The organism is Gammaproteobacteria bacterium (assembly GCA_029881255.1).
In the GTDB taxonomy this organism is placed as follows: Bacteria; Pseudomonadota; Gammaproteobacteria; order S012-40; family S012-40; genus JAOUMY01.
In genome coordinates, this window is the sequence record JAOUMY010000012.1 from 57,672 (window position 1) to 155,737 (window position 98,066).

Sequence of the window (98,066 nt, forward strand, 5' to 3'; positions counted from 1 at the left end):
ATAATTACCCAGGCGTGTACTCAGTGCCATAACTCTCAGCTAGACCAAACCATCACGCGTGCAAGATTCAATGTGGATTTAAACGCCATGAGTGATACCTTGGGCGGCGTGTTAACTGGCGCTGCTCGCGATGCTGAACTTGGTCTGGCAATCGCGCGGTTACAGTTGCCAGAAAACGACGTTCGACGTATGCCACCGGCATTATTTAAAACCCTGGATGCGACAGAAATCGCCGCAGCCACATCTTATTTGTGCAGCCAAATGACTACCCCTGGCGCGCAATGCGTGAATGCTCAGGCGTTTACGCCTAACCCTGCGCCGTTACCTGCGGCTGGTCCTCCTCCGGGAGGCGGCGGTGGAGGCGGCGGTGGATTCCGTGGAGGCGGCGACTAAGCCATCTCATTGTTGTTTCTTCTAACTTATCCTTTGCCCGTGCCGGGAAACCGGCATTGACTTTGCCTCTTACTATGCTTAAATCTTAGCGAGCGCTCTAGAAAAGCGCATGTGTTTGAAAAGCTTAGGAAGAGAGTGTGGGTAGAAAACGCCAGGTTAGCGACGAACAGATACTGACGACAGCACGTGAGTTGTTCATAGATCAGGGTTACGAAGTCTCTACACGCAGTATTGCGCGAGAAATTGGGATATCGGAGTCCGTGCTTTTCCAGCGTTTTGGCTGCAAAAAGGATTTATTCTTTCAGGCCATGGTTCCCCCTGAGCTTACTGTCGATGACCTGGATCAGGCTGGGCAAAGCCCACGAGAAAAGCTCGAAAATGTCTTCGTCGCATTGTTAAAACACTATCGCAAAGTGCTTCCCGTATTGCTGCCACTCATGTCACATCCCGATTTTGATTTAAAGGAATTCTTTGCCAAACAGGGAGAACTGAGTGATCGACGTGTTCAGTCCAAGCTTATTGACTATCTAAAAGACGAACACAACAAACGACACCTGCGAGTCTATAATCCCGAGGCCGTAACCGGATTATTCTTCTCTGCGATCTATGGCCTGGTGCTATTTGAACGTCTCGGTGCTCGGCATGAAGGGAACCATGAGCTGGCTTTGCGCGCGATGTTTAACGCCTGCTGGAATGGAATGTCTCCAACACCCACGACATAAGCCGAATGCAACCTCGCTTAGGTAATGTCTGTGAGTTGCATAAGGTGGACGACATTGAACGCGTCATGCCTATATTTTCATAACTTCTCCATTGCCTAGCCAGAATGCGTAAATTTATATCGGGTTGTGAATACTTTCTTGTCGCTGATACCACTGCTATTATTTCTTCCTCCTACAATTTCCAAAAAAGAAAGGATAGGTATGACGGGTCACAATGAATTGTTGTTTCCTTTGCTGGGGATGGTCTTTCTCGTTTTTCTGGTGTGGGTGTGGATGTATGTTACACGGATATTGTCGGTAACAGTTGGCTCCCTCAGAGTGCAGGACTACGCTATTCATGATACTGCGAAACCGCGCATGGTGATGTTAGCGGGAGATTGCTTCGAAAATCAATTCGAACTGCCGACACTATTCTATTGCGTGGTGGTGTTAGTACTTGTATTAGGCATCGATACTAGTCCTTATTTATTCGCAGCCTGGGGATTTGTTTTGTTTCGCTGGGTACATGCGGCTATTCACCTTTCCTATAATCGAGTTTTTCATCGGCTGCTTGCCTATTGGGCTGGCGCCATCTTTTTATGGTATCTATGGTTGCGTTTCTTCTTTGATCTGGTTTGATTAAGATTGATTATTTGCTTGCCCATAACGTCACTAGGATCGGCTTTTTTCGATACGCATTTTCAACTGTCGTGGACCCGTTATGATACGGGCTGGTATGTTTGCCGAGTGAAAATATGTTGCCTGGCTAGTAGGCAGAATTAGCATCGAGAGTCAAAGTTCTTTCACCATAGTAACGTCCATTGCTCGTAATGAATTCCCATACATCCGGTTTATTCTGAAATATTCCATGCAATAAATCATCTATTATGGCAATACACGGTTGTCTTAAACCACAGTAATTAAAAATAGGTCCCACTGCATTAAACTGGATACCGTAGCGGGATAACATGCGGATCAATTTCGGTTCCATCATGGCGTACCAATGAGTTAAATTCTTTTCGTGACTCATTGTTACTATCGCTTTGAATAAACCTAGAGTAAGATCACCATAATTACGTCTTTCATTGCTATATTCCTTAAAAGTTTCATTGGTTATTCCGTGTTCCAGGCCTTTTTCCTGCGGTCGACGACGGAAGTTGCTCGCGATAGAGAATCGCGAAATTTCCCCCAGATTAATTCTGTTAATGCGCCACATTTGATCTCGTTCGAGTCTTCTGAGGACTTCAAAATGTTCAATAGGAAATAGGTTGTTTAGGTTCTCTACGTCAGCGAGTACTAATCGAACTGTCGCTGCGGGTATTTTAGTGTTTCTATGCGTGATAAGGCAGTGTACGGAGCGAGCGTCGTATTCATCCGACTCGACTTTTCTATTTAGATTGTAATCTAAAAAATAGCCTTTTTCCTCGCAAAAAACATGATAACGAAGTTGCTGGCATTGTTGTATTGTCGTTTCTGACCGACAATAATCGAGTAAAAAAAATTGATCGAAGTGCGTTGTGATATTCATGACTATCCAAATTGAAATTTAGAGGAGTTTTGAAGCAAGTCTATTCATAGACGTTATTCACAGTGAATTGCAAGCTATTAAGAATGTTTTTCTTGAATGTTTTATAACTTGGTTTATAAATAGTAAGAGGAACTCATTCATTTGGCATGAATTTCGGTAGTAAAAAATATTTTCAACTGGAAAGGTAAGGATGCTGCACCCAGGTAAATGCGATAGGAGAGCGAAAATATTTTGGAGTGCTCCGGCAATTCTTCTTCAACTATTTTTTCTTTTCTGTACTTCAGGCACGGTCGTTGCGCAAACGCTTGTCGCCAATACCGACGTGCCGGTTGTAAAACTTGATCGAAACTTCGTACGTTCCATATTTCTAATGCGTATTAGGGAATGGAGTGACGGAAAGCCCATTACAGTGTTTGTTCTGGAAGGTAAGGAAGCAATCCATAGAGAATTCTGCAGTGAAGTGTTGGAGATGTTTCCTTATCAGCTGCAACAACGCTGGGACAGACTTGTGTTTTCAGGGACTGGGCAAGCACCTTTTTTCGTTAAAGATGAGGCGGAACTGCTAAAAAAGATTAGAAATACTAGTGGTTCCATCGGGTATATCGCCAGGGAAATGGTAGATGAAAAAATCAAAGTTATATCCGTCGACAGTGAATCGTTGTAATACGACGATAGCTGTTTTAGTTTGGCTGCTGCTTTTTTGTAATACCCATAGTTCTGCGTCGTTTGATAACGGTGTGCAGTATCACGCGTTTGCTACTCAAGCCTATATCAAAACGTCAGGTAATGATTTCTTTGGCAACAGTAGTGATTATGGTAGTGTAAATTTCAGGGAAATTGGGCTTAATGGATCAGTAAGGCCATTTAACAGTCTGCAAATGTCTGCACAAGTGCTCTACCGACAGGCGGGGAATCACGAACATATTGCAGAGTTCTCAGGGTTAACACTTCCGGGGCAATTAAATATCGATTTTGCCTTAGTCGACTACGAAATTTTGCAAAGAGAAAATTATTCCGGCGGAATTCGAGCCGGCAGAATAAAAAACCCTTTTGGACTATATAATGAAACTCGCGATGTGGCCTTTACTCGTCCGGGTGTCATACTGCCGCAATCGATCTACTTTGACAGAGTAAGAGACTTTGCATTGTCGTCAGACGGTGTTCAAGCCTATGGTTCATATAACGCGCCGTTATTCGATTTTACCTTGCAAGCAGCAGTTGCGCGCCCTCGAACAAGTACAAACCTTGAGATTACACTGTTTTCTTCCGATTTTCCGGGCGAGTTTGAAGCGCAAGCATCCACAATTGCGCGTGCAACGCTGGAGCTTTTTGGAAGGACGCTCAAATTGGCATACAGCGATGTTCGCCTTCAACTCTCCTATAGTGCTCTAGCGGTTGAGCCAGTCAGTGACGCAAGTTTTCAATTTAAGCCTAAGTTCTATTCACTGCAATATAGTTCTGAGCAATTCATTTTTACTGCCGAGTATGCGCGACGCACACTTGAATTCAAAAATCTTCTCGCCTATGTGCCGGTAAAAGTGCAAACAGGTGAAAGTTTTTATGCGCAAATACACTATTTAGTAAGACATGATTTGGGAATGTTTACTCGCTATGACGTCGCATTTCTCAATAAGGATGATAGAGACGGTTTAACAATGGAATCAATTACCTCGGGAGCGAGGCCGGCGCACACGCAATATGCGTATGATCTTACCATAGGTATGCATTGGATATACTCAAGGCGATGGTTGTTAATGGCCGAACAGCATTTAATTAGAGGCACGGCATGGTTGCCGGTACAGGATAATCCAATAGCTGCTTCGACCACTAAAAACTGGTGGATGTTTAATTTTCTTGTCTCCTACCGTTTCTAGTTTTACAGGAGATAAAAATTGAAAAAACTAAAACGATTGCTTGAACAAAAACGATTTGTGAGTTTGAAATGGCAGCTGTTCTTCGTTATAAGCCTGATAATAATATCCGTCAATAGCATCTATTTTTACTATCAGAACAACAAAATCGAGATGAAATATGAACAGGAAAGAATGGATAATCGTCGTCAGGATTTGGGTATGCTTGATGCGATTATTCGCCAAAACTCGAGCGAACTACAGAATCTTGGATCGATACTTCCCAGTATGTACGGGTTAAAGCACCATTTTGATACCAATCAGTGGGACAAGGTAGGAGCCGTCATTGAAGATATCTGGCCAAATTTTCAGGTCACTTATGAAATAGAAGGCATAGGATTATTTGATCGCGAAGGAAATATGCTGTATTCATCGGAACCTGACTCTCTTTATCGTATGGATACATCGACGGTTAAAGAGACGGTTTCATACGTTGTGTCCTCCTTGCAGCCGAAATCGGTTGTAGCATGTATGGATGATTGCGCTCAAGTCTCTGTTGTTCCGTATTTGTCAAGAACAAGTAAACTTGGGGCAATCGCTATCTACGCGCCGGTCACAGACATTGTGCTTCGTTTTTCTGATCTTGCCTCCTCAGAGGTCGGTATTCTCGGTGAAGCAGGTTTAAGTCCTACGCGTTTGCCGCGTCTGGATGAATGGCATATGCAGATAGCGGCGCTAACCAATTTCGGCAATGTTTTTAAAGTTCTGGAGACTTTGTCACTGAGCGAAAATTTTTCCGATCTTATAGATAGAAAGGAACTAGTTCAGCTGGAAGACAAAATCTACGATATATTTGCCGTTCCTCTGGACAGAATTGCGGTAAGCAGCCGCGGTTTTCTATTCTTTATTAAAGACGTATCAGAAGATCAGGCAGAACTGGAACGTATTGCGAAAGATAGTTTTCTATTATCACTATTTGGGTTGATCTCTTCAGAGATGGCTATACTCTTATTGCTTTGGCGCCCACTCTCACGCCTTATTTCGACCTCTCATACCTTGCCTATGCTGGCCAGAGGAGAGTTTGCTCGCGCACGTACATTCTTAAGCCGCGCCAATGAAAATGCCTATATCGTCGAAGATGAGATAGATATGGTTAATGCCAGCGCGATTGCTTTGTCTGATCAATTGGAAAAGCTCAATCGAGAGGTTGAGGAATCAACATTGTCACTAAAACGAAATATGGAAAAACTCCGCAGAGAAAAGGATTTCAGTTCCTATTTGTTAGATACTGCACAGGTAATTATTGTTGCGACGAATTCCAGAGGAAAAATTGAGTTAGTTAACAAATATGGCCAGATGCTGTTAGAGATGCAGCCTCAGGAATTGGTTAACAAATCGTTTGATGAGGTTTTTACCAATGGTCGTGAAAGAGATGCGGTCAGAAAGAATATTGAGGAGATCAACAAAGAGAAGAAGCGACATTTCAGCCAGGAAACCAGTTTCATTACGTCAAGCCAGAAACATCGCAGTATTGCATGGATACATTCATTTTTGGGGGATGTAGGCGAGCAGAATGTCACAACACTTTCAGTCGGAACAGATATTACGGAGCGAAAGGAGGCGGAACGTCGTATCACCTGGCTTGCCAATCATGATCCATTGACTGGATTGTTCAACCGGCGGCACTTTAACGAATTGTTTGAAAACTATCTTAATCAAGCCACACGCTATGGAAAATCTGGTGCCTTGTTGTTTTTAGATCTTGATAATTTTAAGTATATAAACGATACAAAAGGTCATCAGACTGGAGACAGGCTTATAAAAGAAGTGGCATCTGCTCTTCGTCGTATAACAAGAAATTCTGATATCGTTTCGCGTATCGGCGGTGATGAGTTTGCGATTGTTATTCCGGATATCGATAAGAATGGCGTTATAGAGTTTTGTAACAATCTGAATGTCAGAATTAATACTGTCATAAAACCCATAGTTTCGGTTCAACAAAAGGTTACAACTAGTATCGGCGTCGCCTTGTTTCCCACTCATGGCAGCAACGTTACGCAATTGCTGGCCAATGCTGATATTGCCATGTATCAGGCGAAGGAGCGTGGGCGAAGCCGCTGGCATGTGTATTCTGAAAGTGAACAGGCAATGGAAAAGATTCAGTTACATGTAAACTGGAAGGAACGCATCGAAAATGCGCTTAAATATGATCGTTTTATTTTATTCTTCCAGCCTATTATGAAAATCGACACCGGTGAGATTACCCATTTTGAAGTCCTTTTACGGATGCTTGGGGAAAGCGGGGCGATTATCGCTCCTTATCCTTTTATAAAAGTTGCCGAGAATACCGGCCTGATTAACGATATTGACCGCATGGTCTTGCTCAAAACACTCGATTTTATGAAGGCTAATCATCATACAACAAAAAACACGAATTTTTCTGTCAACCTGTCGGCTCGTACATTTTCAGACAAACGCAGCATCCCAATGATTAAGGAATTGTTGCTCAAATCTAATATTGATACTCGAAATCTCATATTCGAAATAACGGAAACGGCAGCGTTGCAGGATATCACCGCAGCATCTGCCTTGGTCGATGAATTGCGTAGCATGGGTTGTCGCATCGCCATAGACGATTTTGGCGTAGGTTTTTCGTCATTCTATTATCTACGGGAACTTGCGGTCGATTACGTTAAGATTGACGGTTCCTTCATACAACAGCTATCCAGTAATCGGGATGATCAATTAATTGTGCGTGCCATGTCGGAAATCGTTCGCGGTTTTGGCAAAAAGACAATAGCTGAGTATGTAGAGGACGAAAAAACACTGGAACTCTTGAAAGGATTTAACGTCGATTATGCGCAAGGCTATTATATCGGGACGCCTGAGCAAATGAAAAATGAAGAAGAAGTCGCCTGAGTAGGCGATCAGTAGGTTTAACAAAACGGTAACTTTTTTGCATTGACTAGACCATATACTATCGCAGTGAGAATTCGGCAGTTTTGTTCCGTCTATGCAAATCTTCATCGAGTTGAGCGGTTTGAACTCTTCTGTTGTAAGGCGTAAAGCTGGATCGCTCGGTTGTCTGGGAATCGCCGGGCTAGCCCTCACCAGTCGCTTGGTGACAGTGGTTGGAGGATCGTTTCCCTCTAGGCCCACACCCAAAAAACTGTCTTTTGGCCGATTCATGCGCCAACACATTGGTGATAGTTCTTACATCCGTACATTCTCCTTATCGCACCTGCTGGATTCCGCAATTGCTCGTTTTTCAAGCATTCCCAAAGCCACTGAGCAGGAGAAAATGACCCTACTTGGGTTCATCCTAGACGAATTGTCCACCGTTGAGACAAACATGACACCAAAATTAGGTTCGATAGGCTTTTCATACGGTAGTGTTACATGATGAAATAGGCGCGTAAAAAACAGGAAGGAAAACAAAATGACACTTGGGCCAGTAATGATCGACCTGGAAGGTACCTCGTTGAGCGCGGAAGAAAAAGAGATGATCGCGCATCCGATGGTTGGTGGACTTATATTCTTTACTCGAAATTTTGAGAGTCGGCAGCAAATTCACCAGCTAACCCGGGAGATCAAGAAAATACGCAATATTCTGGTATGCGTTGATCATGAAGGCGGGAGAGTCCAAAGATTTCGAGAAGGTTTTACACGACTACCACCTTGCGCTGTCCTCGGTGAAACCTACGATAAGAATCCTCAGAAGGCGATGAGTGACGCCCACGCCTTGGGGTGGTTGATGGCTGCTGAGTTAATTGCGGTACAGATAGATTTCAGTTTCGCACCAGTGCTGGATGTGGATTATCGGCTTTGTGATGTTATCGGTAATCGTGCGTTTCACTCTGATCCAGAGATAATCGGTAAATTGGCATCATCATACGTTAAAGGCATGGCAGACGCCGGGATGAGTAGTACCGGCAAACACTTCCCTGGTCATGGGGCGGTGAAGGAAGATTCCCACCTTGAACTGCCAGTTGACGGCCGGTCTCTGAAGGAAATCATGAATAATGACGTTATACCGTTCCGACGTCTGAATGAAAGCAATTTGCTCGACGCCGTTATGCCGGCCCATGTGATTTACGATCAAATAGACAAAATGCCTGCAGGATTCTCCTCGGTGTGGATTAAACAGATCTTGCGCGAGCAGTTACACTTTAACGGCGTCGTTTTCAGTGACGATTTGAATATGGCTGCTGCCGGAATGGCGGGTAGCTTTACTGATCGAGCAGAGGCGGCGATGAAGGCGGGATGTGATATGATTCTCGTCTGCAACAATCGCGCAGGGGCAATTGAGGTGCTGGAACATTTCAATTGGCAAACTGAGAGGCTATCGATAGAACGTCTGGAAGGCATGTTTGCCAAGAAAATAACCAACGAAATTGATCTCAAAACCTCTGACAAATGGCAAGATGCCGTGGCGATTGCGGAGTCGTATATGTAGTCGGGGAGTCAGCGTATTTCATGGATATTAATCGATATCTTCAGGAGAGTTTTGCCTTCCTGAGTCTAAGCCAGGACTGGCTGCTTCAAGTCTTTTTGGTCATAGTTGCAGTACTGTTTTTTAATTTTTTTCAACGACGCTTTTTACGACGTTTGCGCGTTCAATTGGAAAAGACGCAAAACAGCTGGGATGATGCCTTTGTTGTTGCCCTGGGCCCACCGCTTACGTTATTAATCTGGATTATTGGGCTGGCTTTTGCTGCCCATATTGTTCAGACCGCTACCGGGGCTGAGATATTTACAGCCTTTTCCACTGCTCGAGATGTGGGCGTTATCGGCTGTCTATCCTGGTTTTTAGTACGATTCACCAACAAAGTCGAAAGTAATATTCTCGCACTGGCAGAACGTCGCGGCAGAAAAATCGATCCAACCACTGCCGATGCAATCACCAAGCTGTTACGTATATCCATTATTATTACAGCGACGCTGGTGGTATTGCAGACCATGGGATTTAGCGTCTCAGGGGTAATGGCATTCGGTGGAATAGGGGGAATTGCGGTAGGTTTCGCGGCTAAGGATTTATTAGCTAATTTCTTCGGCGGACTCATGATATATCTCGATCGACCTTTCGCCACAGGCGATTGGATACGTTCGCCTGATCGTGAGATCGAGGGCACCGTAGAGAACATAGGCTGGCGATTGACCACGGTGCGCACCTTTGACAAACGTCCTATCTATATCCCGAATTCCATATTCGCCAACATAACGGTTGAGAATCCATCGCGCATGACCCATCGACGCATATATGAAACCATCGGTATCCGCTACGAAGATGCGTCAAAAATGCAAACAATTATTGATGATATTAAAGCAATGCTGCTTGCCCATGATGAAATAGACACCACGCAGACAATGATTGTGAATTTTAACGATTATGGTGCGTCGTCATTGGACTTTTTCGTCTATACATTCACCAAAACAACGAATTGGGTAAAGTTTCATGAAATCAAACAAGATGTGTTGCTGAAAATTTATGAGGTCATCTGCAGTCATGGCGCCGACATTGCGTTCCCTACAACGACGATAAATACATCAGAAAGTGCTCCATTAGGGTTAAATACCATAGAAAGAGAAAAGGTATGATGACTAAAGCTCCGAGGCATGATTTCCGCTAAAGAACAAGAATTGGTTCTAGTCAATATTAGAATATTGGCATATGATGCGGGCTCATAGTGAGCGTGTGAAGATTGCGCAGGCTGCCCGAATTTAATTTAAACTGGAGAAGATAAATGGCTGATAAGCTGTTGATTATTATGGTAAACACGGACCCTAGTAATCCGTCGGAACTAGGTGCGCCTTTTTTCCAGGCTACTGTCGCAGCGGCGATGGAGTTTGAAGTAGAGGTCATTTTAACCGGTCGGGCAGGCGAATTAGCGAAAAAGGGTGTAGCGGAAAACCTTTATGTACAGGAAGGTAGCCCGAAGAGTGTTTATGAGTTCATCAAAGATGCCCATGAAGCCGGAGCGGTATTCAAGGTCTGTACTCCGACGCTGGACCTTTGGGGTGACGATTTGATTCCAGAGGTTGAAGAGACCGTTGGTGGCGCCTATGTTATCAGTGAAGCCATGGACGACGATACGGTGACCTTCACCTACTAAGTTAGAATTAGAAATCCAGACCCCGTTTGCACACAAAGGCAAACGGGGTTTTTTTATTGTCTATGTCTGACAGTACACTAAGTCTGACGACTTCGGTATACTTCGATTTTTGTTTGTTAACGAGAGAATCATAAAAATGGGGACTAATGCCGAACAAGCGTGGAGTGTCTATCAGCGCGCCGAATTGATTTATTCGCGAGACGAAATCAATCTCGCACTGGATTTGATCGCGAAAGACATTAGTCAAACCTTGAGCGAAAGTGACCCTCTTGTATTATGCGTCATGACAGGCGGGCTAATGACGGCATCTGAGATTTTACTGCGTATGGATTTTCCACTGGAAGTGGATTACATTCACGCCACTCGCTACGGTCTTGAAACTCAGGGTCAAAAATTGAAGTGGATTGCCAGTCCACGAAAGCCGCTTGTGAACAGAAATATCTTAGTTATTGACGATATTCTGGATGAAGGACATACGCTTGAGGCAATATTGAATTTTTGCCGCGAGGAAGGCGCAAGCTCTGTATATTCAGCTGTGCTGGTACAAAAAGAGCATGATAGAAATACGGGTTTGAAAAAGGCAGATTTTACTGCGATGAGTGTACCCGATCGTTATGTATTCGGGTTCGGTATGGATTACAAAGGGTATTTACGAAACATACCCGTAATAATGGCGGCACATAGAGACGATGAGTAATTTAGCAATTATAGGCGGGACGGGTTTAACTACATTGGAAAATCTGGAGATAGTTAGCCGCCAGATCATGCAAACCCCATATGGCGAGCCTTCTGCGCCGTTGAGTATCGGAAACCTGGCAGGTCGTGAAGTTATGTTCTTGCCTCGTCACGGTTATGGTCACACTATACCCCCACATAAAGTAAACTACCGTGCAAATATTTGGGCATTAAAGGAAGCTGGGGCGACCAATATTATTGCTGTCGCAGCAGTGGGCGGTATACGCAACGACCTGGTTCCAAAAAGTATCATGGTGCCGGATCAAATTATCGATTACACCTGGTCAAGAATTACAACGTATTTTGAGGAAGGATTGAATCAGGTCACCCATATCGATTTTACGGAACCCTATAGTCCTCGACTGCGGGACATAATTATCAATGCGTGTAAGGAAATGGGTATAGCTATTTTTGAAAAAGGTACTTACGCGGCGACACAAGGGCCACGACTCGAAACAACGGCAGAAATTAATCGCCTTGAGCGAGATGGGTGCGATATTGTGGGCATGACCGGGATGCCCGAAGCGGCATTGGCCCGTGAGTTAGATTTGGAATATGCAACGATTGCGGTTGTTGCGAACGCTGCTGCCGGTCGCGGTAATGAACCACTAACTATGGATAAGATTCAGGAAAACCTATCATCAGGCATTGAGAATGTAAAAAATATCATTGCCGGCGTCATTAAGGCGAATGCTTTGTAAATCGTAGTTCGGTGATTTCCGATCAACGGTTTTTTGCAAATTCTTCAATTTCTGGTAAGTCGACAGGTGTAACCATAGCGATCACCCCGAACAAGGGGTGATCGAAGTAGTAAATCTTCTTGGTCTTGATACGTTGTGATTCGCTCAAACGAAAATCGACAGGTTCAAGTTCCAGGCTGGAAAGAAATGGGTTGGTAACAGTTTTCTTCTCAGCTGCGGCAATTGTTTCAGTTGTTGAATTTTCCATTGGAAAAGCAGCAACTGCGGCGACTGCACTCATAGGTTCTTCCGGTTTCTTTGTGCGAAAGTACATATCGATTCCAAGGTGTAGGAACCGCGTCCACTTCAATGTAACAGTGCCGTAAACACGCAATTCCTCAGGTCCAATAGGCTGTTGTAACGCAAAACCCAGGTTTTCTTCTGAGACTAAAGGTTCGCCAGTTAACGGATCAACAGCTGTCGTTTCTGCCGAATTTTCCGGTTCATTATTGGTCACAGACAAATTATCGATGGCAACCATTTCAACTGCGGAATCGTCTACAGGGGTTGCCATTGCAGCGCCGCCAAGCTCCTGATAGGCATTGTCAGAGTCCTCGTCATCAATTAGTACCGGGGTCCCGTTTTGGCCTTGATACACGGGTTGACGCCAGGCCTTATGAAGCAGCATCTGAAAGCCATCAGTAGAAGAAAATTTTTCGCGGATCTTCTGAAATTGGTATTGTTCCATAGCGATGTCTTCAAAGGCCACGGGCACTTGCTGTCTATCGGAAGCGCCAATACCACTTTGATTGGCAATTCCTTTTGTCAGACCAATCGAATCGACGGGAAGGTTCGGTTGTAAATCGATAGGCCATTTTTCCGACGCATAGGCCTCAGGTGTGACTTGGGAAAAGATCAATACTTCAACTTCGTACCATCTCTCGTCCTGCGCATATGCAGTACTGCAATAAATGCATGTCAGGATGATGACGAAATTGAGGAGTTTACGACTAAAAATCACTAGCTTATCCTATCAAATTCGGATGGCTGCCTATTGTAGAATATGTACACGGGCATGGCGAATTTATTCATTTAGGTATCCAATATTCTATGACAACGCAAAAAATACTACGCATTGGCAATCCATTACTGAGGCAAAAATCACGCCCTGTTGATGATCCAAGTTCTCATGAGAGTCAGCAATTGCTTGAAGATATGTTGCACAGCATGCGACATGCCAGCGGCGCGGGGCTGGCTGCGCCACAAATTGGCCAACTAAAAAGAGTCATAGTATTCGGTATTGAGCATAATCCGCGCTACCCAGACGCGCCGCCCGTCCCCCTGACGGTGTTGTTTAATCCCGACTATGAAGTTCTTGATTACAATCTTGAGTCTGCCTGGGAAGGGTGTTTAAGTGTTCCCGGTATGCGTGGGCGTGTAAACAGGCCAAGAAAAATTCGCTATCACGGAGTTGATGGGAGAGGGAAGTTGTTGACACGAGATGCTGAAGGATTTCATGCCAGAGTATTTATGCACGAATTTGATCATCTTGAAGGAATACTTTACGTTGATAAGCTCGCGGATCCGGCAGATTTTGGCCTTATTGAAGAATTGGAACAGGCCGGTCGAATACCGAAAATTTCTGCAGATGACTAGAAACAGATGAGTTTGAATCTGGAATCGAAACTACGATTCCTGCAACAAGCATTCGTCGAGAGATTTTGGGTGTCCAATCGAATAGCCTTGTAAATAGTCTATCCCCATGGCTGTTAGTGTTTGTGCGATTTCCTCTGTTTCCACAAATTCGGCAATAGTTTTTAATCCCATGACGTGACCTATTTGGTTAATAGCATTTACCATTTCCTTGTCGACTGGGTCTTTAGTGATATCGCGTACGAAGTGTCCATCGATCTTTACATAATCCACGGGCAAACTTTTCAGGTATCCAAAAGAAGACATACCGCTACCAAAATCATCTAATGCGAAACGACAGCCCAGCTGTTTCAGTTCGGTCATAAAATGCAGAGCGCTGGATAGATTACTAATAGCCGCTGTTTCAGTCAGCTCAAAACAAAACTTTTCAGCTTCTATACTACAGTTGCGCACATGTTGAACCAAGAACTCCAGAAACGATTTTTGGCATATGGAATTGGCAGAGATATTGATTGTAAAAAATTCGATTTTATCCATGCGCAGTCGATTTTTATTCTTTTCCAGCCAGCTGAACATTAATTCAATGACAGTTCTATCCAGTAATGGCATTAAATCATAACGTTCTGCAACACTGATAAAGGCACCGGGAACAACCTGTCCTTGTTGGTCATCAATGCGCATTAAAACTTCCACGGCACTCATGTTATCGTCTCGGCTACCGGCTGGAATTATACGTTGACAGTGTAGTTGAATGTTTTTGTTTTCCAACGCTTGCTTGAGTCGCGTCACCCATTGAAATTCCCTATACCGCTTGACTTGCGCCTGATCATCTACCTGATAAACGTGAATTCGGTTGCGTCCTCCTTCCTTCGCCAGGTAGCACGCTGAGTCGGCCGCTGAAAGAACTTGCGCCAGAGAGGTAGAAGTGTTGTCGATTTGAACTACACCAACACTCATTCCAATAGAGAACACTTTTTCTTCAGTGGTAAAACGAAAATCTTTTATGATATTAAATAGACGGTCAAGTTGTACAAGTGCGTCATCAAGAGTGATATCGGTGTATAACACACCAAATTCGTCGCCACCTAGACGCGCAAGCGTATCTGTTTTTCTCATAGAGCGATGTAATACACTGCTAAGTTGTTTTAGCAAGGCATCACCGGCAACGTGGCCACAGGTATCATTAACAATCTTGAACTGATCAAGATCTATATAGCTTAATACATGAGTTTGACCACTTCGATGGGTATCTCTTATCAATTTTGACAAGCGTTGCTCGAATTCCATCCGATTGTACAGACCGGTCAGATAGTCATGATGGGCGAGATATTCCATTTGCTGTACCATGGCACGCGTTGCGCTGACGTTGCGAAAAACTACAACGGCGCCAGATATGGCTTTCTTTACCATGATGGGGTTAGAGCGATACTGAACTGGAAAACAGTTATTGTCCTTATCCCACAAAACATCGTCATCTGACCAATGTGACGAACCGTCTATCGTCGTTTGAAAAAAAAGACATTGTTCTTTCGGATAGGCTCGTTGATCTTCATAAGAGTGATGAACAAGATCGAACATGTTTTTTCCAAGCAATTCGTCCCGTTCATAACCTAACATTTCCGCGGCTGCACGATTTACGAAGGTGCATCTAAGTTGCGTATCAATGCCAAAAATTCCTTCGCCGGTAGAATCCATCAATAGACTGATATGTTCGTTTAGGCGTTGCAGTTCACCTTCTACCTTGCGTGTTCGCGTCAAGTCACGGTTTCCCATTAATGTTCCTATGGGATTTCCCTCGAAGTCTTTAATAGTGCGTATCATAACTTCGAAGGGAGTACCACGCGCATTGTTAGGGTGATTGGCTTCCATCACGATATAGGTGTCTTCATGACGCGCACGTGCCGCGCAGACTGGGCACGGAGAATCTTCGCCCTCCGGATGCATAATAGTTGTTATTTTTTTGCCAATGGCTATGTGCGGTGGCATTTTTATGAGGTTATAAAATGCACTGTTGCCGCATTGAATGCGTTCATCTAAGTCGAGAATATAGAGGGGATCTTCAAATGCATTAAGCACATGTATCCAATGTGCATAGGAATCCGCTTGATTGTTGTTCATAGAATTCGCGCCCCAGGCCCACGTTCGAGAAGTTTCCGCCATTTTTAACGTATGATCAAGAGGACATACATCCTCTTGATCATACATAATTTTTATTAGTACTTAGCGCTTTTTGAATTGTGTCTGCGCGTAATCAAGAACGTTAACACCGTGAATCGTTGAGTGATTCTTACTTGGATCAAGAAAGGCCGGCATTGGAGCATTTGGTTGACCAAACCGTACTTTATGCAGGAATTCCCATGGGTTTTCTGCTGCGAGTGAAAAGATGTCCACCCCATAAGTAGCAGTGCCTATGATACCCATACCATCGTCACCGTGACACGAGGCGCAGTTTATTGCTGAATCGATGGAGCCGAAATATAAACCTTCGCCAGTTGGCAGATCACGATAAGCGCCTTTAACCGTTTTAAAGACCTGGGAGATATAGGTATTAGTATCGACCATACCTTCTAACAAAAACTTAACCAAATCCCAGATGTCTCGATCAGACAACGATGTATGCAGCAGCGTATTCTTTGCGCTAAAAGCATGTAGATCGCTATTTGCGCCTTCCTTTATCCAGAGGAACAAGAAATCTTGAAGCGCCTGAGTTGTGAGCTGTGACTTCTGCAAATTGATTTGGTATAGCAAATTGTCAGGACCAGTTGCAGACGGAGTTCCACCAGCGAATCCAATGCCTTGATAGTCCCACGAATGACAGGATATACAACGCCAGGAATCTGAGGCCTTTTTGAAGGCTGGCAGGTCAGCTACACCAGGGTTCCGACGATCCCACAACGGATTGGTGACAGATGGTGGTGTGGATTCTCCGCCAGACGCTGCTTTTTCTTCCCACCATTTGTCGAAGAGTCTTCCGCCGCGTACCAAACTAGCGGTTTCATAACTTCCGGTTCCGGTTTCAGATCCGCCACTCATTGTCTGTACGAATGCCATAACATCTACAGCGTCCTTTGGTGACAATCCTTCGAATCCGCCGGCCGTAGGAATCATCAAGCTACCAGGATGTCCGAAACGTACCTTGTGTAAAAATTCCGGTTCGTTGTTTCTTGCGATTTCGTCTATCGGTGCCGCTTGTAGTTTGCCGTCTGCGCCGTGGCAGGTTATGCAATTGCCCGGTGATGGTTCTTCATAAACAAGTCTGCCATTTTCAGCATTGGCGAACGGACGTTCGTTCTCAAATGTTCTTACTCCGCTGCCATCTAGCGCGGTAATAAATTCGACTAACTGCTGAATGCTTCCGTCATCAAGATACGCACCAAAGGCGTGTTCAGGCCAACTGGCGTCACCATTTTTAATAAAGTTAAACATTGTTGTTGGATCGAGAACACTGCCGAGTACGCCTTTTATATTGGTTTGATATTCACCTGTCGCATATGCACCATTTTTACCCAGGTAATCCCAGCCATGACATGATTTACAACGCCAGGTTGTTTCTCCGGTTTTAACGGTATTGCCGCTGGCTTCCCAAATCGGATGCGTCGTGTTTGGTACCCCTACAGCATCGGCTTCAACTATCCAATTGTCGTATAGACGGCCTGCTTTAGGCATAGATGAAACAAAGTTTTCCTGTACATAGGCAAGTATGTCGATAGCTGCCTTCGATTCTCGCAAGGTTGGGTCTTGAATGTTGTCGACTAAACCCGGCATGCTATTACCAGACTCATTTTTTGCACCAAAGCGCGTTTTGTGCACAAACTCCCATGGGTTATCAGCCGCTACTTCACCCAGAAATTCATTGTTTCCGAAGTCAATCTGTTTTCCATCCAATCCGTGACACAAAGAACATTTTGCATTGCCGTGGTACAGCGCATTTCCCTCTTCAGGATTTGAACGATCTTTAAGTACCGTCTTTTTGGCGTCATCAATAAATTGATAGTGACCGGCGCCTTGAGATGCCTCTTCACGCATCGTCATGATAAACAAGGTCAAATCATAGTACTCAGCTTCATCAAATAGCTGATTGAAGGCATGATCAACATTGGTTGAAATATAGTTATAGACTTCTCCCGCATTTGAGAAGAGTGTAGGGGTATTAGTCGTACCGATTACACCTTTAATGTCAGAGAAATTGAGACCATCTTTGTAGGCGCCGTCTTTGCCGCGATAATCCCAACCATGACACTGTTTACAACGCCAAGTGCGTGAGCCAGTGACCTTAGTATTCGTCTCTGTGGGCCAAAGTGGATGCGTGCCTTCTGGTGCTGCAGTGGTTTTTACAGAAGCATCCCACCATTTATCGTAGAGCAAACCACCATTGGACAGACTTGCTGCTTGTAGTTTTACTTCGCTGAAATTTCCCGTTTGTGGTTCTTCTGACGCGCCATTTTTTAAGTACGCCAAGATATCTCGTGCGTCGAGTATGTCGACTCCGCCGGGCATGGGGCCGCCAGGCTGGCCAAAGCGAACCTTGTGCAGAAAAAACTCTGGATCTTCTTCAGCTTTGCTAATGATACGCTGGCGCATATCAGGGGTGCTATGGCAATCGGCGTCAATACATGAGCGCTGTGTTGTTGGATTGGGCATCAGGAACTTGGTTTGGCCTTGTTGAGAGTTACCTCCAGCCAATGGGCTGCCCATTGTTTTAAATCCAACGTCTATAACGAAACGCGTTAAGTCGTGAAGATCTTTGTTATTCAGTTCTTTAAATTCATGTGGAGTGTTGTCGTAGTGTAGAGCCTCACCAGATTTAATGAAGTTGAAAACTTCCTCCGCTTCGCGCGGCATACCAGATTCGGGGTCAGTGGCGAGCTGCAATAAGCCGGGGAAGCCTGTGTATGACTCTGGGTCGTTGAATTGAGATGCGGCACCTTCAAATCCTTTGTAATCCCATCCGTGGCAGGTCACACAACGAAATGAAGATTTGTCTATTTGTTGTACTTCTTCAGAAGTGCGTTTTTCCCAAAGTTCAAAGACTTCTTCTTTGGGCGGGGCTTCGCCTTTTTCTTTCCACCAATTGTCATAGAGGCGTGCTCCGCGTTCCTGGTCTGCATCCTCAAATTTGGTTTGACTGAATTTGCCGCTACCACGACCGCCACCACCACTAGTTGGCGGTTCGGCGCAAGCACCTATTACGAGTGCAAGCAGGCCGACGAACGTCAAGCGTGCAACAGAATGAAAGACAACCTCTAACAAATACATCTACCAAACTCCCCACGAGTTATATTCCAGCATCAAAAACAAGTGATACAGAATTCTGCTGGATAGTCTATTTGTAAGACCTTAAACACGAATTAAACTATTGATTTTGCATTTAAAAGCGTGAAATGGAGGGGGATTTTAGCGATCTTTGCTGAAAAACATATTATGGTGGTAGGTGTGCCAGAATGGGCACAGAAACCGAGAGTGGATTTTTCCTGGTTACATATTGAATTAACAAGACTTTTGCTTTAGAATTCGCGTAATTTTTAGAATCGCTAGCTTGGTGAGGCAAGGTTCTTTGTAGTTTGCCTTTGGATATCAAAAGCTTAGCGGTCTTTGATATAAGAGTTTTTAGAGTGGGCCGCTGGCCCATTTTTTATTTTTCAGGTTCAGAATAATTGGCGCGTAGCATAGCACTGGAGAATTTACTGGCACCAACAATCGATGGCATGGGCTATGAGTTGTTGGGTGTTGAGCACGTGTCGCAGGGTCGGCATTCCGTGCTACGGCTATTCATCGACAAAATCGATGGCATAAACATCGAGGATTGCGAACGGGTGAGCCGTCAGGTCAGCGGTGTGCTTGACGTAGAGGATCCAATTCGTGGTGAGTACAGCCTGGAAGTGTCTTCGCCAGGCTTGGATAGGCCCTTGTTCAAAATGGCGCATTTTGAACGCTTTGTGGGTGAAAAGTGCGCCGTACGCTTAAAACAAGCAAAGGATGGCAGAAGAAAATTGTCTGGCGTGATCAGGAGTACCAGCGGGGATGGTGTCGTCATTGAGCTGGAAGAAAATAATTGCATTACTCTGTCGCTCGACGAAATTGAAAAAGCGAATTTAGTTCCACAATTTTAGTTTTTTGGCCGTGGAGGCTGTGTAGATGAGCAAGGAAATTTTATTAGTCGTAGATGCCGTATCCCATGAAAAAGGCGTGGAAAAAGAGATAATTTTCCAGGCTATTGAAAGCGCATTAGCGACAGCAACGCGTAAACGTCATGGGGAAGACATCGATTGCCGGGTCGAGATCGATCGGGTAAGTGGTGACTATGAAACCTATAGACGTTGGCTGGTTGTGGACGATGAAGACCCAAGTTTTGAATCACCCTTGCGACAAAAACTATTAGCGGCTGCTCAGAATATAGATCCGTCGCTTCAACCCGGCGATTATATTGAAGAAAAAATTGAGTCTGTTGAATTTGGTCGTATAGCGGCTCAGACAGCCAAGCAGGTAATTGTCCAAAAGGTTCGTGAAGCGGAGCGTGCCCAGATTGTTGATGCCTTTCGTGATAAAGAAGGACATCTCGTTAGCGGTATCGTCAAACGCGTTGAAAAAGGTAATATTTACGTGGACTTGGGCAATAATGCCGAGGCCGTCATCCTACGTGAACACATGATTCCCCGTGAGAGTATGCGTCCGGGTGATCGAATTCGTGGGTATCTGCAGGAAGTTCGTCCAGATGCCAGGGGGCCACAGCTGTTCATCTCCCGTGTCGCTCCAGAATTAATCATTGAATTGTTCAAACTTGAAGTGCCTGAGATCGGCGAAGGTTTGATAGATGTAATCAGCGCAGCCCGTGATGCAGGTCAACGTGCAAAGATAGCGGTTCGTGCAAATGATCCACGCATCGATCCAGTTGGCGCTTGCGTCGGTATGCGTGGTTCACGTGTTCAGGCCGTGTCAAACGAGCTGGCTGGTGAGCGAGTTGATATAGTGATTTACGACGAAAATCCTGCACAATTTGTTGTCAACGCTATGGCGCCGGCAGAGGTAGTATCGATAGTCGTTGATGAAGATGCAGGTAGTATGGACGTTGCGGTAGAAGAGGAACAATTGTCCCAGGCAATTGGCCGTAGCGGGCAAAACGTACGTCTGGCGAGCGAGTTGACCGGTTGGGAATTAAACGTCATGACCGTGGCGGATGCCGAAGAAAAAAGTGCCAAAGAGACTAATGATATACGTGATCTGTTCATATCTCAGCTTGATGTCGATGAGGATATTGCCACCATACTGGTTGAAGAAGGTTATACCAGTATCGAGGAAGTAGCCTATGTTCCCGTTCAGGAAATGCTTGAGATTGAAGATTTTGACGAGGACATCGTTGAAGAGCTGCGCCAACGTGCGCGTGATGTGATCATTGCAAAGGCCATTGTGCAGGAAGATCAGTCTGGTGAAGGTCCTGCACAAGACCTGTTAGACATGGAAGGCATTACAACAGAATTTGCCAATAAACTGGCGAGCGCGGGTGTGTGCACAATGGATGATCTCGCGGAGCAATCCGTAGATGAAGTCGTGGAAATTTTAGGTATAGAAGAGAAGCTTGCTGGTGATCTTATCATGAAGGCGCGTGAGCCTTGGTTTGCGGACCAGGCTGAATAGTTGTCCTCGAGAATTAAAGGCGGGAGCTAGAGTTGATGTCGGAAGTTACAGTAAAACAGTTCGCGGAAACAGTGGGCATTCCTGTTGACCGTCTGCTTGCGCAACTGGGTGAGGCAGGTTTGTCTGAGAAAAGCGCGGACGAATCGATCACTGAAAATGAAAAAATGCAACTGCTGGCGTATCTCCAAAAACGCCAGGGCGTCGATGAAAGGAAAGGCGACAGCCCTAAAAAGATTACTCTGAAACGTAAGACAGTCAGTGAGCTTAAGCAGCCAACTAGCGGCGGACGTGGCCCCGGTGGTCGAGGTAGTAGCGCCGGTTCGAGCCGCACGATAAGCGTGGAAGTACGAAAGAAGCGTACTTACATCAAACGTAGTGAAGTTCAACCGACTGTTGAAAACGATATCTTAGAAAAAGCGAAGGAGATTCAAAAACGCCAGGCCGAGCAACTTGAACTCGAAGATCGCCAGCGGAAAGAAGAGGAGCTACGACGGGAGGAATCCAACCGTGTAGAAGAAACTCCACAAGCGGCTGCCGTTGAGGCACCTGCGGTCGTTGAACCAGTAATTGAGCCCGTCGTGGCAGTCGCAGCCGCAGCCGCAGCCGTTGAGACAGATAAAGAGAAAAAAACCGCAAAGGATAAGAAACACAAAAAGGCTTCGCCAAAAGACGACTCGAGAGAAGAGCGTGCTGGCAAAGGGAAAAAACGTCGTGCGCGTTCACGTGACGATGATTTTTTTGTCGGCGATGGTGATGATTCTGACTTTGGTGGTGCGGCGAGAGGCAGACGACGCAAAGGTAAGGCCAAGGAAAAGACCAATGTCCATGCATTCGAAAAACCTACAGGCCCAGTTGTAAAGGAAATTCCCGTTCCTGAGTCGATTACTGTTGCAGACTTAGCCCAAAAGATGTCGGTTAAGGCAACTGAAGTTATCAAGATCATGATGAGGTCATTTAATGTCATGGCCACGATAAATCAAATTATCGATCAGGATACTGCGATACTGGTGGTTGAAGAAATGGGACACAAGCCGGTAGCCCATGTTGAGTATTCTGTAGAAGACAATCTTGTATTTGACGAGGCGCAAGGCGAACTCGTATCGCGTCCACCTGTTATTACCGTTATGGGTCATGTCGACCATGGTAAGACCTCATTGCTCGACTATATTCGTCGTACCAAAGTAGCTTCTGGGGAAGCTGGCGGTATCACACAGCATATTGGTGCATACCACGTAGACACGGAAAAGGGCACGATTACCTTTCTTGACACACCTGGACACTCGGCGTTTACCGCTATGCGTGCCCGCGGTGCTCAGGTGACGGATATCGTAATTCTGGTAGTTGCCGCAGACGATGGTGTTATGCCGCAAACTAAGGAGGCTGTCCAGCATGCGAAAGCTGCGGGTGTACCCCTGGTTGTTGCGGTTAATAAGATAGATAAACCTGATGCCGATCCGGACCGTGTCCGTAGTGAGTTGGCTCAGGAAGATGTTATTCCGGAAGACTGGGGCGGAGATACACAATTCGTGCATGTTTCAGCCAAGACAGGAGAGGGTGTCGATACGTTGTTGGATTCCGTCTTGTTGCAGGCTGAAGTGCTGGAACTGAAGGCGGTGGCCGATGGTCGAGCCAAAGGTGTGGTTGTAGAATCACGCCTGGATAAGGGACGTGGTCCTGTAGCAACCATACTGGTGCAGCGTGGAACTTTGCGTCGGGGTGACATCGTGGTTGCTGGCCACGAGTTCGGACGCGTACGTGCGATGCTGAACGAAGCCGGAGAGCAGATAGAAAAGGCGGGTCCATCCATGCCTGTCGAAATTCTTGGTTTGTCGGCTGCGCCAACTGCCGGTGAAGAGGTCGGGGTGGTAGATGATGAGCGCAAGGCTCGTGAAATCGCTAATTTCAGACAGGGCAAATACCGTGAAATCAAGCTGGCCAAGCAGCAGGCAACTAAACTTGAAAACCTTTTCTCGCAAATGGCGGAAGGTGAAGTCGCAACAGTCAATATTCTGTTGAAGACGGATGTACAGGGTTCTCTTGAGGCGCTAAGTGACGCCTTGACCAAGCTGTCTACCAGCGAAGTCCGAGTGAAAATTATTGCTTCGGGTGTGGGCGGAATTAATGAGTCTGATGCGAACCTTGCACACGCTTCTCGTGGCATTATCATCGGCTTCAATGTTCGCGCAGATTCCGCTGCACGTCGCATTATCGAAGACGAAGGCCTTGATCTTCATTACTACAGCGTAATCTATGATGCCATCGAAGAAGTCAAACAGGCCATGACAGGCATGTTGGCGCCGGAATTCAAAGAGGAAATCATCGGTTTGGCGGAAGTTCGCGATGTGTTCCGATCTCCCAAGTTTGGCGCAATCGCGGGTTGTATGGTTGTCGACGGTACAGTGAAACGCAGCAATCCTATTCGTGTCCTGCGTGAAAATGTTGTTATCTACGAAGGTGAGCTGGAATCTCTGCGTCGCTTCAAAGACGATACTGCTGAAGTTAAATCCGGTTACGAGTGCGGAATCGGTGTTAAAAATTACAACGACGTCAAGGTCGGAGACCAGATTGAGGTGTATGAACGTACACAGGTGGCGCGACAACTGTAATGGCAAGAGAATTTAGTCGTACTCGACGGATAGAAGAACAGATACAAAAGGAACTTGCGGAAATCATACATAATGAGTTGAAAGACCCGCGCGTGGGATGGGTTACCATTTCAGGCGTGGAGGTATCTCGCGATTTAGCTCACGCCAACATTTTCTACACTGTTCTTGGTCAGGATAAGGAACCACCTGAAACGATAAAAGGATTGCAAAAAGCGAGCGGTTTTATGCGCCACGAATTGGGCAAACGAGTCCATATGCGCAGTATCCCTCAGCTGCATTTTAAATTCGATCTGTCCTATATCCAGGGACAACATATGTCTTCGTTAATCGATAAAGCTGTAGCGGCTGACACGAAAGACGATGAAACGTCAGAATAGGTTTTAAGTAGTCTGGTATGGGTAGAAGAAAAGCAAAAGGTCGTGATATCAGCGGCGTATTTCTACTGGACAAGCCAACCGGTATCACGTCTAATGCGGCCCTGCAAAAGGTGAAATACCTGTATAAGGCCAATAAGGCGGGGCACACAGGAAGCCTGGATCCGATTGCCAGTGGTTTGCTACCGATATGTATCGGTGAAGCTACAAAATTTAGTCACTATCTATTGGATGCTGATAAACGCTACCAGGTGGAAGCACGCCTGGGTGTTAAGACCACTACCGGTGATATCGAAGGCGAGGTGGTAGAAACTGCCGATATACCTGAGTTCGATCAGGATGGCCTGAAGAGTGTTTTGAGTGGTTTTCTTGGCAAACAGGAACAAATACCACCTATGCACTCGGCGATCAAACAGAATGGTCAGCCTTTATATAAACTTGCAAGACAAGGTATTTCCGTTGAACGCAAAAGCCGAGAGATCGTGATTTACGAGCTTAACCTGCTTGCAACGAGTGAGAATAGCATTACCTTGGACGTTAAATGTTCCAAGGGTACATACATAAGAACATTGGTCGAAGACATTGCGCACGCCTTGGGCACATGCGCGCATGTAACCCTGCTGCGGCGTACGCAGGTCGGGGATTTCGACATAGAGAATTCCGTTACACTGGAGAGGCTGGAGGAAACCCTGGCTGGATCTGGTTTGACAGGAATAGATGAGATGTTGCTCCCGTCCGAGACGGCAATTGCGGATTGGCCCGGAGTCAACCTCTCTGAGGATGCCGCATATTATCTGCGACAAGGGCAGGCGGTCCTCGTACCAAAAGCACCGACACAAGGTCTGGTGCGATTGTATGAAGGAGATGACAATTTCCTTGGCGTGGGTTGTATCCTCGATGATGGCAGAGTCGCACCAAAGCGACTGATAAAAGTTGCCTGACTTGAGATAAAAGTGCGGAATATTAACGGTTTCCCATTAGGAGATTTAAAATGGCTTTAACAGCAGCTGACAAAGACAAAGTAATCAAAGACTATCAAACCAGCGCATCGGACACAGGTTCACCTGAAGTTCAGATTGCTCTACTTTCTGCAAGAATCGATGACCTTTCAGGTCATTTCAAACAACACATTCATGACCATCATTCACGCCAGGGTTTGTTGAAAATGGTCAATGCTCGTCGCAAGCTTCTTAGCTATCTCAAGAACAAAGATCTGGAGCGTTACAGAACGCTGATTGGACGTCTTGGACTGCGTAAGTAAATTCACTTCTCAAAACGAAGGAACTCAATGTGACTCGGATAAGCAAAAGCTTTCAATATGGCGCACACACAGTCAAGCTGGAAACTGGTGAGGTGGCGCGACAGGCATCAGCGGCGGTATTCGCCAGCGTTGGTGACACCACGGTACTCGTCACTGCAGTAGGCAAAAAGTCAGCCGATGAAGGGCGAGACTTTTTTCCACTGACAGTAAACTATCAAGAACGTGCATATGCCGCCGGTAAAATACCCGGCGGTTTTTTTAAGCGCGAAGGTCGTCCAAGCGAGAAAGAAACACTGACCTCTCGTCTGATTGACCGTCCTATTCGTCCGCTGTTTCCTAAAGGTTTCAAGAACGAAGTTCAGGTCATTGCGACAGTTGTGTCTGTAGACAGTAATATCGATCCAGATATTGCTTCTATGTTGGGTACATCAGCAGCACTGGCGATCTCCGGTATGCCTTTCATGGGCCCTATCGGTGCAGCACGTGTTGGTTACAAGAATGGCGAATACATCTTGAACCCGACGATTTCAGAAACAGCCGAATCTGCTCTGGACCTGGTCGTTGCCGGTACTGAAAATGCGGTTCTTATGGTTGAGTCTGAGGCGAAAGAGCTTTCCGAAGAAGTCATGTTGGGTGCAGTCGTGTTTGGACACGATCAGATGCAAGCGGCAATCAAGGCGATTAATGAATTTGCTGCTGAAGTCAACAATCCTTCCTGGGATTGGCAGGCACCTGAAAAAGACAACAGTCTCGCGGATGCGGTTGCAACTGCAGCAGAAGCGCGCATTACTGAAGCCTATAAGATTCAGGAAAAGCAGACGCGTGGTGATACCTTGGGTGTGATCCGAGGAGAAGTTGTTGAAAAGCTGACCGCCAAAGAAGGCCAGGAAGGCTGGTCAGCAATGGACGTCGGCAATGCGGTCAGCGATCTTGAAAAGAAGATTGTACGCGGCTCTATCATCGCGGGTAATCCTCGTATCGATGGTCGCGACACTGACACGGTTCGTCAGATTACGATACGTACAGGCGTTCTACCACGCACTCATGGTTCTGCTTTGTTCACGCGTGGTGAGACTCAGGCTATCGTTGTAACGACTTTGGGTACTGAGCGTGACGCACAGGTTATCGATGCAATCGAAGGCGAGTACCGCGAGCCTTTCATGCTGCACTACAACTTTCCTCCATATTGTGTTGGTGAAACCGGTATGGTGGGTTCTCCTAAGCGTCGTGAAATCGGTCATGGTCGTCTGGCCAAGCGTGGTGTTGCGGCAATGATGCCAAGCGTTAAAGATTTCCCATACAGTATCCGTGTTGTATCTGAGATCACTGAATCCAATGGATCAAGCTCTATGGCCTCTGTGTGTGGCGCGAGTCTTTCATTGATGGACGCTGGTGTTCCTTTGAAGGCGCCTGTCGCGGGTATCGCGATGGGTCTGATCAAAGAAGCCAATGGCTTTGCCGTTTTGACTGATATCCTGGGTGACGAAGATCACTTGGGTGACATGGACTTTAAAGTTGCCGGTTCGACTTCAGGTATTACTGCGCTGCAGATGGATATCAAGATCGACGGTATCACCAAGGAGATCATGGAAGTCGCACTGGAAAAGGCACGCAATGGTCGTATGTACATCCTTGAAAAGATGAACGAGGTGATCAATAAGCCACGTGAAGAAATGTCAGAATACGCCCCACGTTACATCACGATCAAGATCAATCCTGATCGCATACGTGATGTTATCGGTAAGGGTGGCGCGACTATCCGTGCGATTACTGAAGAGACTGGTACTTCTATCGATATTACTGACGACGGTGTTGTTAAGATCGCGTCGGTTGATATGGCTGCCGGCGAAGCCGCCAAGAAGCGCGTTATCGAGCTGACTGCTGACGTTGAAGTCGGTATGGTTTACGAAGGTAAGGTTAGCAAGATAATGGACTTCGGTGCTTTCGTTAATGTTCTGCCAGGCAAAGATGGGCTTGTCCATATTTCCCAGATTTCCGATGAGCGCGTCGAGAATGTTACCGACAAGCTGAAGGAAGGCGATATGGTCAAGGTCAAGGTTCTGGAAATTGACAAACAAGGCCGTATCCGTTTGAGCATGAAGGCTGTTGAAGCTTGATTGTTTAAATAATTAGTTCAAAAAGAAGGCTGGGTTTTCCCGGCCTTTTTTTTTAATTATTTTGTGCCGTGGGTGTTGCAGTGTTGTTGGTGTGGGTGGATGCGTTTGATTTATGTGGCCACGTCGGGCATCGTTGGACGGTTCGTCGCAAAACACGCTGTGAATACTTTTTAGCTGCGCTTCCTGCTTCGCTAAAAAGTCCAGGGCACACGTCCGTGTGTGCCCGTTCGTTTCGGGAATACCGAAACTCACCCCTGTAAGCTCTGCGGCCGTCACGTAAATCAAAACCTGCTTTTTCAACCAATCTCAGGGCGGGAACCTAGGCACTACATACACCAACAAGTCTTTACCAATTCAATCGATAGTACTCTGCCGGTATCTAATTTGCTCTATAAACGCCGACTAGCCGAGAGACCGATCATGCGACTATCAATTTCACTTATATTTCTAGCTTTATTGGCGCCGCAATGTTTGCTTGCCGAGGAAGCAGGCAAAATCGCCGCTATCGAAGGCAATGCTTTCTATCATCCCGGGTCTCAGCCGCGAGGAGAACCGATTACAGGTACCGGTAGACAAGTCGAAGTGGGCGACATGATTCGTACTAAACATCAGGCTAGCGCCGGTGTCATCCTGATTGATGGCTCCAAGGTAGCGATTGATGAACAGTCGAGTGCCATATTTCGCCTGCAAAACGCCATTGATGTTGATAGTGGTACCGTAGTCGTGGATATTAAAAAACGTGGTGGTTTGTCAGGTTTTCAGATTAAGACCAAAACCGCGGTAATTGGCGTCAAGGGAACACAGTTTGTCGTAGCGGCCGATGATAAAAATCTGTCCGTTTATACCCGTGAGGGGACGGTCAGTGTTGAATCTATCAAGGGCGAGTTCAAACAATACAAACGCAAGGTGATGGATGAATTCGCCGCGTTCAAGAAGCAGATGCAGGACGGTTTTGAGCAGTTCAAGGCCGAGCAACAGCGAGAGTTTGTCGGCTTTGTGAAATCCATAGATGTCAAAGCTGGGAAAATGATTTCCATTTCCGGTGAGGACCTGGAAGAGGCCGACGTCAGCAAAGAACTTGAGAATAAATTTGATCTGCTGAATTTTTAGGTCAAAGAATCAGCTATTTTTCTAAAGCCGCCGCGCCATCCCAGCGCGGTGGAGGCTGCAAGCATAATACTTTACACCTGTCTGCCAGCACCTGTGACGCCCTATCTTGAAATTCTTTGGATAGATCAGCAAACAATCCCTGAGCTTCTTTGAATTCCCCGGAAAAATACCGACCCAGTGCTGCTTCGTAGCGCACTTTTAAGGTATCGGAACGAGACTCCTGCCAATCAAGCTCATAGATGTTAATCGCCTCTTTCTTACCTTTGACTCGCACGCGATCTAAATGTCGAAGGAAAAACAACTCAGTGTCTCGTAGTTCATTAAAGGTATGTTCACTCAAGATAATCTTTACACCATATTGTTTAGTCAGACCTTCCAAACGAGAAGCCGTGTTAACGCTATCGCCCAATGCAGTATACGAGAATCGCTTACTAGAACCAACGTTGCCGACCACTGCATTACCTGTGTTAACTCCGATACCTATCTCAATGCGTGTGGACACTCGGTGTGCAATTTTCTCATTTAACGTGCCGGTCAATGAAACCATTTCCAAAGCGCTGATACATGCTTTATGCGCATGATTGTCGACATCGACGGGGGCGTTGTAGATGACCATCATTGCGTCGCCGATATATTTGTCCAACATGCCATCGTGGGAGAGGGCGACTTGGGTCAAGGGGTCGAAAAACTCATTGAGTACAGCGATTAATTCGGAGGGAGATAGGGTCTCAGAGAGCGATGTAAAGTTTCGAATATCAGAAAATAGCACGCTAATAGTTTTCTCTTTTCCACCGAGAGTTAGTGCATCCGGGTCTTTGATGATTTGTTTGACAAGCTGATCGGAAACATAGGCTGAGAAGGCGCTCTTGAGGTACTCTGCGTTGCGGTTGGCCTTTCTAAACAGACTGATTTCGTTAAAGCTACTCAGAAGTACAAGCGCAAAAAGTATTTGTAATTCCTGTATCCAGATCTTATTTAGAACGAGTGAATAGGATAGAGCTAAGATTACACCCACCGCTAGTACGTAACACGGTACGCGAATTTCCAGGCGGCGCATTCGATAGGCTAGTAGGCATACCAAAATTACTAATCCCAGGAGTACAAACTCCAGCGTCGTGTTATTCTTAAGTTCAGAGCCATTCAGTAAATCATTGAGCGCCGCTGCATGTATGTAGACACCTGGCATAGCCGCATCAACCGGAGTAGGGCGCATATCAAACAGACCGGTTTCCGTTACACCAACAATCACTAGCTTGTCTTTGAACGTATTCGCTGGAACCTCACCACTAACAATTTTCGACGCAGAAATACGCTGGATACCCGATGCGAAAGACAAACGCATACGGTAGTTGGAGAACTGTTGATTCGCTGTCGTTAGAAGAAAATCTGTTTCCTTGCCTATCACCAGCTCCGGTTCTGCGTTTTGATAAAATCGTAACATCTGCAGTGCAAATGACGGTAACACCAAACCCTTATGTACCGCCGTGAGAAGATATCGACGATATAAGCCATCGCTATCCGGATGTATCGAAAAATAGCCGCAGCTGATGGCGCTGTTGTGAATGGTAGCGATATTGGATTCAGCGTGAGGAAACTCGGGCAGGGAAACCGTTTCAGAAACCAATTCGACATTGTATAGACTGCACTCATCCAAAGAGGCGTCTTCGATTTGTGAGACTTTCTGGGTAGACGCATCCTGGAAGAAATAGCCTAGCACAACATTGTTCGCCTGACGTATCGAATCTGCGAGGGCCTGGTCCTGGTCTCGGTTTGACGCTTCTGAAAACACCATATCCAGACCAACAACCGATGCTTCTCTCAGACCGTCGATTAATTTTGCGAATACGGAACGATCCCAAGGCCAGCGCCCGATTTGGTTAATGCTCGGTTCGTCGACTTCAACCACGATAATACGTTCATCAATCGCTGACGGGGCGAGTTGATACTGCGTTTTCAATTTTAAATCATTGAACCATAGTGCGAGGGAATTGAATCCGGGAACAGGATACATTACCGCAGCCAAGGTAATTGTCATTACCAGGCTGTAAAAGAGCGGCAAATGCAGTCGTTGTTGCAAAACAGATATCCGGAGTTTCGTGTATTAAACTCGTATCGGATACGCAGGAGAGAATGTTTAAAAGAAAAACGGCGCATAAAGCGCCGTTTTTCATATCTTTGGAAAGCCGAGATTTAGGCTGTAGGCGCCAGATCATCCCAGCCATCGTCAGGCTTGAACATACCGCCATGGCGCTTTTCCAGACGGTTTAGATTGTCCTTATACTCTTTGATGCCATGGTGCTTAGCATAGTGCAGAGGACCACCGCGGAATGGCGCAAAGCCAGTACCAAAGATAACACCCGCATCAAGCTGATCCGTATCGGCCACGACACCTTCACGCAGACATGCAACACACTCGTTAAGCATGCGCGCCATCATGCGCTCGATCATCTCCGGTGCAGGGCGACCTTCGATTTTGCTCTTGCCATCAACCTTTTTACCGTTCTTGTAATGATAGAAACCTGAGCCTGATTTCACGCCGAGCTGGCCTTTTTCCACCATACGCTTGAGGCTCTGAGGTACCTCAACATCCAGGTCTTTGGACAGGATCTCTGCGACGTGCAGACAAATATCCAGACCTACGGTATCAGCCAAACGAAGCGGACCCATGGGCATGCCGAACTGTAGTGCTGCCTTGTCGATCAATTCCGGATTCATGCCTTCTTCCTTCATTTTGACCGCTTCTAACATGTAAGGCATCAATACACGATTGACCAGGAAGCCTGGGCCACTCTTGACCGGCAAAGGCAGACGATCGATTTGAACTGCAAATGCAGCGGTACGTGCAGCGACATCTTTGTCCGTTACCTTAGATTCCACGATTTCGATCAACGGCATCATCGCAACCGGATTGAAGAAGTGCAGGCCTACCAAACGCTCAGGACGCTCCAGGGCTTCGCTGAGGACTTCCAGTGGAATACTGGAGGTGTTTGTGGTCAATAGCGCATCGGACTTCATACGCGGTTCCAGTTCGCGGAACAGCGTCTGTTTGGCCTCGATGTTTTCAACAATGGCTTCAATGATGACATCAGCCTTCGGAACGCCCAGACCCTTTATGTCTGGCGTCAGACGATCCCGGGCAGCGATGACTGCGAGACGGTCACCACGATATTTCTTTTCAAATAGACCATTAGCGCGAGCCATAGCCTTGGCCAGGGTAGCGGGGTTACGATCCTGCAAGGTCACCTGCAATCCACGGAAGGCACACCAGGCGGCGATGTCGCCACCCATAACGCCGGCACCAATTACATGCACGTGTTTGGCTTTCTCAAATGCTTTGCTCGATTTGCCAAGACCTTTAAGGTTTTCACGCAGGAAGAAAACACGGATCAGGCTTTGTGCCGTTTCACCAATTACCAAACGGGCGACAGATTTTGCCTCTTCCTCCATCATGCGTTTGCGGTTGTCGGCGAAGCGTGCCCATAAATCGATCAAGGCGTATGGAGCAGGGTAGTGTTCCTTACGCGCCTTTTTTGCCACCTGCTTGCGCATCATGTTGGCGAGTATCGGGCGCACCAGACTGTTATTGGTCAACTTCTGCAGAGTCGAAAGTGGACGCTTCTTGGTGCGCTCCAAAATGACCTGACGTGCCGCAGACTTTAATTGACGTGTCGGTACGGCGAAATCAACAAAGCCCATCTTAGCGGCCTTCTTGGCCGGGATAGCTTTACCGGTAAGCATCATATCCATCGCCGCAGGCGCGCCGATGATATGAGGTAAACGGACCGTTCCGCCAAAGCCGGGATGGATTCCAAGTTGGATTTCCGGCAGGCCAAGCTTGGTCTTCGGGCCGTCATCTGCAATGCGATATTTACATGCCAGAGCCAGTTCCAGGCCACCACCCATACAGAAACCATGAATCAACGCGACGGTTGGCATCTTCATGTTTTCGATCATGTCCATAATGGCCTGGCCGCGACGAATGTGCGCGACAGCTTGATCATTGTTTTCGATTTTCAGAAATTCTTTGATATCTGCACCAGCGATGAAGCCGTTTGGTTTGTCTGATACAAAGACGATACCTAAAGGCTTATGCGAAGATTTCTGAGCATCAAGAAGTATTTGCTCAAGTTCTTCTAGTACCGGAACACAGAGTACATTCGTGGATGCGCCTGCCTGATCAATATGCAGCCACAGTATACCCTGGTCGTCGTTTTCAATTTTCCAGTGTTGGTATTGTTGATTGCTCATGTTCATTACTCCACAGACTCAATTAACATCGCGCCACCCTGACCACCGCCTATGCATAGACTGGCCATGCCTGTTTTGGCATTATTACGCTTTAAGACACTCAGTAAGTGCAGCACAATGCGCGCGCCGCTAGCGCCTACGGGGTGACCGATACTGATGCCGCCACCATCGACATTCAGTTTCTCATGCGGAATCTCTCCGATGGCGCTTTTTAGTCCGATAAAGTCTTTGCAATAGTCTTCGCTTTTCCACGCCTCGACACAGGCGAGTACCTGAGCCGCAAAGGCTTCATTGATTTCCCAATAATCCACATCTTCGATCTTGAGTTTGTTGCGCTCCATGATGGGCGCCATGGCATAGGCAGGACCTAGCCCCATTTCTGATGGATCAAGACCGGCCCAATGTGCATCAACGATCTTTCCGATGACTTTCAAATTGTGTTCTTTTACTGCTTCTTCGCTGGCGAGTATCAGCATTGCCGCGCCGTCGGTAATCTGTGCGCTGTTACCTGGCGTAACTTTGCCGAATTTTCGATCGAAGTAGGGTTTTAGTTTCGCAAGACCGGTCATATCCGAATCTCTGCGCAATCCGTCGTCCTGGTCATAGAATTTACCGCGCGTGTCGTAAATCACTTCGATCTCTTCCATAAAACCGGCGTCTTGCGCTGCAGCGAGGCGACGATGACTTTCAACGGAGAATGCATCCATCTGGCTACGTGAAATGCCAAAACGATAGGCAAGATTTTCTGCGGTTTGCCCCATAGACAATCCAACAACAGGATCAGTTAGCCCGCGTAACAGACCAATTATCGGTTGGAGATGTTTACCAGTGAGTTTGCCGAGTGCTTTAATCTTTGCAACAGGCGTTTTGGCTGCGCCAAACATACCTAGCCAGTTCACCATTTTTTCATTGAGTAGAACAGGCGCGTGGCTCATTGCCTCAACACCGCCCGCTAGTATGAGGTGAGAACGGCCGCTGGCGATATTACTCGCTGCGGTGTCCAATGCTTGCATACCCGACGCGCAATTGCGCTGTACCGTCCATGCCGGAACGTGTTCTCCGCAACCGACACGTAAGGCAATGACGCGAGCGATATTGGCTTCATCTGCGCCCGGCATAACACAGCCTACAATCACTTCATCAAATTTGTCAGGGGAAAAAGGTTGACGCTGCACCAATGGTTTTGCTGCGCCTACGCCGAGATCAGCGGCAACAAATGGACCTGTTTTTCCCCTGGCTTTCAGAAAAGGGGTACGACAACCGTCGACGATATAAACTGGTTTATTACCAAACGCTTTGTGTGCCCGAGTACTCATGTTCTCATCCTCAAGATTTCAGTTTGAATTCGCTCGGCGCGAAATCATCAACTTTAATAATTTCACGTCGAAGCGCATCATAAGACAGAATCTGATCGGCCTCTTGCTGCGAGATTATTTTCTCGCTCACGGCCTTGTTCACCATATCTTTATAGCTTATCGAGATTACCTTTAGCTTACCTTCCTTGCGAGCTTTTTGGATCAGTTTTTCGATTCGTTCTATACCAGGTAAATCTTTTAACGCCTGTTCAAGACGCCCGACTTGTTCATTCTGATCAGACGGCACGAATATTCCCGATGTTAAGCGATCGCGTGATGCAGAATCGGCGAGCAAGTTTCTTGAGACTTTGTGGCCTAAATCGTCAGACGGTGGCGCAAAAGTACGGCCCAGTGGAAAACAGATAAAACGCAGGAATTGGCCGAGGATGCGATTCGGAAAGTTTTTACAAATACCGTACAAAGCCTCCTGAATTCCGTATAAACAATCATCAAGCGCCCAACGCAGAAATGGCAAATCCTCTTCAGGACGTCCATCGTCTTCATAACGTTTCAATGTCGCAGAGGCGAGATAGAGCATACTCAACGCGTCAGCAAGACGACCCGATAATTTTTCCTTGCGCTTGAGAGCACCGCCAAGAGACAACATCGCGACATCGGACACGAACGCAAAAGCACTGGACATACGCGTCAGATGTTGGAAATATCGCTCGTTCTTGCCGACCATAGGGACTAATGCCAGTCGTGATCCCGTTAATCCAAAGAACAGACTTCTAAAACAGTTTGCCAGCGAGAAACTGATATGTCCGCGTATCGCCTGATCGAAGTCTTCAGACGCCTTACGTAAATCCTGTTCGTGTGCTGCCTGCATTTCTTTCAACACAAAAGGATGACAGCGTATCGCACCCTGACCATAGACGATCATACTACGTGTAAGAATGTTGGCTCCTTCCACTGTGATGCTGATCGGTATAGCCTGGTACAGCTTGCCGAAAATATTATGTGGGCCGAGACAAATACCTGCACCACCTTGTACGTCCATGGCATCATTGACGGCCTTACGCATACGCTCAGTGAGATTGTATTTAAGTATAGCGGATACAACCGACGGGCTCTCTCCCATATCGAGAGCACCAGCACTCATGGTGCGCGCAGAGTCACACATATAGGCATAACCACCGATGCGTGCGAGCGGCTCTTCTACACCTTCGAAATAGCCAATCGGCGTTTTAAACTGTTTACGAATTCGTGCATAAGCACCCACTGCACGGGCTGCGAATTTTGCGCCACCCACACTCAATGCAGGAAGTGAAATCGAGCGACCAGCAGCTAGACATTCGACCAGCATGCGCCAGCCATTACCAGCCTGTTTGTGTCCACCAATGATCCAGTCAATAGGGATGAATACATCGTCACCGCTATTTGGACCGTTCTGGAAGGCAATACTCAAAGGGTGGTGTCGTCGACCGATGTTGACACCTTCGTGATCCGTTGGGATGAGCGCACAGGTAATACCCAACTCCTCAGTATCTCCAAGAAGATGATCCGGGTCATAGAGTTTAAATGCGAGACCAAGCACAGTCGCGACCGGACCCAGGGTGATATAACGCTTGTCCCAGGTAACGCGTATTCCTAGTGTTTCTTTACCTTTGTAGGTGCCGCGGCAAACCACACCAATATCAGGAATTGCACCGGCATCACTACCAGCCTCAGGGCTGGTCAGTGCGAAACATGGGATTTCTTTTCCGACGGCGAGATTCGGCAGATAGTGCTGTTTTTGATCTTCGGTACCGTAGCGGTGCAGCAATTCTGCTGGGCCCAATGAATTTGGCACCATTACCGTTACAGCGGTCGCAACGCTGCGTGTAGAGATTTTCATAACTACAGCAGAGTGGGCGAGGGCAGAGAATTCGAGGCCGCCATATTTTTTCGGAATAATCATTCCGAAAAATTTATTGTCTTTGATGAATTGCCATACTTCTTCCGGAAGATCATTGAGCTCTTGGTTAATCTTCCAGTCATCGAGCATTGAGCACAATTGCTCAACTGGACCGTCTAAAAATGCCTGTTCTTCCGTACTCAGCGCTGGTTTTGGATATTGAAGCAGTTCGTTCCAATCTGGATTACCGGAAAAAAGATGAGCGTCCCACCACACCGTTCCGGCTTCTATGGCATCCTGTTCGGTCTTGGACATGGGTGGAAGAATTTTCCGAAAGATATCGAGTATTCTGTCAGTCACCAGTGTCGTGCGTAAGGTGTCTATGTTGAGGATGACGGCCACTGCCAAAAACACAAACCACCCAGCGCCCAGCAAAACACCACCTTCAAGCAGGAAACTGGACAACAAAAGGTAAATGGCAAATGCCAAAGTCCAGGTTTTAAGTGCCGCCTGGCGAAAGGCCAGTACCCCAGCGAGAATTATTCCAATCAATACTGCTAAAAGCACGCCACTATCTCCTTTTCTTACGAATGCCTATGCCTTATTCAACCCTAAAACTCCGGATTAGGGTCGTCTACACAATAACGACATATATTCTCCTTTCTTTATCCTAATTTGCGGCTATTTGAATCGCCTTTTGAATCGTTTCTAGTGGGGTATAGTAATGCGGAGAAAATCGAATTCCGCCACCTCTCAGGGCACAAAGTACGTTTGCACTCTTTAATCGATTCCAAACTTTTTCAGATGTTTCATGTTGGTGCTGAAAATTGACAATACCGGAAAGAAACTGTGGTTCGGTCCGCATATTCAATCGTAATGACGGGTGTTCGTGTATTGAATCTATCATGTATTGTGTTCGTTCCAATACTTTCTTCTCAACTTCGTCCAACCCAATCTCAAGTAGCAAGGAAAGGCTTGCGTTGAACGCCACTATTCCAAGCATATTTGGACTGCCACATTCAAAGCGTTGTCCACTTTCCGCAACTTGCCAATGGTTTTTGTCGAATACTCCCGCATCTTTGACCATGTGCCAGCCATATTGATTCAGTTTCAACAGATCCCTTGCTTTTGGTGTCGAATAAAACAATGCGATGCCTTCCGGACCTAATAACCATTTATGCGCGTCAGCCACTACGAAATCGGCATGGCAAGTTTTTACATTGAATTTAAGTGCGCCCAAGCTCTGGATGGCATCGACACAAAACAGAATGTCCTTACTGCGACAAAATACGCCCAGAACTTCCAGATTCATTCTTGTTCCACTGGCGTATTGAACAGAGCTTACTGAAAGTAGTTTTGTATTGTCATCACAGAGGCTTATAAGCGCCTCTTCGGGGGATGAAGTTAAAGCAAGTTCTGCCATTCTGGTCTGCACCCCAAATCGATCGGATAGGGATTCCCACACAATTCGGTTGGAGGGGAATTCCTCGGAAGCGATAACCACATTGTCCCCAGCTTGCCATTCCAGACCATAGGCGATCACCGACAAGCCTTCGGAGGTGTTTTTCAAAAGAGCAATATCGTCGGTTGAATCTGCATTTAGTAACGTTTTAATCTGTTCTCTCAGCTGTAATTCACGTTTAAGCCATTGAATATAGTCTTTAGACCCGTAGCTGAGATTTTCATCAACAAAACGACGAATAGCGTCTCCAGTACGACGGGGCCAGGGTGCTACCGCCGCGTGATTTAGGTGGAAAATTTGGTCGCTAAGCAACCATTCGGTACTGGACGTTGGGTTAGCCATGATCTCCACTACGTTTAGGTGACTTGATTTTAACCTACTGTATTACTAGACTTAGTTGTAACGATTTATTCGTATAGATTAGATGAAAATCTCATAAAAACAATATGATGAGTAGTTTAAAAAAAATAAATAGGCACAGCTGAGCCTGCGCGTTCGGACACAATAGCTACAACGCAGATACAGTTTTTGTCGATAGATACACGTTGGGAAGGGAAAATGCCGATTGGGTACATTCGTATCACCGTAGTGGCGATGCTGATGTTTTGCTTCGCGATGCCGCTTGCTGCCATGCAGGGGCAGACGGTGCTATTGCCTACAGCCGCCAGTGATGGCTTTATCGTCAAATTCAAATCCACCTCTTCTCGAGCCAGCCAGCAGAATACCCTAGCCACCGCCGGACTAAAGACAGTAGAGCGTTTTGCACTCACAAGTGGATTGAGCTTCGTCCAAACCGTCACCGGGCAAAACAAGACAAATGCGCTGTCCACGCTCCAACAAAATCCCGCAATCGAATACGTCGAGCCGAACTATCTGGTCCAAGTTGAGGTCGTTCCAAATGACCCGGACTTCAATAGACAATACGGACTCAGCAATAGTGGCCAGAACGGCGGCGCCCGCAACGCGGATATCAGTGCGCCCGAAGCTTGGGATCTTACGACTGGCGAAGGGGCATTAATCGCTGTGGTCGATACGGGTGTCGACTATAACCACCCAGATCTGAGCTCAAACATTTGGATTAACAATGGCGAGGTGCCCAATAACGGCATTGATGATGATCACAATGGTTATGTTGATGACATCAGGGGGTGGGATTTTGCGAATAGCGACAATGACCCGATGGATGACCATGGCCATGGTACTCACGTATCCGGAATAATTGCGGCTCAGGGCAATAATGGTACCGGTGTCGCAGGTGTGAATTGGAAAGCCAGTATCATGGCATTGAAATTCATGGACGGTACGGGCATTGGATCGACTGTAAACGCTATTCGCGCAATCAATTATGCTGTGGCCATGGGTGCTCGCGTTTCGAATAATAGCTGGGGTGGAGCAGGCTATAGTCAGGCGCTTTATGACACTATTCAGGCAGCCGCGCAAAAAGGTCATCTCGTTGTGGCCGCTTCAGGAAACGACGGTGTTAATAATGATGACCCCAACACGCCGCATTATCCGTCAGGCTACAATCTGAACAACATCATTTCAGTCGCGGCAACCGACTCATCGGACAATCGTGCAATATTCTCTAATTTCGGGGCTACTACTGTGGACCTGGGGGCACCTGGGGTAAGAATTTACAGTACTTTGCCGGGACGCAGTTACCAGTTTATGGATGGTACTTCTATGGCGGCTCCTTTTGTTACAGGTGTCGCAGGATTGATTATCTCCCGTTTGCCGGACATCAATATCGATACTTTGGTCAATGCCATCATCAACAATACGGATCCTGTTTCATCAATGACGGGAATTACCACGACCGGAGGCAGGTTAAACGCGTTTAAGGCGCTGTCCAGCGTCACCGCAGATATCAAAATCTCTCCAAATACCGCTAATGTCGGAATAAACGATACGTTGCAATTTTCTGCTCAGGGCGGGACAGCTCCTTATCAGTGGAGCGTAAACAATACGGCACTAGCACAGATTGATAGTCGCGGGTTCTTTCGTGCACTTAGTGCAGGAAAGGTACAGGTAAATGTAATTGATGCCAGTGGTTTTCGTTCAAATACAGGTGATATCGTCATTAGTGATATCAATATCAGCCCGAATAACGCGGATCTGATCGTCGGCGAAGTGCTGCAGTTTTCTGTAAGTGGCGGTATCGCGCCCTATGAGTGGCAAACTCCACCCAACGGCATCGGCAGTATCGATAGAATAACAGGTTTATTCTCCGCCTTGTCGTCAGGTGTAACGGAAGTTAGTGTTAGAGACAGCACCGGTATCTCAAAAAGCAGTGGCAGCATCCGTATCGTCGATATTCAGCCACTGATGATATCTCCAATGAGAGCCGATCTCATGCCCGGAGAAACCCTGGCTTTCCGAGTCAGCGGCGGTACTGCGCCATATACATGGTCGGTATCGGATAATCTGATCGCTTCTATCGACAATGCCGGGGTGTTAATTGCAAATCAAGCCGGGGCAGTCACCGTAACCGTTACCGATTTAAGCGGCAATAGCGTTACTAGCAATGCAATTAACATAAGCGAATTAGCCATCGTTGCGGACAATACCACCGTGCGCATAAACGAGACAGTAAACCTTATCGTCAAAGGTGGTAAGCCGCCATATCAATGGCGAGTAACAAATTCAAATATCGCCAATGTCGACGCGGAAGGAATTCTTACTGCGGTCAATCCCGGATCGATACGCGTTACGATTATGGATGCGAACGGCAACATAGGGCGCTCCCAGGTGATTCTGATTACCAATAGTGCAGCTCTAAACGTTTTTGTTCGCGACAATGTAATTTCAGTGAACGGAACAACAACCATAAAAGTATCTGGTGGTACACCGCCTTATAACTGGACAAACAGCAATCCTTCCGTGGTGCGTGTGGACGAAAACACTGGAACCGTTACCGGATTAAGAACCGGGAACGCAGTTATCTCAGTCACAGATAGTACTGGGGTAATGGTCGCTTCAGACACGCTCGAAGTCAGAGCTGTGTTTCTAACCCCGGCGAATAGTAATATAGAAGTCGGGCAGACGGTTAGCTACAGCGTTAGCGGAGGCGTAGCGCCATATCGCTGGGAAGTGAGCAACACCGGTATTGCCTCCATTGATAGCACAGGCCTGCTCAGAGGCATCGCTACAGGGGCGGTAACGGTAAACGTATTCGACCGTGATAATGTGAAGATGTCGGCGACTGTGACCGTAGTCGCAGCAGGAAGTGGTGGAGCTATTCATCCTTTGGATATACGTCCTTTTACTGCAGTTCTCTCTAGACGCTCTCAAAGCGAATTGTTATTTACCGCGACCGGTGGCACAGCGCCCTATCGTTTTTCGCTAACTAATACGACGGTTGGAAAGATTAACGCCTCTACAGGTGCCTATATTCCATTTTCTGATGCTCCTGGAGAGACTAGGATAGTAGTCACGGATGCTGATGGTCACGTTGCCGAAAGCGGTATTATTTCAGTTCAATAGCGTTGAAGTTCAAGCATCTGTCACGGTTTTTCATACTGTGACATGAGTCTCATTTTGGCCACTTTGCCTGTTCCTGATTTTTTGCCGACCGATAACACTAATACACCGGATTTTCTCAGGAAGATTTATGTTTAAAGTGCTGTTAGTCGAAGACAACCATATCAACCAGATGGTTGCCTCAAAAATCCTGCGCAAAACCGGCATGCACGTAGATATCGCTACGAATGGATTAGAAGCGTTGGACTTGATCAAAACAAACGACTACCAGCTGATTTTGATGGACTGCCATATGCCGAAAATGGATGGCTTTGAGGCAACAAAGAAAATTCGTGCGATGGGGCTAGACATGCCGGTTATAGCCCTGACAGCCTCGACTGACCAGGAAACACGAGAGCTGTGTTTCAAAGCAGGTATGAATGAGTTCATCAGTAAACCGGTACGAACTTTGGCTTTGACCGAACGGGTCGCTTATTGGCTCAGCCATCAAATGACGAAAATCGGATAAATCTTTTCTAAAAAACGACCTTAAGGGCTTTTAACAAACACTCGCGCACTTAGCCCTGTCGCAATTTCAACTGGACGCGTCGCTTCCGTTTCACCATCAAATTGATCGGTTAATAATCCTAAATGCAGTTTTTCATCAGAGATTTGGTAAACATCGAAGTAGACCATCTTCACATTATGGGGTAGGTAAGTAATATTTACTGCCTTGTCAATTTCGTATTTGACCTCAGTTCCGTAAAGATACTGCAAGTCTTCTGTTCCACCAGTGGAATGAGCTATTGCTTCTAATCGCTTGAAACTAAAATCGATGGGTTGCATCACGGGTTCTGGAGCGAGAGAGGTATCGATAGAAAAGTTACCCTGCATTCGCAAACTCCACATGCGATTGGGTTGGAGGCAATCATTTTTATTAAATTTTTCATCAATGCGAATCGCCTGATCTTTGAAAAATGTGTACGTAGTTCGCTTGGATACAGTCGCGAGTGAGCCGGTAACGCTACCCTGGCGGCCGTTTGCGCATGCCCCTTCCCATACCGCATGTATAGGAAATTCGGTGGGTTCCTCCTGAGGAAGTCGAGAACAGGCCAAAGGAATAATCAGCAAGCTAAGAACGATTCGAAATGCAACGGTCATGGGTCAAACGGATAGTTACTTCTGAAAGGGCATTATACTTGCGATCTCCCGTTGCTGGAAGACACTACTTATCTATGGAAATACGATATGGACCGTGTTCGGCAAATGATCGGCGATTACCTTGCACAGCGCCTGTAGGGCCTGTTTTCGTGGAAAACTACGGCGTGTTACAAGTGAGATTCTACGCGATGCGTTACGTATAGAGAGCTGCTGGGCGACGACGCCACTTCCTGTTGTCCACGAGGCCTGCATTGCAAGCGCGGGAACAACAGTTAGACCAAATCCAGCACGTACCATCTGGATGAGAGTTTCCAGACTAGCCGCGCGTAAATCGGCAAAGTCGCCACCTCGCGTTCTGTCTTCCATATGAAACATCGCCATGGCCTGATCAGCAAGGCAATGGCCTTCAGCGAGCAACAGAATATTTTCCCCTTTCAGATCACGGGCGGTGATTTTGTCGCTGGTATAGAATGCGTGCTTACGTGGATATGCGATCCAGAATGGCTCGTCAAAAAGCGCCGTGGTATCGAATTCCTGGTCATCCACATCGGTTGCAAGCAATGCTGCGTCTATCTCGTGATTCCTAAGGCGCTCAAGTAGAACATCTGTGAGTTCTTCTGACAGCACAAGTTTTAGTTGAGGAAACTGTTGTTGCAAAGGCGAGATGATTAACGGTATTAGATAGGGACTGAGTGTTGGAATTGCGCCTATGCGCAACGGCCCAGCCAATGGATCCTGGTGGGCCATTGCCAGCTGCTGCATTGCGTCGACTTTTTCCATGATCTCACGGGCGTGACGCAATAATAATTCACCGATAGGGGTAATCTCTACGGATCGATTGGTGCGTTCAAACAATATTGCACCTAACTCCTCTTCCAATTTTTTCAATTGACCACTTAATGTTGGTTGACTTACAAAACAACGTTGCGCAGCTTTACCAAAATGACGATAGTCAGCAACGGCAATGAAGTATTGTAGATCTCGTATATTCATTTTGTGTCTGTCTGTAAGTGTGTTTGGAGGCTTTTCCAAAAGGGATATAGCAGATTTTGCCGATGAATCACAGCCTGGGAGTAGAGCGTAACGGTTTTGTTTTGGTGACTGTCTCCTTGAGTTTATTGAGAGGGGAGAGGGAAATGAGATGGTATTAGCGCGTGTCGTGCCAGTGAGGATGGCGCAAGCACTTGGTGAATTAGGGGCACGAAAGAAGAGGAATGGAGGTAATCCAATCGCACTTATGGACCCAATTGTTCCTTGCTCACCTTGGAGGCAAAAAAGTCGTCGGCGAAATCTTCATCCACGGCATTACCTGCATCATCTTCGAGTGGTTGTTCGTAGTCATTCCAGCCTCGTAGTCCGGTTTGTAGTGACAACACATGCTTATAGCCCATCTGTTGCATAGTTTGTGCTGCGAAAAGACTACGGTTTCCTGAGCGGCAGACGACAATTATTTCCTCTTCTCGTGCGCGAACCAGAGCTGGGATAGTGTCATCAAATCCCCATTCACACGCAGTTTCGAGTACGCCACGAGGGACGCAGATGGAACCGTTGATGCGCATGGCTGCAAACTCATGTGGTTCTCTAACATCGAGTATTAAAGGCTTTTCACCGCTTTCTATTTTACTGGCGAGATCCCAGGGGAAAATCTCCTTTACCGTTTTACGGCATTCATCAAGCAGTTCTGAGTATCGTTTCATCAAGTTACCACGGCTTAATTCAATGTCTGTTGCTGCTTGCCTAGACCATGTTCCACAGCAATAACGGCGGCCTCGACGCGCGAATGTACGTTAAGTTTGCGCAAAATCGACTTTACGTGTAGTTTCACGGTGCCGTCGGTAATGCCAAGATTGCGCGCGATCACTTTATTGCTTCCGCCTTCAGCGATCTGAGTCAGAATTTCACGTTCGCGTGGCGTCAAGTCACTGAGCTTATCCTGGCTGTCCGGTTTATTGATGTTTCCTTGAACCACACGAGCCAAAGTAGCAGTGAGATCCTGGGCGACGACGGTTTCTCCTTGCATGATAGAATGTAAGGCATCGATCAATTCATCAGGCTCCATATCCTTTAGCAGATATCCGTTCGCTCCACATTGGAGTGCCTCGGCAATATCGGTGTCCTCGCGGCTAGTCGTCAGCATCACGATTGGCATCTTCAAATTGAGCTTGCGCAATTGGGTCAATACTTTCAGCCCACTTGTATTGGGCATGCGAATATCGAGCAACACAATGTCTGGACTCAGGGCTTTTGCCATATCCAAGCCACTATCGGCATCGCCAAATGAACCGATGACATCAATTCCTCTGGTAGCCAGCAGACCCTCTAATCCGGCTCGAAAAAGTGAATGATCATCAATGAGCAGCACACGTATGTTCTTTTCTGTTTCTATTGTCATTGGGAAAATCTTTGTACTATCGGTGTAATTTCTTCTGGTTCAGTATCTTCAATGAATAAGGAGTTAGCAGCCTCACTATAGTGAAAAGGCGAGCTCTTGAAACTCAGTTCCACGCGTGTTCCCTCGCCGTCTTCGCTGTCGATAGAGAGTTCACCATTGAGCAGTTTACAGCGTTCCTGCATGATATTGATACCAATATGTTTACCAGCACGGTTTCGATTGCGCTTGGATTTGATGCCTACGCCATCGTCCTCAATCAAAACTGACCAGTTACCATTGTTTGATGCTTTAACCAGCACGCGCGCATGATGCGCCTGGCTGTGTTTTCGGATATTGCTCAATGCCTCCTGAACGATATGCAGGACTTGAACCTCGTTGCTTGGATGTAAAGACTGACCGTTGATCTCGTTTTGAAAAAATACGGATATATTGTTTTCCCTTTCGAAACTTCTTACGCATTCCTCTATCGCAGGTACAAGTCCACGTTCATCCATGCGCGTGCGGAAATGCCCAAGCAATTCACGCAATTCCTCGTTTGCCTTATCCAGGCCTTGATACAGGTTTTGAATTTCTTCCTGCATGTCTTTGTGTCGTTCTCGATGGTGATTTTTATCCAAAACGCTAACCTGCATCTTCAAACTGGCCAGCGTCTGTGCAAGCGAATCGTGTAATTCGTGAGATAGTAGGGTTCTTTCTTCCATTAGTGACAGTCGATGGGCGCGTTTTTCAAGTCGTGACTTTGCAATTGCAACGCCGAGATGTTTACCTATGCTACTAAGCAACCCATTGGCTTCGTCCTGACCACTAAAGCTATTACCGGTAACGTAAAGATTATAAATACCTAGAGTTTCGCCTCGATACTGTAAAGGTATCGCTATGACTTTCTGGCCACGGCCAAATGATTGAAACCGAGTTGATTCTTGACAATGTGTAATTTCACGGCACTCCATACGGCCATGAAGGACAGCTTTACCGCATGAACATGCATCCAAAGCGATCAAGTGTTCTCGCGAGAGCGTTTGCTCATCCAGGCCGATACTCGCAATCATGCGCAGCATTCCGTCGTCAGTCAATAAGCGTACACATGCGGCATCTGCTTTGGCAATGTTCAACATGGTGTGCATAAAACGCGTGAGCAGCTCTTCCAGATTGTGTGCGTTATTGATGCAGGAAGCGACGTCATATAACGTTTCCAACGACTGGTTTTTTAGTTTGACGCGTTCTGTTTGTTCCATCACCTGGTCTTGCATATGTTTTGTCAAGGCACGCAGTGATTCACTCAAGGTATTGATGTCGCCGGCCAGCTCAACGAATTCTTCCGGTCCAGTTTCAGGAATACGCGCGGCTAGATTGCCACCACGCATACGCATGGCCCAGTGACGCAGGTGCGTTAGGGGGACCAGGAGATTATGTTCAGTTCGTACGACGGCGATATAAAGCTGAACAAGGCTGAATAGCAACAAAGCGATTGCAGTGGATGCGAAATAAACCAGGTATTCCGGCATTGCGATGATTGCAGCAAAGGCACTGACACTCAGCAACATTGAAAGTGTGATTGTAAAAAAGGGAAAGCTGAGCCCGGCACTTTTCAGGGCGCCACGGGACTTATAATTCCACTGGCTGGCTGGGCGTATAAGCCATTTTCCTAAACTATTGGCTAAACTGAGTTTTCCGCTAGAACTACTCAAAGATGTATACCCCTGTGCGGTGAAAACCTTATTTATTATCGTTCACTAAGCGGATTTATATATGAAAGGTTCAAGCAATACAAGGAAACGCTAATGCAGCATCGTCAAGATGTCTTGAGAAGATGCTTAACTAATTGAAAAAATAGATAATAGTCGTGTTTCTCGATAAATGCCATAGTATTTACCAAAAATTTAGGGGTGTATTTTGCCTAAACATAGGACGAAATATAGAAAACGGATAAAACGGTTTTGATCATTCGAAGAGCGATGGAAAAACAGCTGACAGAAGCGGTATTGGCCGCAATCAAAAATGTTATTAAGACGATGCTTCAACAGGAAGCAACTCATACCGAGCCGTATGTAAAAAAGAAGCCGATCGCATTCGGCGAAGTCTCAAGTTATATCTATCTTGTGGACGAGCACAACAAGTATTCCGTAGCAGTTTCTTTTCCCCACGATGTCATCCGGTTAATAGCCAGGAAGATGTTGCCTCCGAATACGGTGTTAACTGGCGAGGTCATTAAAGACCTGACCCAGGAAATGGCTAATATGTTCGCCGGTGGTGCCAAATCAAGTTTGGAGGATGCGGGAATAAAGCTGCAAATGTCTTTACCTCGGCTCATCGCAGGCAAGAATCACATTATTAAACATGTTTCGGAAACAGGAATTCTCATGATTCCGTTGATGTGTGATTTTGGCCCCTTTTTCGTAGAAATATGTAAAGCACAGCAAAAACAAAACGAGGTGAAAGCCGCTGGTTGATGGTGAATTCCCTACCGAATACATTTTTTGTTTGATAGTGCAAATTTAACAATGTGTGCTTTTTCAACGATGAATGGCGTAGATTCCAGGTCTGAAAATATCGTCTTCCGTATTGTTAAACGCGGCCACGTAGCGTCCGATGGCATTTTCGAGTTCTTCGCTCCAGGACGGGTGGGCATAGCTCATGTCGGTGAAGAACCATAGACCTCGGTTGGACTGGCAGGCGGCGGTCAGTGTGTGGACCATTTCTCCTGCTTGAGGGCCGACTATGGTGCCACCAAGCAACTGGCCTGTCTCGTCGTCATGTACAACTTCAATATATCCTTCAAGATCCTTGCTTGTTTTGGCTTTGGTTGATCCTGCCAGATTGATGCGAGCCACTTCCACTTCAAATCCTGCCTGTTCGGCTCGGTCTTCAGTGAGACCTACACTGGCAATTTGCAAGGCTGTATCGATGACCATAGGGACGCGATTATAGTTAAACTTTTGGCTGTTGCCGTTTATCGCATTATTTGCGGCAATCTTTGCATCATGAAATGCACCGTTGGCGGTCATTGGGCCGTGTTTTACATCACCGATCGCGTAAACACCTTTGCAGCTAGTCTCCAGATATTCATTGGTCTGAATAAATCCATCTGGATGAAGATGAATCCCCGCAGCATCTAGATTCAAAGATTCAACATTTGGTACGCGCCCGACTGCGACGAGTACTTTTTCAAAACGCAGACACTGCCCATCATTCAACGTGACCTCGACACCACCTGCTTCGACCCGAGAGGATGAAACCTGGGTATTTTTGATATAGGCAATTCCCAGGCGTTTAAACTTTCGTTCGAGGGTCTGGCTGGCGCGTTCATTAATGCAAGGTTTGTTAAGTAGACGCTCCGATTGTTCGACAATGCTTACCTTGCAGCCAAACTGATGTAAGGCATAGGCCAGTTCGCAACTGACAGTGCCGCCTCCGACAAACAGCATTGATGTCGGCATTGTGTCCAGTTTAAACATAAAGTCCGTGGTGTTGAGAATATGTTCACCATCTCTTGGGCAACAATTCAATTCCTTCGGCCTGCCACCGGTGGCAATTACTATTTTATCTGCGGTATACACTGTCGTGATATTATCTTTGACGACTTTAAGAGTGTGCTCGTCTACGAAACTAGCGCTACCTTCGTGTAGTTTAATACCAAGCTGTTTTAACCAGGGTATGAGGGTGGCACGGATACCGGCTATGGTTTCATTTTTGTGTTTAATCGCCGCACTGAAATCGCCGCTTATCTGGCCGGAAATTCCGTGTCCGGCATAACTGCTGAAATCTCGTAGTAGCTTTGCAATTCGAACGAGTGCATCTTTGGGAACGCAGCCCTGGTTAAGACAGGTACCGCCGGGAAGTGATTTTTCAATAATCGCGACTTTTGCACCGTACATGGAAGCTGTCACCGCCGCTTTGTAACCGGCCGGGCCGCTTCCGATGATCAAGAGATCATAATGATTGGTGTCGTTGGTCGGCATTGTTTGCGTGTCTTTTTGCAGACCCTCCTTTGTGTTTGCGTACGAACTGAACAAAGCGCGATGCCCAGCGATTATGTTCGCTGTCGCGCAAATGGGTATAACTGGCAAAGGTGTTTTTGTAAATCACGCCGTCATGAGCGCCATCGACACCAAATCCTCGCATCATTTTGTAACCGAAACGGATGTCTTCATCGATGTTTTCGGCCTTGGAATAGTGAAACTCGTGAGCACAATAGACAGCATTGTTTTCTGTGCGATTGTCTTGCCACGGAAAGTCTTCGCTCTCGGAAACGCGTACATAACCACGACCCTGTGGTTTGTCGTACATCACGGTATCAAGGCCGAGTGCACCGCACATCTCATGGCTCTCGTCGCGCCATTTGAGTACGCGTGACAAATACATCAGTCCACCACATTCTGCATAGACAGGCATACCGTCTTCGATTTCACGTCGAATCTGTTGCTTCAATTCGCGATTGGCGGCAAGTTGCTTCGCTTGTGTTTCCGGAAATCCACCACCGATAAATAAGCCGTCGACTTCTGGCAAACTACGATCATGTAGCGCATCAAAAAATACCAGTTCGGCACCTGCCGCTTGCAGGGCCTCGAGATCGTTGGGGTAATAAAAGCCAAACGCCGCATCTCGTGCGACACCAATACGCACATCGGTCTTGGCATTGCTGACGAGCTTGAGATATTTCCCCGTATCCACATCTGGGGCGAGGGCAGCGATCTCCATCAGGCGTCCGAGATCCACCTGATCACCCACGTGCGATGCGATGCGCTGTATGGTTTCCGTGGATAATCGTGACTCGTTGCTTGGAATCAGTCCAAGATGACGTTCGTCGATATTCAAATCTGCGTGTTCATGCACCGCACCTATGACCGGAACGTCAGTATAGTGCTCTATAACCGCTCTCAGCTTGCCCTCATGGCGTTTACCGCCGAGCTTGTTCAAGATGACACCTGCGATATTGACCCGCTCATCGAAGGCCTGGTAGCCCAGAATCAGAGGGGCGATACCTCGCGTCATGCCCTTGGCCGAAATCACCAGCACCACCGGGGCCTTGAGCAGGCGGGCGAGGGCGGCGTTGCTATTGCGTCCTTCCAGGTCCAGGCCGTCGTACAGGCCTTTGTTACCCTCGATAATACCGATATCCGCACCGGCCATGTAACGGCGAAATGTTCCGCGTAACTCTTCTTTGCCCATGGTGTGGTAGTCGAGGTTATAACAGTTACGGCCGCTGGCCTGCGCCAGCCACATCGGGTCGATATAATCGGGGCCTTTTTTGAAGGGTTGTACGATCTTGCCTTGTGCCTGAAGGGCGGCGCACAAGCCCATGGAAATCGTGGTCTTGCCTGACGATTTATGGGCGGCAGAGATCAGTACATGTGACATTTCAGGCCGCCGCGACGAAGCGATTTAGCGGGCGATTTTTCCACATCGTTTCCGCCATTTGTTGTGCTTCAGACTGATCCTTTGCCTTGCCCATGAGTTTGAGAATGATGGCTACGGTACCAGTGACTGAAGCGATGCCATATTCGTCGTCCTGTTTGCCTTCCCACACCTCGCGCAAACGCGCGATGTCCATTTCTTCGTCGCGCAGGTGTCGTGGACCAGAAAACAGTGGCCCCCAATCTTCCTCGGACAATTCGCCGTCATGAACCGACTTTACGCGAGTGGTGTTATCAGGATTGCGCTCTATCTCGCCACCTTCACCTTTCAACACCGCCATATGTTGCTCGCCGATTAACTGCGCTGCTACCTGGTGTGTATCGCTATAGGTAGGGTGAAATATACCTTGTATGAGATAGGGTGCTTTATATGGATTGAACATGCGCGCGACAGTATGAACCGGTGAGCGCAAACCTAGTAGCGGACGCATCTGGATAATGTCATGCATGAGCCCGGACATCACTTCCAATGGAATGTATGCGAAGTTATTGGCTTCAATCTGTTGATTAGCCATTTCGTAACTTTCACATACAGGAAGGCCAAGCAATTTGAGCGTATCGCGTGTGTATACGCGGCCTTCGGTATGTCCCTCGGTGCCGTGCATTAAAACTCGAATACCGTTAGAGGCTAGCAACAAGGCAGACAAAATAAACCACGGCAACTGGCGACGTTTGCCGGCATATGATGACCAATCAAGATCTATCTGAGTGTGATTCGACGGGACATTGAAGCTGTCTCTACACGCCTGAACAAATCCTGCGATTTCTTCCGGTGTTTCCTCTTTGACGCGCAATAGCATGAGAAAAGCACCCAACTGCAGGTCTTCGACCTCGCCCTTGAGTATCATGTTCATGGAGTCGTAGGCCTCTTGCTGGGTGAGGCCGCGAGAGCCCTTGCGTCCCTTACCCAGGATGCGAACGTAGGGCGCGAATGGATGTTCTTCGTACATATTGTGTGGCACTCCTGTTCGTGCCGCCAGGCATTAACCTTTGTGATGCGGGTTTGCTGCGGCGTCCGATAAATCAGCGGGCAGGAATTTTAGCAATTTCACGCCTATGCTCACAATCAGACCGGCAATTGCGACGCCACCAATTCCGAGCAGAGTTTCAGGCAAACTTGGAGAATAGCTGCCAACAACACCGTCAAAGAAACTGCTAGAGATGTTGTACTCTGGGAAAATTTCCAAAGGTACCGCTTGGCCGCCAATGATGATGACATACATTTGCGCAATTCCGCCGATCAACACAAGCACTGCGGCGTATCCCAGTGACTTTGCCGATTCTTTCAATTGTGGACTATAAATGATTGCGAGAGGAATCAGGCTGCCTAGGACAATTTGCACGCCCCAGAACAATAACGTGTAGATTCCACCATCACGTAGTATAAACGCCTCTACGTCGCCGTGTTCTGCAGCATATAAGTTCGTCAGGTGATATATGGACACCATCAGTAGTACGCCGGCAATGAAAACGCCGAGTAATCTGCGTAGACGACCCAATACATAATTACCTAAAGGACGTCCGCTCCATTTGTATGAGGCCATGAGTACGAGTACGAATACCGCTAGACCGAATGAGAAAGACATAACGATAAACATCGGTGCCATGATCGCTGCATCATAGGCCTGGCGTGCAACCAGAAAACCAAAGATGGAACCAGTACCTGTGGTCAGTATCAGCCGCCAAACAAAGGCAACGAGACCGGCGGTCTTACTGTGCTTCTTGTATTGACCTTCCATCATCATCCACAAATAGACGAAGACGATGGCCATAAAACCGTTGTAGAGAATAATGTTCCAGGCGAATATCGATTTGAAATTGTAGTGAGTCATGGCGACGATGAGTCGATCGGGACGACCGAGATCGAGTACCAGAACAATCAAACCACCGGCAAGCAATGCCATGGCTAAAAGCCCGGATAAAGGCGCCAGAGGTTTATAGGCTGTTTTACCAAATACTGAAGAGATCGAGGCAACATTGAGCGCGCCAGACGCAGCGACAATCAGGAATACAGCAAATACGTGTGGCATGCCCCAGACGATCTGGTTATTCATACCGGTAACAATGTGGCCGTTGTGTTCCATGTAGTAGGCGGAACCTAAGCCTAACAAAAGCAAGGCAGCCAAAGCGCCTATCAGAAAAAAGTACTCTCCGCTCTTACCTTCGATTTCCAGGAAATTAACTTTCTTCATCCCTTATATGCCTTCGTATCTGACACCAGTGTTGAGTTTCAAATCCGCACGTACCTGACGTGAGGGGTATTCTTTTAAACGCTTGCTGATCGCGCTGTTCGGATCATTCAGATCACCAAACATGATGGCTTGTTCTTTACAGCTTTCGACACAAGCCGGCATTTCGCCTTTGTCGACACGATGGACACACATCGTACAACTTTCGACAGTACCCATACCGCGCGGCATGTAAGCGTCTTCGTGATCCACAATTTCGTGTACAAATGAACGTGCCTTGTAAGGGCAGGCCATCATGCAATAACGGCAGCCGATACAGATATGTTTGTCGACGAGAACGATACCATCGGCACGTTTCATAGACGCGCCAGTCGGGCAAACATCCACACAAGGTGGTTCGGCGCAATGTTGACACATCATAGGCAGTGAAGCCTGGTGACCGGTGGTCTTATGTGTCAGGTTGACTTTGCGTATCCATTGCGGCTTTTGTGCTAGTGGAGCGGTGTCATTTGCCCAGCCGTTTTCTTTGGCGCAGGCAGAAACACAATCATCACAACCGGTTTTGCATTTATTGGAATCGATTAACATGCCCCAGCGAACATCTCGCGATGCTGCTTCAGAAGGAGAACGGGCCTGTGCGACCTCGAACATCATTACGCCGGGAGCGAGGGTCACCCCGGCAGCCGCTGCACTGACCGCGAGAAAACGACGGCGTTGCAAATTAGGGCTTTGTTCGTCAGATGTACTCATGCCTATGGATTCCTCTGACTGACTTGTTGTTGAGGTTTAGAGTTGTGGCAACCAAAACAATCGATCTTGACTGCCGCATAACTATGACAACTATTACAAAAATGTTTTTCACTTTTGACACTAACAAACGTACCGTCACTGTCTTTCACGGCGTGGCATGAGAGACAGCCTTGTAGGCTATGCTTTACTGTGCGTATACCTTCGCGCAAGGTATCGTCGCGTTGGTGCTTGAGTAATTCCATATGATTACGACGCATGAAACCCGTCTCTTCGACACATTGTTCGCCCTTAATGGCTTTCGGCACATCAGGCTTAGGCACATCTGCTTGAACCAAAGAAACAGAGAATGCGGCAAGCAGCAACGCGCTTATGAGGTAGGGGTATAACCGCAATTGCTTCTTAACCGCATTCTGTTTCATTTTTGAACCCCTATTACTCACCAAGACCCATATCGATGTAACCAGTAGGGCACACATCGGCACAGATATGACATCCGATACAACGGTTGTAGTCGGTGTAAACATAACGACCAGTGGTCGATTGTTTTCTTGGCGTCTTCTTGACCGCATCCTGAGGGCAGTAGACAACGCAGTTGTCACACTCGAAGCACATACCACAGCTCATGCAACGTTCTGCTTCTTTCTTGGCATCTTCTTCAGTTAAACAAACGATACGTTCCTTGAAGTGACCCAAGACTTCGTCAGCGTGTACGTCTTTGTGATCACGTAGTACGCGCGGCGTAAAAGCAAAGTGACCAAGGAACAGTTTGTTCGATTTGATGACTTCTTTCTCTGAACGGTCTTCATAATTGTGTACGGCGAAGTCCATATCGGAAGTACCGCGAACTTCTCCTGGCGTGTAGTCGCTAGGCGCCAATTCGGTTTCACGCAACTTGGCGAGCAGATTGAAATGATGAACATCAACTTTAGGACGCTTATCAAATTCGGAAACGCCGCTCAGGTAATCGTTAATACTATCGACAGCAATTGATGCTTGACCGATTGCTGTAGTTAGTAGGTGAGGGCGGATGATATCGCCAGCCACGAAGTGGCCTTTCTTGCCTTTAACCTGATAGTTGCCATCGGCATCAATCAAACCACGGCCGTTATTTAGCTCGTCGATACCCTCGAATTCACCGGTCTGACCGATGGCTGCAACAATCAGCTCAGCCTCAAGTACACGTTCGGTTCCTTCTATTTTTTTATGGGTTTTTTCATCAAAATCGGCAACTTTTAGACCAATCGCACGACCGTCGTCACCGAGTACTACTTCGACAGGGTCAACACAACCAACGATTTCCACACCTTCACGCAGCGCGTCTTGTACCTCATGCTCTGCTGCAGTCATGTTGCTGACCGGGTGACGTGAGATCAACGTAACATCGGCACCTTGTTTGTTGGCAGCTGAGACAACATCTTGAGCTGTGTGACCAAGTACAACGTACTCAGGACGCTGCTTCGGATCTTTCGGCGTAATGTTACCGATACGACGGGCAACAGAGGCAACGTCAATAGACGTATCACCACCACCTACAACCACAACCTTACCAGTTACGTGATCAAGTCGGCCTTCGTTAAACGCAGAGAGGAAGGCAACACCTGTAATACAGTTGTCAGCCTCTGCACCGGGAATAGGCAGAGGACGACCTGCTTGTGCGCCGAGCGCCCATAGTACCGCATCAAATTCTTTCTCAACATCGGCCATGGATACATCTTTACCGACGCGGACGTTAAGACGAGTTTCGACGCCCATCTCCAAAATACGGTTGATTTCGCCATCGAGTACATCACGTGGTGTACGATAGCCAGGAATGCCGTAACGCATCATGCCACCGAGTTCTGAGTGGTCGTCGAAAATGGTAGCACCGTGACCTAAACGACGCAGTTGGTAAGCCGCTGCGAGACCAGCAGGGCCGCCACCGATAATAGCCACTTTCTTACCCGTGTCCGCACCCGGGGCGTCAAATTTGAAGCCTTCAGTTAGCGCGGTGTCACCAATATACTGCTCAACAGCGTTAATGCCGACATAGTCTTCAACCTCGTTACGGTTACAGCCGTCCTGACATGGCGCAGGACATACGCGACCCATAATAGAAGGGAAGGGATTGGCATTGGTTGAACGACGGAAGGCATATTCTTGCATGCTCACGTCTTTGGGGGGCTTTTCCATACCGCGAACGATATCTAACCAACCACGAATATCTTCACCCGCGGGACAACTGCCCTGGCAAGGCGGTGTACGGTGAACATAGGTAGGACACTTGTGTGACCAGCCCGCTTGAAATATATGCTCGTCCCATGCTTCTGGCTCAAAATCGCCATCCTCATAGCGACGGAAGGTCAACTTGTGGTTTACATCGTTTTTAGAAACTGCCATGCCTTTTCTCCCAGTCTATAACTCAAACGAGCAATTAAAATTGTTTATCACCAAGTACAATGGCATCGCCGACCAGCTGATGCACACTGACGATCATATCCATTGGTAAACCGTAGAACGGTGTTACCTTGCTGAACTGTGCTTTACATATGGCACAGATAGCGGCCACATTGGTTACACCGTGATTCTCGACCACGTCCTTCAGTGCTTCCATACGTGGAAGTGCACCTTTGACGCGTAGTTCCATCAAGTCGTCGGTCAACAGTCCGCCGCCACCACCACAACAATAGGTTTTGTCATGAGTGGTATCCGGATTCATTTCCACGTAGTGATTGCATGCCGCTTTAATAACTGCACGCGGAATTATAAATTGTCCGCCTGGCATATTTCCCATGCTGGTTGCGCGTGCAACATTACAGGAATCGTGGAAAGTGATGACACGATGATCGTTGGCTTCTTTATCTAGAGTGATAGCACCGCGCTGTATCAAGTCGTAGGTGAATTCACAGATGTGCTGCGGTACAGGATAGCGCTTATCGAGAAAATCGAAAGGTCCTATCAATGTATTCCAGAAGCTATAAGCAACGCGCCACGCATGACCACATTCGCCAACGATAATTCGCTTAACGCCAAGCTCTTCGGCGGCCCGACGAATACGTGAGGCTACTTGTTGCATCTGATCATAGCTGCCGATGAACATACCGAAGTTTGCTGCTTCAGAGGCATGTGAACTCAACGTCCAGCTAATACCTGCCTGATGGAAAACCTTAGCATAACCCATCAAACCGTCGATATGTGGTTCCGCAAAAAAATCTGCGGATGGCGTCACCAGAAGTATATCTGCGCCTTTTTGATCGATGGGAATACGAACCGCGACGCCGGTATCTTCTTCCATGTCTTCTTCAAGACCTTCCAGCGTGTTGATCAAGGCAGGCTTGGGTAAACCTAGATTGTTGCCGACGGTCTTAACCTTACCAATGATTTCGTTGCAGTATTTTTGGCCTTTTCCGACGTGATCCATGATCTCTCGGGCTGCCATGGAAATTTCAGCAGTATCGATGCCGTATGGACAGAACACGGAACAACGGCGGCACTGTGAACACTGATGAAAATATTTATACCAGTCCTCAAGCACTTCTTCGGTGAGATCTTCTGCACCGACCAGTTTGGGGAAATATTTACCGGCAAAGGTGAAATAACGACGGTAGACTTTACGCAACAAATCCTGTCGCGCTACCGGCATATTTTTCGGATCAGCGGTGCCCTGGAAATAATGGCACTTGTCGGTACATGCACCGCACTTAACGCAGCTGTCGAGATAAACTTTTAGTGAACGATATTTGGTTAGAAGCTCGCCCATTTTTTCAATGGCTTTTTCTTTCCAGTCTTCCACTAACTCACCCGGAAATCCCAGTGGTTCCTGATGCTCAGGCTTCGCCACAAATGGACTGCTATGCGACATACTGTCAACCTTAAGCAAAGGTATAACTGGGTATTCGCGCAGTTTCGGGGTTTCAAATTCGACTTTGGCCACCTGTTAACTCCTCAGAAATTCGCCTACTTGCCTTCCATCTTCGCAGCCCAGGGTGCGATATGACGTTTTTCACGCGAATTATCGACCTGGTTACGGGAAGGGCTGAAGAATACACCTGGCGCATGTAACAGTTTGCTGATTGGAAATACCAGCAATAGTGTCGCCACCAACAGCAGGTGAACATATAAAATCGGATCTGAAGGTATAGGCTGAATTTCGAAGACCATCAGGCCCAGCATAAAACTCTTTACCGCCACGATATCGGTATGGGTGACGTATTTCATCGCTAGACCAGAAAGCGCAATAGCAACCAGTAATGCCAGCATTAAATGGTCAGATGGGCCAGAAATGTAACGGATACGCTCAACCACAACACGGCGTGCCCACAATGCCAGTAACCCAGCGAGCATCGCGAATCCAGCATAGACGCCTATCCATTGAATCATTTCCACCCACCACCAGACAGGTTCCTGGAAATAGCGCAGATGACGCAAAACAACAATCAGCATGCCAACATGAAACAGCCAGCCAAACAACCAGATCCATTTATTTGAACGGAAAAGGCTGTGAAAAATTGTTACTTCTTTAATTAAACGCACCACTACGCCACTTCTTGTCATAGGGGCCGGCATAGTAGGAATCTTCAGTGGCGCGGGCGTTCTGGCGTAAACAGAAATACGATAAAGCACGCCTAGAATAAAAACAGCCGTCGCAAGGTAAAGGGCAATTGCTATAAATGCTGACATAGACTCAATACTATTTAGTTTTCAGTTAAAGTGGCCGACCATGTCGGCCACTTACACTTATTTAGATACAGCCAGTAGGCTTAGGCAAACCAGCGATCTTACATGCCTGCTTAGCAGGTCCGTAAGGGAACAGTTCGTACAGATACTTGCTGTTTCCTTTTTCTTTGCCCAGCTTCTTACCAATTGCCTTGGTCAGAACACGAACCGCAGGAGCGATCTGGAATTCGTCATAGTATTCACGCAGGAAATTAACAACTTCCCAATGGCTTTCAGTCATTTCAACATTTTCAGATTGAGCCAAAAGCGCTGCAGCTTCTTCACTCCAATCGTCCAGGTTGATCAAATAACCCTCTTCATCAGTCTCAAGAGACTTTCCACCTACCTCAATAGCCATATAAAAACTCCTCTACTTTCAGCGTTAATAATGGATTTTATAACCAGGACGTTGTTGAATCGTGTTTTGCAACAAGTTCGACAAAGCCTGCATAATCGACCAATTCTATATTTTCCATGACCTTGCCTCGCACGCCACGTGCTTCAAGATCACCGGAAAGTGCATAGAAACTTACCGATGCCATGGCAGATTGGACGAGATCAGTTATTTTCGTACCGTTTAACGCTCCATAGACGCCATCTTCGATCAAAAGTATGGCGCTACCTGCCTTTGCATTTCGTATGCAGCTTTCGAGACTGTCTTTCTCGAAAGGTGATTTATTTACTGTGTGTAACATTGCCATCTAGTTCACCTCAGAAACTCAGAACAACATCTTGGGTATCGATGATGTCAGCCATCTCTGCCGCAGAAACCAAGTGTATGGAATCTTTTTCTTCGTAATCGTCATCTTCATCTTCCCAAGTGAGATGCTGAAGATCCTCGATACTCAGACCGCGTGCCTCAAGAGATTCTTTTTCAACATAGATCTTTTTGATGTCGTAGTCGCCAAGGGCCTTATAGGTTGGCGAGAAGTTTTTCATACCAACGCCATCGGTCTTTTGACCTTTGACTAATTGATAGACCCCATCACCCACGAACGCCAGGCTTACATCCTGATCGAATGCTGCGCCGATGAGTACAACTTCAAGCGACTCAAGAGCGTAAATGGTTCCGTAAGGCGCTTTGCGATTGAGATAAAGAAACTTTTTTATATCTGACATAGCAACACCTTAATCACCAAACGTGATCATACGATCGGACTGTATTCCTGCTTCGATCAACTGACCGAGACCGGAGATACGGAAACCTGGTGCGATATTGTCCGCATCCAGACCCTGACGTTTCGCTTCGTTCTCATCCATGATACCGCGACGCTGAGCTGCTGCAATACACAACACCATATCGATGTTGTGTTTCTCTGCCAGTTCAGACCAGCGTTTCTGGATATTACGATCGTCTGTCGGTGGTACCGTCAGACGCGTGCCGTTGTTGACACCATCGTGATAAAAGAACACGCGAAATATTTCGTGGCCCGCCGCTAACGCTGCCGTACAAAAATTGTAGGCAGTGTCAGAGGCCTGGTGTGTATATGGGCCTTCGTTGATTAGTATTCCAAACTTCATAAATGAATACCCCGCTTAGAAACGGATGTGCGTAGAAGCATTCAAGCTGGTACGCGCACCGCGCCAGTTGTCGATATGGAACTTGGTGAACGGCAGTTCAGTCAGTTCGAAGAAACGCGGCCAACCGATACGCTCAATCCAATCACCAACGCGTTCCCAATCACGGGCATCTCCCTTATACACATGCAGAATCTTCTTAACGATTTCTGCAGCTTCTGGCCAACGTGGTGCGTTGTTTGGAATATCCGCTGCAACAAGTTTGTGGAACATAGGCTTGCTACGAGCATTAGAGTGCTTACCACCAACCCAGATTGCCAGCTTCGAGTGTTCTGGATCGTTGATCTGCATCGGAGGGCAAGGTGGATAACATGCGCCACAGCAGATACATTTCTTCTCATCGACTTCCAGAGAAGGTTTGCCGTTAACCATGGCCGGACGAATCGCGGCAACTGGGCAACGCGCAACAACGGAAGGACGTTCACACACATTGGCAACCAAATCATGATTAATCTTAGGTGGCTTGGTGTGCTGCACGTTGATCGCGATATCACCTTGACCGCCACAGTTGATCTGACAGCAGGAAGTCGTGATGTGTACGCGGTTAGGCATACGTTCGTTGATGAATTCATCATGCAACTCATCCATCAGCGCCTTAACAACGCCGGAAGCGTCAGTGCCTGGAATGTCGCAATGCAACCAACCCTGAGTGTGGGCAATCATGGTCACAGAGTTACCGGTACCACCAACGGGGAAGCCTTCTTTGTTAAGTGCTTCGATCAGAGGCGCTACTTTGCTTTCTTCGCTAACCATATATTCGATGTTTGAACGGATAGTGAAGCGTACATATCCATCAGCAAATTTGTCGGCTATATCAGCCAGCTTACGGATGGTGAAAACGTCCATCTGACGCTGCGTTCCGGCACGAACTGTCCAAACTTCTGCGCCACTTTTTGATACGTGGTGCAGAACACCCGGACGAGGGCGGTCATGGTATTTCCAGTTACCGAAGTTGTCCTTCAGTACGGGATGCATAAAGGGAAACGGATCTGGAACTCCGGTTTCGTCCGGCATACGTGGTGCTTGAGACATTATTTCTCTCCCAAAAAATTATGAATTACTGCACAAAAAAACGCGGGGGATTAACCCGCGTTCTTTCTTTGTTCCCATTTCTCGGCTTCTTCCGCCCAGGTGTCCATGCGCACGTAAGAGCTCTGACGTGGATGATTGACCATGTTTGGATCAACATCGATACCTACACCTTCAAGGAAGTTGACCAGGCCGATGCGCTCGATCATTTCACCGGTACGCTCGTGCTCAAGCGCGTTTTCAGCGAAGAAGTCGATGATGTTTTCAGCCATTTCAGTCAGCGCTTCGAAGTCTTCTTCTTCTTCCAGCTTCATGAAAGGAACAACAACCGTACCCATGGTGTCACCGATCTTCAGCGTACGCTTACCACCGATCAGAATGGTTACGCCGTGATCATCACCAGGAGACAATGCCTTGGTCATGACGTTAATACAGTGCATACAACGAACGCAATTGCGGTTGTCGACAGCCAGCGTGTCATCATCGTTCAGAGACAGCGCATTAGTCGGGCAACGTGAAACGACATTGTCGATAACGTATTTGCGGCTCTTCGCATTTATGAAATTCTTTACTTCCGCCTGATCAACTTTCATGTCGTCACGCCATGTTCCAATGACAGCCATATCTGAACGGTGAATCGCGTTCATACAGTCATTAGGACAACCCGAAACTTTGAATTTGAACTTGTAAGGCAGGGAAGGACGGTGCATCTCGTCGAGGAAGTTGTTAACCAGCGTACGGTGAATCAGTTGCTCGTTCGCACAAGAGTGTTCACAACGCGCCGCACCTACACAAGACATGCCAGTGCGAACAGCAGGGCCAGCACCACCAAGGTCAAAGCCCATTTCATTCAGTTCGTCGAATGCAGGCTGTACATTGTCAGTGGAAACACCTTGGAACATGATATCGCCAGATTGACCGTGGAATGCGATCAGACCAGAGCCATACTTTTCCCATACGTCACACATATCGCGCAGGGTTTTGGTGTTGTAGTGCATGCCAGCAGGTGGCTGAACACGCAAGGTGTGGAATTCGGCAGCCTCGGGATATACGGCTTTACCGGTAGTTTTGTCTTTCAATTCGGTAAAACGGGGAATAACACCACCGCCATAACCGCGGACACCAACTGTGCCCCCTTTCCAGTAACCCTTGCGAGTCTTGTAGGATTCTTCCAATTGACCCAACAGGTCAACCGCCATGTCATTGTTTTCTGCCAGTTTCTTGATGCCAGTTACAAAACTGGGCCAAGGACCGCTTTCCAATTGATCTAGATTGGGTGTATCGTGAAGTTTCTTAGCCATAATAGCCTTCCCCTAACAAGTTAACTTATTGAGAACGTTCTCTGCACTGATTCAGGACAGCCTCTTACATCGGGCCCCTAATCCAATCACATTAGTCTATGTTAATTTAGTTCATAAGGAGTACCCCGCTGTTGGGAGGGGTAGGTAAAGTGATGTATATCCCAAAAGAGATATACGAATATAATCTCCTTATTTCAGATAGATACAATACCTTTTCTCATTTCGATATTGAATTGGGTCGCAACAGTGCAACGAGTAACCCATGTGATTATGTCGAACCAAGCAACGACGCGGGATGCGTACGCAGAGCAGTCACACGAAGCTGCATTATAACCACATGCTGAGTAAGGGTGAGTAGGTAAAACGGGTTCAAATGGTTTCAATTCAAATTGCTTGAGAGAGCGAATGGCGATAAAGACCTTAAGATATGAAATGTAACTACTTGGTTTTATTTTGTCTCTACTATATTGCCTAATATTAATAAGTAAAAAGGAATGATGACCGATAACTATCCCTATCGGGATATCGCGGTTGCAAACGATAGCCGGTAGTTTCCGACTCAACGGCCTGAAGCCCAAAATTGATCAACTAAAATCTCTATAGTGATATGTTAACTTTCAGCAAACTAGCCAGTAACCCGCATGCCTCCTTGATGAAACCCGCTACAAAACCAAAGCACCAGGTCGATTATGAGCGTTGGCGTCGGCAAAAATTGGCGGCCTATGAGAATACGCCATCATTGGTGACAGCTCTGGCGAATCCTTTTGATATCACTGAAGATGAATATTCGAAGATATTGACGAACATAAAGCAATTCAATATGGCGCTTTATGCGACGGACTGTGGTGGTGTGGAAGACGATAATATACCGCGTCAGATAGGTAGACGTTTCGGTCTTGAAAACCTCGACAGGCATTTGTGCGCAGAAGAATCAGGCATTGCCGCGTTGCGATTTAATCCTGATCAATTGCATGGTGAATATATTCCCTATTCACGACGTGCGATCAATTGGCACACCGATGGATACTACAATAATCCGGAGCAGCGTATTAACGCGATGATCTTACAGTGTGTGAGTACCGCGGAGTCTGGAGGGGAAAACGCCGTCATGGACCCGGAGATACTGTATATACTGCTGCGAGATGAAAACCCAAGTTACATTGATGCGCTTTCCCGTAATAATGTGATGACTATTCCTGCTAATGAACAGGATGGGAAGGTCATAAGAGAAGCTCAAACGGGTCCGGTATTTTATAGTGATGAAGCCGGGAATCTTCACATGCGTTATACTGCGCGTACACGTAGTATCGAGTGGCTGGATGACCCTATGGTTAAGAAGGCTACAACACGGATAACGCAAATTCTCAATGACCCACGTTCACCTTATATCTTTCGGTTCCGTATGAAGCCAGGGCAGGGCATTATTTGCAATAACGTGTTACATATGCGTACGGCATTTGAAGACAACACGCGTACCGGCCAACATCGTTTGGTGTACCGAGCACGCTATTACGACAGAGTCAGGATTGAGTAGATGGAAAAGCTGAGTGAAATAGCCGAATTGGATGCCCCGTTTAACAAGAAAATAACCTTTCAGAAAGTGGAATACGAAAACGGATTCCAGTTTTTACGTATGCGCATAAAGGAAGGCAAGCGATTCACGATTATCGATCTCGATGTCCATACAGCACAATCCTGTGCCGACACGATTAACCAATGGATAGGCCAACTGGACTAGATCAATGTGGCAGGAAAAAAACCAGCACTATCGTGTTCCTGATGATGTCATTGAGGTGATCTTTAAGGTCGCCGGCAAGACACTTTGCAAGGAATATGAATCCCTACTCGCAGAGTCTCTGTACACGTTGTTTCCGACACTGCGAGAGATGGAAGATGTGGCGATTTTTCTCAATCATGCCATAGAAGAGGGGAACGGATGGTATATGGACGATGATCCCAGTGCGCCGTTGTATCTCTCACGTCGGACCAGACTGACATTACGTATCCCTTCAGTTCAGGAAGACGCGTTGCTTGCAGCGTTCAAGGACGGGATATTAAACATCAAAGAACATGAACTGCGCCTCACGCATTCTCAGTCACGACTGCTTTCGCCTTCTGCGACTTTGTATGCACGGCATATCGTGTCTGGTGAAGACGATGAAGCGGCATTTGTGTCACGAATAATCGAAAAACTGCGTGATATGGAAATCCGGCCCAAGCGCCTTTTACCCGGAAAGGGAAGACAAATTCAACTGGATGATCAGCAATTCTATACGCGTAGCCTGATGATTGCCGATCTTGAAAAAGACGAAGCGATACGTTTACAACAAAAAGGTCTTGGGCCACTCCGTCATATCGGTTGTGGTGTGTTCGTTCCCTATAAATCCATTTCAGATTAACTTTCTATGAGACTCAAATCCGGTTGGTTCAATAAGGACAAGCCTCGCTCTATTGCGGAACTCGGCGATGTCATGGGCTTTAATTTATGGTCTATTGCGGTCAATCGCGTCAAACATATGGAAGGGCAGGGATTCAAGGTCAACCTTCCCGCCCAGACCCTGGCTGTGATTGGCGAGTATCTGTTTTTCCTGATGCAGAAAATCGATCGCTATGTTTATAGCCGTTTGCCGCAGGAACAGCGCAATGCGTTCATTCAGTCCCTGGCAAAAAAGCTGATCAATACTATGGTAGAAAATCAGTTTGATGCCCACGGCGCCGGTGATTACGCCACGCCATTTATTGTACGTATGAATGAAGCTCTCGGCGCCTATGCCCGCTTCGACGATGCCCGGGATGAAAGCGAGGCCTCTTACCCTTCTTTGGTCTATCTTGGCGATAGTATTGAAAACCTTGTGAAGGATTTGAATCAGGGATGGGTTAAGGAGCAGGTCATTGAAATCGAGGGCCTCGGCGCCGTGGAAAGTCTGATGCGCGTGTTGCCAAGAATAGTCGAAAGTGCAGAGAATGTTGATAATAATCAAGATTCTGTGGAGTAAATATAAAGAGCACTTAATAAAGTGCTTTAACAAAAGTTAAACTGAATTCTCAGCTTGTCGTTACCGATACAGTCAGTACGCCGCTAATTCCATCGAGACTGTGTCGCATGAGTGAACAACCGTCATCCCTGTGGGGAAGCCTGTTTCGCGCAAAAGAGCCCTGGTATGAAGAAGTCATGTCACTCTGGGCGCGCACGCCGTTCTTTGCCAATATTCCTGAACGAGAAATAATTAAACTTGCCAAGGTAATGCATCCTCGTAAATTTAACGCCGAGGAATTCATTTTTCGCTACGGTGACCAAGGTGCGGGCGCGGCGATGATTATTTCTGGTGCAGTAGAAATCAGTTATCAGGGCACGGTATTGGCCACATTACAGCGTGGAGATTTCTTCGGAGAAATTGCACTCGTACTTGATGAGCGGCGCACTGCAGATGCGGTGGCCAAAGAGCCCTGTGAGGTCGTATTTTTTTTACGCCCGGATTTGGATGAATGGATTGCGCGAGCACCGCAACATGGCGCTCGTCTAAGCACAAACCTGGCGCATGTTCTGGCCAAACGACTATTACACGCAAACAAGATGCTCGCCGACGAGAGGAAACGACATGTGGGCTAGCGTAATCGTGCATCCTGTTTCGCGAGCACTGACGCTTTATCTGTTATTGCTCGTCGTCGTGGTTGTTGTCAGTCTGGTGTTCAAGCCCGTACTGTTACCACTGGCTGCCTCGTTTATTCTATATGCTGTCTTGTATCCCATGGTAGCCAAGCTACAGGGAAATGGGTTTAGTGATAGTTGGTCGATTACCTTAGTTTTACTTCTACTGACGATCTTCATTATTGGTAGCGTAGTGCTGCTTTTTCCTTTGCTGCTTGAGCAGATCCAGGAATTACAGACACGACTTCCTTTGATGTGGCAAAAACTGTCTGCCTTTGTTGATGCCTTCGGCAAGGCATTACGTGCATCTATGGGCGTAGAATTCGACACAGAAAAAGTTATCAAACGTACGCTGGAAAACATTCAGTCTACCGGCGCCTCTATCGTTGTCTCCTCAGCAGGCACCATGATGCAGGTGGCGATGGCACTGTTTCTTGTCCCTCTGATCACTTTTTTTCTTTTACGGGACTACCGCAATATGCGTAACCGTTTTATGGGCTGGCTGCCCAACGCAGGTTTCGAATTAGGGTGGTTGATCTATCACGCAGTCGCCAGACAACTGCAACAGTATCTGCGCGGCGTGATGTTGCAATCGAGCATTATCGCTGTCTTCGCCAGTATTGGTTTTTATTTAATCGGCGTTGATATGGCCTTTCTGTTTGGTGTTCTGACAGGCCTGTTTAATCTCATCCCGTATATTGGACCACCGTTGGCGATTATCCCCCCGTTACTGGTGAGTCTAGGTGGGGATGAGGTAACCACCTTAATGATGGTCGGTATTCCCGTAGTCGTTTTGGCGGCACAACTGCTCGATAACCTGGTGATTGTACCTACGCTTATTGCTAATACCGTTAATCTACACCCACTCGTGGTGTTGCTTGGCATCATTATTTTTGGGGCGCTATTTGGATTTATCGGTATGCTCATCGCGATTCCATTCATGGCAGTATCCAACATCATATTTGCCTCTCTTGTGTTTGGTCTTCAGGGAAGCGACGCACCACAATAACGCACTTGCGGTAGTATTCATGCTTCGTAACAGTGCTTTATCAAGTGGATTCTTTTCTCCTTTATTTATCAAAAAAACCTTTATTGTTTAATATAAACAATAGGATAGGTTTCGTGTTTTAAGTTGGCCTGTGATTTGCGATAGCGCTTGCACGTAGCGTCGTTCTCAATACGATCAAAACGTCAAAAACTTATTTGTTGTCGATGGAGAAAAACACATGGCTTATCTCGCACCTTCGGAATTCGTCACCAAGATGGTGGACGCTGGCGAATCAAAAATCTATATGTCTACACGTGACACCATAATTAGAGCGTACATGGCAGGCGCTATACTCGGGCTGGCTGCGGTATTTGCAATAACGGTAGCTGTAACAACAGGCTCGACAATTCTGGGCGCGGTACTTTTCCCGGTTGGATTTTGTATGTTGTATCTGATGGGTTTTGATCTACTCACAGGAGTATTCGTTCTTACGCCGTTGGCGTGGCTCGACAAACGACCTGGAGTCACGATCGGTGCGATATTGAAAAACTGGGGACTGGTGTTTGTTGGTAACTTCGCTGGAGCATTGACTACCGCACTGATGATGGCAGTCGTGTTTACCTATGGTTTTACGACTGAGCCGGGAGCAGTTGGTCAAAAGATCGCAGGCATTGGAGAGGCCCGTACGTTGGGCTATGCCGAACATGGTATGGCTGGATGGTTGACCATATTTCTTCGCGGTATGTTGTGTAACTGGATGGTTTCCATGGGTGTCGTTGGCGCAATGATTTCAACTACTGTCAGCGGCAAGGTACTGGCGATGTGGATGCCTATCATGCTGTTCTTTTTTATGGGCTTTGAACACTCAGTTGTAAATATGTTTCTATTTCCTTCCGCCATGATTATGGGTGGTGATTTCTCTGTCATGGATTACTTCTGGTGGAATGAAATCCCGACTGCATTGGGCAATCTGGTTGGCGGACTTGCATTTACCGGACTGACTTTGTACAGCACCCATGTACGTACAGCGCCAAAGCGCAATTTCAGTTAATAATAAAACTTAGGAATCCCCGGCTCAACAATGAGCCGGGCTTTTATCCGGAAGTATCTATGCAGAAGCAACTCCAGGTTGCGCTGGGACAGTATTCTGACAAGGGCCGAAAAGCCAAAAATCAGGATTTCCACGGCGCATTTATTCCCAAGGAACCTATGCTCAGTAGTAAAGGGATTGCGATTGCACTCGCCGATGGCATCAGCAGCAGTGACGTCAGTCAGATCGCCAGTGAGTCTGCAGTTAAAGGCTTTCTTGAAGATTATTACTGCACATCCGATGCGTGGTCGGTAAAAACATCGGCCAGTCGCGTGATCCTGGCGGTAAATTCCTGGCTACATTCTCAGACTAGGCAAAGTGAGTTTTGTTATGACCAGGATAGGGGGTTTGTCTGTACTTTTAGTGCCCTGATTCTGAAGTCGACAACCGCGCATATCTTACACGCTGGCGATACTCGTGTTTATCGATTACGAAAAAACACGCTTGAACAATTGACTGAAGATCATCGTCTGTGGATTTCAAAAGATAAGAGTTATCTCAACCGTGCACTTGGCGTTAATCTGCAACTTGAAGTGGATTATCGAAATCTTTCCGTGGAAGTGGGTGATGTGTTTATTATGGCCACGGACGGCGTTTATGAGTTTACGTCTCAGCAATTTATTATTGATGCGGTTCAACAAGGCGGAAATGCGCTGGATGACATCGCAAAAACGATAGTCGAGTATGCCTATGCCCAGGGCAGCGAAGACAATCTCACGCTGCAAATTGCCAAAGTGAGCGAACTTCCATTGGCTGACGCCGATGAGATCTACCAGCAGATGACGGTTTTGCCGTTTCCCCCAATGCTCGAAGCCAGGATGCAATTCGACGGCTTTGAAATTATACGGGAGATACATGCCAGCAGTCGCAGCCATGTTTTTCTGGCCAGAGACAGCGAAAGCGGACAACAGGTAGCGATCAAAATACCGTCTGTCGATTTGCGCAATGAGGCCAGCTATCTGGAGCGTTTTTTGATGGAGGAATGGGTGGCAAGGCGTGTTCATAGCGCTAATATCCTCAAACCTTGCCTGCAAACACGCAAACGCAACTATATCTACTTAGTCACCGAATACATAGAAGGTCAGAACCTGGCGCAGTGGATGATAGACAATCCGCGCCCCGATATTGAAACGGTTAGAGGCATCATTGAGCAAATTGCCAATGGTCTGCGCGCATTTCATCGCCTTGAAATGTTGCATCAGGATTTGCGCCCAAACAATATCATGATTGATCACAACGGTACTGTGAAGATAATAGATTTTGGTTCAACTCTAGTAGCAGCTATCGAGGAAATTGCCACGCCAATCGCGCAAAGTCCTATTCCAGGAACGGCGCAATTTACGGCACCGGAATACTTTCTAGGTGAGGGGGGGACAACTCGGTCCGACCAGTTTTCTTTAGCGGTTATTGCCTATCAAATGTTATCGGGTAGACTCCCCTATGGCACGCAGGTCGCGAAGACGCGAAGTAAAGCTGCCCAGGCGCGTCTGCGTTATCTATCGGTACTCGACGAGGATCGCGAAATACCCGCGTGGGTGGACGATTGTTTGCGTAAAGCACTGCACCCCAATCCGGCAAAACGTTACGCTCTATTGTCGGAATTCACCTTCGACTTGCGACATCCCAACAAAGAATTTCTAAACAAAACGCTTCCGCCCTTGATGGAACGTAATCCCTTGCGCTTTTGGCAAGGTGTCTCAGCAATACTGACCATAATTATTGTCGTGCTACTGTTTCGACTCAACAGTGTCTGATTTACAGACACACTACAAGCCAAGCGCTAAAAGGAGCTCTCTATGACTCGTGATGAACTGACGCAATTGATACTTCAGGCCAAACGCCGCAAAAAGCTTAAGTGGGCCCAATTGGCGGAATTGACAGGCCACAGTAAGGAATGGACGACGGCCGCATTGATGGGACAGATGACGCTGAATGACGAACAGGCGAAAGCGATAGTTTCGGCCCTTGAGTTGCCCGCTGATGCAGTAGATTTATTGCAAGTCGTGCCATATAAAGGCTCACTGCCGACCGCTGTGCCCACCGATCCGTTGATTTATCGCTTTTATGAGTTAGTCAATGTGTATGGCAGCAGTATCAAAGAACTCATCCATGAAGAATTCGGCGACGGTATTATGAGCGCCATCGATTTTTCCATGGATATCACTAGGCAGCCTGATCCTAACGGCGACAGGGTAAAGATTGTGATGAGTGGAAAGTTTCTTTCCTACAAGACCTACTGACACACAAATGTGATTGGCGGCAACATCAAAAAGATGTTGCCGCATCGAATTTCGCTTTATGATAGGTAGCGTATCTGACCAGAATGAATAGGCTGCAAACATGCAACAGTGGATCATAAATAAGTTCTCAATTTTTCTGCTTTGTTTTGCCATGTTGGCAAACCCTGTTTTGGCGAGTCATGACACTCAACTAGACCGAATTATGCAAGCCGAGCAACCGCCAGGCATCGTGTTTGAGGTCATGAGCCGAAAAGCCGATTATCTCGACTGGGCGATTAAAGAAATTAATAGGCTCTCCCAAAAAATACGCTCACGGTATCCAAAATTGCCGATCGCCGTGGTTAGTCACAGCCGCGAACAATTCGCTTTGGCAAACAATCAGAAATCGGGGTATCAGGAAATGCACAGACAGGTAAAAAGCCTGGTCGAAGAGCAAGATATACCGGTTCATGTTTGCGGTGTCAGCGTGGAGAGGCGAGGCCTGGATGCCAAAGACTTCCCCGAGTATGTTGATGTCGCTGAGTCAGGTCCGATACAGCTCGGTTTGTATAAGGAACTTGGCTATAAGCTTGTCATTATCACCGGACACTGAGAATGAGTGTCAAAAGCAGGTATTTTTTGGGCGATTTGCCAAGGCGCTCACACTTTTTCTCCCCTCAAGGTACGCTAATAATTCAAACAAAGTAATATAATTGTCGGTCGAGAAATCTATGTTGGAGGTGGGTGATGAACGCGTTGCAAGTACATAATTACACGCAGGCAGTGGTTTCGAAGCTGTATAGCTTACAGCGTTCCAGTGAAGCCAAGACTGCACAACATTTGCGAGTTGTGGACGTGAAACAGGAAGTATCGGCTCAAAAAGTCATTGAAGGCGCAATTGAGGACGTTCGCATAGGTAATCATACCAAGGGTGTAATCATCGACATTATGGCTTGACGGGGTTTTCTGTTACCTGAATTCCCTTTTATGGCCGCTAAGGCCTTTGCCTTAACACGTCTATACAATATCTTCCGCACTGTTTACACTAAGTAGCATTAGACCAAGACACGCTACAAATGCTCTGACTGCGGAAGTAAGTTATGCGACGTATCCTCAATATCCTCTTTACAGTATTCAGTTGTCTGGGTGTGGCCAGCGCCAGCGTGCCTGTTGAGCCTTATAGTGAGTATGACATCTCGGTAAAACTCAATATTTGGGAGCATTCCCTGAAGGGAGAACAAAAGGTCCGTTACGTCAATAAGACCGATAAAACGCTGGACCATATCTACTTCGTACTTATCGCAAATCATAGTAGTGAAAAAAATCCTTACGTCCATGACATCGTCAATGATGAAGGATATTGGTCGGGATGGGAAGGGAATGCCACTGTCATCGAGGACATAGAGAATGGGAAGGGAGAGAAGCTTGCATTTTCGCTTGAACAGGCACCAACGATTTTTCAGAAATATTCGCTGAACGATGTACTTCTGCGCATACAGTTGCCGCTAGTCATCACGCCGGGTGAGATTCAGGAGCTAAAAATTAAGTTCACGACAGTTTTTAGCCAACATAAGTATGGCGACCAAAACTATTGGCAGGAAATTTATAACTGGCGCTTTGGATGGAATCCTATCGAACTTGCCAGTAAAGATGGTAAGTGGGATTTTGATAGTTTTCGCCTTGTTCCGGCAATGTATAAATTACGGCTTGAAGTTCCTAAGGGGTTTGAAGTTGTCGCCGGTGCAGACACAGGTGAAGAAATTGCCGAGACGAAAACCAGTCGCACCTTTTCTTTCGAGTCCAGAGTTCCCCAGTCGTCCATTCCTTTGAGCATGGGACCTGGGTTGAAACGAGTGAGTTTTCAAGGGCAACGACCACAAATTGATTCATGGTATCGACGTGCTCACGCTGAGCCAGCTCGGCAAATGGCATATTATGCGGACGAAATCATTCGCTACTTTGAGCCATTGTTCGGAACATACCGTTATCAAAAACTTGCTATTGTTGAGAACTCAGTTGAATTGACAGGATTGGCTTCTGACGGCCTGATCTACATACCCGAAAACTTTTACCGTTACAAAGACCTGATTGTTCCTGGTGCGCTGGACAAAATGCTCGAATACTTGCTTGCACATGAGATTGCCCATATGTGGTGGGGCATAGGTGTGAGTGCGGATTTCGCTGCCGAAAACTGGTTGAGTGAAGCGTTTGCAAATTACATGGCATACACCTATATGGAACATAAATACGGTCGGGAAGACAACGTTCTTAGCTATGAAAATCCAGATCTATTGATGTGGCTAGTGAAGTATTTCGCCGGCGACATCAGCATCCACCATCTTTCAGAGTATCAATATCTCGACAGTGTTTATCTCGGATGGGATGAGGCCATCATTAAAAAGCCCAGTGACGTAGAGTATGGTAATACCTTGGGTACGCGAACCTACGAGAAAGGGTATTGGGTATTACGCGCACTGGAAAACGAATTTGGTCGTGATAATTTGTTGCAGATTTTCAAAAAAGCCTATAGTGATTATCAGGGCAAGCAGATGACTGTTGCGGAGTTTCAGTTGATTTGTGAAGAGACGATTGAAGAGCCGATGGATTGGTTTTTCAGTCAGTGGTTGTATGGGGACTCTCAGCTCGATTTTCGTATTGCCGATGTGGAATCGGAGGCGACCAATGAAGGTTTTATGACGCAAATTCACGTCGAGAAAAGTGGGATGGCACGCGCGTCTACTTCGATATTGGTAGAGACCCGAAATGGTGAAATCATCAATCGCCCTATCAGTGCGGACAAAGGGGACGTGAAAATCGCTCTCGACACCAGAAGTCCGGTAATTAACGTGACGGTAGATCCCTATCAGAAATTGCCAGACCTGTATCGCCCGGATAATACCTGGCCGCGCAAATACAATGTTCGATTTGGGTACCTGGATTTTAATGTTGATAAATACTCGATCCGCTATTACGCCTTACCGGCACCATTAGAAATTCCTGCCAGTGGAGAGATGAGTGCTGGCCTTATGATTGGCGTCAGTGGAGGTTACGCTCCGGTTCATCAATGGAGTTTGGAAAGTGTCAGCGGTAGTGATCGTGGACGTTACTATTTCAATAATAAGGCTAGCATGCGCTATCGTTTTAGTGCATGGAATAGTCTAACTGGCGATATTCACTCTACGGGTAACAATCCGTCTGAACTAAAAACTGACACCTATAGCGTGCAAGTTAAACATCAGTTTACCCTGTTTCAGTCGCCCAATATTGGCGTAAGTCCGCGTGTGTTACTGGATAGTAATATCATAGAGAACGCATTAGTGATGGTGGATCATGAAGGGTGGTACGAGAATCCTCGTTTCGATACCTTTGCTAGCGAGTACAACGGACCAATCGCATTGTGGCGATTTTCCTTCCTGCGCAACGATGCCTTGAAGTTAGCGCTGAAAAATCGTGTGATCTGGGACTATGCGCCGCCGTCAATCAATGACAAAACGTATTACAAAATTGAATATTTTCTGGACAAGAAATTTCGCCTCTATCCTAATTGGCATCTGACGCTGAATGCTAAGGCGGCTTATGCCAGTGAAAACACGCCTACGCCCGAACTATTTGCGCTGGAGGAATTTAAGAGCGACTTTGGTGATCAGTTTCGACGGACTATGGCAGGTCTCAATGCCGAAGTGGAATTTCCGATCAGTCGCGAATTGGAAGTGAAGATGCTAAATGCTGTGGTGATGAAATCTATTTACGGCAACATGTTTACCCATGTTGGTACCTTGGGAAGCGAATTGATTGATGACAGCGCCGTACAGGTTGGTGAAAGTGGTGCGCAGCTGAAATTTGTTTTCACTACCCTGGGGGGGGTGATGGATTTTAGCTTGAATGCCGGCGCAGTTTATCCCTGGAAAATGCAAAATACACAAAAAAAGGCTACGTTTACACCGTTTATCAGGACCGAGTTTGCTACGGTTTTCTAGGTCTTATTTGCCAATGGCGTAATCAAGTTCGGCGCTGGCGATGTGGTAATTGAGTATGCCTTCGTAGTAATCGCGCTTGGATTGCAGCAAGGCAACCAGTCCTTCGAGCACGTCTTTCACTTCCCCGGTGCCGCTATGATAGGCGGCGGCAGAAAATACTATCCACTTATTAGCTGCCTTGCGTGCCTTGCTTGAAAGCGCGATCTGTTGTTGATAGCGTTCCACGTCGCTATGAGCTTTTTTGATTTGTAGAGGAATACCCGTAGTGGCCAGTTGATTCAAGGCATTTACTTGCAGCATTTTGGCATTGGCGGCATCGACTTTTGCACGAGTCAAAGCCCAATCGAAATCCAGTTTTAAACCCATGGCAACGCCGCCAAACATGTCGTTGTACTCATCGAAGTGGTAGGGATTATCGGTGTCATCTCGCGTTGGTGTCCAGGAGTGTTCGAACGTACCCGCAACAAACAGAACGGGCAGGGCGCTTAGTTTTTCTGCTCGACGCAGAGAGGCCGCTGCCTTCTTTCCATGATCAAGTTGTTCCCACTCTGGTCGATGTTCACGCGCGAATTGCTGCAATTCCTCAAGACTGGCAAGCGTCTCCGAACGATCCGGTTTGGGGATGCTGGTTTCTTTCAATGTGAGATTTACTTCGTCTGAAAGTCCCATGGTATGTTTGAGCGCGGCAAGAGCAAGCACCTCACCTTGTTTAGCCATAAGAAGATATTTTTGAATCTCGGTCTGGCCGTATTCCAGCTTCATCAAATCGGCCTTGGTCACTTTGCCGCTGGCATTCTCGTACATCTCATTCGCTTTCACCTGTGCCTCATCGAGAATTTTCTTCGCATCGTCCAGATGTGGTGAAATGGTTTTGGCGTAGAGGTGAGAATAATAAAACTTGTTTACTTCGACTTTGACGTGATTTTGTGTTTCACGCAGCCTGGCTTGTTCGACTTTCAAGCGTTCTTCAGCGGCGTTTTCGCCTGCCTCGAGACGGCCAAAAGTATATACCGGCATCGCCAGCAAAGCTTCAAGATGAGTTGACGGTCCCCATGAGCCGAGATCAAATTTTCGGTCAACAGTCTGTTGCAAAGCGCTGCCTTGTACAGTAAACATGGGTGCAACCCAGGTCAGTACATTCAGTTTGGGATAGTAGTTCGCCTGAACTTCTTTCAGCCGCGCGCGATACTCTTCGATGTTTGCAGAAGCCTCTTGCACGGAGGCGCTTTTTTGCAGCGCAATCTCAATACATTGCTCCAGCGTTAAATCTGTATACGTGGAATCTGCGTAGGCAGGAAATACGAAAGCAAGTAGTGCAGCCGAATAACAAAGACGTCTATACATGATAGTCTATTTATTCAGTTCCTTGAACTTGTCTTGTATACGCTTGTTCAATCCGTTAACGCCATCTTTGGCGATGATACGGCCGAACTGATTCTGATAGTCTTTAACCATAGAATCCCCATCGAAGGTAATATCAGTAATACGCCACTTACCATCTATCTGTGCTAACTGATAACCAATTTCCATTTCGAGGTCTTCCGAAGGGAGATAAGTGTCCTGGATAACGACAGCCACTTTTCCTTTCATCTGCGCTTCCCGATATTTGTATTTGGCTTCCTTGTAAAATTTACCCGACTGCGGATAGGCGACAATACGAATTAGTGCAGTCAGATCGCGCTGAAAGGCGCTCATTTGTTCGCTGCTAAATTTCTTGCTGTGCGGGGCGACAGTTTCGGCGGTAATAGTTTGGTAATCGATAAAGTCGTCTATGCGTTTATAGCTGGCTTCATCCTTTTCTTTGGAGGCCTTCATGGCATCGACAAAGCCTTCAGTCCGACTTTTAGGGTCGTTTGCCCATGCAGACAGAGGTGCAATGAGAGCCGCTAATACGAATAAAACGAACATTCTTTTCATGAGTTCCTCATGCAGGTTGAGTTTCAGCGTCGTCATGTGCCTGAGCAATAGCCAGTCGTTGGACAGGTTTCCAGGACAACAAGGACGGAAGTATAAATATCGAAACAACCAGATTGACCAGCAAGCCTATGGTACCAATTTGCGCCAGGGAGTTTAGTCCCGCATGTCCTGTCAGGAGCAATGCGCCAAGGCCTAATCCGGAGGTTACGATAGAACCCAGTATAGCCATACCGGTTTCGCCGATTATTGATCGCAGATCATGGCCGTCTACTGCACGGCCTACCATGTGTACACCGCTATCCACGCTCACGCCAAGTAATACAGGAATCATTGCCAGGTTGATGTAATTCAACTCCAGATCGAACACCGCCATGATACCAAATGTGATGGTAAGGGTGAAAATTGCCGGTACCAGGGCCAGTAGTGCTAGGTAATGATTGCGTAAAAATATCCACAGAATGAGAAACACCATAATAGAGCAAAAAGCCAATACCTTTGGTGATTCCTCAAATACCAGTGTCAGGATATCTGCCAATATCATAGGTTCACCCGCAATTACCATGCGTTCACCATCACTCTGTTTCGCAGCGCGAAGTTCACGCGCAAGTTCTCTGACAGCTTCTCCATCGGTTTGTTTTACGGCGGGGAATAGCATTAGTATTCCGTCATCGGGCTCCTGTCCGTCGCGGGTTCCAAATAACAGTTTGGTTTCCCGTGGGAGGTTGTCAAAGCCAAATGGCGGTATCTTGAGCATACGCTTGAGATTATTAAAACTCTCAACATCGTCTTCTGGCACCCACGCCGGGTTAACCTTGTCTACTAGCTTTTCGATTTTCTGCAGCGTATGTTGTTTTAGATCTTGATTGTCTGGTACAAGATCGGAAGAGGTCAGCACGAAATCGAGTCCCGAACGAAATTCCGGATTTTCCATTCCGGCTTGTAATTGCTGTGCAATGAAGCGTTCTTCATCTCGGTTTTTGGTCAAGGCCAGCATCGGGGCCTGAGAGTAGCCGAGCAATTCGTTGACTTCGGCATTCAGTTTGAAAGAGCGTAGTTCGGTATTACCAAGCGACTCGAAGTCATAGTTAAAGCGCATGTCATTGGAGGCGTAGGACATGGCCGCCCAAATTGCGATGCCGGAAAACAACAACAGACCGGAACGTCGCTCGATAAAGCCAGAAAAGCGTCCAAGGGATTTTTCGTCATTAATTTTTACCTTTATATCCCAGGTGAAACGCAAAGCTAGTCCAAGCAGGGCCGGCATACAGATTAAATAGAAGAATGTAACGAGTATCATGCCCGCGGCGGCTATCATGCCGAATTCAAAAAAGGCACGAAATTCTGAGAAACCCAAACCGACAAAGGTGACGAAGGTGGTCAGTGCAGCCACGCCTACCGATTTACCCGTCCGTGAGAATGTCCTTATGACCGATGTGTCGAGGTCCGTTCCGCGTCGCTGTTCGTCGATAAATCGACTGAGCAGATGTATCCCATGATCTATCCCCAATCCGAGCAATATCACGCCGATAAACGCAGAAAGAATGTTCAACTGCCCGAAAACGATTTCAGCAAAGGCAAACGTTGCAAAAAGGCCGAGTAGCAAAGGCACGACAATCAGCACAAGTGCTTCGAGACGTTTGAAATGAAGTAAAAGATATCCGAATACCAGCACTAGAGCGACGACGGACACCAGACCGAGATCGTCCTGCATCAGCTTCTGCGTATCGATTTTCTTTTGGTAACCGCCGGTGAACTCCACTTTCAGCTCAGCGCCATATTCAGTGAGATTCATTTCGTCCAGAACCTGATGGACTTGTTGGGTGACTTGTTGGGTGAACAGCAGATTCGTCGAGGCCTGCTTGGGTTTGATAAATATTGCTAACAGGGTTTTATCTTTATTGAAGTAATACGGCTCATCGGCATGCTGGGCGGCCATCCAGGACGAGCTGTTGCGTGAATATTTTTCTTCGAGGTCCTTGAATTCCAGCGATGGAGCAGGTGCGTTCTCCAGATCAATATACATTGGATTACGCTTGTTCTTTTCCCACTTCCAGCGGTCTTTCAGTTGTTTGTATACGTAATCAAGGTCGCCCTGTTCCAGGTAGTAAAACACCCGATCCTGATAGAACTCCACAGGTCGACGATAATCGACGAAGCTGACGGTATCGAGAGGTTCAATGAGTTTAGATGCGTCATCCGCAAAACGACGCATTTGATCAGGTGAACTACCGCTAACCGCCAGGATCACATAACCCAAGCCGCCGAAGCGTTCCTTGACTCGATCCAGATCTTGTACGCTTTCAAAACTCTCTGGTAACAAGGCTGCCAGGTCGGCATCCAGTTTGATCTGTTTGGCGACTAACGCAGAAATCAGACCGACCAGAATAAATACAAGCGTGAAAAGAAACGGACGTTTAAAAATAAATAAGGGTATTGCGCGCATATCTCGTCAATAGAAAACGCCGATTGTCGGTTCATACACTGCGTGTACCACAACCGGTTGAAAAGTAAGTTCTATCCTTCAGATAGCTATTGAGATGCTAGCTCAACTGAGGTGCCCGAGCTAGTTCATACAATAACTGTACCGGCTATGTCGCTGTTTGCCTGCTAAATTAAAATGCAGGCAAAACGTCGCTTCCCGAATCCAAGTTATCGTGTATCGAAAAGGCGCTCAGCTAACGGATATTGCTGATATGAAGCGTTCCTGTCTCTTGTTCGGTACACAATAATCCCGCACCAGACCCACCCATGCCACCAAAACCTTTTTGCTTTGTACAAGCGATGGTCTGAGCAAGTTCATTCGGTTGGACCGTACAGCCGGACATGATAACCAAACTAAAAAAAAGGAACAATAAGGAATTGAATTTCATGAGAAACTTCCCCCCGCGTAATATATGGTTATTATTATTTATTGTTGTAGTGTTTTATAAGGAAAATAGTCCAGGAAAAGTGGATTGTCAAAATGACAACGTGTTTCCAAAGCCATTCCAGGGATCAATCTGCAACATACCTGGTGCTCGCTTTAGTCTACGTGAAGAATATAAAATCAGTTCGTGCAGGCGAAGCGCGTCAACTTGTTTTATCCGTCACGCCAGCCTGTTCGAAGGTGGCCATTTGATGATGTAAAGCGCAAGCGAGGCGTATTATTGGTACTGCTACTGCGGCGCCGCTTCCTTCACCCAGACGCATACCAAAGCTTAGTAAGGGATTGGCGTTTAAAGATTTCATCATCAGTCGATGACCCGGTTCGGCCGATGCATGTGCAAAGAAGAACCAATCCGAGACATTGTCGCATATGCGTGTAGCACACAGGGCCGCTGCACTTGCTATAAAACCGTCAATCAATACGGGAACGCGGTTTTGCGCACAAAAGATGTAGGCGCCACAAATGGCGGCGATCTCAAATCCACCCAGACAACGCAAGACGTCTAGTGCATTCCCCGTTGACGATTGATGAAGTGCTAGCGCCGAGTCGAGCACAGAAATTTTGTGCGCAAGCCCTTTTTCGTCGAGACCGGTACCAGGACCGGCCATCTCTTTCGCCGATTTATTCAATAATGCACACGCGATCGCCGTAGCGGCACTGGTATTGGCGATGCCCATTTCACCGGCAATAAATAATTGCGCGCCTGTTGCCAATGCATTTTTCGCTGCCTCACGGCCAATCTCTATCGCTTGCGCCAGTTGTTCTGATGTCATTGCGGGCTGCTGCGAAAAGTCTTTGGTCGATGGGGCAATGCGTCTGTCAATTACGCCATCGAGTGGACCTGGATCTACGATAGTGCCGAGATTGACCACCTTTAGCGTGGCATTGAGTTCGCGTGCCAAAACACAAATTGCCGCGCCACCACGTGCGAAATTCTTTATCATTTCAGTGGTGACAATTTGCGGAAAAGCCGAAACGCCTTGCGCCGCTATCCCATGATCAGCGGCGAAGATAGTGATGTGTACGTTATCAACTTGGGGTTGTATATTCGCCTGCATTGCGGCCAGGTTTACGGCGAGAGTTTCAAGTACTCCCAGTGAACCTGGTGGTTTGGTGAGTTGTTGTTGACGGGCTAATGCGCTATTTCGAGCGTCGTGGTTCAGTCTTGCGGCAGCATTGTATATCCAGTCAATATTCATATGATTTCTCATTTCACTCTGTTTGATACAACAAACTCATTATCAGTTTACACATATTACACATGAAAGCGTTCAGTGAAGGTAATCAAGTTAGAATGGCGAAAGTCATAGACTGACCTGCGTCATGCTTAGTAGCTCGCTAATTTTTTCCATATCGAGATGTTGTTCGACCATATCTGCCAGACGCTGGACATCAGATTCGCGACGCTGTTGATAGTCGAATACCGGTGCATCGACATAAGTTGCCCAGCGGAGCAAAGATGCACAGGCCTGAGGCTCATCAAAAAGACCGTGGAGATAAGTACCCAAAATCTGATTATCTGAAGAAACAGCGCCATCGTTATGGGTGTCGAGTATGGCTGCAGGATAGTCCAATGCCGGGCCGACACTTAGGCCTGCATGAATTTCATAGCCACGAACGGGCGCCATGGAAAAAGCCAGATGTCCTGAGACATTACGCAATTGTTTTTCCGGCTGCAAACATGTTTCCATATCGAAAAATCCCAATCCTTCCATGCTGCTGGTTGGGCCCTCAATCGCGTGTGGATCATGAATGAATTTACCCAACATTTGAAATCCGCCACAGATACCGATGAGTTTTCCACCGTAGCGAAGATGGCGTTGGATTGCCTGGTCCCACCCCTGTTCTCGTAACCATAACAAGTCATCGATTACTGATTTGCTTCCAGGCAAAATAATCAAATCCGCCTCTGGAAGTTTTCGTCCTGGACCAATAATTTGCACGTCCAGATCATCGCGTAAACGTAAGGCATCAATGTCGGTGTGATTGCTGATTCGTGGTAACACCGGTACCACGATACGAAATTTTTTACTGCCGTGCGAAGTTTGTTGCGGCAAGGGCAGGGCATCTTCGGCTTCGAGAAAAAAGTCCTGTAGATACGGCAGAACACCAAGCACAGGTTTGCCGGTTTTCTGTTCCAACCAGTCTAGCCCGCTTTGCAACAAAGCAATATCTCCGCGGAAACGATTGATTACAAATCCCTTGATACGGTTTTGTTCTGATTGACTAAGCAATGCCAGAGTGCCAACAATATGCGCGAACACGCCACCGCGATCGATATCGGCGATAAGGATTACCGGACAGTCGATACGTTCAGCAAAACCCATATTGGCAATATCATTGTCGCGCAAATTGATTTCTGCTGGTGAACCCGCACCTTCAATAATGATGGCCTGGTATTGTTGTGCTAATCGTCGGTGTGACGACAGGGCGGCATCAATTGCCACTTTTTTGTAATCGTGATAGTCACACGCATCCTGCTTGCCTATCGCTTTACCGTGAATGATTACCTGTGCCGTTTTATCAGACGAGGGTTTTAACAAAATCGGATTCATATCGGTGTGAGGTGCAAGACCGCAGGCATAGGCTTGCACAGCTTGTGCGCGACCTATCTCTCCACCGTCTTCGGTAACCGCACTATTGAGCGCCATGTTCTGTGGTTTGAATGGCGCAACACGTAGGCCCTGACGATAAAAAATGCGGCACAACGCGGTAACCAACGTACTCTTACCTGCGTCGGAAGTAGTGCCTTGTACCATGATCGATACGGCCTGCGACAAAACGACCTCCCGGTAATTTGCAAGTGTGGGCGCGGGACTATAGCTTTGCGTCGACGAGCAGGTCAAGCGCCTAGATTGCCCTTGACGGAGCAGGGGCAGGGGAGTAACCTTCCAGCCTTAATCGAATCCATAAAACGTTCAGGTGCTTCTCGGTGAAAACCGAAAAGTGAAACGGGAAGCTGGTGTAAATCCAGCACTGCCCCCGCAACGGTAAATGAGTTCACGGATTTGCGAATGCCACTGTCACTAGATGGGAAGGCGCAAATCTTGACGATGCTCACGCATAGTCGACTCATGAGTCCGGAGACCGGCCTGTAACGCTTGTTGATCGTATCGCGGTGGGCGATGCAGATGATATGTATCCTATATACTATTGTCCTCCCCACCTGGTTTACATTGCGTTGTTAGGTAATCCGGTGCCTGGGAAAATTTTCATACCACTGAGTTTCTTTTGCGTAGTCGCGTTTGCGGCACAACATGCCGCGCATGCAGAACTCGTAGTCGAGATTACAGATGGTATCTCAGCTATTCCCGCGGAGCCGGGTGATGTCGATCAGCAGATGAATGCCGGATTCGTACACATTATTGACGAACAGACTATCCGCGACAATCAGCTCAATCTTGCCCAAATACTCGCCAGCGATTCCAGCATTAAAGTTCGTCAACTCAGTGGATTTGGCAGTTATTCTCAGCTTTCCATACGCGGAAAATCCGCAGATCAGGTAATGATTTACCTTGATGGACTGTTACTAAACAATGCGTCTGGTGGCAGCGTCGATTTAAGTCAGATACCATCGTCGATGATTGCACGCATAGAAGTATATAAAGACGTGGTGCCGGTAGAGTTTGGGCAAGCGGCGAACGGCGGGGCAATCAACATTATTACGCACCGCGCCAGTCAACTGAGTCGTGCTGAACTGGGGTTGGGCGCGGGCTCTTTCGATACGCACAAGGCAGATTTCACTTACGGTGGAAATCACGATAAATGGCGTTATGTGTTGAGCGGCGCCTATATGGAATCAGAGAATAATTTTCCCTATCGCCATGCCAATGGTTCGCCGAAAAATCCTGAGGACGACTATCTTACCCATCGAAACAATAATCAGTTTCACCAGCAGAGCCTGATGGGAAAGGCGGCCTATCGGCTCAGCGAAAAGCGCGTTGTTCACTATCACGGCGAGATTTCCGGAAAAAATAATCATATTCCCAGCATCAGCAATAGCGCGGACGTAGACACCAATCTGAATTGGAATAATCGGTTCCTGCAAATAGCCTATCAGGATGACGGGGAAAGCGTCGAAAACGTCGAATTCAAACTCAGTGGCAAGAGTGGTTACAAAAACACGCTTTACGACGACAGTGAGCGCAGTATCGGCTTAACGCCAACACGGCTCTCAGAAGATATCAATCTCTGGGAAAGCGCGGCGTTCTTCAAATTCAAACAACCCGGGTATCAAATACTGAATAGGACGGAACTGCGTCATGAGCGCCTGGAACTGAACGATGCGTTTGATTTGTATGCACACAAGTTGAACAAGAGAACAACGTTTGCAAATGCCCTGCAATTGCCAGTTCGTTTTTTTAATGGAAATTGGGTGGTCACGCCGAGTATGCGTATATTTCTGGTCACTGACGATTTTTCCGGTAATACCAACACGGAAAGTGAAAATACCGGAAGACTGAAAAAGCGATTTCAGACCCTGACCGCTCAGATTGGTACACGCCTTCGTTATTCCAATAACCTGGTGTTTAAAGCAAATGCCGGACAGTACTTTCGATTGCCTAATTATGTTGAATTGTTTGGTACCCGTGGTTATATCGGTTCCAATGAAAGTCTACAGCCAGAAGAAGGAATTAATTTCGATGCGGGATATGAATATTCCAAATCTACGAAATCAGAGATTTTGACGCAATTTGTCTGGAACGTATCCTTATATCATTCCATTATTAGCAATGAAATCGTCTATACATTTAATTCTCAAGAAATAGGCATGCCCTCAAACAACTGGTCTTCAAGCGTAAGCGGAATTGAACACCGTTTAGCCTTGGGGCTGTTTTATGATGCTGAACTGTCCTCCAGCACTACCGTGCAATTGCCGATTAACCGTACCGATGCTAAAGAATGGAAACTGTTGCCAGGCCGTTCCTGGCTTATGCAAACCACACGTATGTCATATAACGCATTGCGGTATCAACTGTTTGCCGAGCATGTGTGGGAGTCCTCATACTACATCGACAGTGAACAACGCCTTGCCAGCGGCGTGAAGGCCTTTTTGAATGCAGGGGTCGATGCAAACTACCGCGCACTAAAGCTCAGTTTTGAAATCAATAATATTTTTAATCGTCCTTACAAAGACTACTTCTTCCAGGTAGCTCCGGGGCGTTATGCACTTTTGTCTGTTAAATATCGTTATCAATAGGGGAGTATCAATGAAGTTGAACATGTCGTATCGTTTTCTGGCCATCACCAGTCTATTGTCCGCTGGGGTGATGAGCAGCGCCTGCTTTCATGACGAAGAAGAAGCCCCGTTAACGCCGTCAAAACATTATGCCGCAATCAGTACTCGCGCGGCAGATTACAGCTCTGGCGATATTAGTCTCATCTCGTTTACCGATTACAGTCTGGACAATAAGAACTATCCAAGTGCTTCGGATACCGTAGTGTCCACGCATGGCGAGTATGTCTATCGTATCGGTCGTTTTCAGCAGGACAATATCACCAAGTTTTCGATTTTGGACAGAAACAAGATTGTGTGGCAATACTCCGCCAATGGTCAGAACGAAGAAGAGAGTAACCCATATAAGATGGTATTCAAGAACGATGATGTCGCTTACGTCATTCGCTATGGTCAGCCAACCATCTGGATAGTCGATCCCAATGCCGCAACCTTTACGGACTTCAAAACCGGTGAAATTGATATCAGCGCCTATGGTGGCACAGACGGAATACCAGAAGTCGCAGATGCATTGATTATCAATGACAAGCTATATTTAATTATGCAAAACCTCGACAGAGACAATGTCTGGAAGCCAGGTCAGGCCTATCTCGCAGTATTTGATACAACTGACAACAGCGAAGTCCAGACAAATGACAATGTAGACACGCCGAACGGTGTTGCGCTGAGCGTAGCCAATCCGAGTAAGATGGCCTATAGCTCTGCCAATAACACCATCTATATTGTCGCGACAGGTGGCTATCTGGAAGATTATTCACCAGACTATACCGGTGGTATCGAAAGCGTAAGCCTGAGCGATTATAGCCATCAAGTGGTCATCGATGATGGAGATGCGACCGCGCATCCTTATGGACAGCTAAAAGGATTGGCGGTCTTGAATGACACACGCGCCTACTTTGTTGGTGGACGCGCATGGAATGACAGCGTCGTCCAGGAATTCAATCCGAGCACAGGCGAAGTGGTTGAGACGCCGTTGATAGCAGAAAAAGACATCACCGATATCGAAATCGCGCCGACTGGTGATTTGTGGGTGGGCAACGCCACTGAATCCGGTATCACAATTTTTGACACCGTAGACAATAGCATAAAGGAAGCCTTGATTAGCACAGAACTGGTGCCTATCGATATTGAATTTATTTCCTTTGATACAGTGAGATAGTTAACACAATACATTGCTCTGGGACTGCCGAAAGGCAGTCCCGGTTACTAAGGGAATAGCACTTATTCGTACCTACGTCGCTCCGAATAAAGTAATGATATTGGCTGTGTTGGTAATGCTCAGCTGTGTTAGTTTTGTCGTTTCATTATTTATCGGCAGTAGTACGATTCCGCCGTCGCAGGTGTTCGACGTCTTGATGTATCAGGGCACCGAAGTCAATCAAACCCTGGTCATGGAATTGCGTTTTCCTCGCTCAATGATGGCCTTCACCACTGGTGCCTTACTGGCGATGGCTGGCGTTCTCATGCAGGTGTTGTTGCGTAATCCTTTGGCTGATCCCTATGTGTTAGGCATTTCGGGCGGCGCCTCAATCGCGGCGTTATTTGCGATGCTTATTGGTTTGCCGTCGGTCTTGATTACTGGAAGCGCCTTTGTCGGTGCGCTTGGCGCGATCTTCGCGGTATTTGTTCTCGCTCGAGGTAGAGGCGACTGGACGGTCAATCGCTTGCTATTAACCGGCGTGGTTTTGGCGTCAGGTTGGTTTGCCCTCATCAGTTTTCTATTAGTCATTTCACCGCCTGACAAAGTACACGGCATGTTGTTCTGGCTTATGGGAGACCTCAGCTATGATCGGCCTGTACTTCCTGGTTTGATCATCATGGTATTAGGAATCTTTGTTTTAATGCCGCTGGCGCCTCAACTCAATATCATGATTTGGGGAGATCGACAGGCTACCAGTCTCGGCGTAGATATTCGCGTGTTGCGTTTGGCGATATTTTTTATTGCCTCATTGTTGACAGCAGGTGCAGTTTCACTGGCTGGAGGAATTGGGTTTGTCGGACTCGTCGTACCGCATTTCGTGCGTCTGCTGGTAGGCAACGATCATCGCGTACTGATTCCTGCAAGTGCTTTGGCTGGGGCGAGTCTGCTCATTATCGCTGATGTGGTTGCACGGGTTGTTATGGCGCCTACGCAAATACCGGTAGGTGTATTGACAGCCATGCTCGGTGTACCACTGTTTCTCTATTTGTTGCGCCGGAGCGCATAACATGAGTATCGACGTTCGCGATTTGACGCTACAGATTGGTGAGAAAACCGTGTGTAGAAATTTGTCGCTGACCTTTAGTCACGGTGAGCGTTGGGCAATATTGGGTGTCAATGGGGTAGGGAAATCGACGCTTTTACATGCCTTGATCGATACGCAGGCGGAAAGCGCCAGCCATATTTTTATCGATGGACTTTGCCTCTCCGACTATAAGGCTCATCGCCGAACTCTGGCACAAAAAACAGGCCTGTTACTTCAGGAATACAGCTATAGTTTTCCGTGTACCGTTCTGGAAGCGGTCATGATAGGACGACATCCCTATAACACCAGTTGGGTTGGTGATAGCAAGGAAGACGAACATATTGCGCAAAACGCCTTGCGCCAAACAGGCATAGGGCATTTACGAAATCGCTATGTCGATACCTTGTCCGGTGGTGAAAAAAGGCGTATGAATCTGGCGACTCTGTTAACGCAGAGTCCCGACTATATGTTGCTCGATGAGCCGACGAATCACCTCGATTTACACGCTCAGGTAGAAATGCTGGAGTTGATCACTACCATTTCAACGGATGCGAATCAGGCCGCAATTATGGTTATGCACGACGCCAATCTCGCCAGGCGTTATTGTGACAAAGCATTAATGCTTTTTGGGGAAGGAAAATGTTTGGCAGGTGATGTTTCCGAGATTATACAGGCTGAACAATTGCAACAGCTTTATGGCTGTGAGATTCACACCTATGAAGTACAAGGCCGACAAGTGTTTTTGCCAATATGAAATTCACGCTACTGTTAATAGCCATTTTGATCAGTTTGCCGACGACTTTACTGGCGGAGATAGTTGTTACCGATGATGCGGGGACTGTGCTTACATTGGATAAGACGGCGACACGAGTGGTTAGTTTATCCCCCGGCCTTACCGAAATGCTATTTGCGGCCGGTGGCGGCGAATACATAAAAGGCGTGGTCAGTTATAGTGATTACCCAGAGGAAGCCAAAGCGCTACCGCAAGTAGGTGGCTATAATAACATCGACATTGAAACCATCGTCAGCATGAAGCCAGATCTTGTCGTGTCGTGGAAAAGTGGCAATCCGCCACTGCAAATCAGCAAGCTACAGTCGCTCGGTTTGAATGTTTTTATCAGTGAGATGCGAGAATTCGACGATATCCCTCGTACGCTTACACAACTCGGAACGATAATGGGAACTGAAAGCCATGCCCTAAAAGCGGCGAAGGAGTTCACTACCCAATTGAATGCCTTGCGCGCGCAATACAATCCTGAAAATACGCAGCCAAAATCCGTCTATATACAAATATGGAATGATCCCTTAATGTCGATTAATGGCGATCACCTAATTTCACGTATAGTGGGATTGTGTAATGGCAAAAACATTTTTCAAAATGTGCAGACGGTCACGATTACGCTTGACGCCGAAACGATTATTAAGGAAAACCCGGACGCCATAATTGCCACCAGAGAGGGCGAGCAAGGAGAACAATGGTTGTCACGCTGGCGTGGCTGGCCGTTTCTAAAAGCGGTTAAACAAGGGGAGCTGTATATGGCAAACCCAGATCACCTGGTGCGGCATACGCCACGTATCATTAACGGTATTAAACAGGTCTGCGGAATGTTACAAGCAGCGCATTAGTACGAGGACGTGTTTCCTATAACTCCACGCCTTTTTGCGCTTTGATGCCAGCCTTATAGGCATGTTTGATTTCACGCATTTCAGTTACGGTATCGGCGACTTCGATCAGACCTTCGGGCGCACCGCGACCGGTTAATACTACGTGTTGCATTACCGGTCGTGCCTGTAAGACCTGAATGACTTCATCTAGCGGTACATAGTGCATCTTAAGCACAATATTCATTTCATCAAGTATGACCAGATCATATTCTGGATCTTGCAACATGCTTACGGCCTTATCCCAAGCCTTACGCGCTGTTGCGACATCTCGTTCGCGATTCTGTGTTTCCCAGGTATAGCCTTCGCCCATCACGTTGTAATCGACTTCGGGGAAACGACGGAAAAAGCTTTCTTCACCGGTAGAGAAAGATCCTTTGATAAACTGCACCACGCCGACACGCATGTCATGTCCCAGTGCCCGTGCAACCATGCCAAAGGCCGAGCTACTTTTGCCCTTGCCATTACCCGTATGCACGATGATGATGCCACGCTCGTCCTGCGCACGTGCGATCCCCGCGTCGACAACTTCTTTACGACGAACCATACGATCTTTGTGGCGTTGATTCAGGCCTGAGTCACTCATGCAAACCTCCAGGTAAAACGAAAGACGAACGGTGAGGGTGCATGTTACTGGGTTTAAACAGGGCTTACAAGCGACAGCTGTTGTAAGTCGAAAACTAAACGGGGAGTGCAGAACCCTCCCCGTTAGAGGTAAACCACAGAGCAAAAAGAGAATACATTTTACAGGTCAATATGGTCGCCTTTTATCGCAGCGAGTACATTGATTTCGCCGTTTAAATCGTTGACGATTTTGTTGTCATGTACCGATGTTGGAGCGCTCAACAATGCGATCAAAGTCGGATCTTTTGCGCGTTTTGTGTCGGTATTTCTGCTTGCAACGGTAATTCCGGGCCCCTTAGTTTTCCCGGTCGCCGTTGCAATATTATCTTGATATGCGTATTCAATTTCCGCGACGCTTACAAGACCAGCGACGGTAATTGAATAGATACCAGGGGTACAGCCATCTAAACTGGCATCCCACTTTATCCCAAGTGTCTTAGATCCATTTTCCAGGCCATATGAAATCAGGTGGCTCGGTGCGGCAGATATTAATTCGATGTTTTGAGTATTAAGGGACAAAACCCAATTACCAGGATTGTTCTTCCAGGTATGTTCACCCAATTGGTAGGTAAATTTCGTAGTATCAGTAGCAGGATCATATAGAACGTCAATTAGCGATACAGAATGTGCGGATGACGATGGGTATTTTGTGTCCTCGATGGGAGATGCAACTACACTTTTGAGAAGAAGAAGTGCTAAGAAAACGAAGCCGACTACCGAGCGTATGATGCTAGCAATACAAATCATAAGCGAATACCTGAACTACAGTGCGACATCCGTTCCAGCAATTTGGGACAGCTCTCCATTTTAAATGTCAGGATATCCGTATGGGGAGTTAGCTGTGCTACTAATTCATTTCAAATTACATGAATTAAATGTGATCGACAACACATTCTTTGTAAACATCAATGAACATTGTGCTCAGTGAATTACGTTACATAAAATTACACAATGGATTTCGCCAATGATAGGTATTGTGCACAGGCGTTTAATGGAGATGGATAAGAATGGAAATAGAAAAAGGGGAGCGCAAGGCGCTCCCCAATCAATAGGCATAGTAGTTTTAGTGCCCCATGTTGTTTATCTGGTCGAAAATATCTTTCGCAATCAGTAACTGGTCACGAGTGAAGCTAAATTCATTAGCCACTAGATACTCGCCCCAGGCTAGCAGTACGGGTTGTAAAATGGCGTAATTGTTAGTCAAACCGTATCCAGCCATTTGGTTGAACTCCGTTGCCAACAACTGTTTCTTCAGTAAGTCGACTGCAATACTAGAGCGGTTTGATAACACATCGAAGGCCTCGACATATTCCAAACCGTCAGTAAACTGAAATGGTTCAACGAGATGATATGACTCGATCGCGAAGATATGATTTTTCAGGCTGATGGCATCTATCTGCGCACGACCCTTGCCTTTGATCGCAACACTTAATTGATGCTTCCAAAAGCCAATGGTGCGACCTTCACCTGGAAGACTAAATCCATCGCCATCTGGATCTTCTGTATTCAAGTCATTGAGAATGTCGCCTGTATTCAGATGAAAGCAGAAATTGACATCCGAAATATTAGCGTTTTGAACAGTAACAGAAACCGTCTTGCCTACGCAGGCGCTCATATAAGAGGCAAGTACCTCGTTAAAATCGTCAATAAAGGTATTGTCCTGAATGACTACGTTATAGTCACCGGCAAGTAGACCGTTGAAATGATAACTACCATTGGCATCGGTAAACGCGGTAGCGACAACATTTCCTGCTGCATCGACCAGTTCAACGGTAACATTGGCGAGTAAAGGCTCATCGGCGTCTAGATAGGAGCTGAAATTTGCATCGACATAGACACTGCCATCTATCGAATAGGTATCGGCACTGATGATAGTATCACCTGGGCCTTGAGTGGTACCTATAGCATAGTAGGTTCCGCCCTTGACCGAGTAGTCAATATCGGCAACGCCTACTTGTCCGGCAACCGTAATTGAATAGAGTGCAGTGGTTCCCTTGTCCTGTCCTGCATCCCATTTTATGCCCACTACGCCTGTTGTAGGGTCAAGGCCATAGGAAATCAAATTATCAGGAGACACTGATACCAGCACAACGTCGTCTAGATTGACAGCCAACACCCAATGGCTGAGATCTTTCTCCCATGACTGAGCCGTCATTTGATAAGTAAATGTCGTGGTATCGCTAACGGGATCATAGACGACATCCACAAGTGATGCAGACCAGCCAACCTGTGAAATATCTCGTTCTTCAAAGCTGGGTGCCGCTGAAACATTCAACGAAATAAAATATATGAAGAAAAACAACGCTACTGCAAATCGTGATACGGTAGGATACAACTTCATAAAGAATACCTGAACTGTACTGCAGCTTCCGTTCTGGCATTTAAGATACAGCTCTCCATATTAAATATCAGGATTTCCGTATGGGGAGTTAGCTGCGTGATGACGTGAGCTAAGTTACCCCAAGATTGTGTGAACTACAACACGATATTTGTAAACATGCATAAATGAAAAAATGAATTTGTAACAGACTATATGGCAGATTGAATTATCAATGGAGCGCCGGTTTCATGTTTAGCTTGCGAACGAAGAGGTAAGTTTTTACCGCCATCGAATGATTATTTTCTATTATTTTGAAACCCTTTCAAAAGTTATAAATTGCTTTGCGTCGCTAGTCGTTTTGTTCTACAGAAGCAGGACTTAGAAAGTCTGGGCTGTCGTCCAACGTCATGCCATTTTTCTTGTGTAACGTATGACGCGGGAAAAAGTGCCCCATATCATTGATAATTATTTTCGCCACATTGAGGCTTAGTGATATGCTGCCTGACCATAATATGTTGAACAAACAAAGACATTAAAGTAATTAATTAGGTGTTATGGCTAACTTATTGAGATAGGGGGCTATATGAGAATTTTGCTGAGTCTTTTGCTTAGTGGTCTGAGTTCATCTGTACTGGCTTCCGAAGTTTCGGTGCCGCATGCGTTTGAGAAGAATGCACCGGCAGTCGCTGATGAGGTCAATGAAAATTTCAATGCGCTAGCTGAGGGAATTAATGACAACAACAGTCGCCTGGGTGGTGTCGAAGCCCGCGCCACTGAGAATCAGGCGGCAACAGTAAATAACCAACAGGGTATTACGGCGAATAAACAAAACATTCAGAAGAATACCGATGCTATAGCTAACAATAAAGCAGACATCAATGCGCAGAATGCAAAAATTGATGCCTTGGGAATTGATCCTTTAGGTGCCAGTCTTTCACGTCAGTTAACAGGTCTGGTCGCCGTGTTTTCTAATGGAGTTGATGTAACCGGTGATGACAATACCTTATTTCTTCAAGAACTCAACGTCGGTGACAGCATAAAGATCGCCGATCATATTGCTAAGGTAGTCGCGCTTAGTACCAATAAGCTGCTGACTATCGATCCACCACATCCCTCAGGTGCAGTGAACGCCAATGCCTATACCGATGAAAATTTGCTTACACTGAGAAACAGTGCGGATGCGACCAAGTTAATCGTCGATAAGTCTGGGGCGATGATGCGACGGATTGCATATGCAAGAGGTGAGCTATCAGACGGACTGGATAGCGGACAGATTCCAGGACGACTTCTAACTTTTAAAAAGCAGTTTGATAAGGATACTAGTGTTGTTCGTATAGGTTACTCTGATAGTTTTCGAGTGTACGGTCACGGAAAAGCCTGTCAATGGGAGTTGCGTGTAAACGGTGTGTCATGTCCGGGCGCACCGCTGCACTATGCATTGCATGTTTCCAATAGTGCCGGAGATATCAGTAACCATCATCGGCAGGGTTCAGTTTTTGGTTATTGCGAAGGACTGGATGCCGGCGTACATGAAATTCAGGTGTGGGTTGGGCAAGCACCTGGTTATAGCGGATCAGATTGTGCGACAGGTTGGAACACCACCTGGACGCTTGAAGCCGAAGAGGTTTTGAAATAACACACGGTAACGCAGCGTCGATGTCCTTCGTTTTGGACATCGACCGGTGTGCTGCTATTTTTCCTTCTTGTGCTCACCAGAAAGCACCTATTCATCATTTCAGCTTCCATTAGAGGCCACTAGAACATAGCAGTCAATCTGAGCCAGTCTAATGCTAAAAGGCGATATGGTACAGACTGGGAAACGGTTTTTCGCCGTCGAAAAGCATAACCAGAATTTATGCTTGAATATGACAACCCGTTTCACGATGATGTTCTCATAAATCAAAGACAAGTAACGCGTTTTCATACGCAAAGGAGACAAGCATGTCAGCCCACGAAAAAATCAATTACGTCGAGTTTCCGGCAAAGGATCTTGAGAAGGCCAAGCAATTTTTTCACAATGTCTTTGGTTGGAAATTTGTCGATTACGGCAACGAATACACAGCCTTCTTCCAGGCAGGCCTGGACGGCGGTTTTTTTAAATCAGACAAAACCGTGTCGACCGAAAGTGGTAGCGCGCTCGTCGTGTTCTATTCTGAACAACTGGAAGACACGCAGGCCAAGATCTTCAATGCGGGTGGGAGCATAGTAACCCCTACGTTCTCTTTTCCCGGCGGTCGTCGTTTTCACTTTGCGGACCCCAATGGCAATGAGTATGCGGTATGGTCGGACAAGGCTTGAGGCGCTCAAGATGCATTTTCTGTTAGTGTTTCGATTGGAGGTAGGTTTTCGATGAAATCTGTTTTTATTGCCTTCTATCTACTTACCATTGCGTCGTTTGCCCTGGCTGATTCCACGTCACCTTATGTTGGACAGGAACAACGAGAGATCAAGGCCCTGTCTCCGCAAGAAGTCGAAGGCTATCTTACGGGTAAGGGCCTGGGCTATGCCAAGGCGGCCGAGTTGAATCACTACCCCGGACCTAAACATGTGCTGGAAATCGCACAAGATCTCGCACTTACCGAAATGCAAATTACACAAACCCAGGCAATCTTCGATGAAATGCAGACGAAGGCTGTCGATTTAGGCAAGCAACTCGTCGACAAAGAAAAGTCCTTGGACCAACTTTTCGCCAACGGCGCTATCGACGCAAAGCAACTAAATACATTGGTATCCGCAATCGGCGAGCTACAAGCAAAGATACGATATGTGCATTTACAGGCGCATTTAAAACAAAAGACCGTACTCAACCAACATCAGATTCATCGCTATGATCAGATTCGAGGATATGGTGCACAGGGGAGTGGACACGAGCATAGCCATTTCCATTAGAACTGAAATTTGTAGCAAACAGGCCAGTTATTTTCTAGTGTACTGAGCTTTACTCGGTAAGTTACATTCCAACAGGCGCTCCATTCTGAGTGCTTGCCTACGCATCTCTAGCCAAGGTCGTACAGAACAACGGCTTTGAAGACTATATGTTCTGGACCAACGGACCTGCGGCTCAATCCGTTAATTACCTGCATTTTCATTTAGGGGTGAACTGGTTCGGGAATTATCTTACAAATCCTTGGATAGCTGATAGTGAAGATGCGTTTATACCGGCTGGATTGAGTTACTTGTAGTTATACTACAGATTCGGTATAACCTTGACATCGTCGTTGAATATAGCCCCTACACAAAAGTGAAAGCCATGTATTACAAAATAAAATTCGTCGTAGTCTTTTTCTTTGTCGCCGTTCTTGGTTGTTTTCATTCCGAATCAGACACCGACCTACCGTCGACGAGCTTTCCCCAGAAATGGACTGACTATGCGTTCTCCGACTTTAGTTTGAGCGATGAATACGTCTACTGGGAAACCCGACTGGGAGAAGTCATTGGAGACGAATCAGGCCGGAATGAGCCGGATCTCGTACTGGGTTCTTTCGACCTGGCCACCTTCAACAACCTGAGTGACGTCCAAAAACTAGCCTTATCAAATGCGGATTCAGAAATCGGATTTGCGGCTCAATGTCTACCGGGATATTGCCCAGTCTACGGCGTCGCAATAAAAGGTGATACGGCGGTCGTGATTTCGACAAAGGAAGAGCTTTTAGCCTTCCTCGGAGAAATAGACTCAACTGCCGAGCTTGCAGTTTGGCTATGGGCAAATGAGTATTCCGCAAAATTCTACAAACTCACCGATGCAGGCTATGAAGTGATCGTGGCGTGGGATACACATTGCCAATTGAAAGGCGAAGACCTGGTATTTGTTGACAAAGCTGGCGTAATCACAAAACAACGGATGATTTCTACGGAGAGTTATGAATCGTGTGCATAGCCTACGACTGCCCATACTGAACTTCTCACTTGAATTCTCTCTACCAAAAGTTGCGTCCAAATCTGAGCAGACTTAGCTATTCACAAACATGAAAATTGATTTCCTCGTCAACCACCCACACTTCATCGAGACCTTGGCCCCGCCCATCACACAACACTGGCAGCCCATCGTGCACGATGAAACCCTGGACACCCGCAAGGCCAAACTCAGAACGCATATGAACGAACGCGATCTTCCCATCGCCTGGGTCGCGTACGAAGGATCAACAGTTTTCGGAACCGCTTCACTGCGTGTGAACGATCTCCCTGGATACGAACATCTTACTCCCTGGCTCGGTGGCGTATTCGTGTTACCACAATATCGAGGCAAGGGAATCGGTGCTGCACTTTGCACCGCTGTCGAACATCACGCCGCGAATGTTACCGGTATTTCACGCCTCTATCTGTTTACGCTAGATCTAGAATCTTGGTACCAACACATGGGCTGGCAAACGATGGAAACCTGTACCTGGTGTGATCAAGACGGCGTGATCATGCTCAAAGACCTGAACACACCCTCAAGCGGTTAAAATTCACCCAACACCCATCATTGAATAAACCCCCCATATAGGCGATAGTAGAACCCAGGCTAAAAACTACATCCAAAAACAGGGTCGTTTATGAGATACGGGTTACGCCAGTTGCTAGGGATAGTCGCTATTTGCGCCTACACCCATGCACACGCCGACCCACTCGATAACACCCGCGCAAACTGGCGCATCCAAACCGGCACCTACCTCCAATACGAACAAGCCCGCGAAGAAACTCTGCACGAACTACGCAACCACGGCCCCGGTTTTGGTCTGGTGGCACAGCTACAACGAAACGGCGCATCTAATACGCATACCTTGCGTTTCGATCTACCCATCGGGGTAACATTCGACCGCTATGCCATCCCCGCAATCAGTCTGCGCTATGGTCTGGTGGGTGAGGGCTATTGGCGCATCAATCACAAACTCGCGCTGGGTTATTTCGGTGGGATGACGGTGCGCAATCGATTGTTTCCCGAGTGGGATGATTCACATCTGTATTGGATGTCGGACTGGAGTGTCGGACCGGCGTGGTCGTTTACGCTGCCGCGCTACACACGTTATGAATCCTTCGGCCACCTGGCCATGTTGTCGTTTATCTCGCGCTCACCACAAAAGCGCACCAACAAACTCGATAGTGTCGTCACCCTCAAGGGATTTTTTCGGACACCACAAACCGGTTTGGCGCTGCAAACCCTACTCGATGTACAAATAGCCACCCTCGGTATACGCCGACGACCCGCTGCGAATCAACATTGGCTATGGGAATATCGCCTGGAATTTGCGCGCACCAGTGAGACGCTAAACTATGTCGAGGTGCGACATCAATTGGGAGGGCAATATGTTTTCTAACTGGCGTATCGTGCCCTTACTCTTGATGGCCTCATTGCAATTGGTCGCCTGTGTCGGCGAAGAGCCCTTAAAGCTGGCCTACAATAGTGACCCCGTGGTTTTGAGTGACGACTGGACCATCGACACACCTGAATCACAAAACATCGACGCCAATGCCATCGAACAAGTCTATCGTCGCTTTTTCTCCGACGATGAGTTTTACAACGGCATATCCTTGCTCGTGATTCGCAATGGCGTACTCGTGGCCGAAGGCTATGCGCGAGACTATCGCGACCGCACTGATTATGAAGCCATCCAATCGGCGACCAAGAGCGTGAGCTCGATGCTGACCGGTATCGCCCTCGACGAGGGAATTATCAGTTCCCTCGATCTGACATTGAACGACATCTACCCCGAAAAGTTTGATAGCAGCAGCGACAAACAATCCATCACCTTGCATCAATTGTTGACCATGTCCTCCGGCATCGACTTCGACAATAGTCGTTTTACCGTGGAATTCCTGGCCGACAAACCCAATGACACCATCCGCTACATCCTCAACAAACCGATGTACAACACACCGGGCGCAGAATTTTACTATCGCGATGCCGACCCGCATCTATTGAGTTATGCCATACAAAAACGCTCGGGCCAGACCTTGGCCGCCTACGCGCAAAGCAAATTATTTACACCGCTGAATATCACCAACTACCAATGGCTACACGATCACACCGGCATTACCTATGGTGCCTATGGCATCTATCTCACACCACGGGATTTCGCCAAGCTCGGGCAACTGATGTTACAACAAGGGCAGTGGAACGGCGTACAGATCATTCCCGCGACGTGGGTGAGCACGAGTACCCAAAAACAAATCGACAAGACCGACACCAACCCCGACACCAGGAATTTTGACTATGGTTACTACTGGTGGCTGATACCCAGCCTCAACGCCTACACCAGCTGGGGACACGGCGGTAATTTTACGGTGGTGGTACCGGATAAAAACCTGGTCGTGGTACTCACCAGTTATCCGTATTCCGGGCATGATGCAGGGACAGTGCTTGGGGAGTTGTTGCCGTTGGTGGAGATTTTGGTGGTGGGGGCGGGGTAGGTTGGTTGAATTTTGTGCAGGCAATTGAGTGAGATTCGACTTCAGTTCTCGATATAAACCTGTCTCAGAGGATTTGCATGTAAGTAGCGGCTTCGGGCTAGTATTTTTTAGGGGTTGAAGCATTCAATTCGACCTAGACCGAGTGGTTTGTTTGGCTTATATTTGGTTGGGTTTTGGGTGGACAGATCTAGACAGTTGAAGCCTAGATGTAGACATGAGATGACCAGATATAGGCATTTGGGATAGATGTAGGGATGCCGCAAATAAAGATGTTATAAGGCGAAAATAGGCCGTGCCGCGTAGAAAAGAATTGAAGGGAGTAGCATCAGGAATCGCTAGTAGCTTCTGCTCGCGCAACAACGATGTTGATGGTTACTGGGCAATGGGAGTCCTATATAAATTAACAAGAGACTCCGAAATGAATGAGTTTAATTTGGAACTTTTGTCTGGTAAATCCGTTCCAGAGTTTCAACATAGCAAACGCATTGCTGCTCCCTATACCGAATATTTGTTTCAACAACTTGGCAAGCGAGGCTTTGCTGAGCATCAAGTAGCAAAATTGGTAATTGCGGTGAGATTTAATGTCGCGCCAACAGCGACTCAGATTATGTTCAAAAGCACATGGGGAGAGCCATATGTATGCCGTGTAGCAATTACCGACGATATGGGGAAGGAGCACTCACGAGAGGAGCGCGGCTGGTGTGGAGTTCATAATCCGAGCAAAGAACACAGGAGTACGAGGCGGTATGCCTTATAACAATGTGTTCAAGTTCGCTACCTTCGGTCGCTGGGACGCGCCAAAAGCGGCGCGCCCCTTAACACAACGTTGAGGCTGTAGAAAAATCCCATTTTCGCTTTTTTAACTGATAAACTGGCAGCGCGCATAGGGAGACATGCTGATGCCGAAATTCGAAGACTATAATTACGATCAAACATCGATGGTAGTAGTTAATTTCAAGGATCAACTACAGCCAGGGACGTTTGAATTCACCATACATTATCTTCTCGACGAGAAACTTGACCTGTCGATATTTTATCCCCGCTATCAAAACGATGACGGTGGACGTCCTGCTTACCATCCGGCGATTTTGTTAAAGATTATTTTGTTTGCCTACTCAAAGGGCATCACCTCAAGCCGTGAGATACAGTGGTGTTGTGAGCATAATATTATTTTCAAGGCGCTATCTTGCGATAGCGTTCCACACTTCACTACCATTGCGGCC

At 47.0% G+C, this 98,066-nt stretch carries 88 protein-coding genes and 1 riboswitch (1 of these 89 only partly in view); of the genes, 49 read left to right on the plus strand and 39 right to left on the minus strand.

Translation table 11 applies throughout. The features are described 5' to 3' along the window. The 3 genes from OEZ43_18025 to OEZ43_18035 all read left to right on the plus strand — a co-directional run. A protein-coding gene (locus OEZ43_18025; GenBank protein ID MDH5547482.1) for a cytochrome c crosses the window boundary here: on the plus strand, positions 1-393 show its end. 1,782 nt of this gene lie to the left of the window's left edge; 393 of the gene's 2,175 nt are visible here — the last part of the coding sequence; its start codon lies beyond the left edge, outside the window; its stop codon occupies positions 391-393. 137 nt (positions 394-530) lie between these two features. Continuing rightward, entirely contained in the window at positions 531-1,115 is a 585-nt protein-coding gene (locus tag OEZ43_18030) for a TetR/AcrR family transcriptional regulator (protein ID MDH5547483.1), read from the plus strand. 201 nt (positions 1,116-1,316) lie between these two features. After that, positions 1,317-1,733: an MAPEG family protein gene (locus OEZ43_18035; protein ID MDH5547484.1), complete on the plus strand. Its 417-nt coding sequence runs from the start codon at positions 1,317-1,319 to the stop codon at positions 1,731-1,733. A gap of 127 nt (positions 1,734-1,860) precedes the next feature. On the opposite strand, the gene OEZ43_18040 is transcribed toward OEZ43_18035, so the two are convergent. Next, entirely contained in the window at positions 1,861-2,622 is a 762-nt protein-coding gene (locus OEZ43_18040; GenBank protein ID MDH5547485.1) for a PEP-CTERM/exosortase system-associated acyltransferase, read from the minus strand. A 190-nt stretch (positions 2,623-2,812) separates the two neighbouring features. On the opposite strand from OEZ43_18040, the gene OEZ43_18045 reads away from it, so the two are divergent. The 8 genes from OEZ43_18045 to OEZ43_18080 all read left to right on the plus strand — a co-directional run bounded on the left by OEZ43_18045 (position 2,813) and on the right by OEZ43_18080 (position 12,021). Further along, a complete protein-coding gene (locus tag OEZ43_18045; protein ID MDH5547486.1) occupies positions 2,813-3,286 on the plus strand; it encodes a hypothetical protein in 474 nt (157 codons plus the stop codon). Then, on the plus strand, positions 3,243-4,496 hold the full coding sequence (locus tag OEZ43_18050) for a hypothetical protein (protein MDH5547487.1): 1,254 nt from the start codon (positions 3,243-3,245) through the stop codon (positions 4,494-4,496). The genes OEZ43_18045 and OEZ43_18050 overlap by 44 nt, the downstream gene beginning before the upstream one ends. Positions 4,497-4,514: 18 nt before the next feature. Next, positions 4,515-7,391, plus strand: coding sequence for an EAL domain-containing protein (locus OEZ43_18055; GenBank protein ID MDH5547488.1), 2,877 nt, complete (start codon positions 4,515-4,517; stop codon positions 7,389-7,391). A gap of 520 nt (positions 7,392-7,911) precedes the next feature. Next, a complete protein-coding gene (gene nagZ / locus OEZ43_18060; GenBank protein MDH5547489.1) occupies positions 7,912-8,928 on the plus strand; it encodes a beta-N-acetylhexosaminidase in 1,017 nt (338 codons plus the stop codon). Between the two features lie 20 nt (positions 8,929-8,948). Further along, the gene (locus OEZ43_18065) at positions 8,949-10,070 is read left to right on the plus strand and encodes a mechanosensitive ion channel family protein (protein MDH5547490.1); all 1,122 of its coding nucleotides are present in this window, start codon (positions 8,949-8,951) and stop codon (positions 10,068-10,070) included. Between the two features lie 146 nt (positions 10,071-10,216). After that, a complete protein-coding gene (locus tag OEZ43_18070) occupies positions 10,217-10,585 on the plus strand; it encodes a DsrE family protein (GenBank protein MDH5547491.1) in 369 nt (122 codons plus the stop codon). Positions 10,586-10,721: 136 nt separating this feature from the next. Next, a complete protein-coding gene (locus OEZ43_18075; protein ID MDH5547492.1) occupies positions 10,722-11,282 on the plus strand; it encodes a hypoxanthine-guanine phosphoribosyltransferase in 561 nt (186 codons plus the stop codon). After that, the gene (locus OEZ43_18080; protein MDH5547493.1) at positions 11,275-12,021 is read left to right on the plus strand and encodes an S-methyl-5'-thioinosine phosphorylase; all 747 of its coding nucleotides are present in this window, start codon (positions 11,275-11,277) and stop codon (positions 12,019-12,021) included. Before OEZ43_18075 ends, OEZ43_18080 begins: the two co-directional genes overlap by 8 nt. Positions 12,022-12,043: 22 nt before the next feature. Here the strand turns inward: OEZ43_18080 and OEZ43_18085 are convergent, their stop codons facing one another. Then, positions 12,044-13,021, minus strand: a complete 978-nt coding sequence (locus tag OEZ43_18085; GenBank protein MDH5547494.1) for a peptidoglycan binding protein CsiV — start codon at positions 13,019-13,021, stop codon at positions 12,044-12,046. 89 nt (positions 13,022-13,110) lie between these two features. Between OEZ43_18085 and def the strand changes: the two genes are divergently transcribed. Then, a complete protein-coding gene (def, locus tag OEZ43_18090) occupies positions 13,111-13,656 on the plus strand; it encodes a peptide deformylase (protein MDH5547495.1) in 546 nt (181 codons plus the stop codon). 30 nt (positions 13,657-13,686) lie between these two features. Here def and OEZ43_18095 read toward each other — a convergent pair whose 3' ends face one another. Continuing rightward, the gene (locus tag OEZ43_18095; protein MDH5547496.1) at positions 13,687-15,771 is read right to left on the minus strand and encodes an EAL domain-containing protein; all 2,085 of its coding nucleotides are present in this window, start codon (positions 15,769-15,771) and stop codon (positions 13,687-13,689) included. Positions 15,772-15,873: 102 nt separating this feature from the next. Continuing rightward, complete coding sequence (locus OEZ43_18100; protein MDH5547497.1) at positions 15,874-18,909, minus strand: c-type cytochrome; 3,036 nt, start codon at positions 18,907-18,909, stop codon at positions 15,874-15,876. A 398-nt stretch (positions 18,910-19,307) separates the two neighbouring features. Between OEZ43_18100 and rimP the strand changes: the two genes are divergently transcribed. Genes rimP through pnp form a run of 7 tightly spaced genes read left to right on the plus strand, consistent with a single transcriptional unit; the run spans position 19,308 to position 27,643 of the window. After that, positions 19,308-19,763, plus strand: coding sequence for a ribosome maturation factor RimP (gene rimP, locus OEZ43_18105; protein ID MDH5547498.1), 456 nt, complete (start codon positions 19,308-19,310; stop codon positions 19,761-19,763). Between the two features lie 25 nt (positions 19,764-19,788). Continuing rightward, entirely contained in the window at positions 19,789-21,285 is a 1,497-nt protein-coding gene (nusA, locus tag OEZ43_18110; protein MDH5547499.1) for a transcription termination factor NusA, read from the plus strand. Between the two features lie 35 nt (positions 21,286-21,320). Next, complete coding sequence (gene infB, locus OEZ43_18115; protein ID MDH5547500.1) at positions 21,321-23,891, plus strand: translation initiation factor IF-2; 2,571 nt, start codon at positions 21,321-21,323, stop codon at positions 23,889-23,891. Then, the gene (rbfA, locus tag OEZ43_18120; protein MDH5547501.1) at positions 23,891-24,268 is read left to right on the plus strand and encodes a 30S ribosome-binding factor RbfA; all 378 of its coding nucleotides are present in this window, start codon (positions 23,891-23,893) and stop codon (positions 24,266-24,268) included. The genes infB and rbfA overlap by 1 nt, the downstream gene beginning before the upstream one ends. Positions 24,269-24,285: 17 nt before the next feature. Beyond that, on the plus strand, positions 24,286-25,206 hold the full coding sequence (truB, locus tag OEZ43_18125; protein MDH5547502.1) for a tRNA pseudouridine(55) synthase TruB: 921 nt from the start codon (positions 24,286-24,288) through the stop codon (positions 25,204-25,206). Positions 25,207-25,256: 50 nt separating this feature from the next. Then, the gene (rpsO, locus tag OEZ43_18130) at positions 25,257-25,526 is read left to right on the plus strand and encodes a 30S ribosomal protein S15 (GenBank protein MDH5547503.1); all 270 of its coding nucleotides are present in this window, start codon (positions 25,257-25,259) and stop codon (positions 25,524-25,526) included. Positions 25,527-25,555: 29 nt separating this feature from the next. Continuing rightward, a complete protein-coding gene (gene pnp / locus OEZ43_18135) occupies positions 25,556-27,643 on the plus strand; it encodes a polyribonucleotide nucleotidyltransferase (protein MDH5547504.1) in 2,088 nt (695 codons plus the stop codon). Between the two features lie 12 nt (positions 27,644-27,655). Here the strand turns inward: pnp and OEZ43_18140 are convergent, their stop codons facing one another. Further along, on the minus strand, positions 27,656-27,943 hold the full coding sequence (locus tag OEZ43_18140) for a hypothetical protein (protein MDH5547505.1): 288 nt from the start codon (positions 27,941-27,943) through the stop codon (positions 27,656-27,658). 120 nt (positions 27,944-28,063) lie between these two features. Between OEZ43_18140 and OEZ43_18145 the strand changes: the two genes are divergently transcribed. Beyond that, positions 28,064-28,753 carry a FecR family protein gene (locus tag OEZ43_18145; GenBank protein ID MDH5547506.1) on the plus strand — a complete coding sequence of 230 codons (690 nt, stop codon included), beginning with the start codon at positions 28,064-28,066 and terminating at the stop codon, positions 28,751-28,753. A gap of 13 nt (positions 28,754-28,766) precedes the next feature. Here OEZ43_18145 and OEZ43_18150 read toward each other — a convergent pair whose 3' ends face one another. From OEZ43_18150 to OEZ43_18170, 5 genes are all read right to left on the minus strand, one after another. Further along, entirely contained in the window at positions 28,767-30,830 is a 2,064-nt protein-coding gene (locus OEZ43_18150) for an adenylate/guanylate cyclase domain-containing protein (protein ID MDH5547507.1), read from the minus strand. Positions 30,831-30,943: 113 nt separating this feature from the next. Then, positions 30,944-33,001 (minus strand): 3-hydroxyacyl-CoA dehydrogenase NAD-binding domain-containing protein, encoded by a 2,058-nt coding sequence (locus OEZ43_18155; GenBank protein MDH5547508.1) that lies wholly within the window; start codon positions 32,999-33,001, stop codon positions 30,944-30,946. A gap of 5 nt (positions 33,002-33,006) precedes the next feature. Beyond that, on the minus strand, positions 33,007-34,317 hold the full coding sequence (locus OEZ43_18160) for an acetyl-CoA C-acetyltransferase (GenBank protein MDH5547509.1): 1,311 nt from the start codon (positions 34,315-34,317) through the stop codon (positions 33,007-33,009). A 10-nt stretch (positions 34,318-34,327) separates the two neighbouring features. Beyond that, a complete protein-coding gene (locus OEZ43_18165) occupies positions 34,328-36,760 on the minus strand; it encodes an acyl-CoA dehydrogenase (GenBank protein MDH5547510.1) in 2,433 nt (810 codons plus the stop codon). 103 nt (positions 36,761-36,863) lie between these two features. Continuing rightward, complete coding sequence (locus OEZ43_18170) at positions 36,864-37,997, minus strand: aminotransferase class V-fold PLP-dependent enzyme (GenBank protein MDH5547511.1); 1,134 nt, start codon at positions 37,995-37,997, stop codon at positions 36,864-36,866. A gap of 216 nt (positions 37,998-38,213) precedes the next feature. Between OEZ43_18170 and OEZ43_18175 the strand changes: the two genes are divergently transcribed. Together OEZ43_18175 and OEZ43_18180 are read left to right on the plus strand one after the other, a co-directional pair. Next, complete coding sequence (locus tag OEZ43_18175) at positions 38,214-41,138, plus strand: S8 family serine peptidase (protein MDH5547512.1); 2,925 nt, start codon at positions 38,214-38,216, stop codon at positions 41,136-41,138. Positions 41,139-41,265: 127 nt separating this feature from the next. Then, complete coding sequence (locus tag OEZ43_18180) at positions 41,266-41,643, plus strand: response regulator (protein MDH5547513.1); 378 nt, start codon at positions 41,266-41,268, stop codon at positions 41,641-41,643. Between the two features lie 20 nt (positions 41,644-41,663). Here OEZ43_18180 and OEZ43_18185 read toward each other — a convergent pair whose 3' ends face one another. The 5 genes from OEZ43_18185 to OEZ43_18205 all read right to left on the minus strand — a co-directional run bounded on the left by OEZ43_18185 (position 41,664) and on the right by OEZ43_18205 (position 46,355). Further along, entirely contained in the window at positions 41,664-42,275 is a 612-nt protein-coding gene (locus tag OEZ43_18185; protein ID MDH5547514.1) for a hypothetical protein, read from the minus strand. 72 nt (positions 42,276-42,347) lie between these two features. Then, on the minus strand, positions 42,348-43,268 hold the full coding sequence (locus OEZ43_18190; GenBank protein ID MDH5547515.1) for a LysR substrate-binding domain-containing protein: 921 nt from the start codon (positions 43,266-43,268) through the stop codon (positions 42,348-42,350). Positions 43,269-43,510: 242 nt separating this feature from the next. Next, positions 43,511-43,972 (minus strand): rhodanese-like domain-containing protein, encoded by a 462-nt coding sequence (locus OEZ43_18195; GenBank protein ID MDH5547516.1) that lies wholly within the window; start codon positions 43,970-43,972, stop codon positions 43,511-43,513. A gap of 14 nt (positions 43,973-43,986) precedes the next feature. Beyond that, positions 43,987-44,667 (minus strand): response regulator transcription factor, encoded by a 681-nt coding sequence (locus OEZ43_18200; protein ID MDH5547517.1) that lies wholly within the window; start codon positions 44,665-44,667, stop codon positions 43,987-43,989. Next, entirely contained in the window at positions 44,664-46,355 is a 1,692-nt protein-coding gene (locus OEZ43_18205) for a histidine kinase (GenBank protein MDH5547518.1), read from the minus strand. The genes OEZ43_18200 and OEZ43_18205 overlap by 4 nt, the downstream gene beginning before the upstream one ends. Before the next feature lie 249 nt (positions 46,356-46,604). Between OEZ43_18205 and OEZ43_18210 the strand changes: the two genes are divergently transcribed. After that, the gene (locus OEZ43_18210; GenBank protein MDH5547519.1) at positions 46,605-47,117 is read left to right on the plus strand and encodes a chemotaxis protein CheX; all 513 of its coding nucleotides are present in this window, start codon (positions 46,605-46,607) and stop codon (positions 47,115-47,117) included. Positions 47,118-47,180: 63 nt separating this feature from the next. On the opposite strand, the gene OEZ43_18215 is transcribed toward OEZ43_18210, so the two are convergent. The 15 genes from OEZ43_18215 to dsrA all read right to left on the minus strand — a co-directional run bounded on the left by OEZ43_18215 (position 47,181) and on the right by dsrA (position 61,620). Beyond that, positions 47,181-48,626: an NAD(P)/FAD-dependent oxidoreductase gene (locus tag OEZ43_18215; protein MDH5547520.1), complete on the minus strand. Its 1,446-nt coding sequence runs from the start codon at positions 48,624-48,626 to the stop codon at positions 47,181-47,183. Continuing rightward, a complete protein-coding gene (gene cobB, locus OEZ43_18220) occupies positions 48,598-50,025 on the minus strand; it encodes a hydrogenobyrinic acid a,c-diamide synthase (glutamine-hydrolyzing) (GenBank protein ID MDH5547521.1) in 1,428 nt (475 codons plus the stop codon). Before cobB ends, OEZ43_18215 begins: the two co-directional genes overlap by 29 nt. A gap of 1 nt (position 50,026) precedes the next feature. Beyond that, the gene (locus tag OEZ43_18225; protein MDH5547522.1) at positions 50,027-51,031 is read right to left on the minus strand and encodes a glycosyl transferase family protein; all 1,005 of its coding nucleotides are present in this window, start codon (positions 51,029-51,031) and stop codon (positions 50,027-50,029) included. A 33-nt stretch (positions 51,032-51,064) separates the two neighbouring features. Further along, positions 51,065-52,273, minus strand: coding sequence for a polysulfide reductase NrfD (gene nrfD / locus OEZ43_18230; GenBank protein MDH5547523.1), 1,209 nt, complete (start codon positions 52,271-52,273; stop codon positions 51,065-51,067). Between the two features lie 3 nt (positions 52,274-52,276). Then, positions 52,277-53,020 (minus strand): 4Fe-4S dicluster domain-containing protein, encoded by a 744-nt coding sequence (locus OEZ43_18235; GenBank protein MDH5547524.1) that lies wholly within the window; start codon positions 53,018-53,020, stop codon positions 52,277-52,279. Positions 53,021-53,022: 2 nt separating this feature from the next. Beyond that, a complete protein-coding gene (locus OEZ43_18240) occupies positions 53,023-53,439 on the minus strand; it encodes an Hdr-like menaquinol oxidoreductase cytochrome c subunit (protein ID MDH5547525.1) in 417 nt (138 codons plus the stop codon). A gap of 13 nt (positions 53,440-53,452) precedes the next feature. Then, positions 53,453-55,396, minus strand: a complete 1,944-nt coding sequence (locus OEZ43_18245; GenBank protein MDH5547526.1) for an NAD(P)-binding protein — start codon at positions 55,394-55,396, stop codon at positions 53,453-53,455. 34 nt (positions 55,397-55,430) lie between these two features. Continuing rightward, positions 55,431-56,930: a (Fe-S)-binding protein gene (locus OEZ43_18250; protein ID MDH5547527.1), complete on the minus strand. Its 1,500-nt coding sequence runs from the start codon at positions 56,928-56,930 to the stop codon at positions 55,431-55,433. Positions 56,931-56,953: 23 nt separating this feature from the next. Next, a complete protein-coding gene (locus OEZ43_18255; protein ID MDH5547528.1) occupies positions 56,954-57,676 on the minus strand; it encodes a respiratory nitrate reductase subunit gamma in 723 nt (240 codons plus the stop codon). Between the two features lie 61 nt (positions 57,677-57,737). Further along, the gene (locus tag OEZ43_18260) at positions 57,738-58,070 is read right to left on the minus strand and encodes a TusE/DsrC/DsvC family sulfur relay protein (GenBank protein ID MDH5547529.1); all 333 of its coding nucleotides are present in this window, start codon (positions 58,068-58,070) and stop codon (positions 57,738-57,740) included. A gap of 37 nt (positions 58,071-58,107) precedes the next feature. Further along, positions 58,108-58,413 (minus strand): sulfurtransferase complex subunit TusB, encoded by a 306-nt coding sequence (gene tusB / locus OEZ43_18265; protein MDH5547530.1) that lies wholly within the window; start codon positions 58,411-58,413, stop codon positions 58,108-58,110. A gap of 10 nt (positions 58,414-58,423) precedes the next feature. Next, entirely contained in the window at positions 58,424-58,831 is a 408-nt protein-coding gene (gene tusC / locus OEZ43_18270; GenBank protein MDH5547531.1) for a sulfurtransferase complex subunit TusC, read from the minus strand. Between the two features lie 9 nt (positions 58,832-58,840). Continuing rightward, on the minus strand, positions 58,841-59,233 hold the full coding sequence (tusD, locus tag OEZ43_18275) for a sulfurtransferase complex subunit TusD (protein ID MDH5547532.1): 393 nt from the start codon (positions 59,231-59,233) through the stop codon (positions 58,841-58,843). A gap of 15 nt (positions 59,234-59,248) precedes the next feature. Then, positions 59,249-60,322, minus strand: coding sequence for a dissimilatory-type sulfite reductase subunit beta (dsrB, locus tag OEZ43_18280; protein ID MDH5547533.1), 1,074 nt, complete (start codon positions 60,320-60,322; stop codon positions 59,249-59,251). A gap of 50 nt (positions 60,323-60,372) precedes the next feature. Then, entirely contained in the window at positions 60,373-61,620 is a 1,248-nt protein-coding gene (dsrA, locus tag OEZ43_18285) for a dissimilatory-type sulfite reductase subunit alpha (protein ID MDH5547534.1), read from the minus strand. Between the two features lie 652 nt (positions 61,621-62,272). Here dsrA and OEZ43_18290 point away from each other — a divergent pair. From OEZ43_18290 to OEZ43_18345, 12 genes are all read left to right on the plus strand, one after another. After that, a complete protein-coding gene (locus tag OEZ43_18290; GenBank protein ID MDH5547535.1) occupies positions 62,273-63,154 on the plus strand; it encodes a TauD/TfdA family dioxygenase in 882 nt (293 codons plus the stop codon). Next, a complete protein-coding gene (locus tag OEZ43_18295) occupies positions 63,155-63,358 on the plus strand; it encodes a hypothetical protein (GenBank protein MDH5547536.1) in 204 nt (67 codons plus the stop codon). A 4-nt stretch (positions 63,359-63,362) separates the two neighbouring features. Then, the gene (locus tag OEZ43_18300; GenBank protein MDH5547537.1) at positions 63,363-64,019 is read left to right on the plus strand and encodes a hypothetical protein; all 657 of its coding nucleotides are present in this window, start codon (positions 63,363-63,365) and stop codon (positions 64,017-64,019) included. 6 nt (positions 64,020-64,025) lie between these two features. After that, the gene (locus OEZ43_18305; protein MDH5547538.1) at positions 64,026-64,616 is read left to right on the plus strand and encodes a hypothetical protein; all 591 of its coding nucleotides are present in this window, start codon (positions 64,026-64,028) and stop codon (positions 64,614-64,616) included. 107 nt (positions 64,617-64,723) lie between these two features. Beyond that, a complete protein-coding gene (locus OEZ43_18310) occupies positions 64,724-65,230 on the plus strand; it encodes a cyclic nucleotide-binding domain-containing protein (GenBank protein MDH5547539.1) in 507 nt (168 codons plus the stop codon). Further along, the gene (locus OEZ43_18315; protein ID MDH5547540.1) at positions 65,220-66,278 is read left to right on the plus strand and encodes an AI-2E family transporter; all 1,059 of its coding nucleotides are present in this window, start codon (positions 65,220-65,222) and stop codon (positions 66,276-66,278) included. The genes OEZ43_18310 and OEZ43_18315 overlap by 11 nt, the downstream gene beginning before the upstream one ends. A 217-nt stretch (positions 66,279-66,495) precedes the next feature. Next, positions 66,496-67,308: a formate/nitrite transporter family protein gene (locus OEZ43_18320; GenBank protein MDH5547541.1), complete on the plus strand. Its 813-nt coding sequence runs from the start codon at positions 66,496-66,498 to the stop codon at positions 67,306-67,308. A gap of 59 nt (positions 67,309-67,367) precedes the next feature. After that, positions 67,368-69,101, plus strand: coding sequence for a bifunctional protein-serine/threonine kinase/phosphatase (locus tag OEZ43_18325; protein MDH5547542.1), 1,734 nt, complete (start codon positions 67,368-67,370; stop codon positions 69,099-69,101). Positions 69,102-69,143: 42 nt separating this feature from the next. Beyond that, positions 69,144-69,587, plus strand: coding sequence for a cyanase (gene cynS, locus OEZ43_18330; protein ID MDH5547543.1), 444 nt, complete (start codon positions 69,144-69,146; stop codon positions 69,585-69,587). Between the two features lie 100 nt (positions 69,588-69,687). Beyond that, entirely contained in the window at positions 69,688-70,179 is a 492-nt protein-coding gene (locus OEZ43_18335; GenBank protein MDH5547544.1) for a DsrE family protein, read from the plus strand. A 134-nt stretch (positions 70,180-70,313) separates the two neighbouring features. Beyond that, a complete protein-coding gene (locus OEZ43_18340) occupies positions 70,314-70,523 on the plus strand; it encodes a hypothetical protein (protein ID MDH5547545.1) in 210 nt (69 codons plus the stop codon). A gap of 143 nt (positions 70,524-70,666) precedes the next feature. Continuing rightward, complete coding sequence (locus OEZ43_18345; protein MDH5547546.1) at positions 70,667-73,543, plus strand: M1 family aminopeptidase; 2,877 nt, start codon at positions 70,667-70,669, stop codon at positions 73,541-73,543. A gap of 3 nt (positions 73,544-73,546) precedes the next feature. Here the strand turns inward: OEZ43_18345 and OEZ43_18350 are convergent, their stop codons facing one another. The 6 genes from OEZ43_18350 to OEZ43_18375 form a co-directional block, all read right to left on the minus strand. Further along, positions 73,547-74,887, minus strand: a complete 1,341-nt coding sequence (locus tag OEZ43_18350) for a TolC family protein (protein MDH5547547.1) — start codon at positions 74,885-74,887, stop codon at positions 73,547-73,549. Between the two features lie 6 nt (positions 74,888-74,893). After that, on the minus strand, positions 74,894-75,460 hold the full coding sequence (locus OEZ43_18355; GenBank protein MDH5547548.1) for an ABC transporter substrate-binding protein: 567 nt from the start codon (positions 75,458-75,460) through the stop codon (positions 74,894-74,896). 7 nt (positions 75,461-75,467) lie between these two features. After that, positions 75,468-77,903, minus strand: a complete 2,436-nt coding sequence (locus OEZ43_18360; protein ID MDH5547549.1) for an MMPL family transporter — start codon at positions 77,901-77,903, stop codon at positions 75,468-75,470. Positions 77,904-78,135: 232 nt separating this feature from the next. Then, positions 78,136-78,330, minus strand: a complete 195-nt coding sequence (locus tag OEZ43_18365; protein MDH5547550.1) for a hypothetical protein — start codon at positions 78,328-78,330, stop codon at positions 78,136-78,138. Between the two features lie 199 nt (positions 78,331-78,529). Next, positions 78,530-79,585, minus strand: a complete 1,056-nt coding sequence (cobT, locus tag OEZ43_18370) for a nicotinate-nucleotide--dimethylbenzimidazole phosphoribosyltransferase (protein ID MDH5547551.1) — start codon at positions 79,583-79,585, stop codon at positions 78,530-78,532. Positions 79,586-79,690: 105 nt separating this feature from the next. Further along, entirely contained in the window at positions 79,691-81,145 is a 1,455-nt protein-coding gene (locus tag OEZ43_18375) for a cobyric acid synthase (GenBank protein MDH5547552.1), read from the minus strand. A gap of 144 nt (positions 81,146-81,289) precedes the next feature. Beyond that, positions 81,290-81,497, plus strand: a riboswitch (cobalamin riboswitch). 25 nt (positions 81,498-81,522) lie between these two features. Here OEZ43_18375 and OEZ43_18380 point away from each other — a divergent pair. The 5 genes from OEZ43_18380 to OEZ43_18400 all read left to right on the plus strand — a co-directional run bounded on the left by OEZ43_18380 (position 81,523) and on the right by OEZ43_18400 (position 87,473). Then, positions 81,523-83,586, plus strand: coding sequence for a TonB-dependent receptor (locus OEZ43_18380; GenBank protein ID MDH5547553.1), 2,064 nt, complete (start codon positions 81,523-81,525; stop codon positions 83,584-83,586). 10 nt (positions 83,587-83,596) lie between these two features. Further along, positions 83,597-84,781 (plus strand): hypothetical protein, encoded by a 1,185-nt coding sequence (locus OEZ43_18385; GenBank protein MDH5547554.1) that lies wholly within the window; start codon positions 83,597-83,599, stop codon positions 84,779-84,781. A gap of 115 nt (positions 84,782-84,896) precedes the next feature. Next, complete coding sequence (locus OEZ43_18390) at positions 84,897-85,829, plus strand: iron ABC transporter permease (protein ID MDH5547555.1); 933 nt, start codon at positions 84,897-84,899, stop codon at positions 85,827-85,829. Between the two features lies 1 nt (position 85,830). Beyond that, a complete protein-coding gene (locus tag OEZ43_18395) occupies positions 85,831-86,601 on the plus strand; it encodes an ABC transporter ATP-binding protein (GenBank protein ID MDH5547556.1) in 771 nt (256 codons plus the stop codon). Then, complete coding sequence (locus tag OEZ43_18400; GenBank protein MDH5547557.1) at positions 86,598-87,473, plus strand: cobalamin-binding protein; 876 nt, start codon at positions 86,598-86,600, stop codon at positions 87,471-87,473. The genes OEZ43_18395 and OEZ43_18400 overlap by 4 nt, the downstream gene beginning before the upstream one ends. Before the next feature lie 16 nt (positions 87,474-87,489). Here OEZ43_18400 and cobO read toward each other — a convergent pair whose 3' ends face one another. From cobO to OEZ43_18415, 3 genes are all read right to left on the minus strand, one after another. Continuing rightward, positions 87,490-88,095, minus strand: a complete 606-nt coding sequence (cobO, locus tag OEZ43_18405) for a cob(I)yrinic acid a,c-diamide adenosyltransferase (protein ID MDH5547558.1) — start codon at positions 88,093-88,095, stop codon at positions 87,490-87,492. Between the two features lie 158 nt (positions 88,096-88,253). Next, positions 88,254-88,880: a hypothetical protein gene (locus OEZ43_18410; GenBank protein MDH5547559.1), complete on the minus strand. Its 627-nt coding sequence runs from the start codon at positions 88,878-88,880 to the stop codon at positions 88,254-88,256. Between the two features lie 316 nt (positions 88,881-89,196). Beyond that, entirely contained in the window at positions 89,197-90,474 is a 1,278-nt protein-coding gene (locus OEZ43_18415) for a carboxypeptidase regulatory-like domain-containing protein (protein MDH5547560.1), read from the minus strand. A gap of 562 nt (positions 90,475-91,036) precedes the next feature. On the opposite strand from OEZ43_18415, the gene OEZ43_18420 reads away from it, so the two are divergent. From OEZ43_18420 to OEZ43_18460, 9 genes are all read left to right on the plus strand, one after another. Beyond that, positions 91,037-92,089, plus strand: coding sequence for a hypothetical protein (locus OEZ43_18420; GenBank protein ID MDH5547561.1), 1,053 nt, complete (start codon positions 91,037-91,039; stop codon positions 92,087-92,089). A gap of 305 nt (positions 92,090-92,394) precedes the next feature. Then, a complete protein-coding gene (locus OEZ43_18425; GenBank protein ID MDH5547562.1) occupies positions 92,395-92,751 on the plus strand; it encodes a VOC family protein in 357 nt (118 codons plus the stop codon). A 51-nt stretch (positions 92,752-92,802) separates the two neighbouring features. Next, positions 92,803-93,342 carry a hypothetical protein gene (locus tag OEZ43_18430; protein MDH5547563.1) on the plus strand — a complete coding sequence of 180 codons (540 nt, stop codon included), beginning with the start codon at positions 92,803-92,805 and terminating at the stop codon, positions 93,340-93,342. Positions 93,343-93,703: 361 nt separating this feature from the next. After that, positions 93,704-94,330, plus strand: coding sequence for a hypothetical protein (locus OEZ43_18435; GenBank protein MDH5547564.1), 627 nt, complete (start codon positions 93,704-93,706; stop codon positions 94,328-94,330). Positions 94,331-94,418: 88 nt separating this feature from the next. Further along, positions 94,419-94,898: a GNAT family N-acetyltransferase gene (locus OEZ43_18440; protein MDH5547565.1), complete on the plus strand. Its 480-nt coding sequence runs from the start codon at positions 94,419-94,421 to the stop codon at positions 94,896-94,898. Between the two features lie 90 nt (positions 94,899-94,988). Further along, positions 94,989-95,750: a hypothetical protein gene (locus OEZ43_18445; protein MDH5547566.1), complete on the plus strand. Its 762-nt coding sequence runs from the start codon at positions 94,989-94,991 to the stop codon at positions 95,748-95,750. Beyond that, entirely contained in the window at positions 95,740-96,843 is a 1,104-nt protein-coding gene (locus OEZ43_18450) for a beta-lactamase family protein (GenBank protein MDH5547567.1), read from the plus strand. Before OEZ43_18445 ends, OEZ43_18450 begins: the two co-directional genes overlap by 11 nt. 418 nt (positions 96,844-97,261) lie before the next feature. After that, positions 97,262-97,600: a hypothetical protein gene (locus OEZ43_18455; protein ID MDH5547568.1), complete on the plus strand. Its 339-nt coding sequence runs from the start codon at positions 97,262-97,264 to the stop codon at positions 97,598-97,600. Positions 97,601-97,742: 142 nt separating this feature from the next. Beyond that, the coding region (locus OEZ43_18460; GenBank protein MDH5547569.1) for a transposase at positions 97,743-98,066 on the plus strand (324 nt) is incomplete at its 3' end.

Coding starts and splice junctions, on each gene's coding strand:
- OEZ43_18035 (MDH5547484.1), top strand. CDS start 1,317: ATGACGGGTCACAATGAATTGTTGTTTCCTTTGCTGGGGATGGTCTTT.
- OEZ43_18040 (MDH5547485.1), bottom strand. CDS start 2,622: ATGAATATCACAACGCACTTCGATCAATTTTTTTTACTCGATTATTGT.
- OEZ43_18045 (MDH5547486.1), top strand. CDS start 2,813: ATGCTGCACCCAGGTAAATGCGATAGGAGAGCGAAAATATTTTGGAGT.
- OEZ43_18050 (MDH5547487.1), top strand. CDS start 3,243: ATGAAAAAATCAAAGTTATATCCGTCGACAGTGAATCGTTGTAATACG.
- nagZ (MDH5547489.1), top strand. CDS start 7,912: ATGACACTTGGGCCAGTAATGATCGACCTGGAAGGTACCTCGTTGAGC.
- OEZ43_18065 (MDH5547490.1), top strand. CDS start 8,949: ATGGATATTAATCGATATCTTCAGGAGAGTTTTGCCTTCCTGAGTCTA.
- OEZ43_18070 (MDH5547491.1), top strand. CDS start 10,217: ATGGCTGATAAGCTGTTGATTATTATGGTAAACACGGACCCTAGTAAT.
- OEZ43_18075 (MDH5547492.1), top strand. CDS start 10,722: ATGGGGACTAATGCCGAACAAGCGTGGAGTGTCTATCAGCGCGCCGAA.
- OEZ43_18080 (MDH5547493.1), top strand. CDS start 11,275: ATGAGTAATTTAGCAATTATAGGCGGGACGGGTTTAACTACATTGGAA.
- def (MDH5547495.1), top strand. CDS start 13,111: ATGACAACGCAAAAAATACTACGCATTGGCAATCCATTACTGAGGCAA.
- OEZ43_18095 (MDH5547496.1), bottom strand. CDS start 15,771: ATGAACAACAATCAAGCGGATTCCTATGCACATTGGATACATGTGCTT.
- OEZ43_18100 (MDH5547497.1), bottom strand. CDS start 18,909: ATGTATTTGTTAGAGGTTGTCTTTCATTCTGTTGCACGCTTGACGTTC.
- nusA (MDH5547499.1), top strand. CDS start 19,789: ATGAGCAAGGAAATTTTATTAGTCGTAGATGCCGTATCCCATGAAAAA.
- infB (MDH5547500.1), top strand. CDS start 21,321: ATGTCGGAAGTTACAGTAAAACAGTTCGCGGAAACAGTGGGCATTCCT.
- rbfA (MDH5547501.1), top strand. CDS start 23,891: ATGGCAAGAGAATTTAGTCGTACTCGACGGATAGAAGAACAGATACAA.
- truB (MDH5547502.1), top strand. CDS start 24,286: ATGGGTAGAAGAAAAGCAAAAGGTCGTGATATCAGCGGCGTATTTCTA.
- rpsO (MDH5547503.1), top strand. CDS start 25,257: ATGGCTTTAACAGCAGCTGACAAAGACAAAGTAATCAAAGACTATCAA.
- OEZ43_18145 (MDH5547506.1), top strand. CDS start 28,064: ATGCGACTATCAATTTCACTTATATTTCTAGCTTTATTGGCGCCGCAA.
- OEZ43_18155 (MDH5547508.1), bottom strand. CDS start 33,001: ATGAGCAATCAACAATACCAACACTGGAAAATTGAAAACGACGACCAG.
- OEZ43_18160 (MDH5547509.1), bottom strand. CDS start 34,317: ATGAGTACTCGGGCACACAAAGCGTTTGGTAATAAACCAGTTTATATC.
- OEZ43_18170 (MDH5547511.1), bottom strand. CDS start 37,997: ATGGCTAACCCAACGTCCAGTACCGAATGGTTGCTTAGCGACCAAATT.
- OEZ43_18175 (MDH5547512.1), top strand. CDS start 38,214: ATGCCGATTGGGTACATTCGTATCACCGTAGTGGCGATGCTGATGTTT.
- OEZ43_18180 (MDH5547513.1), top strand. CDS start 41,266: ATGTTTAAAGTGCTGTTAGTCGAAGACAACCATATCAACCAGATGGTT.
- OEZ43_18185 (MDH5547514.1), bottom strand. CDS start 42,275: ATGACCGTTGCATTTCGAATCGTTCTTAGCTTGCTGATTATTCCTTTG.
- OEZ43_18190 (MDH5547515.1), bottom strand. CDS start 43,268: ATGAATATACGAGATCTACAATACTTCATTGCCGTTGCTGACTATCGT.
- OEZ43_18195 (MDH5547516.1), bottom strand. CDS start 43,972: ATGAAACGATACTCAGAACTGCTTGATGAATGCCGTAAAACGGTAAAG.
- OEZ43_18200 (MDH5547517.1), bottom strand. CDS start 44,667: ATGACAATAGAAACAGAAAAGAACATACGTGTGCTGCTCATTGATGAT.
- OEZ43_18215 (MDH5547520.1), bottom strand. CDS start 48,626: ATGCCGACCAACGACACCAATCATTATGATCTCTTGATCATCGGAAGC.
- cobB (MDH5547521.1), bottom strand. CDS start 50,025: ATGTCACATGTACTGATCTCTGCCGCCCATAAATCGTCAGGCAAGACC.
- OEZ43_18225 (MDH5547522.1), bottom strand. CDS start 51,031: ATGTACGAAGAACATCCATTCGCGCCCTACGTTCGCATCCTGGGTAAG.
- nrfD (MDH5547523.1), bottom strand. CDS start 52,273: ATGAAGAAAGTTAATTTCCTGGAAATCGAAGGTAAGAGCGGAGAGTAC.
- OEZ43_18235 (MDH5547524.1), bottom strand. CDS start 53,020: ATGAGTACATCTGACGAACAAAGCCCTAATTTGCAACGCCGTCGTTTT.
- OEZ43_18240 (MDH5547525.1), bottom strand. CDS start 53,439: ATGAAACAGAATGCGGTTAAGAAGCAATTGCGGTTATACCCCTACCTC.
- OEZ43_18245 (MDH5547526.1), bottom strand. CDS start 55,396: ATGGCAGTTTCTAAAAACGATGTAAACCACAAGTTGACCTTCCGTCGC.
- OEZ43_18255 (MDH5547528.1), bottom strand. CDS start 57,676: ATGTCAGCATTTATAGCAATTGCCCTTTACCTTGCGACGGCTGTTTTT.
- OEZ43_18260 (MDH5547529.1), bottom strand. CDS start 58,070: ATGGCTATTGAGGTAGGTGGAAAGTCTCTTGAGACTGATGAAGAGGGT.
- tusB (MDH5547530.1), bottom strand. CDS start 58,413: ATGGCAATGTTACACACAGTAAATAAATCACCTTTCGAGAAAGACAGT.
- tusC (MDH5547531.1), bottom strand. CDS start 58,831: ATGTCAGATATAAAAAAGTTTCTTTATCTCAATCGCAAAGCGCCTTAC.
- tusD (MDH5547532.1), bottom strand. CDS start 59,233: ATGAAGTTTGGAATACTAATCAACGAAGGCCCATATACACACCAGGCC.
- dsrB (MDH5547533.1), bottom strand. CDS start 60,322: ATGTCTCAAGCACCACGTATGCCGGACGAAACCGGAGTTCCAGATCCG.
- dsrA (MDH5547534.1), bottom strand. CDS start 61,620: ATGGCTAAGAAACTTCACGATACACCCAATCTAGATCAATTGGAAAGC.
- OEZ43_18290 (MDH5547535.1), top strand. CDS start 62,273: ATGAAACCCGCTACAAAACCAAAGCACCAGGTCGATTATGAGCGTTGG.
- OEZ43_18295 (MDH5547536.1), top strand. CDS start 63,155: ATGGAAAAGCTGAGTGAAATAGCCGAATTGGATGCCCCGTTTAACAAG.
- OEZ43_18300 (MDH5547537.1), top strand. CDS start 63,363: ATGTGGCAGGAAAAAAACCAGCACTATCGTGTTCCTGATGATGTCATT.
- OEZ43_18305 (MDH5547538.1), top strand. CDS start 64,026: ATGAGACTCAAATCCGGTTGGTTCAATAAGGACAAGCCTCGCTCTATT.
- OEZ43_18310 (MDH5547539.1), top strand. CDS start 64,724: ATGAGTGAACAACCGTCATCCCTGTGGGGAAGCCTGTTTCGCGCAAAA.
- OEZ43_18315 (MDH5547540.1), top strand. CDS start 65,220: ATGTGGGCTAGCGTAATCGTGCATCCTGTTTCGCGAGCACTGACGCTT.
- OEZ43_18320 (MDH5547541.1), top strand. CDS start 66,496: ATGGCTTATCTCGCACCTTCGGAATTCGTCACCAAGATGGTGGACGCT.
- OEZ43_18325 (MDH5547542.1), top strand. CDS start 67,368: ATGCAGAAGCAACTCCAGGTTGCGCTGGGACAGTATTCTGACAAGGGC.
- cynS (MDH5547543.1), top strand. CDS start 69,144: ATGACTCGTGATGAACTGACGCAATTGATACTTCAGGCCAAACGCCGC.
- OEZ43_18335 (MDH5547544.1), top strand. CDS start 69,688: ATGCAACAGTGGATCATAAATAAGTTCTCAATTTTTCTGCTTTGTTTT.
- OEZ43_18340 (MDH5547545.1), top strand. CDS start 70,314: ATGAACGCGTTGCAAGTACATAATTACACGCAGGCAGTGGTTTCGAAG.
- OEZ43_18345 (MDH5547546.1), top strand. CDS start 70,667: ATGCGACGTATCCTCAATATCCTCTTTACAGTATTCAGTTGTCTGGGT.
- OEZ43_18350 (MDH5547547.1), bottom strand. CDS start 74,887: ATGTATAGACGTCTTTGTTATTCGGCTGCACTACTTGCTTTCGTATTT.
- OEZ43_18355 (MDH5547548.1), bottom strand. CDS start 75,460: ATGAAAAGAATGTTCGTTTTATTCGTATTAGCGGCTCTCATTGCACCT.
- OEZ43_18360 (MDH5547549.1), bottom strand. CDS start 77,903: ATGCGCGCAATACCCTTATTTATTTTTAAACGTCCGTTTCTTTTCACG.
- OEZ43_18365 (MDH5547550.1), bottom strand. CDS start 78,330: ATGAAATTCAATTCCTTATTGTTCCTTTTTTTTAGTTTGGTTATCATG.
- cobT (MDH5547551.1), bottom strand. CDS start 79,585: ATGAATATTGACTGGATATACAATGCTGCCGCAAGACTGAACCACGAC.
- OEZ43_18375 (MDH5547552.1), bottom strand. CDS start 81,145: ATGGTACAAGGCACTACTTCCGACGCAGGTAAGAGTACGTTGGTTACC.
- OEZ43_18380 (MDH5547553.1), top strand. CDS start 81,523: ATGTATCCTATATACTATTGTCCTCCCCACCTGGTTTACATTGCGTTG.
- OEZ43_18385 (MDH5547554.1), top strand. CDS start 83,597: ATGAAGTTGAACATGTCGTATCGTTTTCTGGCCATCACCAGTCTATTG.
- OEZ43_18390 (MDH5547555.1), top strand. CDS start 84,897: ATGCTCAGCTGTGTTAGTTTTGTCGTTTCATTATTTATCGGCAGTAGT.
- OEZ43_18395 (MDH5547556.1), top strand. CDS start 85,831: ATGAGTATCGACGTTCGCGATTTGACGCTACAGATTGGTGAGAAAACC.
- OEZ43_18400 (MDH5547557.1), top strand. CDS start 86,598: ATGAAATTCACGCTACTGTTAATAGCCATTTTGATCAGTTTGCCGACG.
- cobO (MDH5547558.1), bottom strand. CDS start 88,095: ATGAGTGACTCAGGCCTGAATCAACGCCACAAAGATCGTATGGTTCGT.
- OEZ43_18410 (MDH5547559.1), bottom strand. CDS start 88,880: ATGATTTGTATTGCTAGCATCATACGCTCGGTAGTCGGCTTCGTTTTC.
- OEZ43_18415 (MDH5547560.1), bottom strand. CDS start 90,474: ATGAAGTTGTATCCTACCGTATCACGATTTGCAGTAGCGTTGTTTTTC.
- OEZ43_18420 (MDH5547561.1), top strand. CDS start 91,037: ATGAGAATTTTGCTGAGTCTTTTGCTTAGTGGTCTGAGTTCATCTGTA.
- OEZ43_18425 (MDH5547562.1), top strand. CDS start 92,395: ATGTCAGCCCACGAAAAAATCAATTACGTCGAGTTTCCGGCAAAGGAT.
- OEZ43_18430 (MDH5547563.1), top strand. CDS start 92,803: ATGAAATCTGTTTTTATTGCCTTCTATCTACTTACCATTGCGTCGTTT.
- OEZ43_18435 (MDH5547564.1), top strand. CDS start 93,704: ATGTATTACAAAATAAAATTCGTCGTAGTCTTTTTCTTTGTCGCCGTT.
- OEZ43_18440 (MDH5547565.1), top strand. CDS start 94,419: ATGAAAATTGATTTCCTCGTCAACCACCCACACTTCATCGAGACCTTG.
- OEZ43_18445 (MDH5547566.1), top strand. CDS start 94,989: ATGAGATACGGGTTACGCCAGTTGCTAGGGATAGTCGCTATTTGCGCC.
- OEZ43_18450 (MDH5547567.1), top strand. CDS start 95,740: ATGTTTTCTAACTGGCGTATCGTGCCCTTACTCTTGATGGCCTCATTG.
- OEZ43_18455 (MDH5547568.1), top strand. CDS start 97,262: ATGAATGAGTTTAATTTGGAACTTTTGTCTGGTAAATCCGTTCCAGAG.